This window comes from Streptococcus pseudoporcinus LQ 940-04 (genome assembly GCF_000188035.1).
Classification (GTDB): domain Bacteria; phylum Bacillota; class Bacilli; order Lactobacillales; family Streptococcaceae; genus Streptococcus; species Streptococcus pseudoporcinus.
Genome location: NZ_AEUY02000005.1, coordinates 865071 through 980413, shown reverse-complemented (window position 1 = coordinate 980413; position 115343 = coordinate 865071). Strand labels below are relative to the sequence as shown.

The window sequence follows — 115343 nt, the reverse complement described above, 5'->3', positions numbered from 1 at the left end:
GATTAATAACAACAATTGCTTTCGTTCGATCTGTAATTTTTGACTTTATATCATCTATATCAGGGTACCAATCGGCCTCTTCGTCACAAATATAATGACGAGCATGACCACCTGCAAGGCTGACACAAGCTGTCCAAAGTGGGTAGTCAGGCATTGGGACTAAAACTTCATCTCCATTATCTAGTAGAGCTTGTAGAGACATGGAGATTAATTCAGAAACCCCGTTTCCTAAATAAATATCGTTAATATCAAGATCTGGAAAATGTTTTAGTTGACAATACTGCATAATTGCCTTACGGGCAGAAAAAATACCTCGACTATCAGAATACCCTTCACTGTCTCGCGCATTCATAATTAAATCACGAATTACCTCATCAGGGGCTTCGAAACCAAAGGCTGCTGGGTTTCCAGTATTTAAACGCAGAATTTTTTCGCCATTAGCCATCATTCGTTCTGCTTCTTCTAAAACTGGACCACGGATATCATAAGCAACATGTTCTAATTTTGATGATTTCTCAAAAATTTTCATAACTTCTACCTCATACCTAACATTATAACAAAAAGTCAAAAAATTCAAGAATTTGCCAATACTTTTGAAGTGAAAAATGATACTAAAAATATTTCTGAAAAAACATTAACCGCTTTCAAATCATCCTTAAATGAGGTATAATAAAATAAGAGTAGATAGAAAACAGTAATCTTGTAATAAAAAGGAGGTCTTCTATATGATCCAAAAATATGAACACATTTTAGTTGCAGTTGATGGTTCTTTCGAGTCTGAGCTTGCCTTCAATAAAGGCGTCAATGTTGCTTTACGAAATCAAGCTGAGTTAATTCTCGCTCACGTTATTGATACTCGAGCTTTACAAAGTGTTGCTACTTTTGATACTTACATCTATGATAAGTTAGAGCAGGAAGCAAAAGAAGTGCTTGTTGATTTAGAAAAACAAGCCCGCGAGCGCGGAGTTACTAACGTCAAACAAGTTATTGAATTTGGTAATCCTAAAAACCTATTAGCACACGACATTCCCGAACAAGAAAAGGTTGACCTTATCATGGTTGGTGCAACTGGTTTAAATACCTTCGAACGTCTCCTCGTTGGCTCTTCTTCTGAGTACATTATGCGTCATGCTAAAGTCGATTTATTAGTTGTCAGAGATACTAATAAAACCTTATAAAATAAAGAACTTAAGTGGTTGTGACTACTTAAGTTCTTTATTTTTCTAAACGTTGTAAGGATTTTTGTAACTGTTTATCTAGCTCTTTTTTAATTGCTTTTTCCGGCGCATACTGTTCTTCCCAATTATCAGGTTTCAAAATTTTATGTGTTACTGGATCAAAATGGGCCTTCCCATCAGGGAATATTTTACCCATATTAGCTTCATGAACTGTTTCAAAAATTGGTTGTGGGTCAACTCCCATCAAAACAAAAGAGCCATAAGTGAAGTAAAGCAAATCCGTCAAGGCATCTACTTGCCCAACAAGTGGTGACTCATTGCTAGCCTTAGATTGTACTTTAATAGCAGCTTTATCAATTGCTGAGTGCATATCAATCAATGCTTGTGTAAATTTATTCTTGTCGCCTTGGCTAGTTGCATAGACAAATTCTACCAATTCTTCAATTTTGAAGTCTGCACGGTGGCTAGCATCTTTCAAGGTATAACCCTTAGGTGTTTCAATAGTATCGCCGTCCATCAAGCGGTGGAAATCTTTAACTTTATTAAAGTTATCATCACGACTTTTAAAGCTTTTTTCAACATCAAAATGAATGAGACCATAGTGAGCGAGTGCTTTTGAAATGCCTCCGTTATTGTTAGATGCTGTTACAAAACTAGCACCTGCTTTTAAGAGGTCGTCAGCATTCCCCATGGCGACACCGACACCGACACCATTTAGCATTTCAATGTCATTATCTGAATCACCAAAGGCCATAACTTCTGATAATTCGAAGCCGAACATCTCTCCAAGACGCTCAATCCCTTTAATCTTAGACTGGTCTAGAGAAATTAAATCGATCGAATAAGGACTACTTCTTGTGATTTTGACATGAGGAAACTTTTCCTTAATCTCAGCTGTTTCTTGAGCAGAGGCTACCATAACAATTTGATAGATTGGCTCTCGCATGATCGTTACTAAATTATTAAAGCTCTGTGGCTTCACGCGTCGGATAAGATTTTTAAAGCTACTCTCAACTGTTGTTACCATACCTCGAGGAACAATACTGGAAACCACTTGTCCAAATTGACTGGTTCCCATATCAATGATACGCGAACCAGCTAAACCTGAAGCCGTCCCTAACGAGACTTCTTTTTTCTTGTCACTCGCATAACGAATAACACGATAAATCAGAGATTTAGGTAATTGATTTTGATAGAGAATCTTGTCCCGAGTCAAGATGTATTGACCATTATAGGTAACCGCAAAATCAAGGCCAAAGTTTTCTAAAAAAGGCTGCACAAAACCAGGCCCTCGGCTAGTTGCCAGGCCTACCATTATACCTTGTTTTTTTAAACTTTGAATGGCTTGTTGTGTTGTTTTTTGAACATTTTTTCGGTCATTTAAAAGGGTACCATCAATGTCAAAAAAGACTGCTTTAATTGTCAAAACCTTTTTTACTCACTTCTATTTATGATAGAATAGATTATAACATATTTCGAAGGAAGAATGACAAATAATGAAACAAATTCTAGTATTGCACACTGGAGGAACAATTTCCATGCAAGCCGATGCAAGTGGAAATATTTCTCCTAATCAAATCAACCCTATGACTCAGGTCGGGTTAGAGTTAGAAAACATTCAATTAAGAGTCATTGACTTCTTCAATTTACCCAGTCCCCATATTACTCCCAAACATATGCTGGCACTCTATCACAAGATAAAAGAAGAAGCTGATAACTATGATGGTATCGTCATTACACATGGTACGGATACCCTAGAAGAAACAGCTTATTTCTTAGATACCATGGCACTCCCCGATCTCCCAGTTGTCATTACCGGCGCCATGCGGAGTTCAAACGAGGTTGGTAGTGACGGTATCTATAATTATCTAACAGCACTTCGAGTGGCTAGCCATGATAAAGCAAAAGGCAAGGGCGTTCTTGTTGTCATGAACGATGAAATCCATGCTGCAAAATATGTAACCAAAACCCACACCACAAATATCTCTACTTTTCAAACGCCTACCCACGGTCCCCTAGGAATTATCATGAAACAGGATCTGCTTTTTTTCAAAACAGCAGAGCCCCGTGTCCGATTTGATTTACAAACCATTACAGGTACTGTCCCTATTATTAAAGCCTACGCAGGAATGGGGGATGGCAGTATTTTGAGTTTATTAACTCCCGATAACATCCAAGGCCTTGTCATCGAAGCCCTTGGTGCAGGTAATATTCCACCTCATGCCGCGCCCGAAGTTGAAAAACTCATCGCTTGGGGGATTCCTGTCGTTCTCGTTTCTCGTTGCTTTAACGGGATAGCAGAGCCTGTCTACGCCTATCAAGGAGGGGGAACCATGCTACAACAAGCCGGAGTCATGTTTGTCAAAGAACTGAATGCCCCAAAAGCACGCCTCAAGCTTTTGATTGCCCTTAATGCTGGTTTAAAAGGCCAAGCATTAAAAGATTATATTGAAGGATAAAGCAAGTAAAAACCTAGCTAGTGGTAACTAGCTAGGCCTTTTTATTAGGGAAGTGAATTGCCTGCGCTTCTGTAGATATCATACCAGTCTGCACGAGAGAGGGTGATAGAATTAGCCTGAGCAATTTTTCTCAAACGGTCAGGATTCATAGAACCAACAATAGCTTGCATTTGGGCTGGGTGACGTAAAATCCATGCAATGATAATTGCTTCTGCACTAACCCGATACTGATCAGCCAGATTTGCTATTGTTTCATTTAATTCCTGATAATCAGGATTACCCGTAAAAAGTCCCTTATCTAAATCAATTTGGAAGGGTGACCAGGCTTGAATGGTCACTTTATTGAGACGACAATAGTCAACAAGACCGTTATCACGGTCAATACCTGCTTGATTACGCATATTAACATTTAAAGCGGAATCAAACATAGGGGTGTGGGCTGGTGACAGCTGCATTTGATTAACCACAAGCTTTTGATCCATGTAAGCTTGCAGTAATTCCATTTGGTAACGGTTTTGGTTACTAACTCCAAAATACCTGACTTTGCCAACTTTTTCCAACTCTGTAAAAGCTTCTGCAACTTCCTCTGGTTCCATTAAGATATCTGGTCGATGAAGAACCAAAAAATCCAAATAATCTGTTTCTAAACGCTTTAATATGCCGTCTACTGATGCCATAATATGGTCTTTTGAAAAGTCAAAGAAGCCTTTACGGATACCACATTTTGATTGTAGAAGGTAATCATCACGAGATAGGCCCAAATTCTTAGCTGCCTGAGCAAAACGAATTTCTGACTCCCCATTCCCATAGATATCGGCATGGTCAATAAAAGAAATCCCTTCATCTAAAGCCGTTCTAATGGTTTCTTCAGCTTGACTAAGGTCTAAAGCTGCCATTCGCATACAACCTAAGGCAATCCGAGAAGCTTCTACATCGGTTGTTCCTATAATTTGTTTTGCCATTCATCTCTCCTTTTTGTTCTCACGTTTTTATTATTGTAGCATTTTTCGCTATTGATTTCTGATGTTAGACAGAGGTTTCAGTTGTTATCTCTAATCAAAGACATCATTTTTGTTAAGATTCTTAACAATTTTATGCCATCTCTGGTCAGTCTGCCAATTGGCTTGACTAGCAATTTCACTAGCTACTCGGCGTGCCTCCTCAAGGATTGGATAGTCCTCTAGTAAATCAGCTGTTTTAAATTCTGGAATACCGGATTGCCTCGTTCCAAAGATTTCACCGGAACCCCGCATTTTTAAATCAGCTTCTGCAAGAACAAAACCATCACTAGTCTCCGTCATGATGCGCATACGCTCTTTGCCTGTCTCTGTTTTGGGATTAGCTACTAATAGAGCATAAGATTGTTTATGACCCCGTCCTACCCTTCCTCGTAGTTGGTGTAATTGACTCAAACCAAAGCGATCGGCATCCATGATAAGCATGATTGTGGCATTTGGCACATTAACACCAACCTCAATGACTGTTGTTGAAACCAATAGATCAATTTCTTGATTTTTAAAAGCTTGCATAATAGCATCTTTGTCTTCATTTTTCATTTTACCATGCATCAGGGCTATTCTTGCATCACCTTGAAAGTAGTTTTTTAACTCTTGTTCTAAAGCGACAGCATTTTTTAAATCTAATGCCTCTGACTCTTCAATCAAAGGTGAAATAACATAAACTTGGGCGCCTTTGGCAATCTCCTGGCGCATCCAAGTTAGAACATCATGGAGCTGCTGGTGCTTAACCCACCGGGTCACGATAGGTTTACGACCTGCTGGTAATTGATCAATTATGGAGACATCCATTTCACCATAAGCTGTGATGGCTAGCGTTCTTGGAATGGGTGTTGCTGTCATCATGAGAACATCGGGATTTTCACCTTTTTCGCGGAAAATACGTCGCTGTTTCACACCAAATCGATGCTGCTCATCAGTAATCACTAAACCAAGTTTATGGTACTGAACTGCATCCTGAATGAGAGCATGGGTCCCCACAATCATATCGACTGAACCATCCGCAATAGCGGCCAATGCACTTCGTTTAGCTGCTACTTTCATACCAGATTTTAGAATGGCAATTGAGAGTTCTGGAAAAAGATTTGTTAAACTCTGATAATGTTGCTCTGCTAAAATTTCCGTTGGTACCATTAGCGCGGACTGATAGCCTGCTGTATAGGTCGCATACATGGCTAAACTGGCAATGACTGTTTTACCTGATCCAACATCACCTTGCAAAAGACGGTTCATATGTTGACCACTAGCCATATCCTTCAAGATTTCTTCTAAACTGTTTAGTTGCGCTCCTGTTAAAGAAAATGGCAAGCCTGCAATAACTTGTTCTAAAGCTTTTTTGTCATAAGCTATCGCTAAACCGGCTGTTTCTGATTTATTAGCATGCTTAAGCACCTGTAATTGCATTTGGAAGTAGAAGAGTTCTTCAAACTTAATGCGACGAAGAGCCTGACGGTATTCTGGTAAATCCGCCGGAAAATGCATCGCCCGGATCGCTTCTTGTCTCCCCATCAATCGATATTTTTGAATCAAGAGTTCAGGAATATTTTCTTCTATTTCTGATAATAGGTTAGTATCAAAAGCTGATTTGATAGCTTTAATTAAAGCTGCTTGACTGACCCCCTGTACCACATGGTAAACCGGTTGTAAATCATCTTCAAGACTCATCAAGAACTTCATTCCTGTTACACTTGTCTTTTTTTGATCCCATTTACCAAAAACCGCTACTTCTTTACCCAATTCAACCTTATCAGCTAAGTAGGGTTGATTAAAAAAATTAATGGCTATTACTAAGTCACCTTGTTTAATTTTAAAACTTAAGCGATTGCGTTTAAAGCCATAATACTGAACAGTTGCAGGTGTCACAACTGTCCCCGTCAGTACAGCCTTTTCTCCATCTTGCAAATCAAAAACCGACTTACTCTTAAAATCTTCATAACGAAAAGGATAGTAAAGTAACAACTCTTCAATCGTGAAAATATTTAATTTTTGAAATTTTTCAGCTGATTTAGGGCCAAAACCTTTTAACTCCGAAAGTGGCGAATGTAAATGCATAGTTATACCTTCTATTTTAGTCAAAAAACTCTTGTAACCATTATACAAGAGTTTTATTTTTATTTCACTACTGATACTTTCTGGGAATACGATCACTTAAAAGGCAAAGAACTTCATAATTAATAGTACCCTTTTTTTCAGCTACATCTGTCGCTGTAATTTCCTGGTCGCCACTTGTCCCGATTAAGGTCACTAACTTCCCGATTTCATAAGTTTTTGGTAATCTGACCGTCATTTGGTCCATTGATACCCTTCCTATAATTTGACAAAATTGACCGTCAATCAGCACCTCAAAGCCCTGTAAGTCCCTTGTCCAACCATCTGCGTATCCAATAGGAATCGTACCAATACATTCATCTTCAGTAGCAGTATAGGTAGCCCCATAGCCAACAGTATCTCCGGCCTGAATTTCCTTAACATGCACCAGACGCGACCTTAATGATAAAGAAGGTTTCAAAGGATAAGGCAGCTTAAGATCAGAGCCACTCGGATTTAAACCATAGATGGCAATTCCTAGTCTAACAGCATTAAAAATCGTATCACTATGCCAAAGGCTTGTTGCTGAATTACTAGCATGAACCAAGTCAGGCTTATCAGTCAAACGACTAACTAAGTCTGTAAAGAAGTTTAATTGTGATTGAAACTTTGTCGTATCGGCTTCATCAGCTGTAGCAAAATGAGTGAAAATACCATCAACAGCGACCTTGGCTTGACGTAAACCAGCAATTAACTGATTGGCTTCAGCTAAGCTACGGACACCAATTCTCCCCATACCAGAGTCAACTTTGACATGGACATGCAAGTTAGTTAGGTCTTCACCAAGAAAGGCCTGTGCATCATCCAACCACTCTTGGCTAGCCACTGTTACAGTAATCTGATTTTCAATTGCTAAAAGTAAAGCATCAGCTAGTACTACACCTAAGACTAAAATTTCTTTACTAATCCCCGCCTGTCTGAGCTCCAAAGCCTCATCTAAGTTAGACACACAATAAGCATCCACTTCTTTATCAATAGCTTTAGAAACTTCCACTGCCCCATGACCATAAGCATCAGCTTTAACCACTGCATAGGTTTTTGTTCCTTTAGGGATATGCCCTTGTACAGCTTTAATATTATTTCGAATAGCTTCTAAATCAACAGTTGCCACTGTTGGACGATGTATACTTGAGATCATCACACTTCCTCCAATATCACACTTGCCTGTACAAAATCCCCACTATGAGAAATACTTAAAAAGCTTCTTCCTCTAAAAGGGGATTGGCTAAAGTAGGGCTTGCCTTTCTCATCTGAAGCCACTTCTATGTCTTGGAAACTTAGTTTCCCAATTCCCGATCCCATAGCTTTAGAGAAGGCTTCTTTGGCCGACCAGCGTCCAGCTAAATAGCTTATTTGTCTTTTACTGTTATAGGTCTCAAAAATCGCGAGTTCTCTCGGGGTTAAAACTTTCTGAGCAAATCTAGGGTTACGCTGGTAAACCCGCTCAATGGCTGAAATTTCTTGCAAATCAATGCCATGTCCAATAATCATTTTCTTACCTTAATCAATCATTATTTCTATCTCATTAGATTATAAAAGCCGATAAAGCCAAGCCTTAAGCTTAGCTTCATCATCATTATCAGAAAAAATCTAGGATTAAAATTAGCTATTAAAAGCTTTGCGACCATGACAATTTTTGAATTTCTTACCACAACCGCATGGACATGGATCATTCCGTTTGACGTGTGCGAAATCTTGAGAAGAATCCGTTATGCCAGTTGCAGATTGAGCAGAAATATTCTGAGTAGCAGTTGTTGTTGCATGCTGACTTGCACGTTCTCTTTCTTGTTCATGAATTTGTGCTTTCATCATAGTACGCATGACATCAAACTCAATAGCACCAATCATATCTTGGAACATCTTGAAACCTTCTGCTTGGTACTCAACAACTGGGTTGTTTTGGGCGTAACCACGTAAGCCAACAGAGTTACGTAGTTGATCTAAAGCATCAATATGTTCTGTCCACTTGTTATCAACAATCATTAACAGTAAGACTTTTTGAAATTCTAAAACGGCTTCTTGATCGTGTAACTTAGACATCTGACTGTCATAGATGTCAAGCGCACGCTCATACAATAACTCTTTAATCTGATCGTCTTTTAAATGACGGAGGTCTTTAGCAAAAATAGATTCTTCTGGGACAATATTTGTTCGTGCAAAAGCAACAATCGCATCAATCGCATCTTTACGATTACTGCGTGTATGAGCTTCAACTGTTCGTTTGATTGTCCGTTTAATCATAGCCTTAATTTCAGGCCCTAAATCACGGTTCGCTGTGATAACATCACGACGATTAGCATAAATGATTTCGCGTTGTTCCCGCATGACATCATCATATTGTAGAACTTGCTTACGAGTATCATAGTTATTTCCTTCGACACGTTTTTGAGCAGATTCTACTTGTCGTGCCAACATTCGTGATTTAATAACAGCGTCATCTTCTTCTACGCGCATTCTGTCCAAGAATGCTTTAATACGATCAGAGCCAAAACGCCTCATCAAGTCATCTTCTAAAGATAAGTAGAATTGTGATTCTCCTGGGTCTCCCTGACGACCAGAACGTCCACGCAACTGATTATCAATACGACGGCTTTCATGTCGTTCTGTACCAACTACACAAAGCCCGCCTAATTCACGAACACCTTCGCCAAGTTTGATGTCTGTACCACGACCAGCCATATTGGTTGCAATAGTAACTGCGCCGCGTTGTCCAGCATTCATGATAATTTGAGCTTCCTTGAAGTGGTTTTTAGCATTCAAAACTTCGTGAGGGACGCCTGCAGCGACCAACTGTTTTGAAATGTAATCACTGGTTTCGACAGCTACCGTACCAACTAAAACGGGTTGCCCTTTTTCATGGCGAGCCTTAACATCAGCAATAACCGCTTTAAATTTTGATTCTAAAGTTGGGTAAAGGAGATCTGTATGATCCAAACGTGCAACAGGTTTGTTGGTTGGGATTGGGATAATTCGCATGTTGTAAACTTCGCGAAACTCCTCTTCTTCCGTCTTGGCAGTACCTGTCATCCCTGCAAGCTTCTTATACATACGAAACATATTTTGGTAAGTGATTGAAGCGCTTGTTTTGGACTCTTCTTGGATACGAACGCCTTCTTTAGCTTCGATAGCTTGGTGTAAGCCATCAGAGAAACGACGTCCTTCCATGGTCCGACCTGTAAATTGGTCAACAATCAAGATTTCTCCATCTTCACTAACCACATAATCAATATCAAGTAGCATGATGTAATTAGCGCGAAGGGCATTATCAATAAAGTGAGTTAAAGCAACATTTTCAATATCGTAAAGATTATTTAAGTTGAAATAAGATTCCGCTTTATCAATTCCTGAATCATTAAGACCAATTGTTTTTGTTGGGACATCAATAATGTAGTCATCAGCATTTAGGGTTTTGACAAACATATCAGCACGCACGTACAATTGATTAGTTTCGGAACTAACGGCACCTGAAACAATCAAAGGAGTTCTAGCTTCGTCAATCAGGACAGAGTCAACCTCATCAACTAGAGCATAGTTCAATGGACGCTGAACCATGTCCTCTTGACGTACAACCATGTTGTCACGCAGGTAATCAAACCCAACTTCTGAGTTGGTTGAATAGGTAATATCACAAAGATAAGCTTCACGTTTTTCTGCTGGTGATTTAGCTGCTAAATTAATCCCTACAGAAAGACCAAGCCAACTATAAACCTCACCCATTTCAGTAGCATCGCGGGTTGAAAGGTATTCATTAACGGTAATAACGTGTACCCCTTCACCAGCAATGGCATTCAAATAAACAGGCATCGTTGCTGTTAATGTTTTACCTTCACCTGTTCGCATTTCAGGAACATCTCCATTATGAAGGACGATTCCCCCCATAATCTGAACACGGTAAGGGTATAAACCTAAAACACGTCTAGCAGCCTCACGTACAACTGCAAAAGCTTCGGGTAACAATTGTTCAAGGGTTTCCCCATTTTGATAACGTTCTTTAAATTCGGGTGTTTTTGCTTGTAAATCTTGGTCAGATAGTGCTTCCATCTGATCTGCGTAAGATTCAACTTTCTTTGCAATTTTTTCTAATTTTCTGAGTTCGCCTTTGTCATTTTCAATGACTTTGCGTAGAATATTGGCCATTCTAATTCCTTTCGATCATCTTATCAGTTCATTTTAACATAATTAAGGAACTAGTACAAGAAAACCCAATAAAGGAAAAGAGAAAAGGAATGAGTTTCCTATCCCTCTTCTCTCACTTGTATTTCTATGATAATGTCTAACTATTATAAAGTGTTAGGGTGACTCACAATCATCTCTAGTTGTCCTTCAAAGGTCCACTTTTTAACATCGTTAGGCAGGATAAAATGCATCCCTTTTTTGACATCATATGCTCCTGCACCTACTGACAATTGCCCCTGCCCTTCTAAGACACTAACAAGTAAATAGGGAGCTGTCTGTCGCATATCTACTAAACCATCAATTACCCATTTGTAGACTGTAAAGAAGGGATTAGAAACTAAGGTGCTGGTAACGATATGGTCTAAGACAAGAGTGGCCGGTACACTATTTTTAGGTTTACCAATTGTCAATACATCAACGGATTGCTTTATATGTAGGTCACGCAGTTGGCCTTTTTCGTCTCTACGGTCAAAATCATAGACCCGATAAGTGGTATCACTGGACTGTTGTGTCTCAAGAATCATAATCCCTTTACCAATAGCATGCATGGTACCACTTGGAACATAGAAGAAATCACCAGCTTCAACGGGAATCCTTGTCAGTAAATTGTCCCAGTCACCAGCTTCTATCAAAGCCTTGAGTTCTTCCCTAGATTGAGCCTTGTGTCCATAAATAATTTCAGAACCAGGTTCTGCTGAAATAATGTACCAACATTCTGTTTTCCCTAGTTCACCTTCATGCTCCATGGCATAAGTATCGTCAGGATGCACTTGAACACTCAACCAATCATTAGCATCTAAAATTTTAGTTAATAATGGAAAAACTTTTTCTTCTGGGTTACCAAAATAAGCAGGGTTCTCCCTAAAAACACGATCAAGTTTTTGGCCTGCAAATCGTCCATTGATAATAGTTGAAACACCATTTGGATGCGCTGAGATGGCCCAATATTCACCTGTTGTTTCAGTGGGAATATCATAATTAAAAACTTCTCTTAGCTTTGTTCCACCCCAAATTTTATCGTGCATACAAGATTTCAGAAAAAATGGTTCTGACATAAACTTCCTCTTTCATTTGAATATGATAATCGATAGGCCCATTATACCACTTTCGTCCACTATATGACTACTATCAGCCAAATCTTACATGACATGACTTTTGACTAATCTCACAAAGCTTCTGATTTCTTCGAAACCTTTTTAGCTAAAGCAAAATTCCCAAGTGTCGCTGATCCGTTATTTGTCACAGCTGGTGTGACAATATACTTTTTCAAATTCGGTACTGGGAGATAACCATTTAAAAGGACTTCAAAGTGATGGCGTACTCGTTCAAGCATATGGTTTTGTGCCATCACACCTCCACCAAAAACGATAAGTTCTGGACGATAAAGCATGCTTGCTTGTAGAGCAGCTTGAGCAATATAGAAAGCCTGAATATCCCAAACAGGCGAGTCAATTGGCAATAATTCCCCCTTTGCTCCTGTTCTTGCCTCCAAACTTGGGCCTGATGCCATGCCTTCCAAGCACCCTTGATGAAATGGACAAACCCCTGTAAAGCCATTTTTAAGATCTGACGAATGAGGTCTCACATAAGTATGACCTGCTTCCGTATGGCCTAAGCCTCCAATCAACTGACCTCCTTGGATAGCTCCAGCGCCAATTCCAGTGCCAACGGTATAGTAAACAAGACTATTAACACGAGGTCTAGCTAATAGTTCCCCATAGGCAGAACTATTAACATCAGTTGTAAAGAAGACAGGAACTGACAGAGCTTTTGTAAACTCACTAAGGAAATCAACATTTGCCCAACCCTCCTTTGGAGTATTAGTAATATAGCCATAAGTAGGTGACTCTTGATCACTATCAATAGGACCAAAAGAACCAATTCCTATACCAAGCAATTGATCTCTAAAGGGCTCAAAAAAAGTGATGCAATTCGCAATTGTTTCTTCAACACTTGTTGTCGGAAATTGAAGGTGTTTGATCATTTTAAACTGGTCATCACCTACAGCACAGACAAATTTTGTACCACCTGCTTCAATGCTTCCATATAAGCCTGCCATTTTTTCTCCTTTTTTAAATTAATTCTTTTAAATGACTAGCGAAAATTTTTAGACTATCATTGTCAACGTTACGCTATCTCTTTCACTAGAAAGGCTTCCAAAAAGGCTAGACGATGCTAGCCTTCTTTTACCGAGCTACGAAAAGTTTTTGACCATGAGAAAGCTCCGTAGCCTCCACAATAGTAATCTCTTCATAATCAGAAGTGTTTGTAAGAACAACCATGGTTACATCTTCCAAACCAGCTGCTTTAATTTTAGCAGAATCAAAACGAGCCAATAAATCGCCTTTTTTAACTTCTTGACCAACTGACACTAACGGTTCAAAACCAAGGCCCGCCATTGAAACAGTATCAATTCCGATATGAATCAATACTTCAGCTCCCCTGGCAGATGTGATAGCAAAAGCATGGCCCGTTTCAAAAACAACTTCTACTCGTCCACTAAGTGGAGCATACAAACTATTTCCACTTGGTTTGATGGCTACGCCTTTTCCCATAGCCCCCGACGCAAAGACTGGGTCATTGACTTGATCAAGAGCTAGGAGTTGTCCATCAAGTGGTGAAAAAATAATGTCTTCATCTTTATTAGTATTAGCACTAATTTCTTCTGTTTCAACCTTGTTAGGTCTTATTTCACTGTCTTCATCTTCGAAGCCAAACAGATAGGTTAAGGTGAAACCGGCCACAAAGGATATGGCAACCATAAAAAGGTATGGCAAGAGTTGCCCGTTTAGGTATAGCAAGGTTCCTGGGATAATCGTAATCCCAAAGCCAGTTCCTGCCAAACCAAGCAAGGACGCTGTCGCTCCACCAATAGCGCCTGCAATCAAGGAAAGAAAGAAGGGTTTCCGGTAACGTAGATTTACCCCAAAAATAGCTGGTTCAGTGATACCTAAAAAGGCTGATAAAGCTGCTGGAAAGGCTAAAGCCTTTAGTTTTGGATTTTTGGTCTTCACACCGACAGCAACCGTCGCAGCACCTTGCGCAGTCATGGCAGCTGTGATAATAGCATTAAAGGGATTTGATCCATTATGAGCAATCAATTGTGATTCTAGTAAATTAAAGATATGATGAACCCCTGAAACAACAATGACTTGATGGACACCACCGATAAGTAAGCCGGGCAAGCCAAATGGTAAAGCAAGAATGGCATCTGTGACTAATAAGATATCATTTTCAACAACATGGAATACTGGCCCAATAACAAATAAGCCAAGAATTGACATCACCAACAAGGTTACAAATGGCGTCACCAATAAATCCAAAACTTCTGGGACATATTTACGGACAAACCTTTCAAATTTAGCACCGATGATCCCGATGATAAATGCTGGTAAAACAGAACCTTGCAGACCAACGACAGGAATAAAACCAAAGAAAATAGTTGGTTTAACGTCTCCAGCCGAAGCAACCGCCCATGCATTAGGAAGCGAACCAGAGATTAGCATGAAACCAAGCACAATACCAATAACGGGATTGCCTCCAAAAACTCTAAAAGTCGACCAAACAACTAATGCCGGAAGCGCAATAAAGGCGGTATCAGTTAAAATTTGAGAATAGACATTCAGATCTTCTGGAAGAGACATGCCAAGTGCACCAAGTAGTCCTCGGAGCCCCATAAAAAGACCAGTCGCTACAATAGCTGGAATAATGGGTACGAAGACGTCACCAAAGGTACGAACTGATCGCTGAAACCAGTTTCCTTGTTTTGCTGCTTCGCTTTTCATTTCAGATTTAGTGGAGCTAGGTAGGCCCAAAGCTACCACCTGATCATAAATCTTATTCACAGTACCAGTACCAAAAATCATTTGGTATTGTCCTGAATTAAAGAAAGCCCCCTTTACTTTCTCAATATTTTCGGCCCTTTCTTTATCAATCTTTGATTCATCAATAACCATAACCCTTAACCGTGTGGCACAATGCGCAACGCTTTTGATGTTTTCACGTCCACCTAAAGCGTCAATGACTTGCTTTGCAATTTCTCTATTGTCCATCTTTGCAAATTCTCCTTTTCACTTTTGATAAATCTGCTTTATCTCTTGATAACCATTTTAGCAGCTTCATTATTTATGTCAAGCGTTTGATATAAATAATATTATTTTTTATATAAAATGTTGATTTTTATGCGGAAAACGTTTAGTATATAATTTAAGAATGCGATAAAGGAGTAGTACCATGGATTTACCAAAGGAAATTCGTTACCGACCTTATCAGGAGTGGTCAGAACAAGAATTTCAGCTGATTAAGGCTAAGGTTTCTGATTCTCCCTGGCATGTTCATTACCATATAGAACCTAGAACCGGCTTATTAAATGATCCAAATGGTTTTTCTTACTTTAATGGCAGATACCATCTTTTCTATCAGAATTGGCCTTACGGTCCAGCTCATGGCTTAAAGCAATGGGTTCATCTTATTTCCGATGATTTAGTTCATTTTGAAGAGACAGGAATAAAATTACTTCCTGATCATGCTAATGATAAAGAAGGGGCTTATTCTGGCTCGGCCTACGCCCTTGCTAATCAATTATTTCTATTCTACACTGGTAACGTACGAGATGCTAATTGGCTACGCGACCCCAGACAAATTGGTGCCTATCTGTCAACTGACGGCCAGATCAAAAAGTGCTCTCAAGTCCTTATTTCCCAACCTAAAGATGTGACAGAACATTTTCGAGATCCACAGATTTTTGAATACCAAGATCAGCTGTATGCTATTATTGGTGCTCAGAGTCATAAAAAGAGAGCTTTTATCAAGCTCTATAAAGCCATCAATAACGATGTGGAAAATTGGGAATTCGTGTCAAATCTAGATATTGGTCGGCAAGCAAGTGAGTATATGATTGAGTGTCCTAATTTAGTATTTATAGACCAAAGGCCGGTTCTTATTTACTGTCCTCAGGGACTTTCTAAAAAAGAGTTGGATTATGCCAATATTTATCCTAATACCTATCAGATTTTTGACGCTTTCGATCCAGCAAGCGGACGTTTACTTGGTCAGGGGCCTTTGCGGAATCTTGATTTTGGCTTTGAAATCTACGCCACTCAGGCTTTTAATAGTCCTGACGGCCGTGTCCTCGCTATCTCTTGGATTGGCCTTCCCGACATTGACTATCCAACCGATAACTATGCTTATCAGGGAGCACTTAGTCTTGTCAAAGAACTAACGATTAAGGATGACATCTTGTATCAAAGGCCTGTCAGGGCTCTTTCAGACTTGAAAATGAAACCTCAAATGCTAGAGCAAAGAAAGGATACCTCAAATTGCTACTTATTAGAAATAACTGTTCCTAGTCACGAGCAGAAAAGTTTGGTTCTTTTTGCTGATAGAAAAGGTCAAGGCCTAGCCATCACTGTCAATACTCAAGAAGGGAAGATAACGCTTGACCGTAGTCAGTCTTCTAATAGCTTCGCTGAAAAATTTGGAAACAAACGCTCTTGCCAAATTCCAAAAGGAGATGTTACACTTAATATCTACGTAGACCGATCTATCGTTGAAATTTTTGTTAATGAGGGTCAATTTGTCCTAACAAGCCGCTATTTCCCAGAAGAGGAGGCATCAGCTCTTCTAATGCCAGATGGTGAGCTTGAAGGATTTTACTATGAAATGAGGTATTAGTGTGGTAGCAAAATTAACCGATGTTGCTGAACTGGCTGGAGTTAGCCCAACAACTGTTTCACGTGTCATTAATAAAAAGGGCTACTTGTCCCAAAAAACAGTGGACAAGGTTAAAGCTGCTATGCGTGAATTAGGTTATCAGCCCAACAACTTTGCTCGTAGCCTACAAGGCAAATCAGCCCGACTTGTTGGATTGATTTTCCCTAATATCAGCAATATTTTTTATTCTGAACTGATTGAACACTTAGAAATTGAACTTTTTAAGGCCGGTTATAAAACGATCATTTGCAACAGTCAACATGACCCTCTTAAAGAACGAGATTATTTAGAAATGTTGGCTGCTAATCAAGTTGATGGTATTATTTCATCTAGTCATAACTTGGGTATCGAAGATTATGAACGTGTGGAAGCACCTATTGTGGCTTTTGACCGCAACCTAGCCCCTAACGTTCCCATTATCTCTTCTGATAACTTTCAAGGAGGTCAATTGGCTGCACAAACTTTGCAAAGTTATCAGTGCCAGACTATCATCATGATAACAGGTAACGATAACTCTGATTCACCGACAGGTTTACGTCAACTTGGTTTTTCCTACCAATTAAAAAAAAGCGCTGAAATTATTAAATTGCCGAATCACCTGTCACCTATACGCCGTGAAATGGAAATCAAATCTATTTTAGCTACCCGTAAGCCCGATGGTATTTTTGCATCAGATGATTTAACTGCAATCTTAATCATGAAAGTAGCCAAACAGCTAGGCTTATCCGTACCAAAAGACTTAAAGCTTATTGGCTACGATGGGACAGCATTTGTTGAAAATTATTTCCCACAACTTACAACCATCAAACAACCTATTCCAGAAATTGCTCAATTAACTGTCGAAATTCTTTTAAAGCGGATTGCTAAAGAGAAAATCGCCAAAGATTACATCTTACCCATAAGCCTTCTGCCTGGGAGAAGCATTTAGAACAGGCCTATCTCAAGATAAAAAGTACCTATTTCAGTGGAAATAGGTACTTTTTTAATTGTCTTTTACAAATTGGCTTAATAAACCATTAATGAATTTGGCAGAAGTTTCATCAGAGTATTTTTTAGCAATTTCAATGATTTCATTTAATGCCACACGGTCTGGGGTTTCGTCAAAATACTTAATTTCATATAGACCTAGACGGAGCATGGTTCTATCTGATAACGTCAAACGTTCAATTGACCAACCCTTTTTAAGGTTCTCTTTAATAATGGCATCTAGTTCTTCCTTATGATTGTTGACCCCATTAACTAAAGTCAATAAAAAGGCCGGCACATCCAAGGGATGATCTTGATCAGACACCTTATCGTAATCATAGGCAAATCGGGATGACTCTAAAAAGTCACCACCATGTTCCATGTTAAAGAGTGCTTGAAAAGCCCGCTCTCGAAGATCTCTTCTTGAATTTTCAAAACTACTAATCATCCAAGAAATCCTCTTCAAAAAGTGATTTCAAATCAGGTTTTGGTGTTTTTTCTGGCACAATACCTTCTACATGGATATTAACCGCCGCAATGGTTACTTCTGCCATATCGTAGACAGCTGCTTTGACAGCCTTTTGAATAGCTACTGAAACAGTCGGTACTTTAACACCATACTGAAGGTAAACATAGATATCAGCCGTGACAGAGCCATCTTCCTCGGTCTGTAAGTAAACCCCTTTACCTAAACTTGATTTATTAAAACTATCCGACATCTTTTTGTTATGAAGTGAATAGACGCCGTCAACCTGAGTTGCAGCAATGCCTGTAATAACTTCAAGAACACGTGGCGAAATGACAATCTCACCTATATTTTCACTTAACATAGCATTTCCTTTCCTTTCCTCAACTCTTGTTGACAAAATCCTTAGGCACGAGAAACGTAGGTACCTTCAGCTGTATTAATGATTAATTTTTGTCCCACTTCGATAAAGTCTGGAACATTGACAACCAACCCTGTTTCAAGAGTAGCCGGCTTACCAGAACCTGTTACAGTTGCCCCTTTGATAGAAGGTTGTGTTTCAGTAACCGTTAATTCAACAGTTGTAGGTACAGTAACTCCGATTACTTCACTGCCGTAGAATTGAATTTTGACATCAGAATTTTCAAGAATGTAAAGTAATTCTTGCTCAACATTTGCAACTGGAATTTCATATTGATCGTAAGTTTCAGTATTCATAAAGTAAGCTGTGTCGTCCATTTTGTACAAGTATTGAGCTGGTACAGTTTCAATAATGGCTTGTTCAAACTTTTCATCTGGACGATAAGTTGTATCAAAAGTAGAACCTGTACGGACATCACGCAACTTCATGCGCATGATAGTATTCCCTTTACCTGGTTTGTGGTGACTTGCTTCAAGAACGCGAATTAATTTGCCTTCTGACTCAAAAGTCATACCTGCTCTAAGCTTACTTGCTTCAATCATTTATTATTACCTCTTATTACTAAAATTTTTATCATCTCATTCTATCACAAAAGGACCTTTTGCTCAAATCTTTTCTGCCCGAGCAAGGACTTTAAAACGTGTATCCTCACCTTAAACTAGCTTAACTTATCAGGTGGATTCTAGTCCGAATGACCACCCAATGTTAGTTCTGGCACATTATGTTGCACATAGGCCACTCCCTTTTTCTCCATCAACTCAATAGCAAAAGGATGTGGTCGATAGTGAGCTTTATAGGTAATTTTCTTTATACCCGCTTGTAAAAGGGCCTTAGTACAATTGATACAGGGAAAATGAGTCACGTAAAGCTCTGTTCCGTCTGTTGAAATTCCCTCCTTAGCACATTGGATTAGAGCATTCATCTCTGCATGAACTGTCCTGATGCAATGCCCATCTTCCATGTAGTGGCCCGCTTCATTACAATTGTCTGTAGCTGAAACACCACCATTATAACCAGTTGCAATAATACGGTTATCCTTGACCAAAACAGCTCCCACAAATGCACGGTCACAGGTTGACCGCTTAGAGATAAGTTCTGCATTGGCCATAAAATAATCTTGCCATGATAAACGATTTGCCATTAGCTCTTACCCAATACTTTCTAAATGATTCACTTATAATACAATTAATTCTTTAGGTGCCAATGTTAAGACCTGACACCCTTTTTCCGTAATAACTAAGTCATCTTCTATGCGTACGCCATACTTATCATCCAAATAAATGCCTGGTTCATCTGTCACCACCATGCCGACTTGGAGTTCTTTCTGGGACTTCCCAAAAAACGGATTCTCATGGATATCAAGCCCGATGCCATGACCAATGCCATGTGTGAAGTTACTACCGTAACCAGCTGCTGCAATCAGATCTCGTGGCACCTTATCAAAATCGGTAAATGTCATGCCTGCACGCGCTTTTTCTATCAAAGCCTCATTAGCTGCAAGTACAATACCATAAATCTCGCGCTCTTGGTCAGTTACTTGCCCGATGTGAATGGTCCTAGTCATATCACTAACATAGTGATTATAGTAGCAACCAAAATCCATGGTGAGAGTCTCACCAGACCCAATGACCTTATCACTAGCACGGCCGTGGGGCATAGCCGAGCGAAAACCCGAGGCAGCAATGGTATCAAACGACGTTCCGCTAGCACCATATTGACGCATCCGAAAATCTAAAAAATTAGCCAATTCTTGTTCAGTAGTTATTCCTGGTTTTATAAAGTCAAGAGCATCTATAAAGGCTTTGTCTGAAATAGAACACGCTTTAGCAATTGTCCTAATTTCAGAATCATCTTTAATCAATCGTAATTCCTCCACAAAACCAGATTGAGCAAGTAAAGTAATCCCCGAAAAAGCGGATTGCAGTGCTTGATAATAGAAAAAGCTGACGTGATCTTCAAAAGCAAGCTGATCTAAGCGATCTGTTTCTAACAAATCTGCAACAACCCTTAATGGCGTACGGCTTTCAATAATATCAAAACCTTCTATTCCAGCTTTAGCCATTAGGGTATAGCGAGAATCCGTGATAAAAATCCGACGTTCTCTTGTGATTAAAATAGTTGCTGCGCTCCCCGAAAAACCTGTCAAATAATAACAATTTGTCAAATTAGTGATTAGAATAGCCTCCAACCCCTTGTCTTTTAGCAGTTTTTGACACTTCTTTAAACGTTCTTCTATAACTTCTGACATCCTTAATGAATCTCCTTCTACTTGGCTTTTGACAATATTGTAGCATGAAAGGCTATCTAATGGCTAGAAATCATAGTAAAAGAGACCATAAATTAAAAAACACTACTCTTTAATGAAATATTTACAGAAAGATTACAAAATGGTAAAATAGTTTAAAAATAAGAAGTAGGTTAAAAATGAAAAATAAAGGTTCTTTTACTACAGTTCTGTATATCATACTTGGAATTACTATTCTTAGTATCATTTTAATGGCAATGCCTATCCTTTTAGTGGCGGGAGTTATAGGCCTGTGGTTCTATACGAAAAAGAAACCCAATCGGCAAAGAAGAAATTATGCCCTAATAGCTACTGTTATCGGTTTAATTGGTACTATGATGCTAGGTACAGGCTATACATTTTCTTCTAAACCAGCTACAAATAAAGAGCAAGAAACTCCTAACACTCTTATTAGCTCTACAAGCAAGAAGACAGTTCCCCAGAATCAAGATAAAGATATTAGAGACGCTAACCAAGCTATTAGTCAATTAGAAAAGGATACCAACCCTATTCATTTAGAAAAAGCTAGAGAAGCCATCAAACATCTCAAAAATAATAAAGATAAAGCATTATTAGAAAAACGGTTTTATCGCTTGGAACAAAAGATCTACATTGAGGAAGCTGAGAAAGCAACTAAAGAAGTAGAAACCACAAAAACAAAGGATCTACTTGAGATTGCCAAAGAAAAAATAGGGCTTATTTCTGATTCTACCAAAAGAAACCCTTTTATGGACCGCATTTATCTAGTCAGCAAGGCTATTGAAGAGCAAGAAGTACAGAAGGTCGCTGAATCCGATGCAGAAAATGCTGTGAAGCAACTTGAAGATAATCAAAATCGCGCCAAGGTCTCATATGCCGAAGAAAAGGTTAATAAGATAACAAATACCACCAAAAAAGCTAACTTTACTAACCGTATACAGTCAGTAATTACCAGCATTGAGACACGTGAAACACAAGCAGCAGCACAACAATTTGTCCAAGCACCTCCATCAAATACACGCTACTATGCTAACTGTACAGAAATGCGTAATGCTGGGGCTGCTCCGATTCAACAAGGACAACCTGGCTATGAGACACGCCTAGATCGAGATCACGATGGTTGGGCTTGTGAATGATTAAAAAATGCTCACTTTTTCTACTGTTAGTTGTTACTTTCTTAAGCACCAGTATCGTTGCTGCTGATTTAAAAATTGACTTACCCATTAAAGAAGCACAAGCAGTCTTAGCTTATCAAAAAAATAGCGACCAATTTCAACACGTTTCTGTCAAAACTATTCAAGTTATGATGTTAGAGGGGAAAATTTTCTACCTCTATACAGGGCGTGCGACTTGTCCCCACTGTAGAAATTTTATCCCTAAACTCTTACAAGCAGCTAAACATTGCAAGACACCTATTTACTATTTAGACTCTGAAAATACCAACCTTAATGTGGCACTAAGTCATTTTAGAACACACTATGGGATAAGGACTGTCCCTAATCTTTCACAATTCCAATCTAATCAACTCATCAAAAGCTTGGATAAGCCTAGTCAAGCGCAAAATGAAGAGATCAGTCACTTTCTATTACAGTAAAAAAGTTTTCTTTTTATAATAGATTAGGTTGGTAGCTGAGACAGTAGGTCAAACAGTCAGGAAAGTGACTACTTGGGGTAGCCAAATGAATGTCATACCTAAAGCTTAAGCCTAGGTCTAAAGATGTCTCAATGCCAGAAACTCATCGTTTCTGGCATTTTTGCTAACTCCCAACCTATCAAGCTTTGCTAGAGGACAGAATTGTAAGTAGTACTATTGTATGATAAAGGAGGTCGGTAGTTACTTTGGCTAGGTTCTAAAAAATCCGGTAGGAAACCGGATTTTTTACTGTAATTTCGTTTTCAAATAATGTCCTGTGTAACTTCCCTTAACCTTAGCTACCTCTTCTGGCGTGCCAGTGGCAATAACCTGACCACCCCCAACACCACCTTCGGGACCCAGATCAATGATATGATCTGCTGACTTAATAACATCCAAGTTATGCTCAATAACTAAAACAGTGTTGCCATCATCAACAAATCGTTCCAACACTGTTAGCAATCGTGCAATATCATCAGTGTGCAAGCCTGTTGTCGGCTCATCTAAGATATAAAGGCTCTTTCCTGTTGAACGTTTATGAAGTTCACTGGCTAATTTCATGCGTTGTGCTTCCCCACCCGATAGTGTCGTAGCAGGTTGACCCAAGGTTACATAACCCAATCCGACATCTTTAATGGTTTGAATCTTACGGGCAATTTTAGGAATAGCTGCAAAGAAGTCTAAAGCATCATCTACAGTCATGTCTAAAATCTCGGCAATATTTTTTTCTTTGTAATGAACTTCTAAGGTTTCAGAATTGTAACGACGTCCATGGCAGACTTCACATGGAACATAAACGTCAGGTAGAAAATGCATTTCAATTTTAATAATGCCATCTCCTGAACAGGCTTCACAACGGCCACCTTTGACATTAAATGAGAAGCGGCCTTTCTTGTAGCCACGAATTTTAGCTTCGTTGGTTTGAGCAAAGAGATCTCGGATATCATCGAAAACACCTGTATAAGTTGCTGGATTTGATCGAGGAGTTCTTCCAATTGGGCTTTGATCAATATCAATCAAACGATCAATATATTCAATTCCTTCAAAGGATTGATGTTTACCAGGTTTCTCGGAATTCCGATTGAGATTTTGAGCCACCACTTTTTTCAAAATACTATTAATCAGTGTTGATTTTCCAGAGCCGGATACCCCTGTTACAGCAATAAATTTTCCTAGCGGAAAACGCACATCAATGTTCTGTAAATTATGCTCACTTGCTCCTTTGATTTCTAGAAAACGGCCGTTTCCTCGGCGTCGTTCTGAAGGTACAGGGATAGCTTTTTTACCAGATAAATATTGGCCAGTAATGGATTTTTTATTCTTAGCAACTTGTTTTGGTGTTCCAGAGGCAATGATTTGGCCGCCAAATTCACCTGCTCCAGGACCTACATCAATCAACCAATCTGCCTGCATCATGGTGTCTTCATCATGCTCTACAACAATCAATGTATTACCTAAATCACGCATTTTTTTCAAGCTATCAATTAGGCGATCATTATCACGCTGATGCAGACCAATTGAAGGCTCATCAAGAATATAAAGGACACCTGATAAGTTGGAACCAATTTGCGTTGCGAGACGAATGCGTTGACTTTCCCCTCCCGACAAGGTCCCCGAAGCACGAGAAAGAGTTAGATAGTTTAAACCAACATTATTTAAAAAGGTTAAACGATCATGAATCTCTTTAAGAATCGGTTTAGCAATAGTGCTCTCATTTTCAGAGAGGATTAGCCCCTCCAAAAGCTCCAAGTGATCAGCAATAGATAGCTCTGAAATTTGACCAATGTGTGGTCCATCTTGACCACCAACCCGAACACATAAGGCTTGATCATTTAGACGATAGCCGTGACAAGTTGTACAGGTTAAGGCGTTCATATAAGCCCTCATCACATTTCGAGTATACTCACTATTTGTTTCATGGTAACGACGATTAATGTTTGCTACGACACCTTCAAAAGGGATGTCAATGTTACGTTCCCCACCAAAATCATTAACATAATGAAAATGAAATTCACGGTCACCTGACCCGTACAAAATTAAATCCTTATCAGTTTCAGATAACTCTTGATAAGGTTTATCCATATCAACTCCAAAGGTAGTCATGGCCTGCTCGAGCATCGTTGGGTAATAATTAGATGAAATTGGATTCCAAGGAGCAAGTGCCCCTTCACGGAGTGTTTTACTAGGATCAGGAACAACCAAATCTAAATCTACTTCTAATTTAATCCCTAACCCATCACAAGTTGGACAAGAGCCAAATGGTGCATTGAAAGAGAAAAGACGAGGTTCTAATTCTGGGACAGTAAAGCCACAAATCGGGCAAGAATAGTGTTCTGAAAATTGTAGTTCATGCCCATCCATCGTGTCAATAATCAGATAACCATCTCCCAGTCGTAAAGCGGCTTCAATGGAATCAAACAGACGGCTACGAATACCTTCTTTGTTGACCAACCGGTCAATAACAACTTCTATATCATGCATTTTGCTTTTAGATAATTCGGGAACTTCCGAGATATCATAAATATCACCATCAACTCGAACCCGAACATAACCATCTTTTTGAATTTTTTCAAAAACTGTTTTATGTTGTCCCTTCTTACGACGAACAATTGGAGACAAAATCTGCATCCTTGTCCGTTCTGGCAAATCTAAAACTTGTTCCACGATTTGCTCAACAGATGAAGCGGTTATCGCACCATGCCCATTGATACAGTAGGGAGTTCCTACCCGTGCATATAAAAGCCTTAAATAGTCATTAATTTCAGTGACAGTACCAACTGTCGAACGTGGATTTTTACTGGTCGTTTTTTGGTCAATAGAAATAGCCGGGCTGAGACCATCAATCGAGTCAACATCCGGTTTTTCCATATTACCTAAAAATTGCCGGGCATAGGCCGATAAGCTCTCCACATAGCGACGCTGCCCTTCCGCGTAAATAGTGTCGAAAGCTAGACTAGACTTCCCTGATCCAGACAATCCAGTTACGACGACAAGTTTGTCCCTAGGAATCTCCACATCTATATTTTTTAAATTGTGAGCTCGTGCTCCATGAATAATTAACTTATCTTGCATATGGTTCTCAACCAATCTTCTTTCTGATAACAATTTTCTATATTATAACAAAATTTTCTAATATTCAGTTGTCCCAAACTTGATCATTTATAGTATAATAGGTTAGTATTAATTATAATTAGGGGTATTATGTGTTACCATTTGTTTTCATAGATTTTCAAGTGTTTTTCACATCAACTTCCTAAGCTAATAGACTATTATTAAAAAGGAGGGCTTGTCATGAAACAAATGTTTCTTTCATCAGCAATTGAATTCAAAGAAATTGAAACATTCGAGCCAGGGGCTTGGATTAAACTGGTGAACCCCTCCCAGGAAGAGTCTATTGAAGTTGCTGATCAATTTAACATTGACATTGAAGACTTAAGAGCCCCATTAGATATTGAAGAAACTTCTCGTATCGCTGTTGAAGATGACTATACCTTAATTATCGTGGACGTTCCAACTTATGAAGAACGTAATAGCAAGAGTTATTATGTCACCGTTCCTTTGGGGATTATCGTCACTGAGCAAGCAGTGATCACAACTTGTCTTCAGGACTTAACCTTATTTGATCATTTTCATAACAAACGGGTGAAAAATTTCTTTACCTTTATGAAAACGCGGTTCGTTTTTCAAATTTTATATCGTAATGCCGAGTTATTTCTTACCGCACTCCGTACGATTGATCGGCAAAGCGATCGCTTAGAGGCACAACTTGAGAAAGCAACTCGTAATGAAGAGCTTGTCGATATGATGGAACTCGAAAAATCTATCGTCTACTTGAAAGCCTCTTTGAAATTTAATGAGCGCATCGTCAAAAAACTATCCAGTTCTACTTCTTCTTTAAAAAAATACATCGAAGATGAAGATTTACTGGAGGATACACTGATTGAGACGCAGCAGGCCATCGAAATGGCTGGTATCTATGAAAATGTCTTAAATGCTATGACTGAAACAACAGCTTCTATCATCAATAACAATCAGAATACCATCATGAAAACCTTGGCTTTAATGACCATGACTTTAGATATTCCAACTGTCATTTTCTCTGCTTATGGTATGAACTTCCAAAATAATTGGATGCCCTTTAATGACCTAGAACATGGTTTCTTTCTCATTGTTCTGATTGCTATTTTAGGATCATCTGGCGTTATCATCTATTTTCTAAGGAAGAAATGGTTTTAACCAAGTAAGTCCGAAAATGATTAAAGCAAGTCTATTACTCTAGGCCTTCTCGTTTTATTATTACATTATATGTAACGACTCTTCATAATATCACTTTATCTAGACCATTTTAAGGAGACCCCATGGATTTTCAACAGCTAACCAAAAAAAATCAAGAATTTATTCATATTGCTACTAACCGTTTAATTCAAGATGGTAAATCTGATCAAGAAATTAAAGACATTTTGGAAGAAACAGTTCCCACAATCCTCGAAAAACAAAGGCAAGGAATCCCAGCTCGTACCTTCTTAGGTGCTCCAACTGCTTGGGCAGCTTCATTTACTGAAAAACCTCGTAGCAAAGATGGTAAGACAGTGGATACTGAACCTAAAAATACAAACCCTTGGTTAATGTGGCTTGATACTTCATTAATCTTTATTGGTGTTGTTGCCCTTTTAAATGGGTTGATGACATTCTTCAACCCAGCCTCTAAAGTAAATGGAACAGGACTACTTTCCTTACTAGCCTTAGGTTTTGGTGGTGGAGCTTCTATGTATGCCACTTACCACTTTGTTTACCGTCACATGAACAAACCAAAAAACCAACGACCAGGCTGGGTTAAAATTATCGGAGCACTTGGACTGGCAATGTTAATCTGGGTAAGTCTTTATAGTGCAACTGCCTACCTACCACAATCACTTAATCCTCAGTTGCCACCTTTTGTTTTACTTATTTTAGGAGCACTTGCAATCACTCTTCGCTATTACCTGAAAAGAAAATATAATGTCCAAAATGCTATGTCAGCACGTTAACCTGACCCCTAGTTCACTACTCTACCAAAGACAGATAGGCTCTAAAACCTGTTTGTCTTTTCTTTTACCCATAATTTTACAAGAGTACTATTGCTTGACACTTTCTTTTTTGCCTAATATAAATAGCAAAAGAGTATCATCATCTAGTATAACTCTCCTCCTATTTCTAAGCCTATATAACAGCCCCTCTAACTTTGACATGTGTTTAAGATTCCTAGTAGCTATCAGTCTTAATTGGCTCTTTAATTTTTAAGCTCACGGAAAACAAAAGACCCACTGGGTCTTTCTATTTAATCTTCGTTTACGTAAGGCATAAGTGCCTTTGTTTGTATTTGATTGTATCTCATCTTTAACTTCGTTACAATCAAAATAGACTTATATATAATCAAAAAAAGACCCACTGGGTCTTTCTATTTAATCTTCGTTTACGTAAGGCATAAGTGCCATAACGCGAGCACGTTTGATTGCTGTTGTTACTTTACGTTGATTTTTAGCTGAAGTTCCTGTTACACGACGAGGAAGAATTTTCCCACGTTCTGAAACGAAACGGCTAAGAAGTTCAGTGTCTTTGTAATCAACATATTCAATTTTGTTAGCTGCGATGAAGTCAACTTTTTTACGGCGTTTGAACCCGCCACGACGTTGTTGAGCCATGATTTTTCTCCTTTATAAATTCTGATGTTTAGGGCAATTATGATTAGAAATCATCATAGAAAAAAGCTTTCTTTTAATTGATTTCTCTATCAGCAATGAGCCCGAACTCGAATAATTTCTTATCCGTACAAACCCATTCTTTTAGAATGGTAGATCGTCGTCTGAAATTTCCATTGGGTTTGAATTACCAAATGGACTTTCGTCTCGACCAAAGTTAGGTGTTTGTTGAGAAGAAGCTGAATAATTATTATTAGTTGAGGTGTTATTAAAACCACCACTATTATAAGAATTAGATGAGCCACCTTCACGTGTAGCACGGCTTTCCAACATTTGGAAATTATCCGCAACCACTTCCGTTACGTAAACACGTTGTCCTTGTTGATTTTCATAATTACGAGTCTGAATACGACCAGTAATTCCGATTAAAGCACCCTTTTTTGCCCAATTTGCTAAATTTTCAGCAGGTTGGCGCCAGATAACACAGTTAATGAAATCCGCTTCACGCTCCCCATTTTGGCTCTTAAAAGTGCGATTTACAGCAAGGGTAAAAGTAGCAACTGCTACCTGGTTTGGTGTATAACGGAGCTCTGCATCTTTGGTCATACGACCAACTAGTACTACATTATTAATCATAAACTACCTTCTTACTGCTTGTCTTAAGCGTCAAGTTTAACGATCATGTGACGAAGAATGTCGCCGTTGATTTTTGAAAGACGATCAAACTCATTAAGAGCTGTTGCTTCTTCAGATTCAACGTTAACGATATGGTAAAGTCCTTCACGGAAATCATTGATTTCGTATGCAAGACGACGTTTTTCCCAATCTTTTGATTCAACGATTGTAGCACCGTTGTCAGTTAAGATAGAGTCAAAGCGTGATACCAAAGCGTTTTTAGCTTCTTCTTCAATGTTTGGACGAATGATATAAAGAATTTCGTATTTAGCCATTGATATTTTCCTCCTTTTGGTCTAATGACCTACATCTTATGATGCAGGTAAGTGAGGGATGCTCACAGACTACTATTATACAGGAGATTTGACTTAAAATCAAGGAAAATTTGTTTTTTATTATTGCTTACTAATGCTCTCTTCTACAATCATTCAGTAAGAAATTGTATTACTCATTCCGTGAAAGAGGCGATAGTAGTTTGATTTTTAATTTGCCATTCCTTTCTATAATTTCAATGAGAGGGTTTTTAGAGGGAGCCTTATTCTTTATTTTTTATTTTGCAGTGCCTTATGGTGTTTACACTGGATTCAATCCTTAACCTATTTTAAGCAATAGGCCAACTTATCGCCATTTTTATATCTTGCTAAGGTCATAAGCCTTTCCAACTTCTCAACCTAGTATTCTTAAGTGATCGTAACAATATTAAGGATGACCTGTGACAAGTTGACGAGTCTCCATTCAATAGCGTTCTTTATTGAATTATAGCATCAGATATCTCTTTTCAAACTTGTTCATTTCTTCTATCATCTTAAGGTGACTTATACCATATATAAATTGAGATATGATTCATTTTATTATCAGCTATTTCATCTAAGGCACAATCTGCAGGGGCATCTTTTCCTTATTTTTTTAATAGTCTATGTTACAATAACAACATGATTGATTTAAAAGATTACGGCATTGATATGTGGCCAGAAGATAAAATTGCTGATTTTCGTCGTACTTTACTGAACTGGTATGACCAAGAAAAGAGGGATTTGCCTTGGCGCCGAAACAAAAATCCTTATCACATTTGGGTTTCGGAAATTATGCTGCAGCAGACTCAAGTCCAGACAGTCATTCCTTACTACCATCGTTTTCTTGACTGGTTCCCCACCGTTGCTGAATTAGCAGTGGCTGATGAAGAGCGCCTGCTCAAGGCCTGGGAAGGATTAGGTTATTACTCTCGCGTACGAAACATGCAGAAGGCTGCGCAACAAGTAATGACAGAGTTTGACGGGGTGTTCCCTTCTTCTCACGAGAATATTTCTAAATTAAAAGGAATCGGACCCTATACCGCCGGAGCTATTGCTAGCATCGCTTTTGACCTACCAGAACCTGCTGTTGATGGTAATGTGATGCGTGTCATGGCCCGCCTCTTTGAAGTGAATTATGACATTGGAGATCCTAAGAACCGCAAGATTTTCCAAGCATTGATGGACAAATTAATTGATCCCGACCGTCCTGGTGATTTCAACCAGGCTCTTATGGACTTGGGCACAGACATCGAATCCGCTAAAAACCCTAGACCAGATGAATCTCCTATTCGTTTTTTCTGCGCAGCTTATCTCCATGGAACTTACGACAAATACCCGATTAAAAAACCTAAGAAAAAACCACGTCCTATTGAAATCCAAGCTTTTATTATTCAAGACCAAGATGGGCGGTTTTTGATTGAAAAAAATGATCAAGGCCGCCTTTTAGGAGGCTTTTGGTCATTCCCAATTTTAGAGACCACCTTTATTAGCCAACAACTTGACCTTTTTTCAGATCAAGAGACCGTTTTGAAACGCTTTTCAAAAACAACTACCTTCGAAGAGAGCTACGGTTTAGCTATTGACTGGTCTTCACAAAGCTTTCCTTTAGTCAAGCATACCTTTAGTCATCAAAAATGGACCATCTTCTTAACTAAAGGAAAAGTTACTACTATATCACCAATTCACAATCGCACAGTTGCTTGGGTCTCTCGGAATGACATGGCAAACTACCCAATGGCTAGGCCGCAAAAAAAAATCCTAGAAACCTTCTTCAATACTTAAAACTAAGTTCTTTGGTTTCTTATTTCCAGCTGCAATCAAGTGCAATCCCTATTATGTTTATTTATAACAGAATCATAACCACCCGTCTAACGGGTGGTTTGGACAGGGGCTATAAGCCCACATCACCAGCCAGTGCCTAAAGACGCTGGCTTTCACTTTGTTCAAGCCTCACTGCTTTTGACTCGTCACTAGCCTCTTAAAGAGGCATTGGCATTACTTGCCATTATCCCCTAAAGGGATCTTCATATTCTTTCACACTTAACTTATCAAATGCTATGTCATGTTTTTCTTGTTCTTGTATATATTTCTTAATTGTGGCTTCATTAAGTCCAACTGTACTCACGTAATAGCCCTCTGCCCAAAAATGGCGATTGCCAAATTTGTATTTGAGATTAGCGTGCTTATCGAACATCATAAGAGCACTCTTACCCTTTAAATAGCCCATAAAACTTGATATGCTTATTCTTGGTGGAATACTGACTAACATATGGACATGGTCTGGCATCAGATGTCCTTCGATGATTTCGACACCTTTGTAACTACATAATCGACGAAAGATTTCGCCTAAACTGCTTCGATATTGATTATAGATAATTTTTAGTCTATACTTAGGTGTAAACACAATGTGATATTTACACATCCACTTTGTGTGTGATAAACTATATGCCTTTTGTGCCATATTTTTCTCCTTTCGCTTTACAATAGGCTTGAACACCTTTATTGTATCGCGTTTGGAGTTTTTTTGGTATAACCTTCGTTGCGCACCCGCATAGCGGGTGGTTTATTTGTCTCGCACCTTACGGAGCGAGACGGACTAAAAGTCACATAACTAAAAAAACTTCCCTTAATGATGGGAAGTTTTTTTATGAAAGCTCAGCTATAATAGCCTTGATTTGGTCTTTTGTGTGAACACCTGCTACTTGTTTCACAACTTGTCCATCTTTTTTGAACAAGAGTGTTGGAATAGACATAATGCCAAATTCACTGGCAGTATTTGGATTTTCATCAACGTCCATTTTAAAGATTTTGATGTCATCTTCGTCCAGCTCTTCAGATAGTTGTTCAAGAATTGGGGCCTGCATCAAGCATGGACCACACCAAGTTGCCCAGAAGTCAATAAGAACTAAACCTTCTTTTGTTTCTGATTCAAATGTCGCATCGGTAACGATTTGTGTCATGATATGTCTCCGTTTCTTCTAAATCCTATGTTTATTTTAGGGCAATTCTAACCATAAAGCAAGCATCTGCTACGACAAATCGGAAAGGCTAGATAAGACCCTTGCAATTTACTATCCTTAGCCCAAGTTAGCAATAGTGCAGCCTGAGCCACCTGCATTTTGAGGGGCATAACCAAAACTTTTGACGTGTTTATGACGACGTAGATACTTGGTTACCGCTTCACGGATGACACCTGTCCCAATTCCGTGAATAATATCTACTTGACTCATATTATTAACAAGAGCTTGGTCGATAAAAGCATCTAGTTCTTGCATAGCTTCCTCATAGCGTTTACCTCGCAAGTCCAGTCGTGCACGCGGTCCACTGCTAGTGCTTCGTTTAATGACATTCAGAGTTTGTTTTTTCGGTTTTTGACTCTCCTCAGCAACCTTAACTAGTTGAAATTCTTCTTCATTTAAAGTCATCTTAATTAAGCCAACTTGTGCTTCCCATTTATCCCCTTTTACCTGCTTAAGAAGTGTTCCACGTTGCCCATAAGCAGTTACTAGTATATCGTCACCCGCCTGTGGCTGTCGTAACTTTTTAGCTTTTTTCAAGACCTTATTTTTGGTTAAATCCGTTTTAGGAACCAACTTTTTCAACTGACCTTTAGCTTCAATGATTTGATGTGGTTTTAATGCAGACGCTTCATGTAATTTTGCTAGTATCTCTTCACTCTCAGCCAAAGCCAGATTGACAATTTCTTGCGCTTCCAAGCTAGCTTTCTCGATTTCTTTGTCCTTAGCTTGGGCAAATTCATAGTAAAGCTTTTTGACTGCCCGATTGAATTTAAGGTTATCTTGCTCAACTTCTTTAATATGGTCAAGACGGTGCCGACTTTCAAGTGTCTGTTTCTCTAATTCTTCGATAATACGATTAACATCACTATCTGAATCCGTCATCTGCTCTGCTTGATTAACAATAGGATCCGCCAAGCCAAGACGACGAGCAATTTCAAAGGCATTTGAACGGCCAGGGACACCCTGCATAAAATGATAAGTGGGTTTGAGACTGCGACTGTCAAACTCCATACTGGCATTCTCAACAAACGCTGTCTCAATGCCATAGGCTTTCAATTCTGGGTAGTGAGTAGTAGCCATTGTCTTAATCTCAGTTAAACGCAACTGCTCCAAGATTGCCATCGCTAAACTCGCCCCTTCTTGTGGGTCCGTTCCCGCTCCAAGTTCATCAAAAAGAACTAAGCTGTCTTGATTTGCCTCATCTAAAATAGCGACAATATTGGTCATATGGCTTGAGAAAGTTGACAAACTCTGCTCAATAGACTGCTCATCACCAATATCTGCAAAAATCTCATTAAATACAGCAATAGTTGACCCTTGATCAGCTAAAATCGGAAGCCCCGACTGCCCCATGATTTGGGCTAAACCTAAGGTTTTTAGCATGATTGTCTTACCCCCCGTGTTTGGCCCAGTTATGACAATAACCGAAAGCTGGCGCGAGAAATGCAAATCATTAGGTACTGGATTTTTAAGTAATGGGTGACGAACATTTAAGAGTTGAATAGACTTATCCACAGAAATTTTGGGTAAACTAGCCTTATAATCTCTTAAATAACAATACTTAGCTTTTACAAAGTCTAGATGTCCAATCAACCAAGCATTATTTGTTAATGCCCGACTATGTGGTCTCAGCATATCTGACAGAGACTTTAGGATACGAGTGATTTCATGACGCTCATCCGCATGCAACTGCGTGATTTCTTCATTAAGCTGAACTAGGGCACGAGGCTCAATATAGACCGTGTTACCTGATGCTGAAATATCATGAACAACACCAGCTACTTTATGCCGATAGGTATTTTTTACCGGTAAAACACTACGACCATTCCGACTAGCAATTAAACTTTCAGAGAGAAAATTACCATATTTTTTTAAGATGTCTTGTAAGAGTTGGCGCACTTGATTTTCGCTGTCAGTCATTTTTCTTCGGATAGTTGCTAATTCTGGACTAGCGAAGCTTTCGATAAATCCGCCATCATTAATAGCTTGTAAGGAACCCTGCAACTGAGGAAAAGTTTCGACTTTTTCAAAAAGTCGCTTTAGCACGACTAAATCAACATTTTCTAACTCTTGGTAAAATCGACTAACCTCGGCTGAGATCATCAAGAGCCGCTTAATATCTAGCAGTTCTTGACTATTAAGGTCAGCTTCTAATTCTAGGCGACGGATGGGCTCGGTTAGGTCACGCAGACTTCCAATCGTGAAATGGTGATTTTCAACAAAAATTGCTGACATTTCTTGAACTTCTGTAATATAATCTTGTAACTTGCTAATTTGGGTAGTTGGTTCTAATTGTTGTAATTCAATTTTGGCCTGGTCGGTTTGCAGATAGGTTTGGAACTGCTCTTTAACTTTGGCAAATTCTAATTGTTCTAAAATTTTTCTATTCATAACTCCTATTATACCTCAACTATTGGGAAATAATGCTATGGAAAAAGACCAGACAATCCTGTTCTGGTCTTAGATGACTTGATCAATCCACAGATAGTGAATGATAGAGGTCATAGGTGGGCATTGTGTAATCAGTTGTTTAATCAGAAAGTGTCGAGACAGTTGTTCTTGAACAGTTGCCAGCGGAATTGTTGCAAGGACACTAAAAAGCATTGAAAAAGCCATAACCCCTACACAAACAGCCATAAAACCACTAAGGATTTGCCACCTTCGATCCTTAAAGTAGTCCGTAGGTAAAAAGTGAACAAAAACGCCAATAAACCGAACAAGTGTATAGGAGACCATAAAAATAAGGACAAAAGCAATACCAGCATAATACACTTTACTGAGTTCAAAGACATTGACATCTTTAAAGAAAGCCATTTTAGTTCCCTCTGTGGGATTTGAATAGGGAATCCACAAGATAAGCTGTCGGGCTAACGATTGGTAATGGTTTTTAGCTATAAAAAGCGAAAAAACAGCACCTAGAAAATAAAAAGTTTGTAAAATGATGCCTCTGCTAAAGCCAATATAAAAAAGCCATAACAAGATTAAAAGGATAAGTAGCGAAAACATCTTTATTCCTCATCCAGTGCAGCTTGATTGGTTTTCTCTTGAATACCAACAAGTGTTTTCTGACGTAACTCACTGATTTCTTTTTCTAATTTTTCAACTTCAATTTCACGACTTAGTTGTGTTGATAAAGAATTAATAGCCATCAGAATAGCTACCGTTTCGTCATCCGCTTCTGGTAATCTAGTCTTTATAGCATTGTATTTTTCTTTTGCAACGTGTTCAACTTCTTCCATAAAGAGATTGTCTTTATCAGTCGTTAAGGTCAATTGTTTTTCCCCAAAGGTAAATTTAAAACGATTATTACTTTTCATAGGTACACCCCTCATAAGCATTATACCGTAATTTCAGGCTTTCGTAAAATAACAACTTTTAAAGGGACCGGACTAAATGATTTCGCCTTGCTTCCTTTTTTATGATAAAATAACTCTTATGGAAACTATTGTTATCAAACCCACACCTACTCAAATAAAAAAATTAACTGATTTGCTTAAACCATATCAAATTAGCAAGTCAAATCCATACGTCATTTTAGCAGCAAAATACAAGTCTGTTACCTGTCTGTTATATTCATCTGGTAAACTTGTTCTTCAGGGAAGTCAGGTTGAAACGGTAGCTAACGAGTTAGGGCTTCAGTCTGATAAAAAAACAACTTCTCAAGATTCTGTTAGTCAAACTCCTAATCAAAACATTCCCTTAATTGGAAGTGACGAAGTTGGTAATGGTTCTTATTTTGGAGGGCTCGCCGTTGTAGCGAGCTACGTTGAGCCTAGTGACCATCCATATCTGAAAGAACTTGGCGTGAACGATTCTAAGACTCTTAACGACCATAAAATCAGACAGATTGCCCCTCTGTTAGAGAAGAAAATAAGACACAAAGCTCTGCTATTATCCCCCAAAAAATATAACCAGTTGGTCGGTCCCAGTAAAGCTTATAATGCGGTCTCAGTCAAAGTCGCCTTACATAATCAAGCTATTTTCTTATTACTCCAATCAGGTGTTAAACCCAGTAAAATCGTGATTGATGCCTTTACCAGTAAACAGAATTACCAAAAGCACCTAAAGAAAGAAAAAAATCAGTTTCCTAATCCTCTGTCTTTCATTGAAAAAGCTGAAGGACAATTTCTAGCAGTTGCAGTTAGTTCCATCATCGCACGTAATCTTTTTTTAGAAAATTTAGATCACCTTAGCAAAGAGTTAGGTTACCAACTCCCCAGCGGAGCTGGAAAAGCATCTGATTTGGTAGCTAGCCAGCTTATCAAAGCCTATGGCATGTCAGCTCTCGACTATAGTGCTAAGTTACATTTTGCAAACACCAATAAAGCTATAGCTTTAAGTCAAAAATCATAATTATCGAGGAAAAACATGAAAAACTTTATCAAAGAATGGGGACTCTTTATCCTCTTTATCCTTATTTTCGGAATCTCACGCCTTATCTATTGGCAACCTGTCAGAGTTGATGGCCATTCAATGGATCCCACCTTGGCCCACAATGAACGCTTAATCGTGCTACGTCATACAAAAATTAACCGTTTTGATGTGGTTGTTGCAAAAGAAGAAGAAGACGGTCAAACCAAAGAAATTGTTAAGCGAGTCATTGGACTACCTGGCGATACTATCTCTTTCAAAAACGATATTTTGTATATTAACGGCAAAGAAACTCAAGAACCTTATCTTAAAGACTATTTAGCAGCTTTCAAAGAAGATAAATTAGAGAAAACATACTCCTACAATACCCTCTTTCAAGAACTAGCCAAAAGCGCTAATGCTTTCACTGTTGATAGTTCTGGAAGAACAGAGTTCTCTATTACTGTTCCTAAGGGAGAATATTTCTTACTTGGGGACGATCGGATTGTTTCACGGGACAGCCGTGAAGTAGGAACCTTCAAAAAGACTGATTTTATTGGAAAAGTCAAACTTCGTTACTGGCCAATCAATAAATTTCATATATTTCAATAGAACTCCTGCCACCGGCAGGTTTTCTATTACCCCAATTAGAAAGGCTCTTTTATGGAATATTTTTTCTCTGGAAGCATTGATCGGATTATCTTTGAAAATGCTAGTAATTTTTTTAAAATCTTATTAGTGGAACTTGAGGATACTGACAGTGATTTTGATGATGTTGACATTATTGTAACAGGAACCATGGCTGACGTGGCTGAAGGAGAAGACTATACTTTTTGGGGCGAATTAACCCAACATCCTAAGTATGGGCAACAGGTCAAATTGACACGTTACCAAAAAAATAAACCAAGCTCATCAGGTCTCATCAAGTATTTTGCCAGCGACCATTTTAAAGGTATAGGAAAAAAGACGGCTGAAAAAATTGTCCAGCTTTATGGTGAAAACACTATTGATAAAATCTTAGAAGATCCTAGTCAGTTAGAGACAATATCTGGTCTCTCAAAAGCTAATCGGCAAGCCTTTATTACCAAATTAAAGCTCAACTACGGTACCGAACAAATCATTGCTGGCCTAGTAGCACTAGGCATTTCTAATTACTATGCCTTTCAAATTTTTGATACCTATAAAGATCAAAGCCTAGAAATGGTCAAAGAAAATCCCTATCGTCTGGTGGAAGAGATCCAAGGAATAGGGTTTAAAATGGCCGATACACTTGCTGCTGAAGTTGGAATTGCTAGTGATGCTCCAGAACGTTTCCGTGCCGCCCTTTTACACTGCTTACGGCAAGAATCCATAAATCGAGGTGATACCTACATTGAAGCCCGAGACCTGCTTGACTATGCTATTACCCTCTTAGAGGAAACACGTCAAATAGAATGTGACCCTGCTCAAGTTGCTCAAGAATTGAGTCAATTAATTGCTGACCAAAAAGTCTACAACCGTGATACCAAGATCTTTGATAGCAGTCTCTTCCTTGCTGAAGATGGCATTCAAAAGCACCTCAACCGCATACTTGCAACCCCTCTAACAAAGCAATTAGAACAAAGTCAAATTAGCGATGCCATTCAAACTATTGAAGACCAGCAAGCTATCCATTATGATCACGTCCAAAAAGAAGCTATCTCTAAAGCATTAACCAATAAAGTATTTATCCTTACTGGGGGACCTGGGACAGGAAAAACGACGGTTATCAGAGGAATCCTAGATGCCTACGCTCAGTTGCATCAGATTGACCTTGATAAAAAAGATATCCCCATTATTCTAGCTGCTCCAACGGGGCGTGCTGCCCGACGCATGAACGAATTAACGGGTTTACCTAGTGGAACAATACACCGTCACCTTGGTTTAAACGGCGATAATGATTATCAAGCCATTGAAGACTTTTTAGATTGCGACCTTATCATCATTGATGAATTTTCCATGGTGGATACTTGGTTGGCTAATCAACTACTTGCTGCCCTTGCTTCCAACACCCAAGTCATCATTGTAGGAGATAGTGATCAATTACCTTCTGTCGGCCCCGGTCAAGTCCTAGCGGACCTTTTAAAAGTAGATAGCCTCCCTCAAATTGCCTTACGTAAAATTTTTAGACAATCTGAAGACTCAACGATTGTTGAGCTGGCTAATCAAATACGTCAGGGTCATTTACCTAATGATTTCAAAGAAAAAAAGGCGGATCGTTCTTATTTTGATGCTCATGCTCAACATATACCAGAAATGATTACCAAAATTGTTACCTCTGCCATTAAGAGTGGTATTGACCCTGAGGAAATCCAAATTTTAGCACCTATGTATAAAGGCCAAGCCGGTATTAATAGTTTGAATCAATTAATGCAAAACCTCATGAATCCTCTTCAAAATCAAACCGAATTTCTCTTTAATGAAACGCGTTTTCGACTGGGAGACAAGGTCTTACATTTGGTAAACGATGCTCAATTAAATGTCTTTAACGGAGATATTGGTTACATTACCGATTTAATTCCAGCTAAATATACTGAATCAAAACAAGACGAAATTGTTATGACTTTTGACGGGAGTCAAGTGACCTATCCCCGCAATGAGTGGCTAAAAATTACTTTGGCTTATGCCATGAGTATTCATAAATCTCAAGGGAGTGAATTTCAAGTTGTTATCCTGCCTATAACACGACAATCTGGGCGCCTGCTTCAACGTAACTTAATTTATACCGCTATTACCCGCTCCAAAAGCAAATTGATAATGCTCGGTGAATACTCAGCCTTTGATTATGCCATCAAACATGTGGGTGACCGGCGTAAAACCTATTTGGTGCAGCGCTTTGACGCTCATAAAAAGGGCAACCAACCCTTACAATCCCAACAAAATCAGCTAAAGAGCTCGGCAATTTCCCCAGATAAAAGCTCAGTAATAGAGGCACCGAGGACAGCGAAGGAGTTAGCTAAGCCCCGAGAAGACTATCGCTTAACCGTTGATAATTTTCTCTCAATTGATCCAATGATTGGTCTTATCCAAGAAGATATCCTCTCTTTTTTCAAAAAAATATGATTCCATCCTATGAGTCCTTCTAAACTTATGTTATAATGAACTTGTATTACTAATAATATACAAAAGGGTTGGAGGTTTATATGATTTCATACGAAAAAGTGCGTCAGTCACTTAAAACACTCAATATTCTGATTATTGTCCTGAATGCTATTCTGGTAGTATTTTCTGTCTTCGGGCTTATCTCACTCTCGCTTATTATGAATAATGACCACCTCATTTCACAAATAGGTGCTGATCAGGCAGCCGTGTTAGAACAAGCTGTTACACCATTCTCACTATTCATTTCTATTATTGCAATTGCACTGATGATTGCTATCATTGTCTACACTGTTATTAATCAATCAAAAATAAAAAAAGTATTGGAAGTTAGTTATTTGCCTTACTACCTAGGATTTGGCCTATGCGCGGTTAATATTATTTCTACCTTATTAACTGCCCCAAACATTGTTGGTATTGTCATTCAGTTGCTCTTCCTTACCCTCTATTATTTCGCCTTTAAGAAAGCAAAAACATTAAATGAAAAAGAACATTCTAAAATAATTGAAGATATTTAAAAAAGCTTAGGGGCTGCCCCTAAGCTTTTTTAAAGTTCTAGCAATATTTCTTCATTCTTCTCCTCTAACTGGGTTAAGGTAACACCCAGCAGTCTAATCCCTAATTCCGATTCTTCTATGCTGTCATAAATGGCATTGGCCGTTTGGCTTATGATATCTAAATCACGGGTGGCCTGATTTAAACTAACACGCTTAGTCAAGGTTGTGAAATCCGCATAACGAACCTTAAGAATAACAATTTTGCCCCGTTTATGACTCTTATCCAAGGTGCTAACAACACGCTGAGCGTGTTTGGCAATTTCCGCTTTTACATCTGCTTCAGTATACAATAACTTGCTATAGGTTCGTTCACTGCCAATTGATTTTCGAATACGATCAGGCTTTACGGGTGAAGAACTAATCCCACGCGCCTTCCGATAAAGATCAAAACCAAAGCGACCAAAGTGGTCAATTAAAGTCATTTCTGATAAACCCAGTAAATCTTTTCCGTTATAGATACCCATCTCATGCAACTTCTCCACAGACTTTATTCCCACTCCGTGAAATTTTTCAATTGGGAGCTTCTCAAGGAATGGCTGAGCCTGATCTGGTAAAATAAGGGTTAAACCATGAGGCTTCTCGAAGTCACTGGCTAATTTTGCGAGGAACTTATTATAAGAGACTCCTGCTGAACAGGTCAGATGTAATTCTTTCCAAATATCATACTGGATTAGCTTGGCTATTTTGACAGCAGAAGTTAAGCCTAATTTATTTTCAGTCACATCAAGATAGGCCTCATCAATTGACATCGGTTCCACTAAATCAGTATAGCGCTTAAAAATCCGCCTAATTTCCAGGCCCACTTCGCGATATTTACCATAATTTCCTGAGATAAAGATAGCTTGTGGGCAACGCTCGTAAGCTTCTTTCGAACTCATGGCTGAATGAATACCAAAAGCTCTAGCCTCATAATTACAGGTTGAAACAACACCTCTTCCTCCGGTTTCCCGAGGGTCTTTAGCAATGACTACCGGCTTCCCTTTTAGGTCTGGATTGTCACGCATCTCCACTGCAGCAAAAAAAGCATCCATATCAATATGGATAATTTTACGAGATGTATCGTTAAGGAGCGGAAATATAAGCATGAGGTCCTCCTGCAACCATTATAACCTTAAGTGTTTAGAAAGACAAAGAAATAACAGTAATACAGATTGTTACTGTTTTCTCAAACTGTATTATAAAAGAAAAGTTAATTTGTCAAGAAATATGCTTGGGAAAACGTTTCCTTTATGTTAAACTGATTGTGTAGGTGTAACAGAACCTTTTGTTACTAGAATATTTAAGGAGAAACTTATGGCAACTGTTAAAACAAACACAGATGTTTTCGAAAAAGCTTGGGAAGGCTTTAAGGGAACAGATTGGAAAGAAAAAGCAAGTGTTTCAAGATTCGTTCAAGCAAACTACACACCTTATGATGGCGATGAAACATTCCTTGCGGGTGTCACTGAACGTTCATTAAAAATCAAAAAAATTATTGAAGACACCAAAGCCGAATACGAAGCAAGTCGCTTCCCCTTTGACACACGTCCTTCTTCAATCGCTGAAATCCCAGCTGGATTCATTGATAAAGAAAACGAATTAATTTATGGTATTCAAAATGATGAGTTGTTCAAACTGAACTTCATGCCAAAAGGTGGTATCCGTATGGCGGAAACTACTCTTAAAGAAAACGGTTATGAACCAGATCCAGCTGTTCATGAAATCTTTACTAAATACGTCACTACTGTAAATGATGGGATCTTCCGCGCCTACACTTCAAATATCCGTCGTGCGCGCCATGCTCATACCGTAACTGGTTTACCAGACGCCTATTCTCGTGGACGTATTATCGGTGTTTATGCTCGTCTTGCTCTATATGGTGCAGACTACTTAATGCAAGAAAAAGTAAATGACTGGAACGCCATTACTGAGATTGATGAAGAATCAATCCGCCTACGCGAAGAAATTAATCTGCAATACCAAGCACTTGGTGAAGTGGCTAAACTTGGGGACCTTTATGGTGTTGACGTTCGTCGTCCAGCAGAAAATGTTAAAGAAGCTATCCAATGGGTAAACATTGCTTTCATGGCTGTATGTCGTGTGATCAATGGTGCTGCAACTTCTCTTGGACGTGTGCCAATTGTCCTTGATATTTTTGCAGAACGTGACCTTGCTCGTGGAACATTTACAGAATCAGAAATCCAAGAATTTGTTGATGACTTCGTTCTTAAACTACGTACAGTGAAATTTGCTCGTACTAAAGCTTACGACGCTCTTTACTCAGGTGACCCAACATTCATCACAACTTCAATGGCTGGTATGGGTAACGATGGTCGCCACCGTGTTACTAAGATGGATTACCGTTTCTTGAATACTCTTGATAATATCGGTAACTCACCAGAGCCAAACTTGACTGTTCTTTGGACTGACAAGTTGCCAGAATCATTCCGTCGCTACTGTATGAAAATGAGCCATAAACATTCTTCTATCCAATATGAAGGTGTAACAACAATGGCCAAAGAAGGTTACGGCGAAATGTCATGTATCTCATGTTGTGTATCACCACTTGACCCTGAAAATGAAGACAAACGTCACAATATCCAATACTTTGGTGCTCGCGTAAATGTGCTTAAAGCCCTTCTTACTGGACTTAACGGTGGTTACGATGATGTTCACAGAGACTACAAAGTATTTAACGTTGTTGAACCAATCACATCAGAAATCCTTGATTATGATGAAGTTATGACTAACTTTGAAAAATCTCTTGACTGGTTGACAGACACTTATGTAGATGCCCTTAATATCATTCACTACATGACTGATAAATACAACTATGAAGCCGTTCAAATGGCTTTCCTACCTAGTCACCAACGCGCTAATATGGGATTTGGTATCTGTGGCTTCGCCAATACTGTTGATACCCTATCAGCTATTAAATATGCAACTGTTAAAACAATCCGTGACGAAAATGGTTACATCTACGACTATGAAGTCATCGGTGATTTCCCTCGTTATGGTGAAGACGATGACCGTGTAGATGATATTGCTAAGTGGTTGATGGAAGCTTACCACACTCGTCTTGCTAGTCACAAACTTTATAAGAATGCTGAAGCTTCTGTTTCTCTTCTTACAATCACTTCAAACGTCGCTTACTCTAAACAAACTGGTAACTCTCCAGTACACCGCGGTGTCTTCTTAAACGAAGATGGTACTGTAAATACAAGTAAAGTTGAATTCTTCTCACCAGGTGCTAACCCATCTAACAAAGCAAAAGGTGGCTGGTTACAAAACCTTAACTCACTTGCTAAGCTAGAATTCTCACATGCTAACGATGGTATCTCATTGACTACTCAAGTTTCACCACGTGCCTTAGGTAAAACATTTGATGAACAAGTTGATAACTTAGTTACTGTTCTTGATGGTTATTTCGAAAACGGTGGTCAACACGTCAATTTGAATGTTATGGATCTTAATGATGTTTATGATAAAATCATGGCAGGCGAAGATGTTATCGTTCGTATCTCAGGATATTGTGTTAACACTAAATACCTTACACCTGAACAAAAACAAGAATTGACACAACGTGTCTTCCACGAAGTTCTCTCAATGGATGATGCTGCTGAAGCTATTTCAGGAAAATAATTTTTGCTAAAAAGAAACAATGTCTATTGACATTGCTTCTTTTTTAGTTAAAATAGTTTTATGATTATCAAACAGACTCGAAATACCTTATCAAAAACGTACATTGACGCTGTTAAAATTCGTCAAACAGTATTTGTTGATGAACAAAAGGTACCCGCATCACTTGAGATTGATAAAGATGAAGCACATTGTCTTCACTTTACCGTATATCATGATGATGGTAGACCATGTGCAACTTGTCGTATCTTGCCAAGTAAAAATGATAACAGTGTTACCTTACAACGTATGGCCGTTTTGTGTGACTTTCGTGGCGATCAGGTAGGACAAACCTTGATGACCTATGTGATAGACTATGTTCATATCCAAGGTTTTGAAAAAATTGTTTTGCATGCTCAATTATCAGCCCAAACTTTTTACGAAAAACTTGGATTTTCACCAGTCGGAACTATTTTTGAAGAAGCTGGTATTAAACACATCACTATGGAAAAAACGATTTAAAAGAAGGCTGGACCTTTTTTGTTTTTACTTTAGAACTAGTATCTGCTATTAGACGTCCCAGGATTTACTATTTCAAAAAGATTAAAACATGACATATTTACCAATGACTAAAAAAATCCTCATATTATTGAGGATTTTTTGCTTTTTCATTAATAAGAATCTGTTCAACGATTCTCTTCAAATGCTAATCTTATAACAGCCATTAAGGCATCACGATCTTTTATCCACTTTGCTCTTTCATCTCTGTCAAAGGTACGGTTGGTGAGAAAAATAGCAGCTTCTTGCTTTTGATTATACATGATAAAAGTCCCTGTATAACCTGTATGATCCAGGTAGTCTTTATCCAAGCGCCAAGCTAACGAGCGCTCTTTTTTCTGGTCACTATAATTCTGAAAAAGCTTAGCTGAAAAGTCATCTTGCATGTAATGGTCAAGAAAGGTCTCCATATCCTTAAGGGTGGAAAAAAGCCCAGCTGATCCGGCATGATTTTCCAAAACCTTTGCTTTAGGATCATGGACAATACCATCATAAATACCTTTTACAGTCGGTACTGCACCAGCTCTTGGACCAAAACAGGTTTCATGCATACCAAAAGGCTTAAAAATATAATTAAAGAAAAGCTGATCTAAAGAATTACCTAGTAGTGTCTCCAACATAAAGCTCAGTAAGAGGAAATTGACATCAGTGTAGCGAAACGATCTATCTCTTGTCACTCTTAAGTGGTTGAGTGCCTCTTTAAGCTGAGCTGCATTAAGTTGATTCCTATTTGGGATATAGGGATCTAAACCGCTAGTATGTGTTAAAAGCTGCCGCACAGTGACCTCTTGATTGCTAAAATCAGGATAGTAAGTCTGCAAGGGCTGATCCAACTCCAAAGCTCCGCTATTGACCAAAAAAATACATAAGGTCCCAACACCTACCACCTTGGAAACACTCGCTAAATCGTAGGCTAAATTAGCTCTAACAGGCTCTTTACCATTAGTGGTTCCCAGGTAATACTCTTGCCATTTCCCCTGTTGAAAAAGGGCTAAACTCGCCCCTGGGTATAGCCCTTCAGAAATTTGCTTTTGAATAAAATCGGTAACTTTTGACATCATTTAGTAAACCAGATCTCGATAAGGCTCGGGTCAGAAACCACTAATATTTTTTCCTTAGGATCCAAATAAACACTCAGCTTCTTTTCTTCTAAAGAAGCTTTTAAGGTTGCTAAATCGTAATCATTTGGCACTTTTACTTCTAGAATCTCTAAATCCCACGTTAGATGTGGCTCAATAGCTAAGTCTGGACCTTCTTTTTCAAGGAAATCTATCCTTATTGGGAAATCACCTTCAAAAATATCTTGGTAAAAAGAACGCGACACTTGCTCGTCTAGAACATTAAGAACAATTGTTTCAAAGGTAAAATCAGTTAAACCTAGAAAGTCTTCCTCTGCTACCAGTTCAGGTAAGTCAGTAATCTCTAATTGGCTGATATCATCTTCAGCATGTAATAAGAATCGATCACCTTCTGGTGACAAGGCCTCAAAAGCATAGCCCTTAGGCCCAATAAAGAGCTTCTCAGCAGCTGCGCCATGTGCCAAGAGTTGTTCAATGGCTTTGGCATCACTGGTTTTTATGACAATGGTATTAACTTTTTTAGAACCCGCAACAGCGCGTGTTCTAACAGAAGGTGACTCTTCAATGACAAAACGTTCATTACCTGATCCAAAGGAAGTAAAAATAGCAATTGCATTTTCTTCTGAAACTAACTTTAAACCGAGGTTTTGTTGGTAAAAATCAATATTCAATTGGCGATTATTAACCCGCAAAACCGGCGTTAAAAAGACCGAATTTTCTAATATAGACATGTCTTCCTCCTAATCCTCTGTTATTATAGACGAAAATATTTTTTTTGACAAGAATTTATGTGCTAACCTGCAATAACATTGACCTCAACCCTTTTTTTAGGTAGACTATTATCTATGCATGATTATTTAATCTTACACTTCATCCAAGTGTTGCTCATACTAGCAATGTTTTTTATTTTAATAACTCTAATCCGTCACTTCCGTCAAAACAAGATCAATCCCTTTAAACGTTTTTTGACTGGCTTTTGGATTGGCCTCGTCACAGATGCTCTAGACACTTTAGGGATCGGTTCTTTTGCCACAACTACCACTTTTTTTAAAGCAACCAAACTGATTAAGGATGACAGTAAATTACCTGGAACCATGACGGCTGCACACGTTATCCCTGTTTTATTTCAGTCACTCTGCTTTATCTTTGTGGTTAAGGTGGAAGTCATCACTCTCGTTTCGATGGCTGCGGCAGCCTTTTTGGGAGCTTTCTGGGGAAGCCGTATGACAAAAAACTGGCATACGCCTACAGTTCAATTCATTTTAGGGGTCTTGTTGATCATAGCGGCTGCTATTATGGTTTTTCGGATGGTTTCTAATCCCGGTGACAATATTGTCCATTCTATGCACGGCCTACATGGTATCTGGCTTGTCTTGGGCATTTGCTTTAATTTCATTATTGGTATCTTGATGACTATGGGGTTAGGCAATTATGCTCCTGAATTAATCTTTTTTAGTTTAATGGGCTTAAGCCCCGCAGTAGCTATGCCAGTGATGATGCTAGATGCCGCTATGATTATGACTGCCTCTAGCCATCAATTTATTAAAGATGATCGTGTTTCCTGGGAAGGCTTTGCGGGTATTGTTAGCGGTGGGATTATTGGCGTCTTGCTAGCTGTCTTGTTCTTAACGCATTTACATCTAGATGCACTCAAGAAAGTGGTTGTGCTTATTGTTATAGCTACTGGAATCATGCTCATCCGCTCTTCCATAACTAAAAAAACAGAGCTCAGTCCCCACTAATCACAATAAAAACCTCCTTATCTGAAGCGATGCTATCAGATAAGGAGGTTTTTAATTATAATTATTTGATATAAAGTAATTTAAAGATTGCAATTGCTAGAATAGCGGCCACAATTGGGCTAAGTACAGGTACCCATGCATACCACCATTTGGAATCACCTTTAGCTTGTCCAAGTACTGATTTAGGTAATAAATGGTGAACGATACGAGGACCAAGGTCGCGAGCAGGGTTTAAACCTGGGCCAGTTGGTCCTCCTAGGGAAGCCACGAGCGTCATCACGAGGAAACCAATTCCTAAATGAGCTACTGCCAAGCTACCTGAAGTGTAAGGAGCAGCCTGTGTTTCAGCAACTGTCTTATCATAACCAGCTGCAACCAGTTTACCAACTAATTCTGAACCGAAGAAATTCTTGGTTAATGCTAGAGCTCCAAAGAAAAGGACAAATGATCCAGCAAACTCATTAGCGAAGCCATTGATAAGAGCAGCTTTTCGGCTTGCTTTTGTTCCATCGTCAAGCGCTGAAATTGTTGAGAACGAACCCAAGATTGGATTTGGATTTTCTGTTTTACGGAAGTAAGGACCATAGACACCTACAAGGACAAGTTGACCAAACATAGCACCTAAAATTTGTGCAAGGATGTAAGGTAGAACATGTGCCCAAGGAAATAGTCCTGACACTGCAAGTCCTAATGTAAAGGCAGGATTGATGTGGTTACCTGAAACGTTACCAAACATTAAAGCTGGCATCATAACCCCAAAACCATAACCTAAGGCAATAATAACCCAACCTGAATTATTTCCTTTAGTTCCTTTCAAGTCAACGTTTGCAACTGCTCCATTACCTAAAATCAAAAGTAATGCCGTCGCAAGAAATTCTGTGACATATTTCACAGTCCATGTAACATCCATTTGTTTATACTTCCTCCAAGTGTTTAATAGTTTAGACAAGTACCATTTTATCAAGTATAATAGACAATGTAAAGCTGTAGAAAAAATTAAAACGTTTACTTAATAGAAAGAATGGTTACAGAAATGAGATATAATCAATTTTCCTATATCAAACCACAATACTTAGAAGCCAAAAAAGACCTTGAAACTTTAGGCTTTATCTTGGAAGACCAGCAAGACCCCAAAAGTCTATTGAAGGCTTTCTTGGAACACTACTTTTTCCTCATAGCTGATAAAGACTACCAATTAGCCAATATGATTTCCGACCAAGATAAGGATTTAGCGACTTTCTTTCAGTCTGATAAGCCTTTGTCAGAAGCTATCTTTCAACTTGTAGCCTTGCAACTGCTCGGGTTCATTCCTTTTTTTGATTTTCAAGATAGTAGTCATTTTGTAAAAGAAATTAACTTCCCTGTGACCTATAATGAAACAGAATTCTTACTTAGCCTTCACCATCTCTTGGCTTGTCGTAACAAATTGGGAATGACCTTATTTGACGACCTAGTAAGTAAAGGCATTATCCCCCAAGATAACGACTATCATTTCTTTAACGGTAAGTCCTTAGCTACTTTTGACACTAATCATCTGATAAAAGAGATCGTCTATGTAGAAGCTCCAGTTGATACAGATTGTGATGGTCACAAGGACTTGATCAAAGTTAATATCTTAAGGCCAAGAACTCAGCATAAGATTCCAAGCATAATGACTCCTAGCCCTTACCATCAAGGTGTCAACGAAGTGGCTAATGATAGAAAATTACACCAAATGGAAACTGAGCTTATGGTCAAAGAAGCTCATAAAATCGAGGTAGAGACCCGAAACATTCAAACCGAAAAACAAGAATACCCAACTCTTCCTAAAAGCCAAGCTACTGAGCACTTCTCTTTCATTGATTCCTATAGTCTAAATGACTACTTCCTAGCTCGCGGTTTTGCTAATATCTATGTCTCAGGAGTAGGTACAGCGGGTTCAGACGGCTTTATGACCTCAGGCGATTATCTGCAAATCGAAAGCTTTAAAGCTGTTATTGATTGGTTAAATGGCCGAGCAGTTGCCTATACTAGTCATAAACGTGATGCCCTTGTTGAAGCCAACTGGGCAAATGGTAAGGTCGCAACTACAGGTAAATCTTACTTAGGAACCATGTCAACAGGCTTAGCCACAACGGCTGTTGATGGTCTAGAAGTTATCATCGCAGAGGCCGCTATTTCTTCATGGTATGACTACTACCGTGAAAATGGTCTCATCTGTAGCCCAGGCGGTTATCCAGGTGAAGATTTAGATGTTTTAACGGAGTTGACCTATTCTCGCTCGCTTTTAGCGGGGGACTATCTCAGACAAAAAGAGAAGTATCACGTGCAATTACAGCAGCAAACCGAGGCACTAGATCGTGCAAGTGGCGACTATAATCAATTTTGGCATGATCGAAACTACCTTCCCCATGCTAAAAAAGTTAGGTGTGAAGTGGTCTTTACCCATGGTCTACAAGACTGGAATGTTAAGCCAAGCCATCTTTACCACATCTTCAATGCACTACCCGAATCGGTTGCTAAACACGCCTTTTTACATCATGGCCAACATGTTTACATGCATAACTGGCAATCTATTGATTTCAGAGAATCGATGAATGCTCTTTTAAGCAAAAAACTCTTGGGCAAAGAGAACCATTACCACTTACCAAGCCTTATCTGGCAAGACAACCAGCAAGTACAAGCTTGGCAAACACTTGAACAATTCGGTGCGTCAACTACTCACACTTTCACCATTGGTAATAGTCAACAAACCATTAGCAATCACTATTCTGAGGATACATTTACCAGCTATTGTAAAGACTTCAAAAGCTTTAAAAAAGATCTATTCTCCGGTAAGGCAAATGCCCTTACGCTAGAGATTGTACTTGATCGAGATGTTCACCTTAACGGAAAACCATGCTTACACCTGCGCGTCAAATCTTCTATTAATAAAGGACTTCTTTCTGCACAGCTATTAGACAAGGGGACTAAGAAACGCTTCAGTGATACACCGACTGTAGTTGAGCTAGCCTCTATTGACAATGGACAAAATTTTGCACGTGAGGATCTAAAAGAACTAGCTCTTACTGCTAGTGACTATCGTGTGGTCACCAAGGGGGTAATCAATTTACAAAATCGTCATGACTTGCTTACCGTTGAAGATGTTTTGCCTAATCAATGGATGACTTTTGATTTCCACTTACAACCAAGTATTTATCGCTTTAAAGCAGGCGATAAGCTTGATTTGCTTCTATACACTACTGATTTCGAACATACTATCAGAGATAATAGTGATTATCAAATAGTGGTTGACTGTGAACACTCTTCTCTGGAATTTCCCGTTGAAGATTAGTTAATAGAGTAGCCTGCTTACTCTTAAGGAGAAAAAATGAAATCATTTGCACAAGAAAACTATGGCAATAACCATCACTTTTGGTACCAAGCCGACACCTTTCAAAGTCATGACTATGGCACTATTTTTAACCACCAAACTGACTGGCTAGAGCAGTTACAACTCGTTATTAAAGAAGATTTAAGCAAGTTTTCCAAGAAGGATGATTTTTACTGATATTTTGGAGAAAGTCTAGATAACCTACCTTTGATGATACGCTATAAGAATGGTCAGTACGATATCCAAATTAACCTCAAAGATTTTGATTTTGCATTACATTTAGATACTATTTTAGCCTGGAAAAAACATTTAATCACCATCTTAACAGCAAGATAAAGCGGTCTAACTACTAATTTTCGATTAACAATTTAAGTAGGCAATCGTATTACCTACTTACAAGTAATTATCACCAATAACAAATAGAAAAAGACAAACGTCATAACCGAGGTTTGTCTTTTATATTGTCAGGGAATTTCATTTCACAAAAACCGAATCATCACCCAAAAAAATATCATCAACTGAAACTGACAGTATCTCTGCCATTAAGCATAACTTTTCATATTTTGCTCGTCTTAACATGGATACATCCTTTTCATATCTAGCAATTGTTCGAATAGAAATTCCTGTTTGGCTAGCAAGCTCTTCTTGTGTAAAGTTACGAGCACGTCTTATTTCCCTCAACGTTAATTTAGACACTTAGCACCTCCAAAATATATTTTTAATTAAACCTTTATGATAACAACATTATAAACTTCGGTTTTTATGAAGTCAAGTATTTCCTGTACTTTTAGGCAAGTTTTTAAAAAATATTTTGAAAAACTGCCATTTATGGTAAGATAGTAGATATAATCTGACAAAGGAGTCTGCTTTATGCCAACACAAAAGTCTTATTTCCCAAGCAATTTAAAATATCTCAGATTAGAAAAAAAGATGGAGCAATTAGAACTTGCCCAGAAAATTGGACGCAAAAGTGCTTCGACCATTAGTGAGTGGGAAAATGGCAAATATACCCCAAAGCAAGATATACTTCTCAAGGTTGCTGATCTTTTTCAGGTTGATATCAACACCTTAGTCTACGTTGATTTGACTAATAAAGGAAACTATCATTATAGTCAAGTCAATAACAATGATATTTCATACATCTCAGAACATTTAGACCCCAAACTCATGGAAGAATGGATTCACTTGGGAAAACATTTACTAGAAGAACAGAATAAAAAGACCACTGATGATTAGTCATTAGTCCTACTTCTGTCACTAAGCTTTGCTCAAAGACAAACGCTAAATGCTGGTTTGTCTTTTTTGCTTTTCTTTTACATCTCTCTCCAGTTTAACCGTCCCAATGAGAACCTCTAAATTTAGACTTAGTGTAGCTACATTTTTGTTCTCGTGCTACCTTTTATCCTCTTGTCCAAAAAAATGTTCCAAAACTGTTCTGAATCTTTACCTGACTTGTTGTAAGCCTTTTCATTTGGTAAAATGGTGGTAATAAAAACAAAGGAGAAAGCCTATGGCCACCATTAATTCTTTCCCCAGAGAGAGCATTCGAAAAGACAATAATCATTTCTCAGAAGTTAAAACTTTAATTGAAACAGTCTTCTATGGTAACAATGTGAAGCTACTTAAAAATTTAAAAGAAGCCTATGATTTAGCTGTTAAGGCCCCTAATACAATCGTTTTAGACCAAACTATTTCTCATCCCCATGAGTTAGACTTACCTAGGAATGCTAAAGTTCTGCTAGCTAATAGTGGGGCTATCGTTGGTCGAACAGCAAAAGCTAGACGGATTTCTGGACAAAATCTGGAAGAAGATTGTCAGATTGCAGCCATTTTAAGAGAAGCTCTTTATCAAAGTAGCTTTAAGCCTTTTATTTCAGGTCAAGCTGTGGTTGGTTTGGATCACCAATTCATGGTTAAAGCACATATTATGATGCCTGAAAATGAAATCAATAACCTGTATTCTTGGTTACTGAATTTTCAAATGCTAAATGGCCACTACCAAGAACTCCTGAATGACTCCAAACCTTTAGACGAAAATGATATTTACATTTATTTCAATCCTGACTGGTCTCATCCAGATTATCCTCATGGTTTAGCCTACTTTGATAAAGATCATAATGTAGCAGCTATCTTAGGCTTAAACTATTTTGGTGAAATTAAAAAAGCAACACTGACTTTAGCATGGGCAATAGCTGCCCGGCATGGTTATGTTGCTTGTCATGGTGGCCTAAAAGAATTCAAGAGTGGTAGAGAAACCTATGTCGCTTCTTTCTTTGGTCTGTCTGGCTCTGGCAAATCAACCTTAACACATGCTAAACACCAGGGTAAATATCCTATTCAGGTCCTTCATGATGATGCCTTTATTATTTCAACAAAAGATGGTTCTTCTGTCGCCTTAGAGCCATCCTACTTTGACAAAACCAGTGACTACCCAGCAGGACACCCAGAACAAAACTACTTCTTAACTGTTCAAAATTGTGGGGTTACTTTAGATTCAGATGGCAATAAGACACTCGTCACTGAAGATATCCGCAATGGCAATGGTCGTACCGTAAAATCTCGCTTTGCAACACCAGACCGGGTCGATTGTGTTCGTGCCCCCATTTCTGCCATTTTTTGGATTATGAAAGATGATTCGCTACCACCTTTAGTAAAAGTTGCTGATCCTATTATGGCTTCTGCTTTAGGTTGCACACTGATGACTAAGCGCTCCAATGCAGAAAATGCGGCAGGTGATTTGGGAACCTTAGTTATTGAACCTTATGCTAATCCTTTTCGCATCTATCCCCTAGAAGAAGATTTTGATAAATTTTATCAACTCTTTGCCTCAGGTGTTGATTGCTACATCATCAATACCGGTGACTTCTTAAACCAAAATATTGACAAACAAACGACTTTATCCTGCATTGAGGCTATTATTGATCAAACAGCAGACTTTAAAAACTTTGAAAAAGTGCCTGATTTTTCTTATTTACAACTAGATGAGTTTACTATTGATGATAATGATGCTAACTATCTCGCTTTGCTAAAAGAAAGAATGGCTTTCCGCCTTAATTTTCTAAAAGACTTGCTTGATGAAAATAAAGAAAATGCGCACATTAAGCAAAGCGTCCTTAAGTTAGAAAAAATAATAGCACATTTAAGCTAAAGAAAAAACATTAAGTGGTATAAGCTCACTTAATGTTTTTTCTTTAGCTTAAATCAATACTAACAGACACCTCTTGGATTGGCACATCATAGAAAGGATCTTCTCTGCGACCTAAGAAATCTCGAGCTTGTTTCGGGAAGGAAGCATAACTGAGAACATCTTCCTCACTTTTAGCATACTGTGCAATAGCTTCACGTAAACTTGGAAGTTGAGGTTCAATGAGGTCAGCAGGGCGGATAGTAACAACTTCTTCATCACCAATAATTATTTCCTTAATGCCTTCTGCTAGAGGTGCTGGTGGCCGACCATAAAGACCACGAACATAATCTTTAATCTCATTTGGAACAACTTTAAATCGTTCACCTGAAATGACATTCATCAAGGCTTGGGTTCCTACCATTTGTGATAATGGTGTTACCAGTGGCGGATAGCCCAAGTCTGCTCTAACCCGAGGTACCTCTGCTAAAACATCTTCATATTTATCAGCTAAGCCCTGTTCTGTTAACTGGCTTAATAGATTGGACAACATCCCACCTGGCACTTGATAAAGCAAGGTTTTAGGTTCTATATCTTTTACTTTTGGATTCAGCAGCCCTTCAGCACGGAAATGATCACGTACTGTGTTAAGATGCGCAGCTACTTTTTCGACTTCTTTTAAGTTAATACCTGTCTCAAATCCTAAATCTTCAAGCCCCATCACCACTGATTCTGTAGCAGGTTGGCTTGTTCCGCCAGCAAATGAGGACACTGCTGTATCAATAATATCAGCACCAGCTTCTGCAACCTTAAGGTAAGTCATTTCTGAAATACCACTGGTTGCATGGGTGTGAATTTCAAGTGGTAAATCCACTACTGCTTTAATGCCTTTGACCAAATCGTAACCTGTTTGTGGGGTAAGGACTCCTGCCATATCTTTGATACAAATGGAGTCTGCACCAATTTGTGCATACTCTTCTGCCAATGTAACAAAGTAGTCAACAGTATGAACAGGACTTGTGGTATAAGAAATTGCAACCTGCGCATGTCCTCCAAATTCCTTGGTAGCTGCTAAGGCAGTCTGTAAATTACGAGGATCGTTTAAGGCGTCAAAAATCCGAATAATATCAATCCCATTTTCAATTGATTTTTGGACAAAGGATCTCACAACATCATCGGCGTAATTGCGATAACCTAACAAATTTTGCCCACGTAACAACATCTGCAATTTCGTTTTTTTGACAGCCTTACGGATAGTGCGTAGACGTTCCCAAGGGTCTTCATCTAAATAGCGAAGACAAGAGTCAAAGGTTGCACCTCCCCAAACCTCTAAGGCATGATAGCCAGCATTATCTAAGTTTTCTAGGATTGGTAGCATCTGTTCTGTTGTCATACGTGTTGCAATTTGACTTTGCTGTCCATCTCTAAGAACCGTTTCCGTAATACGGACTTTTGTCATTTTATTCCTCCTTAGTGTGACTAATTGTTGAAGTGATGATTTGCTGAATAGCCTTATGCATTTCTTCTACGCTATGTTTACGAGAACGTCCACATGCTTTAGCGTTCTCCGAGCAAACATAGCATCTTCTAGCTGGTAGACCAAGATCTTGACGACTAATAGACTGCAAATGCCCATCTGATAAGGTAAGCACATCAAGATCAAATAGCCTCCCTAAAGGGTTTTCCATTTCAAGAGCGATCATTCTTTCTTTCAGAGAAGTCGCTGATAAATGGGTTAAGAGGTAGTACTCAGCACCTGTCTTTAAGGGCAGGTACAGGTCATAGAAAATGGCTTGATCAGCTAATTTGGCCTGAATAACTGCTATCATCTCTTCAAATAAGGCTAATAATTGAGGTGATGTTTTGATTGGACCTGGAATATTCATTGTTACCGATAGGAGATTAGCGTCGGTATTTTTGCTCAATAAAGAGAAATGTCGAAGACTTCGTTGCTCCCTAGACTCCATCATTTCTTCCAAACCGATCTTTTCACCAGTAAATAATTCATTAGTGGACATTATGGACAAGATCAATCAAGCTGCCATCACGGTATTCAATTAAGGCGACTACTTTATCTCCATACTGGATAGTATCAGGTTGACCAACAATGGCATAAGCTTTTTCTTTCAAATCTTGAATTGTCAATTGTGGTACTTTTAAGTCCTTAAAATGTTCTACTAAATCAGGCCGATTAGGATTAATAGCAATACCAATCTCAGTGACAATAACGTCAACACTTGTTCCAGGAGTGATAACAGTATTAACCTGATCGACAAAGGTTGGAATTCGTCCACGTACCAGGGGTGAAATCACTAAACTCATTTTAGCAGCAAAAGCTGTGTCACAATGACCTCCTGAAGCTCCACGGATAACACCATCTGAACCTGTCATGACGTTAACATTAAAGTCAGTGTCAACTTCTAGAGCAGATAAAATGCAAGTATCTAGCTGGTTAATGACTGAACCCTTACTTAAGGGTGAGGCATACATGTTAGCATCTATTTCATAATGTTGGCTATTTTGGTCTAAGGAAATAGCTGATGGATGGTCAAAGTCCTGCACATCAATAATTTTTTCAATTAAACCTTCTTCTAGCAGTTCAACCATGGCATTGGTAATGCCACCTAAAGCAAAGCTTGCTGTGATGCCATCTTTAAGCATTTGCTCTCTCATATAACGCGTAACTGCTAATGAGGCTCCGCCTGTTCCCGTTTGGAAAGAAAAACCTTCTTTATAATAGGGAGAATTCGTAATGACTTTTGAAGCATACTCAGCAATGAGCAACTCTTTAGGATTTTTTGTGAAGCGTGTCGCACCTTTGGCAATACCTGCTGGGTCACCAATGGCATCAACGACAACAACATAATCCACATCAGTTTGAGGGATTGAAATTGGGGTATTGGGATAAGGCATTAAGCTATCTGTTATAATGACAACCTGATCTGCATATTTAGCATCAATCATAGCATAACCTAAGGAGCCACAGGTTGCTTTACCCTTGGTCCCGTTTGCATTTCCATAGGCATCTGAACTTGGAGCTCCTAAAAATGCAACATCAATATGGATATCTCCTGAGGCAATAGCACGCGCCCGGCCACCATGTGAACGAATGACGACAGGATTTTCCATAATACCCGCCGAAATAGCTGCGCCTACTTTATCACGCAATCCAGAAGATGTAATATTTGTAACCACACCATTTTTGATATGCTCAATCAAAGGCTCGTGCACATTGGCGATTGAACTTGGGGCAATTGATATGTTTTTGATTCCTAGATTAGCAATTTCTTCCAAGACCATGTTCATAACAAAGTCACCTTCGCGGAAGTGATGATGGAAGGAAATGGTCATACCATCTTTTAGTCCGGTTTTTTCAATTGCTTCGCGGATACTTGCCAGCATTTTATTATCTTTTGGTTTAACCGGTCGAATAGTCCGACTTGCTTCCTTGTAATTTTGAATATGCGCTAATTCACCTTCAAATACACCATATGAGTCAGCATATTCTTGAGGAATATCGCGTTTAACTTTGTTAACAACCATTAGATGTCCTCCTCAGTAAGTAATTGAGCAGCTTTAGCAAGCATAATGACACGTTCTGCACGTTCAACAATTGGCTTATCAACCATTTTGCCTTTTAGAGAAATGACACCTGAACCTTTACTTTCTGCTTCACGGATTGCCCAGATAACTTCTTTAGCATCTTGAATTTCTTTTTCCGTAGGTGCATATACCTCATTCACTAACGGAATTTGGCGTGGGTTGATAACTGATTTTCCATCAAACCCAAGTTGTTTAATCATACGAACTTCATTTTGGAAACCTTCGGTATTATTCACATCTGAATAGACTGTATCAATGGCAGCAATACCAGCTGCACGAGCCGCATGTAGAATCATACTACGAGCAAAGAAAAGTTCTTGGCCATCAGGGTGACGTCGTGTTTTCATATTGGTCACATAATCTTCTGCTCCCAAGGCAATCCCAATCAAACGATCTGATGCTTTTGCAATCTCCCTTGCATTAAGGACACCTTCTGCTGATTCAATAGCTGCCATCATTTTTGTACGTCCAACAGCAATACCATTTTCACGTTCAACACGTTCAATCACAGCTTCTACATCGATAATATCTTGGGCAGTTTCTGTTTTAGGCAAGCGAACCACATTAACACCTGCTATAACAACAGCTTCAATATCTAAGGCTCCGACAGTATCTAGGCCATTCACACGAACAACCGTCTCCACAGAACTGTAATCAAATGTTTTTAAGGCAAAGTGAACTAAAGCTCTCGAAGTGTCTTTTTCTTTTAATGAGACCGAGTCTTCCAGATCAAACATAATTGAATCTGCTCCATAAAGCGGAGCATCTCTAAGCATAGCTGCGTTCGCACCAGGAACAAACATCATCGTTCTTCTTAAACGTTCCATGTGTCGATCTCCTTCCAATTGTAATGATCAACGCCGGCTGCACGGTGTACAGCTACAATGGTCCGCGCCTGAATTGTACAATCAAGCGCACCTTTGTCAACAGCGTGAACAGAGACTTTGTCAACACCTAAATGTTTTAAAGATTCTTCAATAACCTGACGAATGCGCCGGCCAAATTGTTTCTCAACACTACTTTCTAAATCAATAGTAATGCCATCTGTAGCTGGACTAACCGTAATCATGATATCGCTTGATTCCAAACTTCCTGCAACTGCAGTTTGCGAAATTTCCATAAATATACCTCACTATCTTGATGTCTGACATCTGATTGGTAGATGTTAGGCAAGTCATAACTTTGTTTATTTTTCTGGCAATAACTTAATGAGTAGCTCTGCCACGGCATAAAGTATTCCTAAAACAATAAATACTCCTACCATTCCTAGTGCCATAAGCTCAAAAGCCATGACTAAATGTTCCATGTTCATCATTATTTATCCTCTTCTAATTATCAATCTATCCTTAGCTAAAGAATGATAGTAGCAAACCACCTGCAATAACAGAGGCAATCTGACCAGAAACGTTAGCTCCGACAGCATACATGAGAATGAAATTCTGTGGATCCTCATCAGTTGCCATTTTTTGAATGACACGGCTTGACATTGGGAAGGCTGAAATCCCAGCCGCTCCTATCATCGGATTAATTTTATTCTTGCGGAACAGATTTAAAATCTTGGCAAAAACAACCCCACCGATAGAATCCATGATGAAGGCAACTAGACCAAAGAGAATGATCATTAATGTTTGGACATTCAAGAAAAGATGAGCCTGCATCTTAACCGAAATCGTTAACCCTAAAAGAATAGATACAATGTTTACCAGTTCGTTTTGCGCTGTCATTGAAAGACGATCTAAAACACCACATTCCCTTAGCAAATTACCAAACATCAGAAAGCCAACTAAAGGTAATGAAATCGGAGCTATAAAACCTGCAACAAAAGTGATCACAATTGGGAATAAAATTTTTGTTAGTTTAGAGACACTTTCTGCTTTATAGGTCATGCGGATTTGACGTTCTTTTTTAGTTGTTACTAACTTGATAGCAAAAGGTTGAATAATCGGAACTAAGGCCATATAAGAATAAGCCGCAACCGTAATTGGCCCTAATAACTTAGGTGCTAATTGATTAGCAACGAAAATTGAAGTTGGCCCATCTGCTGCACCGATGATCCCAATAGAAGCTGCTTCTTTAATATCAAAGCCAGCCATAACTGCAACAACTACCACAAAGAAAATACCAAACTGTGCTGCTGCTCCAAATAGTAACATAAACGGGTTTTGAAGGAGCGGCCCAAAATCAATCATGGCCCCAATTCCGATAAAAATTAAGAGTGGGAATAATTCTGTTCCTATCCCAATATTAAACAGTGTATCAAAAACACCTTCTTGGTGTACGCCATTAACAACTTGTGTTAGGACACCTGTACCAGGAAAATTGACTAGAATTGTTCCCAGTCCCATTGGAACCAATAGAGTTGGTTCATATTCTTTTTTAATCCCTAAATACATTAATAGCCCACCGATGATCATCATCGTGATTTGTGGGATGGTAATAGAGGTTAACCCTTGAATTAATATTTCCACGTGACACTTCCTTTTCTAGATTCTTTTCAAACTTAATTGATAGTAATCAAACCATCACCAGCATTAACACTTTGCCCTTGAGAGACATGGATAGCTGAAACAGTACCTGCCTGGCTAGCAACAATTTCATTTTCCATTTTCATGGCTTCAAGAATCATCAAAGGCTGGTTTTCAGAAACAGTATCTCCAACCTTAACAAGAATTTTCAAAATCGTACCAGGCATAGGGGACGCCATTGCATCGGCACCTGCAGGAGCTACTGGCGTCGCTACTGGAGCAACTTTTTCTTCCGCTACTGGAGTAGTACTCTCCACTGGAGCTGCTGGACCTGGTGAGGGCGCTACTGGAGCTGGCGTAACCGCCCCTCCCATTTCTTCCATTTCCACCATATATTCTTTTCCATCAATTGTAATTTTAAATTTACGTAACATCTTATTATTCTCCCAAAATTTCATTTTTTTTACGATAAACGGATTTAACCACTAACTGCCTATCCGGTTTGTCAATACTAGCAATACTTGTTGCAATTAAAGAAACCGTTAAAAGTTCAGGGTTCCTTTGCCAAATTTTCTTAACCTTGAACTGACTATTTGGTCGATCTCCAGCAGCAATTGCGGTTGCAATTAAACTCACTAAGGTCGGATCATCAGACTCTACAGGGATGTACCCAGGTAATAATTCCCATTCATCTTTTTCTGGAGTTTCTATTGCAGATAAGTGATTATTACTAGCTGAAGTCACTCCTTTTCGACCGAATAGGCCTTGAAATAGTCTCATTAATTTCCTCCTTTCATCTCCTTACGATATGATGACAGACCATTGGTCTATAGACTTTATATGCTAATGCTATTATATAATGAAAACGCATTTATGATTGGCTTTTTTGTGTTTTTTCATTTTCAGATATTATCATTGAAATGAAAATAAAGAACCTGTGAACTTTTTCTCAAGTTTTTGTTTTTTTATTGTTTTTTCTCAAAAAACCGCTTTCATTTTCAATCGCTTTCATATAAACTATGGTTGTCACTTACTCAATGACAGATTTTTTAATCAAACTGTCTGAAAAACTCATTAAGTAACCCCTAATTTGTCAACTAAATAAATTATATAAAGGAGAGGCTTATGTTACTCACTATTTTGGCTTATGCCATGATTGCCATTTTCATGTACGTGGTTATGTCTAAGAAAATGTCACCTCTATCAGCATTAGTAATGGTTCCCCTTATTTTTACCATTATTGCTTTCTTTACTGGTGTTGCTGATGTCACTGCAGACCCAGCATTTGTAAAATCACTGGGTGGTGAAAAAATTGCCAACAATCTATCAGCAATAGGACCAATGGTTCTATATGGAATCAATCAAACCGCAAAAACAGGAATTATGCTACTCTTTGCAATCCTTTACTTTTCAATCATGTTGGACACCGGTTTATTTGATCCAATAACTGAAAAGATGATCCGTTTCGCTAAAGGCGATCCAATGAAGGTTTTAATGGCGACAGCTATTGTATCAGCAGCTGTTTCAATGAATGGTGATGGTACAACAACAACCTTAATTGTTGTCTCAGCCTTCTTACCGATCTACCAAAAATTAAATATGAAAGTCATGAATCTAGGTGTCTTGATTATTCTTCAAAATACTATCATGAACTTACTACCTTGGGGTGGGCCAACAGCGCGTGCCATGTCTGTTCTTAATGTTGGCTCTGAAATTTTGGCCTTCCTAGCACCAGGTATGATTATTTCACTGCTTTACGTCATTTTCATTGTAGCTCCAAGCATGGGACGCAAGGAACGTCAACGTTTAGGAATTACACATCTATCAGATCAAGAGATGACAAAGCTGACAGAGATTTCTGATCCTGAAAAAGAGGCCATCCGTCGTCCAGATTTATTCCTATTCAATGGGATTATGACAATCATTCTTATTACATGGTTAGTCGCTGGGTCCTTTATTCCAGCTATTCAAGTCCCTTCTCTCCTACTCTTCGCAGTTGGAACAATTGTAGCTCTCATGGTAAACTACCCTAACCTAAAAGACCAATCCAAGCGCATTGGTGACAATGCTGGTGATGCCGTTCAGGTTGTTATCCTTGTTTTCGCTGCTGGGATTTTTATGGGACTTTTCCAAGGTTCAGGTATGGCCAACGCCTTAGCGCAAAGCTTTACAACCATTATTCCTAAACAACTTGCTGGCTTCTGGGGATTAATTATTGCCCTTTTATCTGCTCCTGGTACTTTCTTCTTATCAAACGATGGTTTCTACTATGGTATCATGCCAGTTCTCGCTCAAGCTGGTGCTCGTTATGGCTTTGACAACATGTCAATGGCCCTTGCATCCCTCATGGGACAAGCCTTCCACTTATTAAGTCCTCTCGTTGCCTTCATTTACCTCCTTCTTCGCTTAACTGGCTTAGATATGGGAGAATGGCAAAGGACAGCTGGTAAATATGCACTTGGGATTTTCATCATCTTTATCTTAACCATTATTCTAATGGGCCATATGCCAATCTATATCCCTCAATAACGCATTGCCACCTCCAATAAACAGGTTATTCTCCTTGAAGGATAACCTTTTTTTAATGAATCGCCCAATTAGCTTATCCGAATAAGTCTATATTTATTCAAACAAATTGGTTATAATGAAAAGAAAAGGACAAGGAGATCTTATGAATTCAGTTACCGATATCGTAAAAAAGAATTTAGCATTATCCAAAAATATTCCTCTTAAGATTGCTTTATATGAGGCCTTCAAAAAAACCATTGTTTTAAGAGAAATACCTGCTGGTACCCGCATTAATGAAAAAGAATTTTCCACTGAACTAAACATTAGCAGAACACCTATCCGTTACGCTCTAAGTGTGCTTCAAGAAGAAAAACTCGTTGAACATATTCCAAACAGAGGGATTATCGTCAAAGGCGTTAGCCTACAAGATGCTCATGAAATTTTCGAAATCCGTAAATCATTAGATACCTTAGCATCAACTACAGCTATGAATAAAATGACTAAGGCCGACTTTGATGAAATGAAACAACTCTTAGAGACCTGTGAAGGTTATTTATTGGACCATGAAATTGATAAAGTTCTCCAAAATTTCAACGATTTTAATAACCTCATCTATGAAAAAAGTCAGATGCTACGCTTAAAAGAAATTGTGTCAAGGCTACAAACTTATCTCCTCTATTTTCGTCGTATCTCCATTTCCTCCGACGCCCGTCGCCGAAATGCATTGGATGAACATTGGATGATTTATAGAGGAATGAAGAATAAAGATTATCAGCAGGTCACCCTAATTACCCATGAACATTTGAACCATTCTTTAGACTTTATTATTCAAGAAATGGAACAGTCCAATGAATAGCAAGGAAAAAATAGCCTTTTTTAGCCAGCTCGCAACTAAGGCTCTACTCTACGAAGTGACCTTAACACCTAAACCGGGACTAGTTGACAGTGCAAATAACGGATCTCATGCCGATATGACCTTGACCACTTTCTTAGATTCTACTCTGGCGCTTGCTCCCCATTTCCAACGCTATCTTGAATTGGGCTATAAGCACCATCAAAAAAAACCTCAAGAACTCTTCAACCTGCTTAGACACGAGGGAATTTCAGCAGAACAAGCCATGTTTCAAGCAACCAAGGGTATCAATACCCACAAAGGTGTCAACTTTTCCTTTGCTCTACTTCTAGGTTCGACCGGCGCCCATCTTGCAAAACATCCGGAACTCTTGCATAATGCCACTTTTACAGCAACGGATAGCCAAGCTATTTGTCAGGCCATCGTCCCAATGACAAGTCATCTGATCGAAATGGATTTAGGAGATTTGCAGAGCAAAACAGAATTAACCTACGGCGAGAAACTTTACCTTCATTACGGGATTAAAGGTCCCAGAGGCGAAGCCAGTCAAGGCTACCCTAGTGTCTGGAAAAAAGCTCTGCCTTACCTCCGACAACTCGCTAAACTAGAAATGACAAGCCAAGAGCGACAACTACGATTATTGGTCTTTCTTATGACTTTCGTTGAAGATGCTAACCTTATCCACAGAGCTAGCATTGAGGACCTCTACCAAGTTCAAGCAGACAGCAGAATGCTTCTTAAAAAGGCAACTGATTTTAACCAGTTGCTAGCAGATTTAGAACGCTATAATCACAGTATGGTAGAACGTAACCTTAGCCCAGGTGGCTCCGCTGACCTTTTAGCTCTTACTTTTTATTTTGCTTTCTTAGAAAAGCTTTTATAAGCCAAAAACAGGATACCTCTAAGCATCCTGTTTTTTAGTTAAATAAGTGATAGTTTAATGGGGAGTAGCATAACAATAACCCTATACCTGGTCCGACTGACTAATTTGAATCCCAGCCTCTTAGTTATATCCCCTCCCAATTCACCAGCAAAGAGAGAAATAGCTATTGGGCCCGCTGGTAATGAGGTAAAGAGAGCCGACTAAAGGTCCAGTCTCCTACCATTAAAGTCATTTCAAAACGAATCACTTAGGCTTCAATCTAACTTTTTAGATGCTGAGTGACACTAATTTTGGTTTCTCTACTAGTCTAAAATCAGTGGTTTAATCTTTTTAACCACGTCAAGTATCGTGCCATCGCGCGCTTCAACGATTGCAACAACCTCTTCTTCCCATTCTAAGTTGCTCGGTCGTCCAACTAAACTGTAAGCTTTTTCTTTTAACACCTCAATATTGACGTGCGCAATTCCTGCCTCATCAAGCCATTGTTTGATATCTTCTCTTAATGGATTAACAGCAATACCATAGTCTGTCACAAGCACATCAACACAATCTCCCGGTGTTGTCACAGTAACAACTTTTTCACAAACGGTAGCCACTCTCCCCCGTGTTAATGGCGTAACAATAATACAACACTTACTTCCAGCTGCGGTGTCTGGGTGACCTCCAGGGGCTCCCCTTAAAACACCGTCAGAACCTGTAATAACATTAACGTTGAAGTCGGTATCAATCTCTAGAGCCGACAGAACCACGAAGTCCAACAGGTTAACAAAAGCTCCCTTAGTAAACGGGTCTGCATATTGACTGACACTTATTTCGTGGTGATTTGCCGTTTTTTCTAGATGGTCTCCAGCTGCTAAATCAAAATTCTGCACATCAAAGATATGCCCAACCAAGCCTTTATCTTGCAGATCACAGATAGCTTTACTAATTCCACCTACAGCAAAGCCCATCTTAACCTTTTTTTGACGCATATGGCTTTCTAAAAAGCGGTTTACAGCTAATGATGGACCACCTGCACCGGTCTGAAAGGAGAATCCTTCTTTAAAGTAAGGGCTTGCCGCAATTATATTAGCAACATTTTCTGCCATCATTAGTTCCCTAGGATCCTGGGTCACCCGTGCTTCCTTGGTTGCAATTTTTTGGTTATCCCCAATAGCATCAACAAGTACAACATAATCAACATCACTAGCATTAACCGTACACAGTACATTTGGATAATCATTGAGAGTATCTGTCACAATAACAGTATAATCGGCATAGCGCGAATCATCAATTGCATAACCCATAGAGCCAAAATTATGTTTCCCACCAGTTCCTTTGGCATTCCCTTGCTTATCAGAAGATGCTGCCGTCATAAAAGCAATATCAATATGGACATCTCCAGTAGCCACCGCACGTGGTCGGCCGCCATGACTTCGAATGATAGCAGGTGTTTTTAGGTTTCCAGCAGAAATGACTTTGCCAATCCGGCCACGAATACCTGATGTTTGAATACCTGTTACGTAGCCTGCTTCAATATAATCGGCGATTAGGTCCTGGGCCTCACCAAGCGATGTGGCAGCAATGGTTAAATCTCTGATACCAAGTTCTTCAACCAAGACCTTAGTGACCATACTCATCACATAGTCTCCGTTTCGGAGGGCATGGTGAAAAGAGATTGTCATTCCATCTCTGACACCGATCTTTTGGCAGACTTCTTTGATTGATCCAAGCACCTTACTATCTACGGGTTTAACGAATGGACGAGATCTAGGAGCATCTTTTTGGTAAACTTTACCATTCATGTAATACTTGCCTTGGTAAATTTCTTTGCTCTCTCCTAACAAGACTTCAGGAATATGCCGATTCACTACATTTTTCATTATCTCATCCCTTCTTACATCTCACCGTAGTAAACACCACTAAGTTTAGCTAAATCAATAATTCTTTGCGCCTCTTCAAAGAATGGTTTATCAACCATCTTGCCATCAACAGTGTAAACGCCAATTCCACTCCCCAGCTGTTCATTCATGGAACGAAGAAGTTTTTCAGAATAAGCAATTTCCTCTTTAGTTGGCGCAAATAGCTCATGTACCAAAGAAATTTGGCGAGGATTAATAATAGATTTTCCATCAAATCCCATTTTACGAGCTAATTCAACTTCTTCACGATAACCTTCCATATCTTCAATACGTGGATAATTGGTATCGTAACATTGGACACCTGCCGCGCGTGCTGCTAATAAGATGAGACCACGAGCCGTATTTATCTCGATACCCCCCTTTTCAATTCCGACACGCATGGATTTACGGAAATCCCCACCAGCAATGGCTACGCCAAACAGTCTATCCGAAGCCATACAAATTTCAAGGGCATTAAGAATGCCTAATGGACTTTCAAGAGCCGCCATTAATAAGGTACGCCCTTCTTCTTTACCAAATTCTTTCTCAGCTGCTAATACAGCAGCTTCAATCATTTGCACATCTTTAGCAGACTCACATTTTGCTATTCTTATCCCATCAGCCCCGCCAGCTACAGCTACACGAATATCTTCTTGCCAATGCGGTGTATCGAGTCCATTGATCCGAACTAATACTTCTGTATTCCCATAATCAATAGTTGTCAATGCATGATAGAGTGAAAAACGAGCTGCATCCTTTTGATTCTCTGCAACAGCATCTTCTAAGTCTAGAATAAGACTATCTGCCCCAAAAATATAGGCATCTTTCAACAGTGCAGGATTCTGAGCATTTAAAAACATCATGCTGCGGCGTAACCGATTCTTTATTGGTCTTTGTCTTCTTATTGGCATTAAAGTTTCCCCCATGAAATATGACCTTGAGATAAATCGTTGCTTCTATAAATAGCTGTTTGAAGGCGGGCTCTAAGAGTACAATCTAAAGCACCTTTATCGACAATGATAAACTTACCAGAAGTGATACCTAAATGTTCAAGTACCTCATCAACTGTTTTTTGAATGGCTAAACCATATTGATTCATGACGCTACTCTCAATGCTAACCTGTAAAGTATCTTGCGGCTCCACAATAACTTGAACATCAGAAGATTCTAACGTTCCGGCAATAGCTACTTTTTTGATTTCCATATAATACTCCTTGACTCTTCTTATTTCCATTATAACTAGCCAAAATAAGAAGTAAAAGGTCAAGATGGCATCATCTTCCATGCCAATCAGGAATAGTTGCCTAGCCGTTTGGAAAGGCTCTCAATAAAGATATGGTCAACGCTCCTGAATTCTTCTCGTTCTTTTTCTATGGTGAACGGTCATGCTTAAAACAACTGTTTTTTAATTGTTTTTCCCTTTTTTAGATATTGAAAAAAAGCTGACGCGTGTATAATAGACAATGAAAAGAGGAATTAGAATGGACGAAAGAGATTTGGAGTTACTAGTAACTCTCGATGAGACCCACAACATTACCCATGCTGCTGACCGTCTATATGTCACACAATCCGCTTTATCAAAACGGATTAATGCCCTTGAACAAGAACTGAACACACAAATCATGATTCGCTCTCGTCAAGGTATCCGCTTCACAGCTCAAGGAGAGACCGTCTTAAAACACGCTTACGAGATAATGACAAGCCTACAAAAAATGCGGGAGAAGATTCAATTACAAAAAAACCATATTTCTGGAACCCTACGTGCTGGTGTCTCCATTAACTATGCACACTATGTCTTTCCTGAAGTATTAGCCCGCTACCGACAAGAATTTCCACATGTCAACATTCAAGTTAAAACCAATTATAGTCGTAACGTCTATCAAGATCTGGTCTTAGGTAAGATTGATGTCGCTATTGTTCGCGGTGAATTTCATTGGAAAGAACATAAAATTCTTCTCAATCGTGAACGTGTCAACTTAATTAGAAGCTCAAATAGTCGGGACACTAACCTAAAACAACTCCCCTACATCGGGCGACATTCTGATGCTACTTTTGAACGAGAAGTAGCACAATGGATGCGGGAAAACCAACTACACCCCAACAAACACAACGGCATCATTGTTGATAATGTCACGACTTGTGTTGAAATGGTATCTCGCGGCTTAGGTTGGGCAATCGTACCAGATATTGCTCTGCCCTACTTTAAAGGAGACATTCACAAGCTGTCTTTCAAAAATGGTGAGCCCTTCATACGTTCCACCTATCTCCTATTTAACAAAGAGACCTATCAACTTCCTCAAATCAAGGCTTTTATCAAAACTGCCCAGATCATCTCAGACTAGAAAGGATACCTATGTCAGACTTTACCGTTTCAAAGATATTCCCCTCAGACAAGCTTAACCAGGATAAAGTTACTCAATTGCTAGAAGATGCCGGTATTAAGCGGGACCAAAACTTAGACTATACCTGTGGTATTTTCGAAGAAGATGGCACATTAATTGCAACGGGAAGCCTCTTTGCCAACAGCCTTCGCTGCTTTGCCATCTGTAAACGTTATAGCGGTGACGCCCTACTTAATACCCTAGTTACCCACTTAATTAACGTCCAATTTGAACGAGGAAACACCCATCTCTTCGTCTACACCAAACCAGATACCAGTAAATTCTTCAAAGCTCTGGGCTTTTATACCATCACCGAGATTCCTAATATGGTCACTTTTATGGAAAATCGCAAATCTGGCTTTGCCGATTACCTCAAAAGACTAAAAAAAGAGAGTGAGCCTAGCAAGGAAAGTGCAGCCATCGTCATGAATGCTAATCCTTTTACTTTGGGACATCTATCCCTAGTGGAAAAAGCTGCCGCAGAAAATAAGCAGGTCCATCTATTCATGGTCAGCGAGGATAGTAGCCTCATCCCATTTGCCGTTCGCAAAGAATTAATCATGGCTGGAACCGCGCATTTAGATAATATCTCCTATCACGAAACTGGACCTTATATCATCAGTCAGGCCACCTTCCCAAGTTATTTTCAAAAAGACCAAGAACATGTCATTATTAGTCAGGCAAAACTGGATATAAACATTTTTGTCGCAATTGCGCAAGAATTAGGTATCACAAGACGTTATGTCGGCGAAGAACCGACCAGCTTTGTTACCAACCTCTACAATAAAACCATGCAAAAACAGCTCCCAGCAAATAGTATCATTTACACCATGATCCCTCGCAAGGAAGTGAATGGGCAAATGATCAGTGCCTCAACTGTTCGTCAGTTTATTAAAGATGGTAAGTTAGAACTCATTAAAGACCTAGTGCCTAAAACCACATTTGATTACCTAACTAGCCCTCAAGCCAAAGACCTTATTAAAACTATCCAGAAAAAAAGTAATGTTATTCACTACTAAAATACTTATTAGACGCTAGTAGGACTCACGAGCGGTGGTTATTTATCATACTACAAAAGATATATCTTTTGTAGCTTTCATTTTTTAAGGATATCCTTTTTTCCATGCCTATCTCAGGGTATCATGACTCCCCAAAACGTCAACAATTGTATTTAGTAAGCAAACCGAAAATGTTTCAGCGACCAATATCATTACGAATCATCATTTTATTTTTAGAGCTTAGACTTCTTTTAAAAGTCATTATCAATAGCATTAGTTGCTATACAGAAGTTATAAGTATTAAGGGAGATGATTCTATCCTTATCTTGCCCTTTGAGTGAAAAACAGTTATAATAAACAAGGTAAAAATGTTGATATGAAAGGAATCTTAATAATCTTATGATGAATATGCAAGACTTATTCCACGATTTTTTAAGTCTTGCAAATACCATAAACATTGAATTAAACCCTTTCTTGATTCACTAAATTAGTCTAAATTCACTCAAATTTATTTCAATAAGACAAAAAATAGACAATGACAGTATCTTCTATACACAAGAAAAATCGTTTTACAGAATTTTGTAAAACGATTTTTTAATATCTATTAGTTTTCTTTTTAAGTCGAATAGTTCATTGATTTTTTATCTAAGTTTATTTAAAAGCTTTTGTCTTTGTAATCTCTTTATTAATATCATCAATAACCGTAGACTTATGATTTTGATAGGCTTCTGGATTAACTTTATATTTCTTACTCGCTTCGACTTTCACCTCTAAATAACGAGTGAATGCCATCTTATTTTCTATTAAGTAATCTCTAAATCGTAACTCTTGTAAACCTTTCAGATCTCCCTTTTCATAAAAATGTAGGTGTACTAAATGATTTATTTTGTCTTTTGAATACTTAACAAAATATCTTCTTCCAGAAATCCCATTCTCACCTTTAGCAACATATCCGGATTGCAACATGGAATTATTATACATATCTACCACACTAATATTGTTAACGAATATGAGTACATCAATAATCGGTTTAGAAGCCATACCTTTGATTGAAGTTGATCCAAAATGATGACATTCTAATTCTAGCCCACTTAATAGTCTAGTAAGCTCTTCTTTAATTTCTTGATACTGCTCTGGCCATTTATTATTATATCGTTCAAGTTTCATTTCTCTTTGTATCATTAATACACCCCTTCCTCAATAAAATTGTTAACTTTCAAGTTCTAAATATCTATACTAGCTTCCAGATACAAATTAGCTTGTCCTGATATTTTAACAAGATTTCCTTCCAATTCAACCGTCATTGCCCCTTGTCTTTCAGATAATTGCTTGGATATTAATTTGTTCCTTTCCAAGCTTTTTCGCCCAAATTGGTGCTAAACGTGTCTGTGCTGAGCCAGTAACAGGATCTTCATTGATACCATAATTTGGTGCAAAGTACCGTAGAACATAATCAATGTCATTGTCAAAACTTTGGGCTGTCACCGTCACCCCATGTGGTGCTAATTGACTAATCTTATCCAAGTCAATTTTGAGTTTCTCAATGCATTCTTGATTTTCTAAGCATAAAATAAGATGCTCTTCATCTGCTGTTCGATAAGCTTCCAGGATAGTAGGTTCAATCGATTCTCTCATCATCGCTGTTATTGGAACTTGCTTAACGTCAACTATTGGAAAAAATAAGGTTATTTCTTCACCACTAATAGTTACTTCTAGAAGTCCTGACTTTGAAGAGAAAGTGATATGACTTAAATCATCTTCAAGATAACGTGAAATAACATAGGTACTTGCTAAAGTCGCATGCCCACATAAATCCACTTCTTTTTCTGGTATGAACCATCTAATCTTATATAGATCTTTTTCCTTTAAAATAAATGCAGTCTCAGATAGTTTATTTTCTTTAGCTATTTTCTGCATTAATTCCTCTTTAATCGGTTCATCTAAAACCACAATCCCCGCAGGGTTGCCACTAAACGTCTTGTTGGTAAAAGCATTCACAACATAATAAGGTAACATATCTTATTCCTATCTTTTCAAGTAAAACATAAAATGAGGAAATCTATCATTCTTCAAAAATCTTTTTTTAATAGTAAATCCTGATTTTATGGCAATATTCATTGACTGTAAATTAATATCTCGACTGATGATAATGAGTTCCTCAAGGTTTAGCTCTTTGAAAGCATAATCTCGTACTGCCCTAGCAACTTCTGTCGCAATTCCTTTATTCCAATGCTCTTTTTTAAGATGGTAACCTATTTCAGGATAATTTTCTCCTTCAACAGTTTGCATTGTAATGCCACATTCACCTACGACCTCTGAAGTTTCTTTATAAATGATTTTCCACAGACCAAATCCATCAGTCCTGTAAGAATTCATATTCCAATCTAACCAGTTCTGACAATCTTGATCAGTAAAACTCTTGTCATAAGCCCACATCACTTCTTCGTCTTGCAAAAACGACTTTAACTCAGATAGATCTCTGCCATCCTATTCTAATAAAATAAATCGCCTAGTTTCTAAAACTATATTCTTCATAATTCGTCCTATTAATTTGATTATACAAATTCCTTTTTAACACTATTACTATCATAGTGATTATCTTAAGAGTACCATTTAATTTCAAATTCTTTATCCCAAGTATAATCTTTAAATTTCATATTATTCTTTCTATTTTATTTTTCTTTTTAAATAAAAATCACTTATTATCATTTTCAACAAACTTAGCAATCGACTTTGAAATATACTCAGCTAATCCTTCACCAAATTTATCAATATTTTTCCTAAAGTCTAAATTATTATAGTAAGTCTTACCGATTAATCCAAAAACTTCTAAAGAGCAATCAAAAGCATATTTATTTAATGTATCGTAAAGTTCTAAACAAATATCTTGTACTTCTTTCTCTTTAGGCAATTTCTCCTTATTCATTTTTTGTGCAAACTTTATAAAAATATCGTTAAAGTATTCATTAACTTCTAATTCTATTCCATTTTGTCTCTTTGAAGATTCAATCATGGCTTCTTTACCAAACTGTTCTAACGCTTTACTTTGATATTCGATATTATCTAATAGCGTGAATCCATCAAATTGATTGGAAGTTCGGTTCTCAAGTTTTGATTTTTTGGCGTCAATTGTTCTTTGTATATTCTCCATAAGAACTGAAATCTTATTTTGCTCATCGGCTAGCATTTCTAATTGAGATTGTAATGCTGTGATGGTATCAAAATCTTTTTCATTCATTATTTTTTTTATTTTTTCAAGAGAAAATCCAAGAAATCTATAGTATCTAATTATTTTTATGTTTTCAATATCTTCATTTGTATAATAACGGTACCCATTATCATATTTATTTACCTTTAATAGTCCAATCTGGTCATAATGATGCAGGGTTCTGATAGTAACTCCTGAAATTTGTGATGCTTCTTTAATTAAATACATATCTTCACCTCAACATATTTTATCACAAGCCATTGACTTTGACGTGACGTAAGGGTATATAATTTTTTTATTAATAAAAGGAGAAAATATGATGCAACTACATTTAATCGAGTCTGATAAAATTTATAAAGAAATTTTGGAAACTCCAATTGAAAAAAGAGATGAGCTTTTTAAACAAAAGTTACTTGTTCCATTTATAAAGAAATTTAAAAAACAACATATCTCTTTTGACGAAAATATCCCTTTTAATGTTATGACTTTAATGAGTTTTATGCATAAGATGCCGAAGGATCTTGTAGAAGAAGATATTTCATCCATTAATAGTTTTGATGAAAACTTCTGGAAAAATATCACTAATGCCTTTTATCACTCAATAGAAACCTTCACATCTAAAGGCATAAAATTACCTGTAAAAGATTATTATCTAACAGCTTTATTAGGTAACCCAAATAGCCCAATGATGGCTATTAATGAAAACTATAGTGGCGATGGCGGAATCCCAGGCTATATTTTTCTTTCCCTTGTTCCAAATGATTATACAATAAATAGAATACCATCAGCAGTTGCTCATGAATGTAATCATAATATTAGATATCAATTTATTGAATGGGGAAAAGGTTCACTTAAAGAAATGATTGTGTCTGAAGGTCTCGCCGAAAATTTTGCAGAAAAAATGTACGGAAAAGAAAATATTGGACCTTGGGTTACAAAGAACACCTTAGATACATTAAATCAAGTTATTAAGCCAATAATAAAAGAAAACCTCTCTATTGATAATATGCAAGAAGCCATGTCATATTTATATGGTGATGAAATTACAAAAATGCAAGGTGGAAAAAGTGTTGGCCTTCCTTATGCTTCTGGCTATACCTGTGGCTATTATCTCATTAAATATTATTTACAAAAAACTGGGTTAACTATCGAAGAAGCAACATTAAAAACTGCGGATGAAATTCTAAGTGAAGTAAATGAGTTTTGGACTGAAATTTCATATTTTTAATGGTACTTGCGATTGTGATAGAGCCAACATTCATAATATAGTATAACTATCTGAATACAGACAAGCTTACCAATTCAATCACTTACTTCAATTTCATTCCTAGTTTATGACTCCACCTTAATCTATGCTATAATATTACAGTAAACACTTTTACTAAGGAGAAATAAATCTTATGATGAATATGCAAAACATGATGAAGCAGGCGCAAAAACTTCAAAAGCAAATGGAGCAAAAGCAGGCTGATCTGGCAGCTACGACCTTTGTTGGAAGATCAGCTCAAGAACTCGTTACAGCCACTTTTACAGGTGATAAAAAATTAGTTTCGATTGATTTTAAAGAAGCTGTTGTGGATCCTGAAGATCTTGAAACTTTGTCTGATATGACAACCCAGGCCATTAATGATGCCATGAGTCAGATTGATGCTGCTACTAAAAAAACAATGGGAGCTTTTGCTGGCAAAATGCCATTTTAAAACATAGGCAAAAGCAAAATGCCATACACATGTTGAAAAGAACCACTTATAAGGGACAGTCAAAAAATTATACTGTTCTTATAAGTGGTTCTTACTATTTTGATTGCTTTTTCTTCTATCCCACTTTTTGGGAGCAGGGGCACTGACTTTTCTCTTTTTATTCAGTTGACATTACTGTCAATCTTAGTCTATTTTCCAGAAATAGTTGTCTTTAAAGACCTGATATATTATTCCTTAGTAGGCAATTTAGAAAGCCTTGGTTGCTTTCACCGTAAGAATTAATTTTATGGTTTCAAAAAATCACATGTATCACCGTACTTAATAATTCTTACTGAGACTCCCTAGACTTTGACAAGTTGGTCTGTCAAAAACGTCTCTGACAGACCTTGCCAGCCTCCTTTTTTAATAGTCGCTAAAGTCCGCTCAGGTCCCCCCTTTAACAGGTCTACCATATCACATGACCCTAGGTCATGTGCAAAGGCTTACTCTAGTCCTTTTTTAATCAAATAAGTCACCAAGTCCTGCGAAAGGATTGTTGCTGATAACACCTTCTTGATGGGTCAGGAATTGTTTATTGTCGTCGAATTCTAAAAAAGTCTCGTAAATACGCGCTGTCATACGCGCATCTTCCAAGCTATTGTGACCCTTGCCTTTAATCCCTAAAAAACGGGCAACTGTGGTCAATTTAAGGTTAGTAATACCATTTAAATCGCTACTACGGCGCTCAAAAGCCTCATCATAGAGATCAACCTTATATTGCCCAAAAAGGTCTAAGCCATTATCAGCTAAAATTGGCAGGTCCGATTTTTGGGAATTGTAGCCAATCAGAGCGTGGTCTCCAACAAAGACTTTGAAATCTTCTAAAACCTGATTAATCTTGGGTGCTCTAGCAATTTGATCAGCAGTAATGCCTGTCAAACCATTAATGAAACTTTGCAGAGGGACATCTGTGTAAACAAAACTGTCAAAGTTGTCAACCTCCTCATGATTTGCCATTTTAACAGCAGACAATTGAATTAAATGGCTGACGTCATTCACAGTGTTAAATTCTAAATCAAAAGCAATGTAGTTCCTTAGTTTTTCCATCATTCTACCAGTGAAAAAGACCCTTGAGGGCCTTTTTTATTTTATTTATTTCCCAAATAACCGACCTAGGAAGCCCTTTTTACTAGGTGCTCCTTTGACTTCTTCAACTTGACTTTTTGCTTCATCTACTTGAGCTTTAGCTTCTTCTAGCTCTAATTTCAAGTTTTCCTTATCGGCCATAGCTTTGGCTGTTAATTGCTGTTGTTGATCTAATTGTTTATCTTTTTCAGCAATCTGAACATCTTTGACTCGCATCTGCTCGTCCTTAGCAGCTAGTTGCTCATCTTTTGCTTTCAACTGGTTGTAAAGACGTGTTATTTCTGTATTTTTTTCGTCAACTAAGATTTCTAACAGTTCACGTTGTTTGGTTTCCTCACTAATTGGTTCATCATCAAAAATCGTTTTTTTATAGATTTCTTCCAACTTAATAAGGCCACTACGTTTAACCACAGTGACACCCTTGTCATTCTTATCAAGATCTTCTTCTGGAAGTGCTTTAACACGATTGTTTACGGCCTGACGACTGACTCCCAAAATTTCAGCTAGTTCACTAACTGTCTTTTCTATTGCCATATGTTCCTCTTTTTAATGATTACTGAGTATTCTTAATATGAATAGTAACATAATACTAGAATTCTGTCAATTTCAGTAAAGTTAAGAAGCTAGGATAATTCTTTTACAACAAAAATAAGCCGTTCTAATGTACGGCTCAAGACATAGATACTGGATCACCTTCCTCTCAGTTTTCAGACGGTTTCAAGGAAAAAGCCTCCATTTCTATCAATTGATAAGTAACAGCAAGCGATCTAAATCTCTTACCACTTCTATTATATGCTGATCACAGTTGCTTGTCTACTGAATACTTATCTTTTCCAAAAATGACCTGATTCATCTGCTATAAAAAGAGCAGGGAATATGGTAAGATAAGCTTATGGAACTATTTGATACAATTATTATTGGAGGTGGACCTGCAGGCATGATGGCAGCCATTTCCAGTAGCTACTACGGCTATAAAACCCTACTCATTGAGAAAAACAGACGACTTGGCAAAAAGCTAGCTGGTACTGGTGGTGGCCGCTGCAATGTGACAAACAATAGCAGTTTAGATGAACTATTAGCTGGAATTCCAGGTAACGGCCGTTTCCTTTACAGTGTTTTTTCTCAATTTGACAATCATGATATTATTCGTTTCTTCCAGGAAAATGGCGTAAAACTCAAAGAAGAAGATCACGGTCGCATGTTTCCTATCACTGATAAGTCTAAAACCATTATCGAAGCCTTGGACAAAAAAATTAGAGAACTTGGTGGACAGGTCTTAACAGGGACGGAGATTGTTTCTGTCAAAAAAGAAGGGGACCAATTCCTTTTAAGATCTAATGACCAAGTTTTTTCCTCTAGTAAATTGATTGTAACAACTGGCGGTAAATCCTATCCTTCAACCGGATCAACAGGCTTTGGCCATGACATTGCACGTCATTTCAACATTAAAGTCACAGACTTAGAAGCTGCCGAGAGTCCTCTCTTAACTGATTTCCCTCACAAGGAACTGCAAGGCATCTCTCTAGATGATATTACCCTCTCTTGTGGTAAACATATCATTACTCATGACCTACTTTTCACGCATTTTGGCTTGTCTGGGCCTGCTGCTCTTCGTCTTTCTTCTTTTGTTAAGGGTGGCGAAATAGCAGAGCTGGACTTCTTGCCTCAGATGTCAGAAGATCTTCTCAACAGCTTTCTAGAAGAAAACCGGGAAAAGTCTGTCAAGAATGCACTTAGAACCCTGGTTCCAGAAAGAGTAGCTCATTTTCTTAGCACAGCCTTCCCAGAAAAAGTTAAGCAGTTGACAGCCAGTCAAAAAGAAGAATTGGTTACTAAGCTCAAGCAATTCCCCATACCTATCACTGGAAAGATGTCACTGGCCAAATCTTTCGTCACCAAAGGCGGCATTGACCTCAAGGAAATCAACCCCAAAACCCTGGAAAGTAAAAGGGTTCCTGGCCTTCACTTTGCCGGGGAAGTTTTAGATATCAATGCTCACACAGGTGGCTTCAATATTACTTCTGCCCTCTGTTCTGGGTGGGTAGCAGGGAGCCCCCACTATTAGCTATCAAGAGCCAACTAATTTGGTTCTTTTTTATTTTTTTACTTAACCAGTTGCCTATATCCTTATATTAGTGTATAATAATCTTATATTTTGTTAACTGGTTTATTACCGGTTAACAAAAAAGGGTCTGATAAGCCCAAAGATTATTAATATAATGAAGGAGAAAGCAATGGCAAAAAAATCAAAAATTGCTAAATACCAAAAGCAGCTCCAACTGATCGAACAGTACGCTGACCTTCGTCGTGAGCTTAAAGCAGCTGGGGATTATGAAGCACTTCGCAAATTGCCTCGTGATTCAAACCCTAACCGTTTGAAAAATCGCGATTTGATTGATGGCCGTCCACATGCTTACATGCGTAAGTTTGGTGTCAGCCGGATCAATTTCCGTAATCTAGCTCATAAAGGCCAACTTCCTGGCATCACTAAAGCTAGCTGGTAAGCTTTTCACACTTTACAAACACTTATTTTGCAGGTAGGTGTTTATTATTAGTAATCATAGTAGCCAATATTTATCACTTTAAACTCAGTATGCCAAGATACTGAGTTTTTTATATTGTAAAAATGAATGAAAGCCTTACTAATGACTGCTGTTACAACAACTTATAAGACATTTTTTGAGTCATAAGCAATGTAAATTGTCCTACTTACAAAGAGTGCACACATAGCAAATCGCCCTGAACCACCATAGATAAAAGCAGTCACTAAGTCAATCTCGTGGCTCTAAAAACCAGCTGCAACAAGTCCAAAAGCCAAGCCTATGGCTTAAATATTAAGGGAACAGCTCTAATACTGTTCCCTTAATTGTTATAAGTAAAAGCCAAGCTAGGTTTGGCATTTAAATCCAATTTGGCAAAGTGTCCTAAATCATATTCAATAGCAGCTGCTAAAGCAATCATACCAGCATTATCACCACACAGACGTAAAGGAGGGATAATAACAGGTATTTCTGTAATCTCTTGAGCTAGGCGCTCGCGGAGACCTTGATTGGCCGCTACACCACCAGCAACAACAAGCATTTTAACTGGATATTGGGCTAAAGCTTTTTTAGTCTTAGCCATTAAAATATCTAAGACGGCTGCTTGAAAGGAGGCACATAAATCCTCAAGAACCAAGTCTTCTCCTTTTTGCTCAGCATTGTGATGTAAATTGATAAAGGCTGATTTTAAACCAGAGAAGGAGAATTCTAAATGATCGTCTTTAATCATTGCCCGCGGGAAGTTATAAGTATCCTCACCTTTATGAGCTAACTGATCAATTTCACGGCCTGCTGGATAGGTTAAGCACATAACACGGCCGACTTTATCATAGGCTTCGCCTACTGCGTCGTCTCGCGTTTCTCCGACAATATGGTAGTGACCTGGCTCTGAGACGTAGACCAGCTCAGTATGCCCACCTGAAACCAAAAGGGCCATCAGCGGATACTCCAGCTCTTTCTCTTGACGCGCAGCCATAAGGTGACCTGCCATATGATTAACTGGGATTAACGGAATGCTATGGGCCCATGCAAAGGCTTTTGCGGCAGCGATACCTACAAGCAAAGCTCCAACAAGTCCTGGCCCGTAAGTTACAGCAACAGCATCTAAATCGTCCGCACTAATCTTAGCCTCTTGCAAGGCGTCCTCAAAACAAGTCGTTATCACTTCGACATGATGACGGCTAGCTACTTCTGGTACCACCCCGCCAAAGCGTTTATGGCTGTCAACCTGACTGGCAATAATATTACTTAAGAGTTGGTTATCATTTTTGAGGACGGCGACACTGGTTTCGTCACAAGAACTTTCGACCGCCAAAATATACCTATCTGTCATTTCTTCCTTCTCGTTTCATCAATAGTGCCCCTTCGACAGGGTTTTTATAGTAATTCTTACGTTTTCCAACGATGCTAAAATTAACTTTTTTGTAGAGGGCTTGCGCTGCAAGGTTTGACTCTCTTACTTCTAAAAAGAGGGTCTGGTTAGAAGAGGTGACCTTCTGTAAGAGCTGCGCTCCGAAACCTTTACCTTGGTAATCAGGCAAAACAGCAATATTAGTGATTTCCAACTCACCTACTAGCTGCTGTAAGGATAAAAAACCAATGATTTTTTGCTTATCATAAACAAAGAAATAATCCACATTTGGTGATTCCAGGTCTGTTTTAATCTGTTCCTTAGTCCATGGTGATTCTTGATAAACATGGCTTAGAATATGATAAACAGCCTCTACTTTTTCTTCAATCCTTTTCATCATTAGACACGCTTGATATAATTAGTTTCTGACTCTGGTTGATGGCTTTTAAGCCAAATTTCTTCCGCTTCTACTTTTTTCAAGTATTCAGGTACAAAAGCATCCACATCAACTGTAGCCATACTTTGAGCTTTAAGGCCCAGTTCAAAAGCAGAAGGCAGGGTGGGCCGTATTTCAGCTTCTGGCAGATGATCTGTGATAAACTCACTGAAGCTGGCTACTTCTCCCGTAAATATGATTTTTGCTTGGCCTTTTAACTCTTCTAAAAGATCAGATAAAGCTATGTGTTGATCAGCTCGAACGCTCTCTTTGTTTTGATAAAAACCTGCATAGACATTTTGTCGTCTGGCATCAATCAAGGGCACCACCAAAGTTTCTGGATCAGTAATGGTAGCAGCCAAAGCATATAAGCTTGAAACGCCCACTAAGTCAATTTTTAAACTATAAGCTAACATTTTAGCTGTTGCTACAGCTACGCGTAAGCCAGTGTAAGAACCTGGTCCTTGTGCGACTGCGATTTTCCCTAAGTCCTTAGGACATAAGTCCAAAGAAGCCATTAAAAAATCAATGGCTGGCATAAGGTTGATACTGTGGTTCTTTTTGATATTAATTGTTAGGTCTGCTAGTAAGGTTTGCTCCTCTAAAACAGCTAGTGAGAGACTCTTATTAGAGGTATCAAATGCAAGTGTTTTCATTTTACCCTTCTTTTCTGTGAATTACTATTGTCCAATTATATCATAAAATCGTCTTTCTGGACAAAAGTCCGTCTAGGATCGGCTCTTACAAAAGCCCCAATTCTTACAATCTATGCTTTTACTAAAAGCTCTAATTATGGTATAATTCTAGTAATTGCAAATAATCAAGTTTAAAACTACTACACTCTTACTTATAGAAAAAGGTCACAGGGCCATGGTGCCATTTGACTTGTTTTATTATAGTTTAAATCCTTGATTGACCAGAAAGGAAAAATAAAATGATTTACAAAGTTTTCTACCAAGAAACAAAAGACCGCAACCCACGTCGCGAAAATACTAAAACCTTATATATAGATATTGAAGCTAAAGACGAACTTGAGGGCCGTATTAAAGCACGTAAACTTGTTGAAGAAAAAACAAGCTACAACGTTGAATATATTGAGCTCCTCTCAGACAAACACCTCGAGTATGAAAAAGAAACAGGCGTTTTTGAAGTAACGGAGTTATAATATGTCAACAATCGATTTAAAACCTAATGAAGTTGGCGTCTTCGCCATTGGTGGTCTAGGGGAAATCGGCAAAAACACCTACGGTATTGAATATCAGGATGAAATTATCATTGTTGATGCGGGGATTAAATTTCCAGAGGATGATCTTTTAGGTATCGACTATGTTATTCCTGACTATTCTTATATTGTTGATAATCTTGATCGTGTTAAAGCTCTAGTCATTACCCATGGACACGAAGATCATATTGGTGGGATTCCATTCTTACTAAAACAAGCTAATGTCCCTATTTACGCTGGTCCACTTGCTCTCGCTCTAATCCGTGGCAAACTGGAGGAACATGGTTTGCTTCGGGATTCCAAAATGTACGAAATTAACCATAATACAGAATTGACCTTCAAAAATATGAGCGTCACTTTCTTTAGAACAACTCATTCCATTCCAGAACCTTTAGGTATTGTCATCCATACCCCTCAAGGCAAGATTGTTTGTACCGGCGATTTCAAATTCGATTTCACCCCTGTTGGTGAGCCAGCAGATATCCATCGCATGGCTGCACTCGGTGAAGATGGCGTTCTTTGTCTCTTATCAGATTCCACAAATGCCGAAGTTCCAACTTTCACCAATTCTGAAAAAGTGGTTGGGCAATCTATCTTAAAAATTATTGAGGGAATCCACGGACGCATCATATTCGCTTCCTTCGCTTCCAACATTTTCCGTCTGCAACAGGCTGCTGAAGCTGCTGTTAAAACTGGACGAAAAATTGTTGTCTTCGGCCGTTCCATGGAAAAAGCTATTGTGAACGGTATTGAACTAGGTTACATCAAGGTTCCAAAGGGTACCTTTATTGAACCTAATGAAATTAAAGACTACCACGCTAATGAAATCTTGATTATGTGTACTGGTAGCCAAGGGGAATCCATGGCTGCCCTTGCAAGAATTGCCAATGGTACTCATCGTCAAGTTGCTTTGCAGCCAGGCGATACCGTTATCTTCTCATCAAGTCCGATTCCTGGAAATACAACCAGCGTCAATAAACTGATCAATACTATCCAAGAAGCTGGCGTAGAAGTCATTCACGGTAAAGTCAATAACATCCATACATCTGGTCATGGGGGCCAACAGGAACAAAAACTCATGTTGCGCCTGATGAAACCAAAATTCTTCATGCCCGTTCATGGTGAATACCGAATGCAGAAAGTCCATGCCGGCTTAGCTGAAGATACAGGTATCCCAGAAGAAAATATTTTCATTCTCGAAAATGGTGACGTTCTAGCCTTAACAAGCGACTCAGCTCGCCGTGCAGGTCATTTCAATGCTCAAGATATCTATGTTGATGGAAATGGCATTGGTGATATCGGAACAGCTGTTCTACGTGATCGTCGTGATCTTTCAGAAGATGGGGTCGTTCTAGCAGTAGCAACCGTTGATTTTGACACACAAATGATTCTAGCTGGTCCAGATATTCTCAGCCGTGGCTTTATCTACATGCGCGAATCTGGTGATTTAATCCGAGAAAGTCAACGCGTCTTGTTTAATGCCATACGTATTGCACTTAAGAATAAAGAAGCTAGCATTCAATCTGTTAATGGTGCTATCGTAAACGCTCTTCGTCCTTTCTTGTTTGAAAAAACTGAAAGAGAACCTATTATCATTCCAATGATATTAACCCCTGATAAAGAAGACTAATCAACAAAAAACCAATCCGAGGATTGGTTTTTTTGACTTATTTAAGTTATTTTACTTTCTTTGTTGAGCTCTATATGCTTCTGCTTCTGCTTCGGTCGATAAAACAAAGTGACCTGGCGTAATTTCATGCATATGACGTTCTTGTCCGTCCATTTCGATACTTGGATCGTAAATTTCAGCAACCCGTTGACGCTCAATATCAGGATCTGGTTCTGGGATAGCAGAGAGGAGGCTCCTAGTGTAGGGATGAATAGGGTTATTGTAAACATCATCAGAAGTTCCAATCTCTAACATCTTGCCCCAATGCATAACACCAATACGATCGGAAATATATTTAACCATTGACAAATCATGAGCAATAAAGAGATAAGTCAAACCTCTTTCTTCTTGTAATCGTTGCATTAAGTTAACAACCTGTGCTTGAATGGAGACGTCTAGAGCAGATATTGGCTCGTCAGCAATGATGAACTTAGGTTTAACAGCCAAAGCTCTTGCAATACCAATCCGTTGACGTTGACCGCCAGAAAATTCATGAGGGTAACGTGTGACATGGTCGCGGTTCAAGCCAACACGTTCAAGTAATTCCTGGACCCGTTCTTCACGCTCTGCTTTATTTGGTGAAAGTTTATGAATATCTAGACCTTCTGCAACAATGTCTCTAATTTTCATCCGCCCATTAAGACTAGCTTGTGGATCTTGGAAAATCATCTGGGCATCTTTACGGAACTCATGTAAGTCTTTACCTTTAAGATTTGAAATCGTTTTGCCATTAAAGATAATATCACCTTCATTGATATCATAAAGCTTCAAAATAGCACGGCCAACTGTCGTCTTTCCTGATCCAGATTCTCCGACAAGACCAAAGACTTCACCTTCATAGATATCAAAGCTGATATTGTCAATAGCCTTAACTTCATTCTTTTTACCCTTATTGAAGATCAGTGAAACATTCTTAAGCTCAACTAATTTTTTACCTTCTTCTGTCATCAAGCTTGACCTCCATTCTTTTCAGCCCATTTCTTCCAACGTTTTTGTATTTGAACCGGAGGAATGACTTTCGGCGCACGCTCATCTAACAACCAAGTAGCAGCAAAATGCGTGTCACTAACTTTAAACATTGGGGGCTCTTCTTCATGATCAATATCCAAAGCAAATTCATTACGAGCTGCAAAGGCATCACCTTTTGGCGGATTTAGTAAATCCGGTGGTGTCCCAGGAATTGATTCTAAAGTACCAGCTTCTGTATCCGTTGTTGGCATTGATTTTAAGAGGCCCCAAGTGTATGGGTGTTGTGGATTATAGAAAACTTCGTCAACTGTACCATATTCAACAATCTTTCCGGCATACATAACAGCAACACGATCTGCCATACCTGCAACAACTCCTAAATCATGAGTAATGAAGATAATAGACGACGAAATTTGTGACTGCAAGCCTTTCATTAATTTCAAAATTTGATTTTGAATGGTAACATCAAGGGCAGTTGTTGGTTCATCAGCTATCAGAATTTCCGGATTGGCTGCCAAGGCGATAGCAATAACGGCACGTTGTCGCATACCACCTGACCATTGGTGAGGATAATCGTTGATGTGTTCTTCAGCATTAGGAATACCTACTTGATGCATCAATTTCAAGGCACGATCCAATGCTTCTTGCTTAGATACAGGCTCATGGATTAGAATCGCTTCGGCAATTTGCTTGCCAATTTTCATGGTAGGATCCAAACTAGTCATTGGATCTTGGAAAATCATGGCAATTTCTTTCCCACGAACTTTAACCCATTCTTCTTCTTTTAAATTATTAAGTTTTTTACCTTTAAAGTCAATATCACCTGAAATACTTGCATTCTTGGCATTCAAGCCCATTAGGGTCCGGGTGGTTACAGACTTTCCTGATCCAGATTCACCAACGATAGCTAGGGTTTCCCCCTTATATAATTCGAAGTTGATATCTCGGATAGCTTTAACATCTCCAGCATAAGTTTTGAAATCAACGTGGAGGTTTTTAACAGTTAAGATTGTTTCATTTGACATGTTTTTCCTCCTAGTCATTACTTGATTTTGGATCAAATGCATCACGTAAGCCATCACCTAATAAAATAAAGGCTAACGAAATAAAAACAAGAGCAAGAGCTGGCAATAATACCTGATAAGGGAAGTATTGCAAGTTTTCTTGAGCATCAGTAATCAAAGAACCTAGTGAAGCAGTCGGCGGTTTAACACCAAGGTTGATGGCAGATAATACCGACTCATACATAATAGCACTTGGAACAGTCATCATAATTTGGACAATAATGATCCCTGAAATATTTGGAAGAACATGCTTGAAAGCTATTTTAAAATTACTCTCACCTAAGGCACGAGAAGCCAAAATGAAGTCACGTTCACGGTAGGACAGGGTTAAATTCCGAACTTGACGCGCCATTGAAGTCCACCCAACAATGGCAATTGAAATAATAATTGACAAAACCCCATTTCCAAGGAGTAAGCCAAGCATTGTTACAATAACTAAGTTAGGGATTGAAGAAATAACCTCAATAATCCGCTGCATAAGGGTATCAACTTTGCCACCAGTAAAACCCGAAATTAAACCATAAGTCACGCCGATAATTAAGTCAATTAAAGTTGCTACAATTGCAATCAACAATGAAATACGAATACCCACAGTAATTCGTTTTCCTATACTGCGTCCTAAACTGTCTGTTCCTAAGAGGAATTTTTTGTTTTCTGGTACACCTTGATCTGCATAAGCATCATTAGGTTCTGTATTACCAGCATAAGTAATACTACCATTCCAAAATGGTAAATTTGAGCTGAGCTTTGGTGGTAAATTACGGTAAATATTAACCTCTTTACTGTCAAAACTATTAGCATCATTTTTAGATACGATAAAACTTGAGCCGACAGCAAATACTAATAAGGTTACCAAAAAGACCATCGAAATAACAGCCAATTTATTCTTTTTCAAGCGTCGCCAAGCATCTTCTAGGAAAGATAAGGCTGGCTTTTCAATTTTTTCTTGTTGAGCGTTTGAGCCGACACCAACAAGTTTAAATGATTTTTTTTCTTCTAGCATCTTACTCTCCTATCCTAGACGTACACGGGGATCAGCAATACTGATAATAATATCAGTCATTAAAATAGCCACCATAAGCATCAAGGCATAAACAATTGTCGTTCCCATAATAACAGGGTAATCTTTAGTCGGAATTGATGAAACAAACTGCTGCCCAATACCAGGGATTGAGAAAATTTGCTCAATCAAGGCTGATCCGGTTAAAATATTAGCAGCCATTGGTCCAACAAGCGTTAACACTGGGATCATCGAATTACGATAAGCATGCTTATTGGTTACTTGACTATTGGTTAATCCTTTAGCACGTGCTAATTGGATATAGTCTGTATTCAGGGTTTCAATCATCTCACTACGGAAAAAACGAGTCACTTGAGCAAAAACCGGAATAGCTAAACTGAAAGTCGGTAAAATGGTTTGCGCAAAAGTTCCCCAGCCAGATAATGGGAGAAGGCCCCACTTAAAACCAAAATAGTCTAAAAGCAATAAACCAATAATAAATGACGGTACTGAAATACCTAAGGTTGAAATAACACTCAAAAAACCATCAATTTTATTATTTTTATTACGTGCCGAAATTGCACCAACTAATAAACCACCTGAAATACCAACGACAAGTGCTTGAATCCCTAAGTGTACAGAGACACCTAGTCGTTGTGAAATGAGCTTAGTGACAGATTGATTAACAGATTGGTAACTTGTTCCAAAGTCGCCATGCAGAACATCAAACAAATACTTCAAGTATTGTTGCCATAATGGCTTATCCAAGCCATATTGCTTGTTCATCATTGCAATCATTGCATCTGTTAATTTCGGATTGTTGTACGGAGTTCCTGGCATAATCTGCATCAGGAAAAAAGATAGGGTTATAACTACCCATAAAGTTACTAATAAAATAGCAACGCGTTTTAATAAATATCTAGTCATGATTTCCCTCTAACAAAAGCAAGAACTGGTATAAAACCAATTCTTGCACTATTTCGTTACGATTAGGTCTCTTATTTTTTATAAGCGTAGGTAAAGTCAACGTTTAAGCCAGTTGAATTACGAACGAGACCTTTAATGCTTGGATTTTGCAGAGCTTGAGTTGTTCTGAAGTATACAGGGTTATAGTATGCATTGTCATAAAGAACTTTCTCAGCATCTTTATAATCATGGGCAGCAGCATCAACATCTAAAGCATCAGCTGTAATGGCTTTTTTATAAGCAGCATCATATTCTTGACTTGCAAATTTGCCATAGTTGTAAGCAGCATCAGATGTGAAGAGACCATAGAAAGTTGAACCTTCTGGATAATCACCACCCCAAAGAGCAAGAGCAACATCAAAGTTTTGATTTTTTGTATCTTCCAGACGTTGCTTAAAGGTTACAAATTTTTCTTCAACAGTAAGCCCTGGAAGTGCTTTTTCCCATGTTTCTTTAATGTAATCAACCGTTGCTTTAGCTACCGGACTATCCGCATCAGCCGTCACCGTTATTTTCGCAGAATCCTTACCAAGTTCTTTCAAACCTTCTTTAAAGAGCTTAGCAGCTTCTTTTTCATCATACTTATAACCTGGTGCGACATATTTTGTTAAATCTGAACCATCTTTAAGTTTAGCAAGGCCAGTTGGGGCAATCGCTGTCGCAGGTTTTGAGCCAGTATCCACAGCTGCCGCTACAATACCTTTACGATCTGTCGCCAAGTTCAAAGCCTGACGAATTTTAGTATTTGATAAAGCAGGTACTTTTCCAGTTTGGTTGTAAACCATATAAGCCGTTGTTGCTTCTGGAACATCAACAATGTCTTTATTTTTCTTGTTGGCATTGTAGATAGCTGAAGTTGCTGAAATATTTGCCAAATCAAGCTTACCTTGTTTGTACATTTGAACAGCCGTATCAGGTTTTTTAACAGTTTGAACGTTTACTACTTTTGTCTTAACAGCTTTTGCATTCCAGTAATTTTTGTTTTTTATAAGTTTGAAAGTTCCACTAGTACCATTCCATTTTTCAACAGTATAAGGACCAGAGTAAATTTGTTTATCTGAAGATGTTCCATAATCCTTACCAGCTTTTTTCACAAATTCTTCTTTTTGTGGCATAAAGCTAGCAAATGATAATAGACTCTTGAACTGCGGTGATGGTTTAGACAAGGTAAAAATAACTTTATTGCCTTCAGCTTTAACACCTAGTGAATCTAAATCCTTGTTTTTACCAGAATTGATTTCTTCTGCATTTTTCAAATGAGCATCAAAAGTTAAATAAGCATATTCTGAGGCAGTGGCTGGATCAACAATACGTTTCCAAGAATAGACAAAGTCTTTTGCTGTCAACTCGCTACCATCAGACCATTTCAAGCCATCACGCAAAGTTGCTGTATAGGTCAAGCCATCTTTTGAAACATCAACTTTCTTCGCTAAATCCGGCTGAAGTTTTCCTTTATCATCAACTCGGAGTAAATTACTTTCAGAGTTTCCAATGGCCAATGAAGAATAAGAATCTGTGTTCTTAGAAATATCTAAAGAAATAATTTCAGTTGGAGTATACCAGTTGATTTCATCTTTGTTACCAGCTTTAGTGGTAGATTTATTTCCACAAGCTATTAATAGCGTGGCAGATGCAAGTGTCATTGCTCCTAGACCAACGCGTTTCCATCTTGCTTTTTGTTGCTCGTTCATGTAAAAACCTCCTAGTTAAACATATTGTGTGTAAGTTGATAGATTAAATTATATCACAATTCAGAAAAAAGGGAATAGATTTGTCTGAAAATTTTGATATTAAATTTTTATAGAATAATCTTAACAGAATCCTTATCAAATCAATATTTTCTGATTTTTTTATTTATAAAAAAACAATAAAATGAATATATTTAAAAAATCACTAGGCAAAACTAGTGATTTTTTATAGCTAATAACTATGAAGATAGTTATCAATTTCCCATTGTGAGACAAAGGTTGCATAAGAGGCCCATTCAATGCGCTTAGCTTCGATGAAATTCGTATAAATATGTTCACCTAGTGCATTTATAACAACATCGTCCGTTTGAAGTGCCTTGATAGCATTATGAAGGGTTGAAGGAAGATCAACGATACCAGCTGCTTGACGTTCTTCGATAGACATCGTGTAAATATTGGCTTCGACCGGAGTCGGTGCTTCAATTTTGTTTTCGATACCATCTAGTCCAGATTCTAAAAGCACAGCTAAGGCCAAGTAAGGATTAGCCGTTGGATCAACGGAGCGTAATTCTAAACGAGTTCCCTTACCACGAGAAGCAGGCACTCGAATGAGCGGCGAGCGGTTGCGGCCAGCCCAAGCAACATACACAGGAGCTTCATAGCCCGGCACCAAACGTTTATAAGAATTAACTGTCGGATTCGTGATAGCGGTATAGCTGTAAGCATGCTTCATTAAGCCACCTAGGAAATAGTAAGCATCTTCAGATAGTTGCATACCGCGACCATCATTTTCATCATAAAAAGCATTATTGCCGTCTTTATCAAACAAGGACATATTGCAATGCATACCAGAACCATTAATACCGAATTTAGGTTTAGCCATGAAAGTTGCATATAAACCATGTTCACGCGCAATTGTTTTGACAACCAGCTTAAAAATTTGAATATTATCACAAGCTTTTAAAACATCATCATATTTAAAATCGATTTCATGTTGACCTACAGCAACTTCGTGATGACTCGCTTCCACTTCAAAGCCCATTTTTGTAAGCACATTAACAATTTCACGACGTGTATTATCAGCAAGATCAGTCGGAGCTAAGTCAAAGTAGCCACCATTATCGTTAACCTCAAGTGTAGGCTTGCCTTGGTCATCCATTTTGAAGAGGAAAAATTCAGGTTCTGGTCCCAAATTGAAAGATTTATAACCTACTTCTTCCATATGCTTTAAAGCACGTTTTAAGTTTCCTCGAGGGTCACCCGCAAATGGTTGACCTTCTGCCGTATATATATCACAAATCAGACCACCAACAGCGCCATTTTCGTCCCCCCAAGGGAAAACAATCCAAGTATCCAAGTCAGGATATAAGTACATATCTGATTCATTAATACGAACAAAGCCTTCAATAGAAGAACCGTCAAACATCACTTTATTCGACAAAACCTTTTCCAACTGTTCGTCCGTAGCAGGAATTTCAACATTCTTCATAATTCCCATTATATCTGTAAACATTAGACGAAGAAAGGTAACATTCTTCTCTTTTACTTCCTGACGAATGTCAGCTGCTGTGATTACCATAGAAATATTTCTCCTTACTATTTCCCAAATCTAGTTCGTCATTAAATACGAAAGTTTCCCATTGGCTGCGCTGGTGACTTGAAACCACCTTGACTTAAGAGTTCATCATGAAGAATTCGTCTGACATCCGCATCAGTCAAGACCTTTTCAGTTTGATGGAATTTATTTTCCCTTCGAATGTATTCACGTTTAATAGCAGCAATTTTAAGGCCATCATTTATAAAATCCTTAATTTCTAACAACCGATCCATGTCGTTCAAAGAAAACATCCGGCGATTGCCTTCTGTACGCTCTGGCTTGATGAGCTCTTGATCCTCATAGTAACGAATCTGTCTAGCAGACAGATCTGTTAGTTTCATAACGGTACCGATAGGGAATACTGCCATTGATCGTCTTAATTCTTTTTCTTTCATGAATTCCTCCTTTCACACCCCCTATTATAACGCATGCATACTAAATGTCAAGAACTGATGTTACATTTTCTAACATCAGCCCTCTTTTTTTATCTTTCTTAACTTTCGGCGCAGCCATTCTACATCAGTATTGACTAATATAGCAATAAAGACACCACAGAATGTTTCAAAAACTCGAGCTAAAACATAAACAAAGGTGTCACCTGACGGGATAGACAAGGTAATGACTAGTAGCGCTGCTACACCGCCAATAATACCTGCCGTGTTATTAAAAGCTACATTAAACATAATGGTTAACATGGTCAATATAGGAACAAAAATTAAAGTTACCCAGAATTGATGATGAAATAACATTTGCATAAGGTAGTAAAGGAGGGCACAAAAGCCTCCGATACTGTTGCCAATTATCCTAGAGGTTCCAAAAGAAACTGTTTTATCAATGCTCTCTCGTAAACTAAAAACTGCTGTCAGCGCCCCAATTTGCAGCCCTTCAAAGCCAAAAAGATGAAATAGGAACAATACTAAGAAGACTGAGAGGCCAGTTTTAAAGGTTCTCATGCCCAACTTAAACTTTTTAGGATCAAAATAATAATTCATTTTTCAATATATCCCTTCCAAATATAGTTAAGTGTACCATATTCATTAGAGTTTTGTCATTTTCTGGTTGACAGACCATAAGAGGAGGAGCATCTGTTGAAGAAGCCCTTTAACCTATCTAACCTTTTTAGTCAACCCGCAAGCTAAAAGAACATATCTATCACATAGAAGAGCATAAAAAAAGGCGCTATAAAAGCACCTTTTTATGGCTCAAAAAACCTTATTATTATCAGTCAGAGCTGCTAGACCCGGTAGTTCCTTTCCTTCTAATAATTCCATTGATGCTCCACCACCGCGTCACAAATACTTCCATTATCAAAAAAGGCCGCATATGCGACCTTTTTCTAACATTCCAGTTTTGTTCCTTTTTCTACAAAATCAGGATTTTGCAGAGACTGGCAACAGGTGGAATTTTATTTTTCTGTTAAGGCAGCTAGACCTGGTAATTCTTTTCCTTCTAATAATTCCATTGATGCTCCACCACCTGTTGAAATCCATGAGAATTTGTCGGCACGGCCAAGGTTGATTGCTGCCGCTGCAGAATCACCACCACCGATGATTGATTTAACACCTGGTTGTTTAACAATAGAATCCATCACTCCAATTGTACCTGCTTGGAAATCAGGATTTTCGAATACACCCATTGGCCCATTCCAAACAACTGTCTTAGCGCCTTCAAGAGCTTTGTCGAAAGCTGCAATTGACTTAGGTCCAATATCTAAGCCTAAGAAACCTTCTGAAACCGCTTCACCCTCTGTATCGCGTACTTCAGTATAGTCGGCAAAAGCATTAGCTTCTTTAGAATCAACTGGTAAAATTAATTTGCCATTTGATTTTTCAAGCAACTCTTTGGCAACATCCAGTTTGTCTTCCTCAACAAGAGAGTTTCCAATTTCAATTCCTTGCGCTTTGTAGAATGTGTAAGTCATTCCGCCACCAATAAGAACTTTATCTGCTTTTTCAAGAAGGTTTTCAATAACCCCAATCTTATCTGAAACCTTTGAACCACCTAAAATAGCTACGAATGGACGTTCAGGCTTTTCAACCGCTTCTTTAATATAGGCAATTTCATTTTCTAAAAGGAATCCTGCAACAGCTTTTTCAACATTTGCAGAAATACCAACGTTTGAAGCATGCGCACGGTGTGCTGTCCCAAAAGCATCATTTACAAAGATTCCATCTCCGAGTGAAGCCCAATACTTACCTAGCTCTGAATCATTTTTAGATTCTTTTTTACCATCAACATCTTCAAAACGAGTGTTTTCAACAAGTAATACTTGTCCATCTTCTAAAGCATCAATTGCAGCTTCCAATTCTGCTCCACGTGTTACACCAGGGAAAACAACATCTTGGCCAAGTTTTTCTGCTAAATTTTTAGCAACTGGCGCAAGTGATTTACCTTCTTTGTCTGCTTCTTCTTTTACACGACCTAAATGTGAAAAGAGGATAGCGCGGCCACCATTTTCAACGATGTATTTAATGGTTGGCAATGCAGCAGCGATACGGTTATCATTTGTGATAACACCGTCTTTTAATGGTACGTTAAAGTCAACGCGAACAAGAACTTTTTTCCCTTTTAAGTCAAGGTCTTTAACAGTCATTTTAGCCATGTGAATAGACTCCTTAATATTTTTTATACCCTTTATTATAGCATATTTTTTGTAAGAATTCTAAAATATGAAAGCAATTAATTATTTTTTTCACAATTTTTTCACTTAAAAAGATATCTCTAATAGCTTTGGAAAGTCTACTGGCTTATAAATCATGTCAGTCGGCAAATCCTTTTAGGGCTGCATCACGTAACCGCATTTGTTCTTTAGCAGTAGGGTATTTCCCTTCATAAAGTGCACTTTCCCATGACCCATACATCGGATTTGGGAAGATAATGAATTTTCTTCCAAATTCCTCATGGAGCTCCTTTAGTAACTTTTGTCTATCAGGGTGTGACTTCTTAGAAAAATCTGCAAAGTCTACCAAGTTATCCCCAAATAACATGATGAGATTTGTATTTTCCTTTACTTTTTGGCGTCTACTTTCTTTTGATTTCACTCCCTCTTCTAAGAACAAGAAATGGCTTTTGTCTTGGACTGGCAGACCTTCTTTTTTGAGGTTTTCCATCGTAGCATCCACTTGTTTTACTGTTCGATCTGAAATATAGTATATCTGAACACCGCTTTGGTCTGCAAATTGTAAGAAATCTTTTGCTCCAGCCACAGGTTTAGCTTCTTTCTTTTGTACCCACTTGTCCCAAGATTTAGGATTAAAAGTAGTTCCTTCTTTTATATTTTGAGCTTGATAAGGACTATTATCCAAAACAGTTTCATCAATATCTAAAACAATGGAATAAGGCTTATCGCTTTTTTGTTCTAATTGATTTTTTAATCTATCTGTTGCCAATTGATAGCCTTGCAGATACAGGGCCTTTGCTTCTTCAGCATTTTGATACCACAAGGTTGACATGGTATTTTCTTTGGAACGCGCTTGATCATAAGTCAAACTTACCTTCTCTTGAGAAGGCGTATTCTTTTTAGAACTCTGGTTCAGCTGTCCATTATTGGAACATCCTACTAAAAGAAAAAGTGTTAGAGGAAGCATAAGATTAAGAAACTGTTTTTGGATTTTCATCATTTTCTCCTTATTGTTTGATAATAAAATTCTAACGCTAGTCTTATGTGATGTCAAGTACTGCTATATTAAAGGGTGAGCGGTCTATTCTTTTGAATTTTAGTGAAAAAAATTGCTTACATGAAATCCATTTTTCGTTATTTTCAAGTAATTGAAAGGCAACCTTCATTTATACAAAGAATATCCCAGATATTCCTACTAATTATTCGGAAAAAAATTTACAAAAAAAGGAAGAAATAGTTCTTCCTTTTCACTTATTAGTATTATTTAGCAATTTTTGCAAAGTACTCAAGAGTACGTACAAGTTGAGCAGTGTAAGACATTTCGTTATCGTACCATGAAACAACTTTAACTAATTGTTGTCCATCAACAGTTTGTACTTTAGTTTGAGTAGCATCAAACAATGAACCGTATGCCATACCAACGATGTCTGAAGAAACGATTGGATCTTCAGTGTAACCATAAGAATCGTTAGCTGCTGCTTTCATAGCTGCATTGATTTCTTCTACTGAAGTTTCTTTTTCAAGAACTGCTACTAACTCTGTAACAGAACCAGTTGGAACAGGAACACGTTGTGCAGCACCATCAAGTTTACCATTTAATTCAGGGATAACAAGACCGATTGCTTTAGCAGCACCAGTTGAGTTTGGCACAATGTTAGCTGCAGCAGCACGAGCACGGCGAAGGTCACCACCACGGTGTGGTCCGTCAAGAACCATTTGGTCACCAGTGTAAGCATGGATAGTTGTCATTAAACCTTGTTTTACACCAAAGTTATCTTGTAAAGCTTTAGCCATTGGTGCTAAACAGTTTGTAGTACATGAAGCACCAGAGATAACTGTTTCAGATCCATCAAGGATGTCATGGTTTGTGTTAAATACAACAGTTTTAACATCGTCTCCACCAGGAGCTGTGATAACAACTTTTTTAGCGCCATTAGCATGTAAATGTTTTTCAGCAGCTGCTTTTTTAGCAAAGAAACCAGTTGCTTCAAGAACGATTTCAACACCATCAGTTGCCCAGTCAATGTTTTCTGGATCTTTTTCTGCAGAAACTTTAATAAAGTTTCCGTTTACTTCAAATCCACCATCTTTAACTTCAACAGTTCCATCGAAACGACCTTGAGTTGTATCATATTTCAATAAATGTGCAAGCATGTTAGGGTCTGTAAGATCGTTAATACGAGTAACTTCAACACCTTCAACGTTTTGAATACGACGGAATGCAAGACGTCCGATACGACCGAAACCGTTAATACCAACTTTAACTACCATTAGTGATTTCCTCCTTATGAAAATCAAAAGAATTATTATTAAGGGAATGTCCCTTCCTATTGTGAAAAGATTAACTAGTAGAGATTTGCGTCAACCTTTCAACAGAACTATTATATAACTATTTCAGTAAAATTGCAAACAATATAACTATTTTCACAAACTAAAAAATCCACTTAAAGCTTGATAAGACTGGGTTTTTTGAAAGTGTTTTCACTGTTATATAGTATTTGTCCAACAAGGATATTCACAAACAAAAAAGAAGCTAAGGTATCTCCCTCAGCTTCTTTATTAGTGATTATTCACCGTGATTTTTTTTGATAATTTCTTCTTGTACAGATTTTGGAACATCTTCGTAATGGTCAAATACCATCATGAATGTACCACGTCCTTGGGTAGCTGAACGAAGAATTGTTGCATATCCAAACATTTCAGCAAGTGGAACGTATGCACGGACAACTTGAACATTACCACGAGCTTCCATACCATCAACACGACCACGACGTGCTGTAACATGGCCCATAACATCTCCTAAGTTATCTTCAGGAGCTGTAATCGTAACAAGCATCATAGGCTCTAAGATTGCTGGTTGTGCAGATTTAGCTGCTTCTTTAAGGGCAAGTGATGCTGCAATCTTGAAGGCAGTTTCTGATGAGTCAACGTCATGGTATGAACCATCATAAAGTTTAGCTTTTACGTCAACCAATGGGTATCCAGCAAGAACACCATTTGCCATTGACTCAATAAGTCCTTTTTCTACAGCTGGGATAAATTCACGCGGAACCACACCACCAACGATAGCATTTTCGAACTCAAATCCTTTACCTTCTTCATTTGGTGTAAATTCAATCCAAACATCACCGAATTGACCTTTACCACCAGATTGGCGTTTAAAGAATCCACGCGCTTGAGTTGAAGCACGGAATGTTTCACGGTATGATACCTGAGGAGCTCCTACATTTGCTTCCACTTTAAATTCGCGTTTCATACGGTCAACAAGGACGTCTAAGTGAAGCTCACCCATACCAGCGATAACTGTTTCACCAGTTTCAACGTTTGTTTCAACACGGAAAGTTGGATCTTCTTCAGCAAGTTTTTGAAGAGCAACACCCATTTTATCTTGGTCAGCTTTTGATTTAGGCTCAACCATCAATTGAATAACTGGTTCCGGAACATCAATTGATTCAAGGATAACTTTAGCTTTTTCATCAGTTAATGAGTCACCAGTTGTAGTATTTTTCAAACCAACCGCAGCAGCAATATCTCCAGCATACACTTTTTCGATTTCTTTACGAGTATTTGCATGCATTTGAAGAATACGACCAATACGTTCACGTTTATTTTTTGAAGTGTTCATTACGTATGAACCACTTTCAAGGATACCAGAGTAAACGCGGAAGAAAGTTAAACGACCTACAAATGGATCAGTCATGATCTTGAAGGCAAGAGCTGCGAATGGCTCTTCATCAGATGCTGGACGTGTTTCTTCTTCGTCTGTATCTGGATTAACACCTTTAATTGCAGGGATATCAAGTGGACTTGGAAGGTAGTCAATAACAGCATCAAGCATCAATTGAACACCTTTATTTTTGAAAGCTGAACCACAAAGAACTGGGAAGAATTCAACATTGATAGTTGCTTTACGGATACCTTCAACAAGTTCTTCATTAGTGATTTCTTCACCTTCAAGGTATTTCATCATTAATTCTTCATCAGTTTCTGCAACTGCTTCAATTAATTTTTCACGGTATTCATTTGCTTGATCCACATATTCCGCAGGAATTTCTTCTTCGCGGATGTCTGTTCCTAAATCGTTAGTATAGATTTCGGCTTTCATTTTGATTAAGTCAATGATACCAGAGAAATCATCTTCAGAACCAATCGGTAATTGAATTGGATGAGCATTTGCTTGAAGACGATCGTGAAGTGTGCTTACTGAGTAAAGGAAGTCTGCACCGATTTTATCCATCTTGTTAGCAAAAACGATACGGGGAACTTTATATTCAGTTGCTTGACGCCAAACTGTTTCAGTTTGAGGTTCAACCCCTGATTGTGCATCAAGAACAGTAACTGCTCCATCAAGTACACGAAGTGAACGTTGAACTTCAATGGTGAAGTCTACGTGTCCTGGTGTGTCGATGATGTTAACACGGTGACCATCCCATTGTGCAGTTGTCGCAGCAGATGTGATTGTAATACCACGTTCTTGTTCTTGTTCCATCCAGTCCATCTGTGACGCACCTTCGTGAGTTTCACCAATTTTATGGATTTTACCAGTATAGTAAAGAATACGCTCTGTTGTAGTTGTTTTACCGGCATCAACGTGAGCCATGATACCAATATTACGAGTTTTTGCTAGTGAAAATTCGCGGGCCATTAGGTTTTTTCTCCTATATTTTTTTTGATAAGTTCATTATATCATGATTTATAAAAAACGGATAGGCAGGACCTACCCGTTAACAAGATTATGAAACTTGATTGTTGTCTTAACTCAATTTTTAAAAATTGAACTATCTTACCAACGGAAGTGTGCAAAGGCACGGTTAGCTTCAGCCATTTTGTGAGTGTCTTCACGTTTTTTAACAGATGCACCTGTATTGTTTGCAGCATCCATGATTTCTTTTGCAAGACGTTCTTTCATAGTGTGTTCACCACGAGCACGTGATGCGTTAACTAACCAACGAAGACCTAAAGTTGTACGACGTTCTGGACGAACTTCAACTGGGACTTGGTAGTTTGATCCACCAACACGACGTGCACGTACTTCAAGTACAGGCATGATGTTTTCCATTGCTGTTTCAAAAACTTCTAAAGCATCATTTCCTGTTGCTTCTTTGATTGTTGCAAAAGCATCGTATACGATAGTAGCAGCTGTACCACGTTTACCATCAAGCATAACACGGTTGATAAGACGTGTTACAATTTTTGAATGATATAATGGATCTGGTAATACTTCACGCTTAGGCGCTTGATTTTTACGACTCATTGATTCTTATCCCCCTTCTATTATCCTTTTGGACGTTTAGCACCGTATTTAGAACGGCCTTGTTTACGATCAGCAACACCTGCAGTATCAAGTGCACCACGAACGATATGGTAACGTACCCCTGGAAGGTCTTTTACACGTCCACCACGAATAAGAACAACACTGTGTTCTTGCAAGTTGTGTCCAATACCTGGGATGTATGCTGTCACTTCAATAAGGTTGCTCAAACGTACACGAGCAAATTTACGAAGGGCTGAGTTAGGTTTTTTAGGTGTCATAGTTCCAACACGTGTTGCAACTCCACGTTTTTGTGGGGCAGACATTTTAGTGTGAACTTTTTTATGACTGTTATAACCAATGTTCAAAGCTGGTGAATCTGATTTTTCAATTTTAGATTTACGTGGTTTACGTACCAACTGGTTAATTGTAGGCATCTACATTCTCCTGTGTTTTTTATTTTTGGTTGATTTAGCACTTGGTGACAGCCTAAATCTGGGTGTACTTTTGCAACAATTGTCAGCACGTCTCTGTACACTTTTGAGAGACCAAAAGTAAAAAGTACCGTCTACTATAGTAACATGGACAGTACTTTTTGTCAAACTGATTTGTTAGATTTTCTTATTTTTTACTGCCTTTACGAAGCTTATATCCGGTTACGCCAACTGCTGCCAACATAACTACTCCCGCACGGATAGCACGTTTTGTGCTTTCATCACTTGAGCTTGCACTATTGCCTGCTGTTGTCGAACCTGCTACGTATTCTTTTTGGCTAGATTTATTATTTTTAGTCACACTCTCCGCAACTTTACCAACAATATTCTGATTACCAACAACATCTGGAACAATTGCAATAGCTTCTTTTGCGACTGTAGCGGCATTTGAAACAATTGTTTGAGCTGTTTTGGCAACAAGATCTGAAGCTGTTTTAGATGCAGCATCTGCAAGGAGAGCCACTGGAGCAAGAGCCCTGTTTGAATCAGACTTAAACTCTTTTGTCATTATCATCGCCTCATCTGCAAGCTGTTTTTTGAGATGATCTTTTAAGACAAATACATGTCGACTTGTCATATTAATCTCTGCTTCAAGCTTATCTTTTAAAGACGTCAAATCTACTAACTGTTTATTCTTCTCTGCCAATGACGCGGTGATTTGTTTCAAGCCATTCTGAGCAGCGTTAAGCCTTTGTTTAGCCAATTCCTTACGATTAGGAGCTAAGTTTAACTCTAACACTTTTTTAAGTTCAACTTTTTTCGCAACTAAAGACGTCACTTGGGCTTTAAGCGCTTTTTGTTTTGTTTCAAGTCTATGAAGATCAACTTTTTTGTTTGATAATGCACTCAAGGCTTTGTCTAATTTAGCTTTGATGTCAACCTGATTCCCTTGTGCTGCTTTAAGTTGCTTAGTCAATTCATCTTTAGACTGATTGAGTTTCGTTAATTGTTCAGATAATGATGCTGACAAAGCTTTTGCGGCAGTTAACTGAGCTTTTTTTAGATTGACTTGGTTTTGTGCCGCTTTGACCGGAGCTTCAGATGAGATTTGAGCAAGGCGCCCTTTAAGTGAGTTAATCTTGTTTGTAATATTTGCAATACTTGTTTTCAAGGTTGAAACCTTTGCAGTATCAACAGCTACTAGGCTAGAGCCGGAAACAAGTTTTTGGTTAAACAGGCTAGCATTACGAATATTTGTCGCTGGGAAAACAACAAAGTGGGTTCCTAGACCTGCCACTGTTTCAGTAGAAACGCCGAGGTGTACTGGAGCATTTGGATTACTTTTATCCACCCTAAGAAGGTTAACAGTATGACCAAAGGTGTTCCCGTGCAGGTGATCAGTGAAAAGCATATACTTAATTGTATTGTAAATGCTGCGCTTGATTCCATTAACAGTATGAACATCGTTGAAGAAACCAATATCTTCATACATATTATCATCATTTGGGATAAGTCCAACACTTGTGGCTGCTCGTTCAATTAAGGTTTTATCGTGTGGTCCAACACCATAGTGGCCTGCTACACCCGGTTGCCCATAGGTAAAGGATGGCACCTTTGTTCCGTGAGTTGCTTTATAAGAGGTTGTTAAAGCTCGAACAAATGCTTGTGCCCCCTCAGAGACAACAACTGGAGGTAAACCAAGTTGTTGACGAACAGAATTAATCATCGCAGCTGCAAAGAGTGCCAATTCATTTTGAACTTCTGGTGTTAATTTATCTGGGTTAACGAAACGGTTCAAATCTTTAGCAATATCAACATAGTGATTCATTGAAGCACCAGGGCTTGCTTTTGCAACTAGCGTCGATTGCATCGAATTGTAGGCATTAACGTAGGACTGACTACCAATGTAACCACTTGATACTAATTTTTTAATTTCGTTAATAGGGAAGCCTGCTGGAGCAACCATCTTGTTTGCACCTAGAATGTTAACTGTTGTATTCCCTGTAGTTGATTGAACCTTAGCTAATTCTGCTTTTTTACTTTCAAGACTCTTTTGGTTAGAAGCTAGTTCATTTGAAAGTTGGGTTTTTGTAGTACTAGTAACACTTGTTAAATTTTTCTGGGCTTTCGCTAAATCAGCAGTAGCAGTCTGAACTGCTTTAGTGGCATTTTCTGCTTCTGTCGCAATTGTTTTAGGTTTGTTAACCAAGTTATTTAAATCTGTTACTTGTTTTTTAGCTACCGCAGCTCTTTCGACTAATCTTTTAGCTTCATTAGTAGCAGCAGTCACTTCAGAAGTTTGAGCATTAACCTGCTTTGAAATTTGTGTTTCAGTAGCCTGAGCAACTTGAATCTGATTTTCAGTTTTAGAAATTTCTTCTTTATGTTTATCTACTAATGCATTAAATTCTGTTTCAGAAGCATTTGACACTGTTTCTAGAGTTTGTTTTGCCTTTGCAAGCTCTTCCTCTTTAGCTTGGCGCTCAGCCTCTAAGCCTGCAATCTGTTCATTAGTAGTTTTGATATCTGTATTAACAGAGTCTAACTCTGAACTTTGCTTTTCAAGCTTAGCTTCTTTCGCATCAAGACTTTTTTTCGTTTCTTCTGCTGTAGCTTTAGGTGAACTAGGATCACTAGTTCCAGTATTAGGAGTACTATTCTCAGTGTTCTCCTCTGCCTTTACCTGTTGTTGCATCCCAATGCTAGCTCCAAGCAACGCCAAAGTCGACGTCAAAGCAATGGTATTTTTGAGTTGTTTACTCTTATTTGTTTCAAATTCCATTTTATTTCCTTTTCTCTCTTCGTCAATCATTAAAAATATTCCCCACTTCAACAACGACTTTGTTATTCTTTACATCAATTTCTGAAACTTTCAGAAGTGACTTGTAAATCATATCTTCACGCTCTTCTTTAGCATTCTCTGCAAAGACCGCTACTCCCACTAAATGACTATCAAACTCAGATAACAAGCTAATCATTCCTGTGATAGTGCCTCCACCTTTAAGGAAGTCATCTACGATAAGTACCCTACTATTTGGTCGTAAACTACGTTTTGATAAAAACATTTTTTCGATACGGTCACTAGAAGCACTAGCATAGTTAACGGATACTGTTGAACCCTCTGTGATTTTTAAATCGCGTCTAACAATAACAAAGGGAACATTTAAAATATTGGCAACTGCGTTAGCCAAAGGAACTCCTTTTGTAGCCACTGTCATAACAGCATCTATTTTTTGTCCTTTGAAGGCGTTAGCAATAATCCGGCCAATATTTTGTAAAATTTTTGGTGTACTTAAGAGGTCAGACAGATAAATGTAACCACCTGGTAAAATACGGTTATTTTCCGAAAGACGTTGACACAAATCTTGGACAATAGCCCTAGCTTCTTCTTCTGAGATGCTTGGCGTAAAAATAACACCTCCACTAGCTCCAGTCAAGGTTTCAATTTCACCGATATTTGACTCTTCAAATGCTTTTTTGATAATAGCAATATCCTCTGAGATAGAAGATTTCGCCGCTTCATATTTTGTTGCAAATGTATTTAAACTAGTTAACTTATAGGGGTTGTTAATCAGGTAATTTGAGATAACAACCATTCTTTCGCTACGTCTTAATTTCATTCTGACCCCATAATAATGTACTTTAAAAAAATTATATCATAAAGGCAAAAAAAAGACGAACGTTCGCAAGCGCGACAAATCGCCTTTTTACGCTATTCTCGTACTTTTGATAATAATTTAACCAAAATGTAACATTTAATACTTCGGTTTGTAAAATGAGCGGTTATCCATGGCAAAAATCCGGTTAGTCATTTCACCTTCTCCTACACGATTCAGAGCTGTTAACATCATCATCATATTAGCATCAATATTGTCAATCATGTGCAGTATTTCAGCTTCCATAATCCTTGGACGAACTGGACTACCATACTCCAGTTGACCATGATGACTCAAAATCAAATGTCTAAGGACAATAACTTCTTCTTTGGTATCGTCAATTTGTAGCTCATTGATAACTTTTGTAATTTCTTCATTAATTAAAGAAATATGACCAATTAAATTTCCTCGAACAGTATATTCTGTATGATCTGGGCCTGTCAACTCTAATACTTTGGCTAGATCATGAAGCATTATCCCAGAAAAAAGCAGACTCTTGTTTAAGTCGGGATAGATATCTCCAATACTATCTGCTAAACGAACCATGGTTGCAGTATGATAAGCTAGACCGGATTCAAAAGCATGGTGATTAGTTTTAGCAGCTGGATAAGTATAAAATTCCTTATCGAATTTTCGGTAAAGCGCTCTAACAATTCTTTGCCAAGTTGCATTCTCAATTTTAAAAAGCATTTGTTCTAAGTAATCGCGGACATCACCAACACTCACTGGTGCCTTCTCTTTAAAGTCACGTGGGTCATTTGGCTCCCCTTCTCTTGTATTACGAAGGGTAATTTGGTTAACTTGAGGAGTCCCATTATAGACCTCGCGGCGCCCTTTCATATGAACAATTTTCCCAGCCACAAATTCCTCAACATTGTAAGGTTGTGCATCCCAAAGATTGCCTGAAATCTCACCAGAATCATCTTGAAAAGTAAAGGAAATATAATCCTTACCAGCTCTTGTTTTCCTTACTTCTGCCGATTTGATCAGATAAAAGCCCTCAAACAGTTGGTCTTTCTTCATTTGATTAATTTTCATAGGTGTCCTCTTCTATATCAGGTATGTTAAGCAAAGCTTCAGTATCCTTATCTTGGTATGTTTCGACTTTTGTCAAGGCCCTAACAATGGCCTTACTCCGCGTTGAAATTAAGTTGTCTAAGGTTGAGTTTGCTGTCGAAATTTGTTTTTGGGCTTTGACTAAAATAGTTCCAAACTTTTCAAACTCAATTTTAACATTGCCTAAAATTTTGCTAATGTCATCAGCATTTTTTTGAATATTTAAAGTTTTAAAGCCTACCGATAGGGAATTAAGCAGAGCCGATAAAGTAGACGGACCTGCAATAACGATGTTATCTTCTCTTCGAAGGGCATCAAAAAAGGCTGCGCTTCGAACCACTTCAGAATAGAGACCCTCGGTTGGTAAAAATAGAATCCCAAAGTTGGTCGTTTCAGGAGGCTTGATGTATTTCTTGTTGACATCTTTAGCAAAACGTTTAATAGCGGTAAGCAAGGCTTTACGAGATTGTTCAATACGCTCTTTGTCTCCAGATTCATAAGCATCTTCTAAACGATAATAGTCTTCCAAAGGAAATTTGGAATCAATCGGAAGATAAACATATTCTCCCTCATGCTGACCAGGGAGTTTAACGGCATACTCTACTCGTTCACTAGAACCTTTAATGGTCGAAAACTCTTTTTCATACTGTTGGACTGTCAGAATATCTTCAATAATCTGCCCTAACTGAAGTTCTCCTAAAATGCCACGTGTTTTAGTATTGGATAGCACTTTATTTAGAGTGCCGACATCTTTAGCAACTGTTCGCATCTCACCTAAACCAAGGTTAACATTTTCCAATTGTTTTGACACTGTTTCAAAAGAAACTTGTAGACGCTTATTCAAAGTCTCTTCTAACTTTTCCTCCACAGTCCGACGCATCTCTTCTAAACGTTTTTCATTAGAGTCCTGCATTTGCTTGACTGATTGTGAAAGATTCTTGTCAATCAGCTCCAATCTCTGATCACTACGATCACGACTCTCTGATAAATTATGGTACAAAACTGTCTTTAAATCATTAAGTTGTTGATAAAGCTCTGTTTGGTTACGGTTCAACAAGGAACTTACCTCAATAATTTGATTTTTACTATAACTTTCTAGTTGGTAAGATAATTGATCCGACAAATTATCAGCATTGCCCTCCAAAGTCTTTTGGAATTGAGCTTCTAAGGACTGAACCTTTTGATAAAGCACGACAATAATAATCCCCATAAGGATAAGTAGAATTACAATAAGAACTTCCAAATTAACTCCTGTCTCTACTTTGAATAATAATAATGTCATCAGAATCGACACTAACTTCTATTGGTTGTCCAATAAACTCGTTACTAGAATAAATCTTTTTCTCAAAATAATTTGAACTAGTTAAGTCATATTTAGCACCTTTAATGGTCAAGGGATTTTGACCCGTCGTCATAAAGGAAACATAAGTCATACCTTCCACTTGATGAATGAGGTGACAACCACTTGGACGAAATTGCACATGATTTTGCTGATCAACCAGACTAATCTGCGACATAAAAGGCTTTAAATCTGGATTACTGGGCAAGTATAGATTGGCCAACAAATGATCCAATCTTCCTCCAAAGGCTCCAAAAATTGTTACCTCTGCTTCTGGATAGTCGCCAAAAACTGTTTTTAAAGCTAACTCAGTATCGGTATCGTTTTTTTCGGCAGGCGACTGCACCATGTGTTTAGCCCTCATTTTGATCCTTGATAATTCTGACTCAGAGACTGAATCAAAATCACCAACGGCATAAGTTAAAGGCAAGTTTTCTTCAATGACAAAAAGGCTACCACGATCAATACCACAATAGAGATCAAAATGTTTTGGAATGGCCTGTAAATCACCGCCAGCAACTAAAGCTATGTTAAGCATCTAAAGCCAACCTTAATGTTTGAACTTGAGAAACCAAATCATCAGCTTTAAAGAGATAAGACCCTGCTACAAAAACATTGGCACCTGCTTTTGCACAGGCTGCAATCGTTTTATCATCAACGCCACCATCAACTTCAATATCAAAATCTAAACCAGCCCTTTGACGCATCTCAACGACTTTTTGCACCTTATCTAAACACTCAGGAATAAAAGCTTGCCCACCAAAGCCAGGATTTACTGTCATAATCAGAACTTGATCAACCAGCGACAGAATTGGCTCAAGGGCACCCACTGGCGTACCAGGATTGATAACAACTCCCGCTTTCATTCCTGCCGCTTTAATTTTTTGTAGGGCACCATGAATATGTCTGGTACTCTCAAGGTGGATAGTCATAATATCGGCACCTGCTTGCGCGTATGCTTCAACATAACGCTCAGGATCAACCACCATCAAGTGACAGTCAAAAACCAGTTTGCTGTGTTTGCGCATACTAGCGACCACATCTGCACCAAAGCTAATATTAGGAACAAATTGGCCGTCCATAATATCAATATGCACATATTCAGCATCTGTTTCCTCAATACGTTTTAACTCCGCGGCAAAATTAGCATAATCAGCCGCTAAAATAGAAGGTGCAATCTTGTGACTTGTCATTTTCAATACCCTACTTTCTTTTGATTACTTTTTTAAAGGTTTCGCGTCGATTGTCGATCTCACTGAGAAATTGTAAATAATTATCATAACGAGTTTGCCATATCTGTCCAGTTTCCACAGCTGCTATAACAGCACATTGAGGCTCGTGGCGATGGCTGCAGGATCTAAACTTACAGTTATGGCTAAAATGTCTGATTTCAGGAAATGCTTCACTAAGGTCTTCTCCATTATCAATAGCATAATCTAAGTTAGAAAATCCTGGCGTGTCAGCTATTTTTCCCCCATTAACATTATAGAAACTAACAGCACGTGTGGTATGGCGTCCGCGCCCTAAGCTATCAGAAATAGCTGCCGTTTCAAGGCCCAACTCTGGGGAAATATTATTGAGAAGCGTGGACTTGCCGACACCTGTCTGACCCATAAAAACGGTTACTTTGTCTTTTAAATGAGGTAGAAGCTGATCAAGTGACATGACAAAATCATAGCCTATCTGCTCATAGTGATGACTGATATCTTCAATATCCGTCAGGTCTTCTAGTAAGTCCAGCTTAGAAATATAAACGATCGGTCTAATGTTTTTATTTTCCAAGAGAACCAAAAAACGGTCCAAAAGATTAGTATTAAAGTCCGGTTCTTTGGCCGACATAATCACAACAGCTTGGTCAATATTAACAATAGGTGGTCTGACCAGCTCATTTTTGCGTTCATGTATAGCTAAAATATAACCCTCCGAGTTATCCTCTGCTGTAAAATCCACAAAGTCGCCCACATAGGGAACCTGCCCTTTTTTTCTAAAATTGCCACGCGCGCGTGTTTGATACACTCTTCCTTCAGACTCGACATAATAAAAGCCAGCCAAAGATTTAATAATTCTTCCTTGCAAATGAACTCCTCGTAATCATAGTAATTTCATTATAGCAAAAATAAGTCTTTAAATCAGTAGATTTACCTTTTGCCTAATGACAATTTTTTTAAAATTTTCCCCTAATAACTCTAAAAAATGATACAAATTAATTGCAGCTTATTTGGGTTTGTGGTATAGTTCTCAGGGTAACTATGTTGATTTCTGAAACTTTAACATATCCTAGAATCAGCATATTCATCATTCATCTAAAGGAGAGAAGAATGTCAACAGATTATAAAGTTGATATACACGGCAAACCTTTTAATCGGACGGCCATGGTTATTTTACTATTAGTCGCTACCTTTGCCGGTATTTTAAATCAAACCAGTCTTGGGACTGCCATACCAACCTTGATGGACAGTTTCCATATTAACTTAGCTACAGCTCAACAAGCAACCACATGGTTCTTATTAGCAAATGGTATTATGATCCCTGTTTCAGCTTATCTTGCAACTCGTTTTTCAACCAAGTGGCTCTATGTATCAGCCTACGCTATATTGGTTGTCGGACTAGTCATCACAGCTCTAGCACCCACAAGCAATTGGACCCTCTTTTTGGTAGGTCGAATCATTCAGGCTGTTGCTGTTGGAATTACCATGCCTCTTATGCAGGTGGTAATGGTCAATATTTACCCAGCTGAACAACGCGGGGCTGCGATGGGACTTAGTGGCTTAGTTGTTGGACTAGCTCCTGCCATTGGACCTACCTTTGCAGGTTGGCTATTGAAGCACGATATCATCTTGTTCGGACATAATTTGACATGGCGTGCTATTTTTGTTTTACCATTAATGATTTTAACCATTTCATTTTTACTGTCACCCATCTTTATCAAAGATGTTATCCCCAACAAAAAAATGACCTTAGATTTTCCTTCTTTTATTTTGTCTATTATTGGATTTGGCCTCTTTCTCTGGGGATTTACTAACGTGGCTAGTGATGGTTGGGGAAACTTAACCAATGTTATCATGCCAATTCTTATAGGGGTTATTATTATCGCAATTTTTATCCGACGACAATTAACTTTGGAACAACCCTTCCTAGATATTCGTGTCTTCAAGGTTAAACAATTCTCTGTTACCACGCTTGCCATCGCCTTATCTATGATGGCTATGATGGGAGTGGAAATGATGTTACCACTGTACTTACAAAACGTACATGGTCTATCTGCCCTTGATTCTGGACTTGTCCTACTGCCTGGAGCTCTCATCATGGGGATTATTAGTCCCCTTGCTGGTAGCGCCTATGATAAAGTCGGTGCGCGTCGCCTTGCCTTAATCGGCTTTACGATTCTTGGTATAGGAACTATTCCTTTTATTTTCCTTACTGGGACAACCCCTGATCACTATATCACCCTATTATATGCCGTTCGTATGTTTGGTATTGCCATGATCATGATGCCTTTAACAGCTTCGGCTATGAGTGCACTGCCACCACATGAGGCTGCCCACGGAACAGCTTCAAATAATACAGCACGTCAAATTGCTTCGGCTATTGTCGTTGCCTTATTATCCAGTGTGACTCAAAACGTTATCAACAACAATAAACCTTCAAAATTACTACAAGAGCAAAACCCGCTAGAATATGCTTCTCAATTGTTAGATGCTAGTCTAAAAGGCTTCCATACATCCTTTGCTATTGGCTTATCCTTTGCCATTATCGGTTTTGTCGTTGCACTCTTTCTCCGTCGAGGAAAAGTTATTGAAGTAGAAAAGGAGCTTTAAGATGATTCTATTAATCATTATTGTGGCAACTGTGCTATCCTTTATAACTTGGATGTATATTCCAAAACAACCTATAAGATATCTTTTAGGAACCCTGTCACTGCTTAGTCTCCTAGCTAGCACCCTCTATCTAACAGATCACTTCGTTAACCACCGAGGGATGACAGTTGACACAAAAGTCACTAAGCAGGAAATTTATTCTGCTGGTGATGTCAAAGCCAACTTTGGTCTTCTCATTACTCAAAAAATTGGTCGTCAATCAAATCACCATATCCTTATTTATAGAGATCACAAAGCAGATCAAAAACCCAGAGCCCATTTTGTCCCTAATAAAAAGAAAATTAATGAAGCCATTAAAATATCTGCTAACTACAAGCAAGTTGGTAGTGATAAGGCCTATTTAATAACGACAACCAAACGGTATGTCTGGAAAACTCATTTTGATAAACTTATGTTTGGCTTTGGAGGAGAAAATAATGAACTAATTTCTCAAAAAGCTGAAGCAATCATTCCGAAGGATTATTGGCTGGTGCTCACACCAAAACAGGCACAACAATTAACTCGGCTTGCTCCGCAATTAAAGGCTGATCAGGAAAAAGCATTAAAAGCTAATCCTCAGATAGCCTTCAAAATGCACGTTTTAGCCAAAGAAAATCCCAAAGCTCTAAGCAAATTACAAGTAGAACAATTAAAAAAAGCATTAAGAATTACTGATTAATACAGGACCTGAGACAAAAAGAGGATCATTTTTGAAATTTTTTATCACCACTTTTTCAAATTGATAAATAAGATATAAAAAGCGAATAAGACTGAATTCTGACTATCAGAAAACGAGTCTTATTCGCTTTTTACCTTTGAGCTTAGACTGTTGTCTCAAATTCTCTATGAATTAGAAATCAAGCCTGTCTAACCTGCCATAAGGACAAGAAATACCAACATGCCACCACCGAAGACAAGTAGGAAAGTGACAACCGGCCATACAAATTTCAGCCAATGTGAATACTTCATGTCTAACATTTGAAGAGTTGCCATAACCAAACCAGTTGGCGCTAAAAATAGCATAGCATACTGGCCAAATTGATAAGCCATAACGACAAGATACCTCGGTATCCCCACTGTATCAGCCAAAGGTGCCAGAATTGGCATTGACAAGACAGCAAGCCCTGAGGAAGACGGAACAACAAAGCCCAAAAAGAAATAAATAATCATCATCACGATAATAAAGATTGGACCACTTACATGGGAGGCTACTTTTGAAGCTCCAAACAGCATGGTATCAGATATAAAGCCTTGATTTAAGATAATATTAATACCTCTAGCCAAACCAATAATCAAGGATACTCCAATTAAGCTAGCTGCTCCATCAACAAATTCATCAACCACTCCCTTTTCACCAATCCCATTTGGGCCAGTTGCTGCAAGAAACATAATGATTATTGTGATGGCTAAAAAGGAGGAAGCCATTGTTGGAAACCACCAACCTTGAGACATAACGCCCCAAACCATTAAAGGAAAAGAGGCCGTAAATAGAATGAGTATAATCTTCTGTCTGACGGTAAATTTTGCTTCTGAGAGTCCTGCTACCAGACCCCATTTCTTATTAAACTCTTCTCGATCTTCATAGGAATAGGAAAAACTTGGGTCAGCTTTAATTTTTTTAGCATACCAGTAAAGGTAAACCACAACAAATATTGCCCCTGCAATACATCCAATTGCCCGCCATGCTAGACCTTCTGTAAAGCTAATACCGGCTGCATTTGAGGCAATCACTGATGAAAATGGATTAATTGTCGAGAAAGAAGTCCCGACTGAACTAGCTAAGAAGATAGCCCCCACACAGACAATAGAATCATAGCCCATAGCCAAGAAAACAGGTACGAGAATGGGATAGAATGCAACTGCTTCTTCTTCAATACCGCAAAGGGTTCCCCCTAATACCATTAATAATGAAACTAAAAAAATAAGTGCAAACTCTCTACCTTTGGTCTTTCTCGTCAAAGCAATTAAGCCAGACTCAAAAGCCCCACTTCGGCGAACCACCCCTATCATACCACCAAGGACCATGATAAAAACCATAATATCAACAGCTTCAATGGTTCCTTTAACCATACTTGTCGTAATGTCACTTAGACTAGCAGGATTTTGTTTTAACCTTTTATAAGTATTGGGCACAGAAATGGGTTTGCTAATAGCTCCTGAGGTGAACTCTTGAATTTTGATATTGACACCTATCTTATCCAATTCTTTTTGTGTTGCTGCTAGATTTTTGACCTTGCCTGATGGTTCTGTAATCATTAATTTGGAGGTTTCAGCATTATAGAGCAATTTCGCATAAGAGCCTGACGGTATAACGTAAGTAGCCATTACCGAAATTATTGTTAAGATAAATAGTATCGTGAAGGCTCCCGGCATCCGAAAAGCTTTTTTTGCTACTATTCCTTCATTTTTATTTTTCATATCATTTCTCCCTTTAACAGTTCTTATTAGTATTTGAAGGCTAATAGCATAGAAAAAGGCATGAAAAATAGATAATCCCTTATCTTTTCATGCCTCCAAAGCTTTTATTTGGTAATGTGTGTGCCAGTGGCACCATCCAAAGCTTTTTCTAGGCTATCTAAAGAGGTTATGATTGCTTTTCCGTTTGGATTATGATCAAGAAAACTCAAGCAAGCTATTATTTTAGGTAGCATACTGCCCTTAGCGAATTCTCCATGTTTTACATACTCAATCAAATCTCTAGTCTGTACCTGGGTCAATTTTTCTTGATTTTCCTTCCCATAGTGAATGTAAACATGTTCAACTGCTGTTAAAATAATTAATTGATCTGCTTCTAATTTTCCTGCTAATAAAGCACTTGACTGATCTTTATCAATAACCGCTGCAACACCTTGATAAGAGCCCTCAGTATTCTTAATGACTGGTACGCCGCCGCCACCTCCTGCAATGACTAGAGTACCAGATTCAATGAGAGTCTTGATACTGGTTAATTCTAAAATGTCTACTGGTTGAGGAGAGGCAACAACTCGCCTATAACCACGCCCTGCATCCTCAACAAAAGTATAGCCTTTTTCAGCAGCTATTTGTTCAGAGGTTTCTTTATCATAAAAACTTCCTATTGGCTTTGTTAGATTTTGAAAGGCACTATCTTTTGGATCAACTTCAATTTGCGTCACAATGGTGGCAACATCTTGCTGAATGCCCTCTTTACGCATTTCATTTAACAAACTTTGTTGAAGATGATAGCCAATATAACCTTGACTCATGGCACCACATTCTGGAAAGGAAAGGCTGCCCCTTGTCCATGCTCTGCAGCATAATTCATTCCTAAATTGATAGCACCAACTTGAGGACCATTACCATGACTAATAACGACTTCATGACCTGCCTTTAGGAGAGCAACAAGAGACTTGGCTGTCCCTTTAACCAATTTAAGTTGTTCCTCCGGTGAATTTCCAAGTGCATTTCCGCCCAATGCTACAACAATTTTTGCCATACTTGCTCCTCCTAGTCGCCTAAGGTTGCAACCATGACTGCTTTAATAGTGTGCATACGGTTTTCAGCTTCTTGAAAGACAACAGAATGAGGGCCTTCAAAGACTTCATCAGAAACTTCCATTTCTTTTAAGCCATATTTTTCATAAATTTCTTTGCCAATTTTAGTGTCAGTATTATGGAAGGAAGGTAGACAATGCTCAAAAATAACATTAGGGTTCTTGGTCATTTCAATCATTTTTTGTGTTACTCGGTATGGTTCTAAAAGAGCAATTCTTTCTTTCCAGACTTCATCTGGCTCACCCATTGATACCCAAACATCTGTGTAAAGAACATCTGAGTTAAGCACACCCTTTTCAATGTCATCTGTAATTTCAATAACTGCACCCGTTTTCTTAGCAATTTCTTGACATTTAGCCAAAAGTTCTGGGTCAGGGTTTAAATCTTTTGGACAAACCAAATGATAGGTCATACCAACAATCGAAGCACCAATCATCAAAGCATTAGCCACATTATTTCTGCCATCTCCGACGTAGGTAAAGCGAATATCTTTATAAGGTTTTTTAAGGCATTCTTTTGCTGTTAAGAAGTCAGCTAGTACTTGCGTTGGGTGATCAGCATCTGTTAAACCATTCCACACTGGAACACCAGCAAATTCTGCGAGGGTTTCAACAGTTTTTTGAGAAAAACCACGATATTCAATGCCATCATACATCCCACCAAGAACACGAGCTGTATCCTTTGCAGTTTCTTTTTTACCCATTTGACTTCCTGTTGGCCCTAGGTAAGTAACACGAGCTCCCTGATCATAAGCAGCAACCTCAAAAGCACAACGGGTACGTGTGGAATCTTTTTCAAAAATGAGGGCAATATTTTTTCCAACTAATCTTTGTTGTTCGATACCAGCATACTTCGCACGTTTCAAATCTTCAGAAAGATTTAAGAGAAATTCAACTTCCTGTGTTGTAAAATCCAATAAGGTTAGAAAATTACGGTTTCGTAAATTTTTCATTGCTTATTACCTCCTTTTTATTTATACTTAGATTGTAGTTAGCGCTTTCACAAATCTTCAACAATATTCAAAAATCTTCAAATAGAAATTTTTAGGAATTGATATGCTTGATATTTTAACCGAAAATCACCTCGAGCGACGACAACGGATTGTTATTGCCGCTATTACTATTGCTTTAGCTGCACAGATACATATTTCTACAATCACAGATGGTTTTATCTTAACCTTATCTCTTTTTATCTTGCCAGTTTTTTTATACTTTAATGACGATGTCAACCCTTTTCATATTTGTTTAGGAATTGCAGCAGTTTCTCCAATCTTTAGAGGACTTATCCTGGCCCTCGTTGGGGAAGCATCCTCTCTGAAAATTTTGGAATTTGTCTTCACCGATGTCGTGTTTTACTTGTGTTACGGCTTCTGTTTTTATTTTTTATATTGGAACCGTTCCTACAGAAATAAGGGGACGTTTTTTCTGGCTATTATCATCTGTGATTACCTTTCAAATATTCTAGAAATCAGTTTATTACTTAATTTTAAAAACTATACTGTCAACATTTTTCAGATTCTTTTTCTGACTGCCCTAGTAAGGGCACTGATTAGCTGTGCACTGGCATATACTTATAGTTACTTGACCCTTTTACTTCTTAAGGATTACCATGAACAGCGTTACTATTATTTTATTTGGTCAACCTCTGCCGTTAAAAGTGAAGTTTACTTTATGCAGAAAAATATCCTTGAAATTGAGAATATCATGAAAAATGCCTATCTCCTTGATAAAGAGCTCGCTAAACATCAATTACCGCAAGAATACCAGCATTTATCTTTAGATATCGCAAGAGATGTCCACGAGATAAAAAAAGATTATCAAAATGTTATTAAAGGTTTAGGCACCTACTTTAGCGTAGAAAATGAGTCAAGCATGTCTGTAAAAGATATTTTCCGCATTGCTCTGTCATATATCCGTAGCCTCATTCAGGCTCATCAGCAAGATATTATTATTACCGAGCATATTCAAAGTAAGATGACTATCACCAACTATTATTTCCTTCTCACGGTCGTTTCCAATATTGTATTAAATGCCGTTGAAGCTATTGGTGATCAGAAAAATGGTACGATCGTTGTTTCAACTCAAGAAAATGACCAGACACTTACCATTACCGTCAGTGATAACGGTCCTGGTATTTCTGATAAAATGAAAAATTTTATTTTTCAATCGGGTTTTTCCACAAAATTTGATGCAAATGGAGATATTTACCGAGGTATAGGACTATCCAATGTGAAGGTTATCGTTGAAGAACAATTTAAAGGCACTATCTCTTGTTCTAACAACCAACCTAAAGGTGCTATTTTCACCATTAACTTAAGCAAGAAGCAATTAGTAGATGGAGTTAGTGTATGAAATTCTACATTATAGATGATGATCCCTCTGTGACAATGGTGCTTCAAGAAATCATCGAAGAGGATTTTAACCATATTGTTTGTAAAACAACAAATGATGCAACTGAAGCCTACCATGATTTATTAGTTTCAGATATTGATATTGTTTTAGTTGACTTATTAATGCCAAAGTTAGATGGCGTGACACTGGTTGAAAAAATTCACCAAGCACGACCCAAACTCAAATTTATTATGATTTCACAGGTCAAAGATGAAGGCCTCAGGCAAGATGCTTATCAAGCGGGCATTGAGTTTTTTATCAATAAACCAATCAATATTGTTGAAGTACGATCAGTTGTTAATAAGGTCAAAGAAAGCATTCAGATGGAGGCTAAGTTAAAGCTGATTCAAGAACTTTTAGGACCTACTCTGGCACAACAAACCCAAGATAGCATACAAGAAAGGCAATTAGAAAAAATTCGATCCATTCTATCCTATTTAGGAATCACTGCGGAAGCAGGCTATGCCGATATCATGACCATTTGTAAACTTATGTTGACTCACAATATTTCCTTTGAAAAGGTCAATTTCGAACAGCATTTATCAATAGATGCTCACTGTCAAAAGATTATGCTACAAAGGGTGCGTAGGGCCGTCAAAAAGGCAATGATTAATATTGCTCATCTGTGCCTTGATGATTTCGAAAATGAGATTACACTTCAATACGCCAATGCCTTATTTGGCTACCAAAATATTCACCTTGAAATTCTAGTCATTCAAGAAGAGAGCTTTCAAGGTGGAAAAATCGTTTTACGAAAATTCTTTGATGAATTAATCGTTCAAAGCCATAAGGCACTATTTATGTAGATGATGGTGTAAAAAACAGGCTAGAAACCAACCTAACTATCACTTTAGTTAGTTCGAACTTCTTAAACTAACCAAAAATAAAGAGCCTGAGACAAGAATCTAAGCTCAAATACAAAAAGCCAACAAGATAGAATTCTGTCTTGTTGACTTTTTGTGTCTCATTTATCAATTGAAAAAGGGATGATAAAGAATTTCAAAGAGTAAGCTCTTTTAACCCAAGGACTTTAGATTTAAATACCAACTGACTTCAAAGCATCAGCTAATTTTCCAAATTCTTCGATAGTTAAGGCTTCACCACGAATGTTTGCTTTAATACCTGCTAATTCTAAAGCTTCCTCTAACTTCTTTTTGGTCTCCTCAGATTTACCAAAATGGCTAGTCAAGTTATTCCATAAGGTCTTACGACGGTGGATAAAACCAACTTTAGCAACTCGGAAGAAGAAATCTTCATCTTGCACTTTAATTAAAGGTTCTACACGACGTTCCATTTTCAAGATTGCAGAATCAACATTTGGAGCTGGTACAAATACTGTTCTCGGTACAATGAAGGACACCTTAGCCGCCATATAATATTGAACAGCAATGGACAAACTTCCATAGGCTTTGGTGTTAGGTTTTGCTGAAATACGATCGGCGACTTCTCTTTGCATCATGACCACAAACTCTTGGAAAGGGATTTTGCTTTCAATTAAATGCATTAAGATTGGTGTTGTAATGTAATATGGTAAATTGGCTACAACTTTTATAGGTAATTCCGGATTTTTAAAGCCTTGAATCTGTGTTTGCAAATCAGCCT

108 protein-coding genes and 3 pseudogenes (2 of these 111 cut by a window edge) are annotated in these 115343 nt (G+C 38.3%); 36 read left to right on the top strand and 75 right to left on the bottom strand.

Going from position 1 to position 115343, the window contains the following annotated elements; translation table 11 throughout:
- Nucleotides 1–529, bottom strand: the 5' end (the start) of a protein-coding gene (locus tag STRPS_RS06145) for a pyridoxal phosphate-dependent aminotransferase (protein ID WP_007892125.1). It extends 686 nt beyond the left edge of the window; only the first 529 of its 1215 coding nucleotides appear in the window; its start codon is at nt 527–529; its stop codon lies off the left edge, out of view.
- 196 nt (nt 530–725) lie between these two features.
- Between STRPS_RS06145 and STRPS_RS06140 the strand changes: the two genes are divergently transcribed.
- Complete coding sequence (locus tag STRPS_RS06140; RefSeq protein ID WP_007892092.1) at nt 726–1178, top strand: universal stress protein; 453 nt, start codon at nt 726–728, stop codon at nt 1176–1178.
- A gap of 37 nt (nt 1179–1215) precedes the next feature.
- Here the strand turns inward: STRPS_RS06140 and STRPS_RS06135 are convergent, their stop codons facing one another.
- Nucleotides 1216–2604 (bottom strand): Cof-type HAD-IIB family hydrolase, encoded by a 1389-nt coding sequence (locus STRPS_RS06135; protein WP_007892183.1) that lies wholly within the window; start codon nt 2602–2604, stop codon nt 1216–1218.
- A gap of 70 nt (nt 2605–2674) precedes the next feature.
- Here STRPS_RS06135 and STRPS_RS06130 point away from each other — a divergent pair, with 70 nt between their 5' ends.
- The gene (locus STRPS_RS06130) at nt 2675–3637 is read left to right on the top strand and encodes an asparaginase (RefSeq protein ID WP_007892084.1); all 963 of its coding nucleotides are present in this window, start codon (nt 2675–2677) and stop codon (nt 3635–3637) included.
- 44 nt (nt 3638–3681) lie between these two features.
- Here the strand turns inward: STRPS_RS06130 and STRPS_RS06125 are convergent, their stop codons facing one another.
- From STRPS_RS06125 to STRPS_RS06090, 8 genes are all read right to left on the bottom strand, one after another.
- Entirely contained in the window at nt 3682–4599 is a 918-nt protein-coding gene (locus STRPS_RS06125; RefSeq protein ID WP_007892142.1) for an aldo/keto reductase, read from the bottom strand.
- Between the two features lie 90 nt (nt 4600–4689).
- Entirely contained in the window at nt 4690–6705 is a 2016-nt protein-coding gene (gene recG, locus STRPS_RS06120) for an ATP-dependent DNA helicase RecG (protein ID WP_007892188.1), read from the bottom strand.
- A 67-nt stretch (nt 6706–6772) separates the two neighbouring features.
- Nucleotides 6773–7879: an alanine racemase gene (alr, locus tag STRPS_RS06115; protein WP_007892134.1), complete on the bottom strand. Its 1107-nt coding sequence runs from the start codon at nt 7877–7879 to the stop codon at nt 6773–6775.
- Complete coding sequence (acpS, locus tag STRPS_RS06110) at nt 7879–8232, bottom strand: holo-ACP synthase (RefSeq protein ID WP_007892099.1); 354 nt, start codon at nt 8230–8232, stop codon at nt 7879–7881. Before acpS ends, alr begins: the two co-directional genes overlap by 1 nt.
- Nucleotides 8233–8343: 111 nt before the next feature.
- Nucleotides 8344–10878, bottom strand: a complete 2535-nt coding sequence (secA, locus tag STRPS_RS06105; protein WP_007892110.1) for a preprotein translocase subunit SecA — start codon at nt 10876–10878, stop codon at nt 8344–8346.
- 143 nt (nt 10879–11021) lie between these two features.
- Entirely contained in the window at nt 11022–11972 is a 951-nt protein-coding gene (gene manA / locus STRPS_RS06100) for a mannose-6-phosphate isomerase, class I (RefSeq protein ID WP_007892157.1), read from the bottom strand.
- A gap of 110 nt (nt 11973–12082) precedes the next feature.
- Nucleotides 12083–12976: a fructokinase ScrK gene (gene scrK / locus STRPS_RS06095; RefSeq protein ID WP_007892089.1), complete on the bottom strand. Its 894-nt coding sequence runs from the start codon at nt 12974–12976 to the stop codon at nt 12083–12085.
- A 127-nt stretch (nt 12977–13103) separates the two neighbouring features.
- Entirely contained in the window at nt 13104–14969 is a 1866-nt protein-coding gene (locus STRPS_RS06090) for a PTS beta-glucoside transporter subunit IIBCA (protein ID WP_007892121.1), read from the bottom strand.
- A gap of 181 nt (nt 14970–15150) precedes the next feature.
- Here STRPS_RS06090 and STRPS_RS06085 point away from each other — a divergent pair, with 181 nt between their 5' ends.
- Nucleotides 15151–16590 (top strand): sucrose-6-phosphate hydrolase, encoded by a 1440-nt coding sequence (locus STRPS_RS06085; protein WP_007892133.1) that lies wholly within the window; start codon nt 15151–15153, stop codon nt 16588–16590.
- A gap of 1 nt (nt 16591) precedes the next feature.
- On the top strand, nt 16592–17557 hold the full coding sequence (locus tag STRPS_RS06080) for a LacI family DNA-binding transcriptional regulator (RefSeq protein ID WP_007892107.1): 966 nt from the start codon (nt 16592–16594) through the stop codon (nt 17555–17557).
- A 54-nt stretch (nt 17558–17611) separates the two neighbouring features.
- On the opposite strand, the gene nusB is transcribed toward STRPS_RS06080, so the two are convergent.
- From nusB to STRPS_RS06055, 5 genes are all read right to left on the bottom strand, one after another.
- The gene (gene nusB / locus STRPS_RS06075) at nt 17612–18043 is read right to left on the bottom strand and encodes a transcription antitermination factor NusB (protein ID WP_007892083.1); all 432 of its coding nucleotides are present in this window, start codon (nt 18041–18043) and stop codon (nt 17612–17614) included.
- Nucleotides 18036–18425, bottom strand: a complete 390-nt coding sequence (locus tag STRPS_RS06070) for an Asp23/Gls24 family envelope stress response protein (protein ID WP_007892097.1) — start codon at nt 18423–18425, stop codon at nt 18036–18038. Before STRPS_RS06070 ends, nusB begins: the two co-directional genes overlap by 8 nt.
- A gap of 41 nt (nt 18426–18466) precedes the next feature.
- Nucleotides 18467–19024 (bottom strand): elongation factor P, encoded by a 558-nt coding sequence (gene efp / locus STRPS_RS06065; RefSeq protein ID WP_003084847.1) that lies wholly within the window; start codon nt 19022–19024, stop codon nt 18467–18469.
- A gap of 140 nt (nt 19025–19164) precedes the next feature.
- A complete protein-coding gene (locus STRPS_RS06060) occupies nt 19165–19623 on the bottom strand; it encodes a deoxycytidylate deaminase (protein ID WP_007892159.1) in 459 nt (152 codons plus the stop codon).
- A gap of 33 nt (nt 19624–19656) precedes the next feature.
- On the bottom strand, nt 19657–20730 hold the full coding sequence (locus STRPS_RS06055) for a M24 family metallopeptidase (protein WP_007892101.1): 1074 nt from the start codon (nt 20728–20730) through the stop codon (nt 19657–19659).
- Between the two features lie 176 nt (nt 20731–20906).
- On the opposite strand from STRPS_RS06055, the gene STRPS_RS06050 reads away from it, so the two are divergent.
- Both STRPS_RS06050 and STRPS_RS06045 read left to right on the top strand, forming a co-directional pair.
- Nucleotides 20907–21881: an excalibur calcium-binding domain-containing protein gene (locus STRPS_RS06050; protein ID WP_007892098.1), complete on the top strand. Its 975-nt coding sequence runs from the start codon at nt 20907–20909 to the stop codon at nt 21879–21881.
- Nucleotides 21878–22339: a thioredoxin domain-containing protein gene (locus tag STRPS_RS06045; RefSeq protein WP_007892081.1), complete on the top strand. Its 462-nt coding sequence runs from the start codon at nt 21878–21880 to the stop codon at nt 22337–22339. Before STRPS_RS06050 ends, STRPS_RS06045 begins: the two co-directional genes overlap by 4 nt.
- Nucleotides 22340–22624: 285 nt before the next feature.
- Here STRPS_RS06045 and uvrA read toward each other — a convergent pair whose 3' ends face one another.
- Entirely contained in the window at nt 22625–25450 is a 2826-nt protein-coding gene (gene uvrA, locus STRPS_RS06040; RefSeq protein ID WP_007892169.1) for an excinuclease ABC subunit UvrA, read from the bottom strand.
- Between the two features lie 219 nt (nt 25451–25669).
- Between uvrA and STRPS_RS06035 the strand changes: the two genes are divergently transcribed.
- Together STRPS_RS06035 and STRPS_RS06030 are read left to right on the top strand one after the other, a co-directional pair.
- A complete protein-coding gene (locus tag STRPS_RS06035; protein WP_007892119.1) occupies nt 25670–26614 on the top strand; it encodes a magnesium transporter CorA family protein in 945 nt (314 codons plus the stop codon).
- 122 nt (nt 26615–26736) lie between these two features.
- A complete protein-coding gene (locus STRPS_RS06030; RefSeq protein WP_007892078.1) occupies nt 26737–27405 on the top strand; it encodes a DUF1129 domain-containing protein in 669 nt (222 codons plus the stop codon).
- A gap of 414 nt (nt 27406–27819) precedes the next feature.
- Here STRPS_RS06030 and rpsR read toward each other — a convergent pair whose 3' ends face one another.
- From rpsR to rpsF, 3 genes are all read right to left on the bottom strand, one after another.
- A complete protein-coding gene (gene rpsR, locus STRPS_RS06025; protein ID WP_002983142.1) occupies nt 27820–28059 on the bottom strand; it encodes a 30S ribosomal protein S18 in 240 nt (79 codons plus the stop codon).
- A 141-nt stretch (nt 28060–28200) separates the two neighbouring features.
- Complete coding sequence (locus STRPS_RS06020) at nt 28201–28692, bottom strand: single-stranded DNA-binding protein (protein WP_007892149.1); 492 nt, start codon at nt 28690–28692, stop codon at nt 28201–28203.
- A 23-nt stretch (nt 28693–28715) separates the two neighbouring features.
- Complete coding sequence (gene rpsF, locus STRPS_RS06015; RefSeq protein ID WP_003084800.1) at nt 28716–29006, bottom strand: 30S ribosomal protein S6; 291 nt, start codon at nt 29004–29006, stop codon at nt 28716–28718.
- 657 nt (nt 29007–29663) lie between these two features.
- Between rpsF and mutY the strand changes: the two genes are divergently transcribed.
- The gene (gene mutY / locus STRPS_RS06010) at nt 29664–30806 is read left to right on the top strand and encodes an A/G-specific adenine glycosylase (protein ID WP_007892115.1); all 1143 of its coding nucleotides are present in this window, start codon (nt 29664–29666) and stop codon (nt 30804–30806) included.
- Between the two features lie 223 nt (nt 30807–31029).
- On the opposite strand, the gene tnpA is transcribed toward mutY, so the two are convergent.
- From tnpA to STRPS_RS05985, 5 genes are all read right to left on the bottom strand, one after another.
- Nucleotides 31030–31485 carry an IS200/IS605 family transposase gene (gene tnpA / locus STRPS_RS06005; protein WP_007896461.1) on the bottom strand — a complete coding sequence of 152 codons (456 nt, stop codon included), beginning with the start codon at nt 31483–31485 and terminating at the stop codon, nt 31030–31032.
- Between the two features lie 184 nt (nt 31486–31669).
- Entirely contained in the window at nt 31670–31984 is a 315-nt protein-coding gene (gene trxA, locus STRPS_RS06000; RefSeq protein ID WP_007892545.1) for a thioredoxin, read from the bottom strand.
- 117 nt (nt 31985–32101) lie between these two features.
- A complete protein-coding gene (locus STRPS_RS05995; RefSeq protein WP_007892282.1) occupies nt 32102–34435 on the bottom strand; it encodes an endonuclease MutS2 in 2334 nt (777 codons plus the stop codon).
- Nucleotides 34436–34504: 69 nt separating this feature from the next.
- On the bottom strand, nt 34505–35050 hold the full coding sequence (locus STRPS_RS05990) for a CvpA family protein (RefSeq protein WP_007892519.1): 546 nt from the start codon (nt 35048–35050) through the stop codon (nt 34505–34507).
- Between the two features lie 2 nt (nt 35051–35052).
- The gene (locus tag STRPS_RS05985) at nt 35053–35361 is read right to left on the bottom strand and encodes a hypothetical protein (protein ID WP_003084886.1); all 309 of its coding nucleotides are present in this window, start codon (nt 35359–35361) and stop codon (nt 35053–35055) included.
- Between the two features lie 118 nt (nt 35362–35479).
- Between STRPS_RS05985 and rnhC the strand changes: the two genes are divergently transcribed.
- The 4 genes from rnhC to STRPS_RS05965 all read left to right on the top strand — a co-directional run bounded on the left by rnhC (nt 35480) and on the right by STRPS_RS05965 (nt 40029).
- Nucleotides 35480–36397 carry a ribonuclease HIII gene (rnhC, locus tag STRPS_RS10745; protein ID WP_007892288.1) on the top strand — a complete coding sequence of 306 codons (918 nt, stop codon included), beginning with the start codon at nt 35480–35482 and terminating at the stop codon, nt 36395–36397.
- A 15-nt stretch (nt 36398–36412) separates the two neighbouring features.
- The gene (gene lepB, locus STRPS_RS10740) at nt 36413–37006 is read left to right on the top strand and encodes a signal peptidase I (protein ID WP_007892477.1); all 594 of its coding nucleotides are present in this window, start codon (nt 36413–36415) and stop codon (nt 37004–37006) included.
- A gap of 51 nt (nt 37007–37057) precedes the next feature.
- A complete protein-coding gene (gene recD2 / locus STRPS_RS05970) occupies nt 37058–39475 on the top strand; it encodes an SF1B family DNA helicase RecD2 (RefSeq protein ID WP_007892298.1) in 2418 nt (805 codons plus the stop codon).
- Between the two features lie 80 nt (nt 39476–39555).
- Nucleotides 39556–40029, top strand: coding sequence for a hypothetical protein (locus tag STRPS_RS05965; protein ID WP_007892394.1), 474 nt, complete (start codon nt 39556–39558; stop codon nt 40027–40029).
- Nucleotides 40030–40058: 29 nt separating this feature from the next.
- Here STRPS_RS05965 and dinB read toward each other — a convergent pair whose 3' ends face one another.
- The gene (dinB, locus tag STRPS_RS05960; protein WP_007892352.1) at nt 40059–41153 is read right to left on the bottom strand and encodes a DNA polymerase IV; all 1095 of its coding nucleotides are present in this window, start codon (nt 41151–41153) and stop codon (nt 40059–40061) included.
- A 208-nt stretch (nt 41154–41361) separates the two neighbouring features.
- Here dinB and pflB point away from each other — a divergent pair, with 208 nt between their 5' ends.
- The gene (gene pflB / locus STRPS_RS05955) at nt 41362–43689 is read left to right on the top strand and encodes a formate C-acetyltransferase (RefSeq protein ID WP_007892399.1); all 2328 of its coding nucleotides are present in this window, start codon (nt 41362–41364) and stop codon (nt 43687–43689) included.
- 60 nt (nt 43690–43749) lie between these two features.
- Nucleotides 43750–44187: a GNAT family N-acetyltransferase gene (locus tag STRPS_RS05950; protein WP_007892245.1), complete on the top strand. Its 438-nt coding sequence runs from the start codon at nt 43750–43752 to the stop codon at nt 44185–44187.
- Nucleotides 44188–44351: 164 nt separating this feature from the next.
- Here STRPS_RS05950 and STRPS_RS05945 read toward each other — a convergent pair whose 3' ends face one another.
- Together STRPS_RS05945 and STRPS_RS05940 are read right to left on the bottom strand one after the other, a co-directional pair.
- Complete coding sequence (locus tag STRPS_RS05945) at nt 44352–45284, bottom strand: serine hydrolase domain-containing protein (protein ID WP_007896482.1); 933 nt, start codon at nt 45282–45284, stop codon at nt 44352–44354.
- Complete coding sequence (locus STRPS_RS05940) at nt 45281–46033, bottom strand: CppA family protein (RefSeq protein ID WP_007892597.1); 753 nt, start codon at nt 46031–46033, stop codon at nt 45281–45283. Before STRPS_RS05940 ends, STRPS_RS05945 begins: the two co-directional genes overlap by 4 nt.
- A gap of 114 nt (nt 46034–46147) precedes the next feature.
- On the opposite strand from STRPS_RS05940, the gene STRPS_RS05935 reads away from it, so the two are divergent.
- Nucleotides 46148–47044, top strand: a complete 897-nt coding sequence (locus tag STRPS_RS05935; RefSeq protein ID WP_007892346.1) for a sulfite exporter TauE/SafE family protein — start codon at nt 46148–46150, stop codon at nt 47042–47044.
- 61 nt (nt 47045–47105) lie between these two features.
- Here the strand turns inward: STRPS_RS05935 and gla are convergent, their stop codons facing one another.
- Entirely contained in the window at nt 47106–47954 is an 849-nt protein-coding gene (gene gla / locus STRPS_RS05930; RefSeq protein ID WP_007892286.1) for an aquaglyceroporin Gla, read from the bottom strand.
- Nucleotides 47955–48077: 123 nt separating this feature from the next.
- Here gla and STRPS_RS05925 point away from each other — a divergent pair, with 123 nt between their 5' ends.
- From STRPS_RS05925 to STRPS_RS10880, 3 genes are read left to right on the top strand one after another with little or no spacing between them, the layout of a single operon-like run.
- Nucleotides 48078–50357: a Xaa-Pro dipeptidyl-peptidase gene (locus STRPS_RS05925; protein ID WP_037598999.1), complete on the top strand. Its 2280-nt coding sequence runs from the start codon at nt 48078–48080 to the stop codon at nt 50355–50357.
- A 36-nt stretch (nt 50358–50393) separates the two neighbouring features.
- A complete protein-coding gene (locus STRPS_RS05920) occupies nt 50394–50573 on the top strand; it encodes a hypothetical protein (protein ID WP_007892365.1) in 180 nt (59 codons plus the stop codon).
- Between the two features lie 33 nt (nt 50574–50606).
- Nucleotides 50607–50732 (top strand): hypothetical protein, encoded by a 126-nt coding sequence (locus STRPS_RS10880; protein WP_007892550.1) that lies wholly within the window; start codon nt 50607–50609, stop codon nt 50730–50732.
- A gap of 138 nt (nt 50733–50870) precedes the next feature.
- Here the strand turns inward: STRPS_RS10880 and STRPS_RS05915 are convergent, their stop codons facing one another.
- Nucleotides 50871–51092, bottom strand: coding sequence for a helix-turn-helix domain-containing protein (locus tag STRPS_RS05915; protein WP_007892516.1), 222 nt, complete (start codon nt 51090–51092; stop codon nt 50871–50873).
- A gap of 174 nt (nt 51093–51266) precedes the next feature.
- On the opposite strand from STRPS_RS05915, the gene STRPS_RS05910 reads away from it, so the two are divergent.
- Nucleotides 51267–51632 carry a helix-turn-helix domain-containing protein gene (locus STRPS_RS05910; protein ID WP_007892291.1) on the top strand — a complete coding sequence of 122 codons (366 nt, stop codon included), beginning with the start codon at nt 51267–51269 and terminating at the stop codon, nt 51630–51632.
- A 274-nt stretch (nt 51633–51906) separates the two neighbouring features.
- The gene (locus tag STRPS_RS05905; protein WP_007892544.1) at nt 51907–53544 is read left to right on the top strand and encodes a phosphoenolpyruvate carboxykinase (ATP); all 1638 of its coding nucleotides are present in this window, start codon (nt 51907–51909) and stop codon (nt 53542–53544) included.
- Nucleotides 53545–53587: 43 nt separating this feature from the next.
- Here STRPS_RS05905 and STRPS_RS05900 read toward each other — a convergent pair whose 3' ends face one another.
- The 9 genes from STRPS_RS05900 to STRPS_RS05860 all read right to left on the bottom strand — a co-directional run bounded on the left by STRPS_RS05900 (nt 53588) and on the right by STRPS_RS05860 (nt 60368).
- Nucleotides 53588–54979, bottom strand: coding sequence for an oxaloacetate decarboxylase subunit alpha (locus tag STRPS_RS05900; RefSeq protein WP_007892551.1), 1392 nt, complete (start codon nt 54977–54979; stop codon nt 53588–53590).
- A gap of 1 nt (nt 54980) precedes the next feature.
- Nucleotides 54981–55538 (bottom strand): citrate lyase holo-[acyl-carrier protein] synthase, encoded by a 558-nt coding sequence (gene citX, locus STRPS_RS05895; protein ID WP_007892347.1) that lies wholly within the window; start codon nt 55536–55538, stop codon nt 54981–54983.
- Nucleotides 55528–57063 carry a citrate lyase subunit alpha gene (gene citF, locus STRPS_RS05890; protein ID WP_007892255.1) on the bottom strand — a complete coding sequence of 512 codons (1536 nt, stop codon included), beginning with the start codon at nt 57061–57063 and terminating at the stop codon, nt 55528–55530. Before citF (STRPS_RS05890) ends, citX begins: the two co-directional genes overlap by 11 nt.
- Complete coding sequence (gene citE / locus STRPS_RS05885) at nt 57063–57950, bottom strand: citrate (pro-3S)-lyase subunit beta (RefSeq protein WP_007892303.1); 888 nt, start codon at nt 57948–57950, stop codon at nt 57063–57065. Before citE ends, citF (STRPS_RS05890) begins: the two co-directional genes overlap by 1 nt.
- Nucleotides 57938–58243, bottom strand: a complete 306-nt coding sequence (gene citD, locus STRPS_RS05880; RefSeq protein ID WP_007892510.1) for a citrate lyase acyl carrier protein — start codon at nt 58241–58243, stop codon at nt 57938–57940. The genes citE and citD (STRPS_RS05880) overlap by 13 nt, the downstream gene beginning before the upstream one ends.
- A 66-nt stretch (nt 58244–58309) precedes the next feature.
- The gene (locus tag STRPS_RS10875) at nt 58310–58435 is read right to left on the bottom strand and encodes an OadG-related small transporter subunit (protein ID WP_007896269.1); all 126 of its coding nucleotides are present in this window, start codon (nt 58433–58435) and stop codon (nt 58310–58312) included.
- Between the two features lie 34 nt (nt 58436–58469).
- Nucleotides 58470–59591: a sodium ion-translocating decarboxylase subunit beta gene (locus STRPS_RS05870; protein WP_007892536.1), complete on the bottom strand. Its 1122-nt coding sequence runs from the start codon at nt 59589–59591 to the stop codon at nt 58470–58472.
- Nucleotides 59592–59623: 32 nt separating this feature from the next.
- Nucleotides 59624–60022 (bottom strand): acetyl-CoA carboxylase biotin carboxyl carrier protein subunit, encoded by a 399-nt coding sequence (locus STRPS_RS05865; RefSeq protein ID WP_007892330.1) that lies wholly within the window; start codon nt 60020–60022, stop codon nt 59624–59626.
- Between the two features lie 4 nt (nt 60023–60026).
- The gene (locus STRPS_RS05860) at nt 60027–60368 is read right to left on the bottom strand and encodes a hypothetical protein (protein WP_007892564.1); all 342 of its coding nucleotides are present in this window, start codon (nt 60366–60368) and stop codon (nt 60027–60029) included.
- A gap of 345 nt (nt 60369–60713) precedes the next feature.
- Between STRPS_RS05860 and STRPS_RS05855 the strand changes: the two genes are divergently transcribed.
- The 3 genes from STRPS_RS05855 to citG all read left to right on the top strand — a co-directional run bounded on the left by STRPS_RS05855 (nt 60714) and on the right by citG (nt 63832).
- Complete coding sequence (locus STRPS_RS05855) at nt 60714–62117, top strand: CitMHS family transporter (protein ID WP_007892372.1); 1404 nt, start codon at nt 60714–60716, stop codon at nt 62115–62117.
- A 142-nt stretch (nt 62118–62259) separates the two neighbouring features.
- Nucleotides 62260–62952, top strand: coding sequence for a GntR family transcriptional regulator (locus STRPS_RS05850; protein WP_007892265.1), 693 nt, complete (start codon nt 62260–62262; stop codon nt 62950–62952).
- A complete protein-coding gene (gene citG, locus STRPS_RS05845) occupies nt 62945–63832 on the top strand; it encodes a triphosphoribosyl-dephospho-CoA synthase CitG (RefSeq protein ID WP_007892341.1) in 888 nt (295 codons plus the stop codon). Before STRPS_RS05850 ends, citG begins: the two co-directional genes overlap by 8 nt.
- A 302-nt stretch (nt 63833–64134) precedes the next feature.
- Here the strand turns inward: citG and citF (STRPS_RS05840) are convergent, their stop codons facing one another.
- From citF (STRPS_RS05840) to citD (STRPS_RS05830), 3 genes are read right to left on the bottom strand one after another with little or no spacing between them, the layout of a single operon-like run.
- The gene (citF, locus tag STRPS_RS05840; RefSeq protein ID WP_007896193.1) at nt 64135–65694 is read right to left on the bottom strand and encodes a citrate lyase subunit alpha; all 1560 of its coding nucleotides are present in this window, start codon (nt 65692–65694) and stop codon (nt 64135–64137) included.
- A gap of 14 nt (nt 65695–65708) precedes the next feature.
- Entirely contained in the window at nt 65709–66623 is a 915-nt protein-coding gene (locus STRPS_RS05835; RefSeq protein WP_050784975.1) for an aldolase/citrate lyase family protein, read from the bottom strand.
- Nucleotides 66623–66916, bottom strand: a complete 294-nt coding sequence (gene citD / locus STRPS_RS05830; RefSeq protein ID WP_007892356.1) for a citrate lyase acyl carrier protein — start codon at nt 66914–66916, stop codon at nt 66623–66625. Before citD (STRPS_RS05830) ends, STRPS_RS05835 begins: the two co-directional genes overlap by 1 nt.
- Before the next feature lie 277 nt (nt 66917–67193).
- Between citD (STRPS_RS05830) and STRPS_RS05825 the strand changes: the two genes are divergently transcribed.
- Both STRPS_RS05825 and citC read left to right on the top strand, forming a co-directional pair.
- Complete coding sequence (locus STRPS_RS05825; protein ID WP_007892350.1) at nt 67194–68054, top strand: LysR family transcriptional regulator; 861 nt, start codon at nt 67194–67196, stop codon at nt 68052–68054.
- A gap of 11 nt (nt 68055–68065) precedes the next feature.
- The gene (gene citC / locus STRPS_RS05820; RefSeq protein WP_007892605.1) at nt 68066–69112 is read left to right on the top strand and encodes a [citrate (pro-3S)-lyase] ligase; all 1047 of its coding nucleotides are present in this window, start codon (nt 68066–68068) and stop codon (nt 69110–69112) included.
- 630 nt (nt 69113–69742) lie between these two features.
- Here the strand turns inward: citC and STRPS_RS05815 are convergent.
- From STRPS_RS05815 to STRPS_RS05800, 4 genes and pseudogenes are all read right to left on the bottom strand, one after another.
- The gene (locus STRPS_RS05815) at nt 69743–70273 is read right to left on the bottom strand and encodes a GrpB family protein (RefSeq protein WP_007892387.1); all 531 of its coding nucleotides are present in this window, start codon (nt 70271–70273) and stop codon (nt 69743–69745) included.
- Between the two features lie 41 nt (nt 70274–70314).
- Nucleotides 70315–71107, bottom strand: a pseudogene (locus STRPS_RS05810) (PhzF family phenazine biosynthesis protein).
- A gap of 9 nt (nt 71108–71116) precedes the next feature.
- Nucleotides 71117–71557, bottom strand: a pseudogene (locus STRPS_RS05805) (GNAT family N-acetyltransferase); the annotation flags it as partial.
- 229 nt (nt 71558–71786) lie between these two features.
- Entirely contained in the window at nt 71787–72527 is a 741-nt protein-coding gene (locus tag STRPS_RS05800) for a MerR family transcriptional regulator (protein WP_007892542.1), read from the bottom strand.
- Nucleotides 72528–72618: 91 nt separating this feature from the next.
- Here STRPS_RS05800 and STRPS_RS05795 point away from each other — a divergent pair, with 91 nt between their 5' ends.
- Both STRPS_RS05795 and STRPS_RS05790 read left to right on the top strand, forming a co-directional pair.
- Nucleotides 72619–73527, top strand: coding sequence for a DUF2268 domain-containing putative Zn-dependent protease (locus STRPS_RS05795; RefSeq protein WP_176602243.1), 909 nt, complete (start codon nt 72619–72621; stop codon nt 73525–73527).
- Nucleotides 73528–73699: 172 nt separating this feature from the next.
- Entirely contained in the window at nt 73700–73999 is a 300-nt protein-coding gene (locus STRPS_RS05790) for a YbaB/EbfC family nucleoid-associated protein (protein WP_007892308.1), read from the top strand.
- Between the two features lie 498 nt (nt 74000–74497).
- On the opposite strand, the gene STRPS_RS05785 is transcribed toward STRPS_RS05790, so the two are convergent.
- Together STRPS_RS05785 and STRPS_RS05780 are read right to left on the bottom strand one after the other, a co-directional pair.
- A complete protein-coding gene (locus STRPS_RS05785; protein ID WP_007892411.1) occupies nt 74498–75085 on the bottom strand; it encodes a 3'-5' exonuclease in 588 nt (195 codons plus the stop codon).
- A gap of 45 nt (nt 75086–75130) precedes the next feature.
- Complete coding sequence (locus STRPS_RS05780; protein WP_007892573.1) at nt 75131–75658, bottom strand: DUF536 domain-containing protein; 528 nt, start codon at nt 75656–75658, stop codon at nt 75131–75133.
- 358 nt (nt 75659–76016) lie between these two features.
- Here STRPS_RS05780 and STRPS_RS05775 point away from each other — a divergent pair, with 358 nt between their 5' ends.
- On the top strand, nt 76017–77189 hold the full coding sequence (locus tag STRPS_RS05775) for a BaiN/RdsA family NAD(P)/FAD-dependent oxidoreductase (protein WP_007892329.1): 1173 nt from the start codon (nt 76017–76019) through the stop codon (nt 77187–77189).
- Nucleotides 77190–77358: 169 nt separating this feature from the next.
- Nucleotides 77359–77628, top strand: coding sequence for a 30S ribosomal protein S14 (gene rpsN / locus STRPS_RS05770; RefSeq protein WP_003083690.1), 270 nt, complete (start codon nt 77359–77361; stop codon nt 77626–77628).
- Between the two features lie 358 nt (nt 77629–77986).
- Here the strand turns inward: rpsN and tsaD are convergent, their stop codons facing one another.
- From tsaD to tsaB, 3 genes are read right to left on the bottom strand one after another with little or no spacing between them, the layout of a single operon-like run.
- A complete protein-coding gene (gene tsaD, locus STRPS_RS05765) occupies nt 77987–78997 on the bottom strand; it encodes a tRNA (adenosine(37)-N6)-threonylcarbamoyltransferase complex transferase subunit TsaD (protein ID WP_007892250.1) in 1011 nt (336 codons plus the stop codon).
- Nucleotides 78987–79415, bottom strand: a complete 429-nt coding sequence (rimI, locus tag STRPS_RS05760) for a ribosomal protein S18-alanine N-acetyltransferase (RefSeq protein ID WP_007892326.1) — start codon at nt 79413–79415, stop codon at nt 78987–78989. The genes tsaD and rimI overlap by 11 nt, the downstream gene beginning before the upstream one ends.
- On the bottom strand, nt 79415–80107 hold the full coding sequence (gene tsaB / locus STRPS_RS05755; RefSeq protein ID WP_007892554.1) for a tRNA (adenosine(37)-N6)-threonylcarbamoyltransferase complex dimerization subunit type 1 TsaB: 693 nt from the start codon (nt 80105–80107) through the stop codon (nt 79415–79417). The genes rimI and tsaB overlap by 1 nt, the downstream gene beginning before the upstream one ends.
- A 278-nt stretch (nt 80108–80385) precedes the next feature.
- Here tsaB and STRPS_RS05750 point away from each other — a divergent pair, with 278 nt between their 5' ends.
- A complete protein-coding gene (locus tag STRPS_RS05750; RefSeq protein ID WP_007892277.1) occupies nt 80386–80616 on the top strand; it encodes a DNA-dependent RNA polymerase subunit epsilon in 231 nt (76 codons plus the stop codon).
- 1 nt (nt 80617) lies between these two features.
- A complete protein-coding gene (gene rnjA, locus STRPS_RS05745; protein ID WP_007892576.1) occupies nt 80618–82303 on the top strand; it encodes a ribonuclease J1 in 1686 nt (561 codons plus the stop codon).
- A 51-nt stretch (nt 82304–82354) separates the two neighbouring features.
- Here the strand turns inward: rnjA and STRPS_RS05740 are convergent, their stop codons facing one another.
- From STRPS_RS05740 to rsgA, 21 genes are all read right to left on the bottom strand, one after another.
- A complete protein-coding gene (locus STRPS_RS05740; protein ID WP_007892581.1) occupies nt 82355–83290 on the bottom strand; it encodes an ABC transporter ATP-binding protein in 936 nt (311 codons plus the stop codon).
- Complete coding sequence (locus STRPS_RS05735) at nt 83290–84336, bottom strand: ABC transporter ATP-binding protein (protein WP_007892284.1); 1047 nt, start codon at nt 84334–84336, stop codon at nt 83290–83292. Before STRPS_RS05735 ends, STRPS_RS05740 begins: the two co-directional genes overlap by 1 nt.
- Nucleotides 84337–84346: 10 nt before the next feature.
- On the bottom strand, nt 84347–85378 hold the full coding sequence (locus STRPS_RS05730) for an ABC transporter permease (RefSeq protein WP_007892413.1): 1032 nt from the start codon (nt 85376–85378) through the stop codon (nt 84347–84349).
- A gap of 9 nt (nt 85379–85387) precedes the next feature.
- The gene (locus tag STRPS_RS05725; protein ID WP_007896266.1) at nt 85388–86302 is read right to left on the bottom strand and encodes an ABC transporter permease; all 915 of its coding nucleotides are present in this window, start codon (nt 86300–86302) and stop codon (nt 85388–85390) included.
- Between the two features lie 71 nt (nt 86303–86373).
- Nucleotides 86374–88032 (bottom strand): peptide ABC transporter substrate-binding protein, encoded by a 1659-nt coding sequence (locus STRPS_RS05720; protein WP_007892405.1) that lies wholly within the window; start codon nt 88030–88032, stop codon nt 86374–86376.
- Nucleotides 88033–88261: 229 nt separating this feature from the next.
- On the bottom strand, nt 88262–89608 hold the full coding sequence (gene glnA, locus STRPS_RS05715) for a type I glutamate--ammonia ligase (protein WP_007892324.1): 1347 nt from the start codon (nt 89606–89608) through the stop codon (nt 88262–88264).
- A 41-nt stretch (nt 89609–89649) separates the two neighbouring features.
- Nucleotides 89650–90021, bottom strand: coding sequence for a MerR family transcriptional regulator (locus STRPS_RS05710; protein WP_007892552.1), 372 nt, complete (start codon nt 90019–90021; stop codon nt 89650–89652).
- A gap of 75 nt (nt 90022–90096) precedes the next feature.
- Entirely contained in the window at nt 90097–90618 is a 522-nt protein-coding gene (locus STRPS_RS05705) for an FUSC family protein (RefSeq protein ID WP_007892478.1), read from the bottom strand.
- A gap of 413 nt (nt 90619–91031) precedes the next feature.
- The gene (locus STRPS_RS05700) at nt 91032–92228 is read right to left on the bottom strand and encodes a phosphoglycerate kinase (protein ID WP_007892278.1); all 1197 of its coding nucleotides are present in this window, start codon (nt 92226–92228) and stop codon (nt 91032–91034) included.
- A 157-nt stretch (nt 92229–92385) separates the two neighbouring features.
- Nucleotides 92386–93243 carry a 5'-nucleotidase, lipoprotein e(P4) family gene (locus tag STRPS_RS05695; RefSeq protein WP_007892262.1) on the bottom strand — a complete coding sequence of 286 codons (858 nt, stop codon included), beginning with the start codon at nt 93241–93243 and terminating at the stop codon, nt 92386–92388.
- Between the two features lie 263 nt (nt 93244–93506).
- Nucleotides 93507–94517, bottom strand: a complete 1011-nt coding sequence (gene gap / locus STRPS_RS05690; RefSeq protein ID WP_007892541.1) for a type I glyceraldehyde-3-phosphate dehydrogenase — start codon at nt 94515–94517, stop codon at nt 93507–93509.
- 295 nt (nt 94518–94812) lie between these two features.
- Nucleotides 94813–96891 (bottom strand): elongation factor G, encoded by a 2079-nt coding sequence (fusA, locus tag STRPS_RS05685; RefSeq protein WP_003085284.1) that lies wholly within the window; start codon nt 96889–96891, stop codon nt 94813–94815.
- Between the two features lie 138 nt (nt 96892–97029).
- A complete protein-coding gene (gene rpsG, locus STRPS_RS05680) occupies nt 97030–97500 on the bottom strand; it encodes a 30S ribosomal protein S7 (RefSeq protein WP_003085033.1) in 471 nt (156 codons plus the stop codon).
- Nucleotides 97501–97520: 20 nt separating this feature from the next.
- Nucleotides 97521–97934, bottom strand: coding sequence for a 30S ribosomal protein S12 (rpsL, locus tag STRPS_RS05675; protein ID WP_003085715.1), 414 nt, complete (start codon nt 97932–97934; stop codon nt 97521–97523).
- A 184-nt stretch (nt 97935–98118) separates the two neighbouring features.
- Nucleotides 98119–100713 (bottom strand): SEC10/PgrA surface exclusion domain-containing protein, encoded by a 2595-nt coding sequence (locus STRPS_RS05670; RefSeq protein ID WP_037598998.1) that lies wholly within the window; start codon nt 100711–100713, stop codon nt 98119–98121.
- A 22-nt stretch (nt 100714–100735) separates the two neighbouring features.
- The gene (purR, locus tag STRPS_RS05665) at nt 100736–101551 is read right to left on the bottom strand and encodes a pur operon repressor (RefSeq protein WP_007892515.1); all 816 of its coding nucleotides are present in this window, start codon (nt 101549–101551) and stop codon (nt 100736–100738) included.
- 135 nt (nt 101552–101686) lie between these two features.
- Entirely contained in the window at nt 101687–102625 is a 939-nt protein-coding gene (locus STRPS_RS05660) for a 3'-5' exoribonuclease YhaM family protein (protein WP_007892396.1), read from the bottom strand.
- Nucleotides 102615–103853 carry a DNA recombination protein RmuC gene (locus STRPS_RS05655; protein WP_408646532.1) on the bottom strand — a complete coding sequence of 413 codons (1239 nt, stop codon included), beginning with the start codon at nt 103851–103853 and terminating at the stop codon, nt 102615–102617. Before STRPS_RS05655 ends, STRPS_RS05660 begins: the two co-directional genes overlap by 11 nt.
- Nucleotides 103854–103887: 34 nt before the next feature.
- A complete protein-coding gene (locus tag STRPS_RS05650; protein WP_007892349.1) occupies nt 103888–104520 on the bottom strand; it encodes a thiamine diphosphokinase in 633 nt (210 codons plus the stop codon).
- A complete protein-coding gene (gene rpe, locus STRPS_RS05645; RefSeq protein WP_007892353.1) occupies nt 104513–105175 on the bottom strand; it encodes a ribulose-phosphate 3-epimerase in 663 nt (220 codons plus the stop codon). Before rpe ends, STRPS_RS05650 begins: the two co-directional genes overlap by 8 nt.
- A 10-nt stretch (nt 105176–105185) precedes the next feature.
- Nucleotides 105186–106058 (bottom strand): ribosome small subunit-dependent GTPase A, encoded by an 873-nt coding sequence (gene rsgA, locus STRPS_RS05640; RefSeq protein ID WP_007892529.1) that lies wholly within the window; start codon nt 106056–106058, stop codon nt 105186–105188.
- Nucleotides 106059–106300: 242 nt separating this feature from the next.
- On the opposite strand from rsgA, the gene STRPS_RS05635 reads away from it, so the two are divergent.
- Both STRPS_RS05635 and STRPS_RS05630 read left to right on the top strand, forming a co-directional pair.
- Nucleotides 106301–107800, top strand: coding sequence for an MDR family MFS transporter (locus STRPS_RS05635; protein WP_007892342.1), 1500 nt, complete (start codon nt 106301–106303; stop codon nt 107798–107800).
- Nucleotide 107801: 1 nt separating this feature from the next.
- Nucleotides 107802–108518, top strand: coding sequence for a DUF4811 domain-containing protein (locus STRPS_RS05630; RefSeq protein WP_007892243.1), 717 nt, complete (start codon nt 107802–107804; stop codon nt 108516–108518).
- A gap of 188 nt (nt 108519–108706) precedes the next feature.
- On the opposite strand, the gene STRPS_RS05625 is transcribed toward STRPS_RS05630, so the two are convergent.
- The 3 genes and pseudogenes from STRPS_RS05625 to argF all read right to left on the bottom strand — a co-directional run bounded on the left by STRPS_RS05625 (nt 108707) and on the right by argF (nt 112303).
- Nucleotides 108707–110257 carry a YfcC family protein gene (locus STRPS_RS05625; protein ID WP_007892381.1) on the bottom strand — a complete coding sequence of 517 codons (1551 nt, stop codon included), beginning with the start codon at nt 110255–110257 and terminating at the stop codon, nt 108707–108709.
- A gap of 104 nt (nt 110258–110361) precedes the next feature.
- A pseudogene (arcC, locus tag STRPS_RS05620) lies at nt 110362–111293 on the bottom strand (carbamate kinase).
- Nucleotides 111294–111304: 11 nt separating this feature from the next.
- Nucleotides 111305–112303 (bottom strand): ornithine carbamoyltransferase, encoded by a 999-nt coding sequence (argF, locus tag STRPS_RS05615; RefSeq protein ID WP_007892563.1) that lies wholly within the window; start codon nt 112301–112303, stop codon nt 111305–111307.
- A gap of 103 nt (nt 112304–112406) precedes the next feature.
- Here argF and STRPS_RS05610 point away from each other — a divergent pair, with 103 nt between their 5' ends.
- Together STRPS_RS05610 and STRPS_RS05605 are read left to right on the top strand one after the other, a co-directional pair.
- Entirely contained in the window at nt 112407–113702 is a 1296-nt protein-coding gene (locus tag STRPS_RS05610) for a sensor histidine kinase (RefSeq protein ID WP_007892535.1), read from the top strand.
- A complete protein-coding gene (locus STRPS_RS05605; protein WP_007892305.1) occupies nt 113699–114547 on the top strand; it encodes a DNA-binding domain-containing protein in 849 nt (282 codons plus the stop codon). The genes STRPS_RS05610 and STRPS_RS05605 overlap by 4 nt, the downstream gene beginning before the upstream one ends.
- Before the next feature lie 230 nt (nt 114548–114777).
- On the opposite strand, the gene rsmA is transcribed toward STRPS_RS05605, so the two are convergent.
- Nucleotides 114778–115343 carry the 3' portion of a 16S rRNA (adenine(1518)-N(6)/adenine(1519)-N(6))-dimethyltransferase RsmA gene (gene rsmA / locus STRPS_RS05600; RefSeq protein ID WP_007892481.1) on the bottom strand. Its footprint extends 307 nt past the window's final position, so the window shows 566 of its 873 coding nt (coding positions 308–873); its start codon lies off the right edge, out of view; it ends in the stop codon at nt 114778–114780.

Bases quoted from the DNA above. Each gene is read 5' to 3' on its own strand.
- STRPS_RS06050 (WP_007892098.1), top strand. From the start codon at position 20,907: ATGAAAAATAAAGGTTCTTTTACTACAGTTCTGTATATCATACTTGGA.
- STRPS_RS05910 (WP_007892291.1), top strand. From the start codon at position 51,267: ATGCCAACACAAAAGTCTTATTTCCCAAGCAATTTAAAATATCTCAGA.
- STRPS_RS05635 (WP_007892342.1), top strand. From the start codon at position 106,301: ATGTCAACAGATTATAAAGTTGATATACACGGCAAACCTTTTAATCGG.
- rpsN (WP_003083690.1), top strand. From the start codon at position 77,359: ATGGCAAAAAAATCAAAAATTGCTAAATACCAAAAGCAGCTCCAACTG.
- STRPS_RS06030 (WP_007892078.1), top strand. From the start codon at position 26,737: ATGGATTTTCAACAGCTAACCAAAAAAAATCAAGAATTTATTCATATT.
- STRPS_RS06090 (WP_007892121.1), bottom strand. From the start codon at position 14,969: ATGGACAATAGAGAAATTGCAAAGCAAGTCATTGACGCTTTAGGTGGA.
- tsaB (WP_007892554.1), bottom strand. From the start codon at position 80,107: ATGAAAACACTTGCATTTGATACCTCTAATAAGAGTCTCTCACTAGCT.
- STRPS_RS05660 (WP_007892396.1), bottom strand. From the start codon at position 102,625: ATGAAAATTAATCAAATGAAGAAAGACCAACTGTTTGAGGGCTTTTAT.
- STRPS_RS06125 (WP_007892142.1), bottom strand. From the start codon at position 4,599: ATGGCAAAACAAATTATAGGAACAACCGATGTAGAAGCTTCTCGGATT.
- trxA (WP_007892545.1), bottom strand. From the start codon at position 31,984: ATGACACAAATCGTTACCGATGCGACATTTGAATCAGAAACAAAAGAA.
- STRPS_RS05865 (WP_007892330.1), bottom strand. From the start codon at position 60,022: ATGTTACGTAAATTTAAAATTACAATTGATGGAAAAGAATATATGGTG.
- STRPS_RS05695 (WP_007892262.1), bottom strand. From the start codon at position 93,243: ATGAAAATCCAAAAACAGTTTCTTAATCTTATGCTTCCTCTAACACTT.
- STRPS_RS06055 (WP_007892101.1), bottom strand. From the start codon at position 20,730: ATGTCAGAAGTTATAGAAGAACGTTTAAAGAAGTGTCAAAAACTGCTA.
- STRPS_RS05605 (WP_007892305.1), top strand. From the start codon at position 113,699: ATGAAATTCTACATTATAGATGATGATCCCTCTGTGACAATGGTGCTT.
- STRPS_RS05705 (WP_007892478.1), bottom strand. From the start codon at position 90,618: ATGAATTATTATTTTGATCCTAAAAAGTTTAAGTTGGGCATGAGAACC.
- manA (WP_007892157.1), bottom strand. From the start codon at position 11,972: ATGTCAGAACCATTTTTTCTGAAATCTTGTATGCACGATAAAATTTGG.
- STRPS_RS05780 (WP_007892573.1), bottom strand. From the start codon at position 75,658: ATGGCAATAGAAAAGACAGTTAGTGAACTAGCTGAAATTTTGGGAGTC.
- tnpA (WP_007896461.1), bottom strand. From the start codon at position 31,485: ATGGCACAAAAGGCATATAGTTTATCACACACAAAGTGGATGTGTAAA.
- uvrA (WP_007892169.1), bottom strand. From the start codon at position 25,450: ATGCAAGATAAGTTAATTATTCATGGAGCACGAGCTCACAATTTAAAA.
- STRPS_RS05855 (WP_007892372.1), top strand. From the start codon at position 60,714: ATGTTACTCACTATTTTGGCTTATGCCATGATTGCCATTTTCATGTAC.
- STRPS_RS05670 (WP_037598998.1), bottom strand. From the start codon at position 100,713: ATGGAATTTGAAACAAATAAGAGTAAACAACTCAAAAATACCATTGCT.
- STRPS_RS05655 (WP_408646532.1), bottom strand. From the start codon at position 103,853: ATGGGGATTATTATTGTCGTGCTTTATCAAAAGGTTCAGTCCTTAGAA.
- STRPS_RS05860 (WP_007892564.1), bottom strand. From the start codon at position 60,368: ATGAGACTATTTCAAGGCCTATTCGGTCGAAAAGGAGTGACTTCAGCT.
- STRPS_RS05730 (WP_007892413.1), bottom strand. From the start codon at position 85,378: ATGCTAGAAGAAAAAAAATCATTTAAACTTGTTGGTGTCGGCTCAAAC.
- STRPS_RS05850 (WP_007892265.1), top strand. From the start codon at position 62,260: ATGAATTCAGTTACCGATATCGTAAAAAAGAATTTAGCATTATCCAAA.
- efp (WP_003084847.1), bottom strand. From the start codon at position 19,024: ATGATTGAAGCAAGTAAGCTTAGAGCAGGTATGACTTTTGAGTCAGAA.
- STRPS_RS05925 (WP_037598999.1), top strand. From the start codon at position 48,078: ATGAGATATAATCAATTTTCCTATATCAAACCACAATACTTAGAAGCC.
- recD2 (WP_007892298.1), top strand. From the start codon at position 37,058: ATGGAATATTTTTTCTCTGGAAGCATTGATCGGATTATCTTTGAAAAT.
- STRPS_RS05905 (WP_007892544.1), top strand. From the start codon at position 51,907: ATGGCCACCATTAATTCTTTCCCCAGAGAGAGCATTCGAAAAGACAAT.
- acpS (WP_007892099.1), bottom strand. From the start codon at position 8,232: ATGATTATTGGACATGGCATTGATTTGCAAGAAATTTCAGCCATTGAG.
- STRPS_RS05630 (WP_007892243.1), top strand. From the start codon at position 107,802: ATGATTCTATTAATCATTATTGTGGCAACTGTGCTATCCTTTATAACT.
- STRPS_RS05825 (WP_007892350.1), top strand. From the start codon at position 67,194: ATGGACGAAAGAGATTTGGAGTTACTAGTAACTCTCGATGAGACCCAC.
- STRPS_RS06140 (WP_007892092.1), top strand. From the start codon at position 726: ATGATCCAAAAATATGAACACATTTTAGTTGCAGTTGATGGTTCTTTC.
- recG (WP_007892188.1), bottom strand. From the start codon at position 6,705: ATGCATTTACATTCGCCACTTTCGGAGTTAAAAGGTTTTGGCCCTAAA.
- STRPS_RS05800 (WP_007892542.1), bottom strand. From the start codon at position 72,527: ATGTATTTAATTAAAGAAGCATCACAAATTTCAGGAGTTACTATCAGA.
- dinB (WP_007892352.1), bottom strand. From the start codon at position 41,153: ATGCTTATATTTCCGCTCCTTAACGATACATCTCGTAAAATTATCCAT.
- secA (WP_007892110.1), bottom strand. From the start codon at position 10,878: ATGGCCAATATTCTACGCAAAGTCATTGAAAATGACAAAGGCGAACTC.
- alr (WP_007892134.1), bottom strand. From the start codon at position 7,879: ATGATCTCAAGTATACATCGTCCAACAGTGGCAACTGTTGATTTAGAA.
- rpsL (WP_003085715.1), bottom strand. From the start codon at position 97,934: ATGCCTACAATTAACCAGTTGGTACGTAAACCACGTAAATCTAAAATT.
- rimI (WP_007892326.1), bottom strand. From the start codon at position 79,415: ATGATGAAAAGGATTGAAGAAAAAGTAGAGGCTGTTTATCATATTCTA.
- STRPS_RS05785 (WP_007892411.1), bottom strand. From the start codon at position 75,085: ATGGAAAAACTAAGGAACTACATTGCTTTTGATTTAGAATTTAACACT.
- STRPS_RS05945 (WP_007896482.1), bottom strand. From the start codon at position 45,284: ATGATGTCAAAAGTTACCGATTTTATTCAAAAGCAAATTTCTGAAGGG.
- rnjA (WP_007892576.1), top strand. From the start codon at position 80,618: ATGTCAACAATCGATTTAAAACCTAATGAAGTTGGCGTCTTCGCCATT.
- STRPS_RS05720 (WP_007892405.1), bottom strand. From the start codon at position 88,032: ATGAACGAGCAACAAAAAGCAAGATGGAAACGCGTTGGTCTAGGAGCA.
- STRPS_RS05650 (WP_007892349.1), bottom strand. From the start codon at position 104,520: ATGCTTAACATAGCTTTAGTTGCTGGCGGTGATTTACAGGCCATTCCA.
- lepB (WP_007892477.1), top strand. From the start codon at position 36,413: ATGAAAAACTTTATCAAAGAATGGGGACTCTTTATCCTCTTTATCCTT.
- STRPS_RS05740 (WP_007892581.1), bottom strand. From the start codon at position 83,290: ATGACAGAAGAAGGTAAAAAATTAGTTGAGCTTAAGAATGTTTCACTG.
- STRPS_RS06085 (WP_007892133.1), top strand. From the start codon at position 15,151: ATGGATTTACCAAAGGAAATTCGTTACCGACCTTATCAGGAGTGGTCA.
- rpsR (WP_002983142.1), bottom strand. From the start codon at position 28,059: ATGGCTCAACAACGTCGTGGCGGGTTCAAACGCCGTAAAAAAGTTGAC.
- STRPS_RS05700 (WP_007892278.1), bottom strand. From the start codon at position 92,228: ATGGCTAAAATGACTGTTAAAGACCTTGACTTAAAAGGGAAAAAAGTT.
- STRPS_RS05725 (WP_007896266.1), bottom strand. From the start codon at position 86,302: ATGACTAGATATTTATTAAAACGCGTTGCTATTTTATTAGTAACTTTA.
- STRPS_RS05950 (WP_007892245.1), top strand. From the start codon at position 43,750: ATGATTATCAAACAGACTCGAAATACCTTATCAAAAACGTACATTGAC.
- STRPS_RS06020 (WP_007892149.1), bottom strand. From the start codon at position 28,692: ATGATTAATAATGTAGTACTAGTTGGTCGTATGACCAAAGATGCAGAG.
- citG (WP_007892341.1), top strand. From the start codon at position 62,945: ATGAATAGCAAGGAAAAAATAGCCTTTTTTAGCCAGCTCGCAACTAAG.
- purR (WP_007892515.1), bottom strand. From the start codon at position 101,551: ATGAAATTAAGACGTAGCGAAAGAATGGTTGTTATCTCAAATTACCTG.
- citC (WP_007892605.1), top strand. From the start codon at position 68,066: ATGTCAGACTTTACCGTTTCAAAGATATTCCCCTCAGACAAGCTTAAC.
- rpe (WP_007892353.1), bottom strand. From the start codon at position 105,175: ATGACAAGTCACAAGATTGCACCTTCTATTTTAGCGGCTGATTATGCT.
- mutY (WP_007892115.1), top strand. From the start codon at position 29,664: ATGATTGATTTAAAAGATTACGGCATTGATATGTGGCCAGAAGATAAA.
- citD (WP_007892356.1), bottom strand. From the start codon at position 66,916: ATGGAAATCAAAAAAGTAGCTATTGCCGGAACGTTAGAATCTTCTGAT.
- nusB (WP_007892083.1), bottom strand. From the start codon at position 18,043: ATGATTAGTAGTTTTGAAAATTCAAGAAGAGATCTTCGAGAGCGGGCT.
- gla (WP_007892286.1), bottom strand. From the start codon at position 47,954: ATGGATGTTACATGGACTGTGAAATATGTCACAGAATTTCTTGCGACG.
- STRPS_RS05900 (WP_007892551.1), bottom strand. From the start codon at position 54,979: ATGACAAAAGTCCGTATTACGGAAACGGTTCTTAGAGATGGACAGCAA.
- rnhC (WP_007892288.1), top strand. From the start codon at position 35,480: ATGGAAACTATTGTTATCAAACCCACACCTACTCAAATAAAAAAATTA.
- pflB (WP_007892399.1), top strand. From the start codon at position 41,362: ATGGCAACTGTTAAAACAAACACAGATGTTTTCGAAAAAGCTTGGGAA.
- STRPS_RS05735 (WP_007892284.1), bottom strand. From the start codon at position 84,336: ATGTCAAATGAAACAATCTTAACTGTTAAAAACCTCCACGTTGATTTC.
- STRPS_RS05710 (WP_007892552.1), bottom strand. From the start codon at position 90,021: ATGAAAGAAAAAGAATTAAGACGATCAATGGCAGTATTCCCTATCGGT.
- argF (WP_007892563.1), bottom strand. From the start codon at position 112,303: ATGAAAAATTTACGAAACCGTAATTTTCTAACCTTATTGGATTTTACA.
- gap (WP_007892541.1), bottom strand. From the start codon at position 94,517: ATGGTAGTTAAAGTTGGTATTAACGGTTTCGGTCGTATCGGACGTCTT.
- STRPS_RS05990 (WP_007892519.1), bottom strand. From the start codon at position 35,050: ATGTTTTCGCTACTTATCCTTTTAATCTTGTTATGGCTTTTTTATATT.
- citF (WP_007892255.1), bottom strand. From the start codon at position 57,063: ATGGTTGTTAACAAAGTTAAACGCGATATTCCTCAAGAATATGCTGAC.
- STRPS_RS05610 (WP_007892535.1), top strand. From the start codon at position 112,407: ATGCTTGATATTTTAACCGAAAATCACCTCGAGCGACGACAACGGATT.
- citX (WP_007892347.1), bottom strand. From the start codon at position 55,538: ATGTCCACTAATGAATTATTTACTGGTGAAAAGATCGGTTTGGAAGAA.
- STRPS_RS10880 (WP_007892550.1), top strand. From the start codon at position 50,607: ATGATACGCTATAAGAATGGTCAGTACGATATCCAAATTAACCTCAAA.
- STRPS_RS05985 (WP_003084886.1), bottom strand. From the start codon at position 35,361: ATGAAAAGTAATAATCGTTTTAAATTTACCTTTGGGGAAAAACAATTG.
- STRPS_RS06130 (WP_007892084.1), top strand. From the start codon at position 2,675: ATGAAACAAATTCTAGTATTGCACACTGGAGGAACAATTTCCATGCAA.
- citE (WP_007892303.1), bottom strand. From the start codon at position 57,950: ATGGAACGTTTAAGAAGAACGATGATGTTTGTTCCTGGTGCGAACGCA.
- STRPS_RS05625 (WP_007892381.1), bottom strand. From the start codon at position 110,257: ATGAAAAATAAAAATGAAGGAATAGTAGCAAAAAAAGCTTTTCGGATG.
- STRPS_RS05775 (WP_007892329.1), top strand. From the start codon at position 76,017: ATGGAACTATTTGATACAATTATTATTGGAGGTGGACCTGCAGGCATG.
- STRPS_RS05795 (WP_176602243.1), top strand. From the start codon at position 72,619: ATGCAACTACATTTAATCGAGTCTGATAAAATTTATAAAGAAATTTTG.
- scrK (WP_007892089.1), bottom strand. From the start codon at position 12,976: ATGGCAGGCTTATATGGAAGCATTGAAGCAGGTGGTACAAAATTTGTC.
- STRPS_RS05815 (WP_007892387.1), bottom strand. From the start codon at position 70,273: ATGATACAAAGAGAAATGAAACTTGAACGATATAATAATAAATGGCCA.
- STRPS_RS05935 (WP_007892346.1), top strand. From the start codon at position 46,148: ATGCATGATTATTTAATCTTACACTTCATCCAAGTGTTGCTCATACTA.
- fusA (WP_003085284.1), bottom strand. From the start codon at position 96,891: ATGGCCCGCGAATTTTCACTAGCAAAAACTCGTAATATTGGTATCATG.
- rpsG (WP_003085033.1), bottom strand. From the start codon at position 97,500: ATGAGTCGTAAAAATCAAGCGCCTAAGCGTGAAGTATTACCAGATCCA.
- STRPS_RS05995 (WP_007892282.1), bottom strand. From the start codon at position 34,435: ATGAATAGAAAAATTTTAGAACAATTAGAATTTGCCAAAGTTAAAGAG.
- glnA (WP_007892324.1), bottom strand. From the start codon at position 89,608: ATGGTAATCACAGCAGCTGACATTCGTCAGGAAGTAAAAGAGAAGAAT.
- rpsF (WP_003084800.1), bottom strand. From the start codon at position 29,006: ATGGCTAAATACGAAATTCTTTATATCATTCGTCCAAACATTGAAGAA.
- STRPS_RS05940 (WP_007892597.1), bottom strand. From the start codon at position 46,033: ATGTCTATATTAGAAAATTCGGTCTTTTTAACGCCGGTTTTGCGGGTT.
- STRPS_RS06045 (WP_007892081.1), top strand. From the start codon at position 21,878: ATGATTAAAAAATGCTCACTTTTTCTACTGTTAGTTGTTACTTTCTTA.
- STRPS_RS05750 (WP_007892277.1), top strand. From the start codon at position 80,386: ATGATTTACAAAGTTTTCTACCAAGAAACAAAAGACCGCAACCCACGT.
- STRPS_RS06035 (WP_007892119.1), top strand. From the start codon at position 25,670: ATGAAACAAATGTTTCTTTCATCAGCAATTGAATTCAAAGAAATTGAA.
- citD (WP_007892510.1), bottom strand. From the start codon at position 58,243: ATGGAAATTTCGCAAACTGCAGTTGCAGGAAGTTTGGAATCAAGCGAT.
- STRPS_RS06060 (WP_007892159.1), bottom strand. From the start codon at position 19,623: ATGGCAAATCGTTTATCATGGCAAGATTATTTTATGGCCAATGCAGAA.
- tsaD (WP_007892250.1), bottom strand. From the start codon at position 78,997: ATGACAGATAGGTATATTTTGGCGGTCGAAAGTTCTTGTGACGAAACC.
- STRPS_RS05835 (WP_050784975.1), bottom strand. From the start codon at position 66,623: ATGCCAATAAGAAGACAAAGACCAATAAAGAATCGGTTACGCCGCAGC.
- STRPS_RS06070 (WP_007892097.1), bottom strand. From the start codon at position 18,425: ATGTTAAGTGAAAATATAGGTGAGATTGTCATTTCGCCACGTGTTCTT.
- citF (WP_007896193.1), bottom strand. From the start codon at position 65,694: ATGAAAAATGTAGTGAATCGGCATATTCCTGAAGTCTTGTTAGGAGAG.
- STRPS_RS05920 (WP_007892365.1), top strand. From the start codon at position 50,394: ATGAAATCATTTGCACAAGAAAACTATGGCAATAACCATCACTTTTGG.
- STRPS_RS10875 (WP_007896269.1), bottom strand. From the start codon at position 58,435: ATGAACATGGAACATTTAGTCATGGCTTTTGAGCTTATGGCACTAGGA.
- STRPS_RS05965 (WP_007892394.1), top strand. From the start codon at position 39,556: ATGATTTCATACGAAAAAGTGCGTCAGTCACTTAAAACACTCAATATT.
- STRPS_RS05790 (WP_007892308.1), top strand. From the start codon at position 73,700: ATGATGAATATGCAAAACATGATGAAGCAGGCGCAAAAACTTCAAAAG.